This window comes from Plantibacter sp. CFBP 8775 (genome assembly GCF_014839505.1).
Taxonomy (GTDB): domain Bacteria; phylum Actinomycetota; class Actinomycetes; order Actinomycetales; family Microbacteriaceae; genus Plantibacter; species Plantibacter auratus.
On the sequence record NZ_JACYNV010000002.1, the window covers coordinates 625,820 to 741,162 of the forward strand.

111 protein-coding genes and 2 pseudogenes (1 of these 113 cut by a window edge) are annotated in these 115,343 nt (G+C 64.5%); 85 read left to right on the forward strand and 28 right to left on the reverse strand.

Annotated elements, in window-relative coordinates; all coding sequences use genetic code 11:
• Positions 1-385: 385 nt before the first annotated feature.
• Positions 386-955 carry a hypothetical protein gene (locus IFR14_RS15425; RefSeq protein ID WP_137243564.1) on the reverse strand — a complete coding sequence of 190 codons (570 nt, stop codon included), beginning with the start codon at positions 953-955 and terminating at the stop codon, positions 386-388.
• Between the two features lie 35 nt (positions 956-990).
• Complete coding sequence (locus tag IFR14_RS21450) at positions 991-1,362, reverse strand: histone-like nucleoid-structuring protein Lsr2 (RefSeq protein ID WP_342365716.1); 372 nt, start codon at positions 1,360-1,362, stop codon at positions 991-993.
• Between the two features lie 108 nt (positions 1,363-1,470).
• Between IFR14_RS21450 and IFR14_RS15435 the strand changes: the two genes are divergently transcribed.
• The 5 genes and pseudogenes from IFR14_RS15435 to IFR14_RS15450 all read left to right on the forward strand — a co-directional run bounded on the left by IFR14_RS15435 (position 1,471) and on the right by IFR14_RS15450 (position 4,333).
• Positions 1,471-1,665 (forward strand): hypothetical protein, encoded by a 195-nt coding sequence (locus IFR14_RS15435; RefSeq protein ID WP_137243566.1) that lies wholly within the window; start codon positions 1,471-1,473, stop codon positions 1,663-1,665.
• 140 nt (positions 1,666-1,805) lie between these two features.
• Positions 1,806-2,006 (forward strand): hypothetical protein, encoded by a 201-nt coding sequence (locus IFR14_RS15440; protein ID WP_137243567.1) that lies wholly within the window; start codon positions 1,806-1,808, stop codon positions 2,004-2,006.
• An 802-nt stretch (positions 2,007-2,808) separates the two neighbouring features.
• Complete coding sequence (locus IFR14_RS15445) at positions 2,809-3,504, forward strand: hypothetical protein (protein ID WP_191941590.1); 696 nt, start codon at positions 2,809-2,811, stop codon at positions 3,502-3,504.
• Positions 3,505-3,523: 19 nt separating this feature from the next.
• Positions 3,524-3,648: pseudogene (locus tag IFR14_RS21570) on the forward strand (recombinase family protein); the annotation flags it as partial.
• Between the two features lie 436 nt (positions 3,649-4,084).
• Positions 4,085-4,333: a hypothetical protein gene (locus IFR14_RS15450; RefSeq protein WP_137243569.1), complete on the forward strand. Its 249-nt coding sequence runs from the start codon at positions 4,085-4,087 to the stop codon at positions 4,331-4,333.
• Positions 4,334-4,415: 82 nt separating this feature from the next.
• On the opposite strand, the gene IFR14_RS15455 is transcribed toward IFR14_RS15450, so the two are convergent.
• The 5 genes from IFR14_RS15455 to IFR14_RS15475 all read right to left on the reverse strand — a co-directional run bounded on the left by IFR14_RS15455 (position 4,416) and on the right by IFR14_RS15475 (position 7,033).
• Entirely contained in the window at positions 4,416-5,072 is a 657-nt protein-coding gene (locus IFR14_RS15455; RefSeq protein ID WP_137243570.1) for an HXXEE domain-containing protein, read from the reverse strand.
• Positions 4,967-5,266 carry a hypothetical protein gene (locus IFR14_RS15460; RefSeq protein ID WP_161578627.1) on the reverse strand — a complete coding sequence of 100 codons (300 nt, stop codon included), beginning with the start codon at positions 5,264-5,266 and terminating at the stop codon, positions 4,967-4,969. The genes IFR14_RS15455 and IFR14_RS15460 overlap by 106 nt, the downstream gene beginning before the upstream one ends.
• Positions 5,263-5,733, reverse strand: coding sequence for a hypothetical protein (locus tag IFR14_RS15465; RefSeq protein WP_137243571.1), 471 nt, complete (start codon positions 5,731-5,733; stop codon positions 5,263-5,265). The genes IFR14_RS15460 and IFR14_RS15465 overlap by 4 nt, the downstream gene beginning before the upstream one ends.
• Complete coding sequence (locus tag IFR14_RS15470; protein WP_137243572.1) at positions 5,730-6,140, reverse strand: hypothetical protein; 411 nt, start codon at positions 6,138-6,140, stop codon at positions 5,730-5,732. Before IFR14_RS15470 ends, IFR14_RS15465 begins: the two co-directional genes overlap by 4 nt.
• Before the next feature lie 281 nt (positions 6,141-6,421).
• Positions 6,422-7,033, reverse strand: a complete 612-nt coding sequence (locus tag IFR14_RS15475) for a hypothetical protein (protein ID WP_137243573.1) — start codon at positions 7,031-7,033, stop codon at positions 6,422-6,424.
• A 490-nt stretch (positions 7,034-7,523) separates the two neighbouring features.
• On the opposite strand from IFR14_RS15475, the gene IFR14_RS15480 reads away from it, so the two are divergent.
• Entirely contained in the window at positions 7,524-7,727 is a 204-nt protein-coding gene (locus IFR14_RS15480) for a hypothetical protein (protein ID WP_137243574.1), read from the forward strand.
• Positions 7,728-7,836: 109 nt separating this feature from the next.
• Here IFR14_RS15480 and IFR14_RS15485 read toward each other — a convergent pair whose 3' ends face one another.
• Positions 7,837-8,526, reverse strand: coding sequence for a TetR/AcrR family transcriptional regulator (locus IFR14_RS15485; RefSeq protein ID WP_137243814.1), 690 nt, complete (start codon positions 8,524-8,526; stop codon positions 7,837-7,839).
• Positions 8,527-8,670: 144 nt separating this feature from the next.
• On the opposite strand from IFR14_RS15485, the gene IFR14_RS15490 reads away from it, so the two are divergent.
• The 14 genes from IFR14_RS15490 (at position 8,671) to IFR14_RS20625 (ending at position 25,974) form a co-directional block, all read left to right on the forward strand.
• The gene (locus IFR14_RS15490) at positions 8,671-10,431 is read left to right on the forward strand and encodes an ABC transporter ATP-binding protein (RefSeq protein ID WP_137243575.1); all 1,761 of its coding nucleotides are present in this window, start codon (positions 8,671-8,673) and stop codon (positions 10,429-10,431) included.
• Positions 10,432-10,439: 8 nt separating this feature from the next.
• Positions 10,440-12,203 (forward strand): ABC transporter ATP-binding protein, encoded by a 1,764-nt coding sequence (locus IFR14_RS15495; RefSeq protein WP_249407079.1) that lies wholly within the window; start codon positions 10,440-10,442, stop codon positions 12,201-12,203.
• Positions 12,200-12,847, forward strand: coding sequence for an MptD family putative ECF transporter S component (locus IFR14_RS15500; protein ID WP_137243577.1), 648 nt, complete (start codon positions 12,200-12,202; stop codon positions 12,845-12,847). Before IFR14_RS15495 ends, IFR14_RS15500 begins: the two co-directional genes overlap by 4 nt.
• Complete coding sequence (locus IFR14_RS15505; RefSeq protein WP_137243578.1) at positions 12,844-13,614, forward strand: energy-coupling factor transporter transmembrane component T; 771 nt, start codon at positions 12,844-12,846, stop codon at positions 13,612-13,614. The genes IFR14_RS15500 and IFR14_RS15505 overlap by 4 nt, the downstream gene beginning before the upstream one ends.
• Positions 13,611-15,086 carry an ATP-binding cassette domain-containing protein gene (locus tag IFR14_RS15510; protein ID WP_137243579.1) on the forward strand — a complete coding sequence of 492 codons (1,476 nt, stop codon included), beginning with the start codon at positions 13,611-13,613 and terminating at the stop codon, positions 15,084-15,086. Before IFR14_RS15505 ends, IFR14_RS15510 begins: the two co-directional genes overlap by 4 nt.
• A 1-nt stretch (position 15,087) precedes the next feature.
• Positions 15,088-16,425 carry an MFS transporter gene (locus IFR14_RS15515; protein ID WP_197977579.1) on the forward strand — a complete coding sequence of 446 codons (1,338 nt, stop codon included), beginning with the start codon at positions 15,088-15,090 and terminating at the stop codon, positions 16,423-16,425.
• A 14-nt stretch (positions 16,426-16,439) separates the two neighbouring features.
• The gene (locus IFR14_RS21575) at positions 16,440-16,742 is read left to right on the forward strand and encodes a hypothetical protein (protein ID WP_428844508.1); all 303 of its coding nucleotides are present in this window, start codon (positions 16,440-16,442) and stop codon (positions 16,740-16,742) included.
• 1,024 nt (positions 16,743-17,766) lie between these two features.
• Positions 17,767-18,489: a response regulator transcription factor gene (locus IFR14_RS15525; protein WP_191941592.1), complete on the forward strand. Its 723-nt coding sequence runs from the start codon at positions 17,767-17,769 to the stop codon at positions 18,487-18,489.
• The gene (locus IFR14_RS15530) at positions 18,479-19,951 is read left to right on the forward strand and encodes a sensor histidine kinase (protein ID WP_137243580.1); all 1,473 of its coding nucleotides are present in this window, start codon (positions 18,479-18,481) and stop codon (positions 19,949-19,951) included. The genes IFR14_RS15525 and IFR14_RS15530 overlap by 11 nt, the downstream gene beginning before the upstream one ends.
• A gap of 50 nt (positions 19,952-20,001) precedes the next feature.
• On the forward strand, positions 20,002-21,198 hold the full coding sequence (locus tag IFR14_RS15535) for an efflux RND transporter periplasmic adaptor subunit (protein ID WP_191941593.1): 1,197 nt from the start codon (positions 20,002-20,004) through the stop codon (positions 21,196-21,198).
• Positions 21,195-21,893 carry an ABC transporter ATP-binding protein gene (locus IFR14_RS15540; RefSeq protein ID WP_137243582.1) on the forward strand — a complete coding sequence of 233 codons (699 nt, stop codon included), beginning with the start codon at positions 21,195-21,197 and terminating at the stop codon, positions 21,891-21,893. Before IFR14_RS15535 ends, IFR14_RS15540 begins: the two co-directional genes overlap by 4 nt.
• The gene (locus IFR14_RS15545) at positions 21,890-23,080 is read left to right on the forward strand and encodes an ABC transporter permease (protein ID WP_137243583.1); all 1,191 of its coding nucleotides are present in this window, start codon (positions 21,890-21,892) and stop codon (positions 23,078-23,080) included. Before IFR14_RS15540 ends, IFR14_RS15545 begins: the two co-directional genes overlap by 4 nt.
• Positions 23,081-23,118: 38 nt before the next feature.
• On the forward strand, positions 23,119-23,268 hold the full coding sequence (locus tag IFR14_RS15550; protein ID WP_191941594.1) for a hypothetical protein: 150 nt from the start codon (positions 23,119-23,121) through the stop codon (positions 23,266-23,268).
• A gap of 1,983 nt (positions 23,269-25,251) precedes the next feature.
• Entirely contained in the window at positions 25,252-25,974 is a 723-nt protein-coding gene (locus tag IFR14_RS20625; protein ID WP_198425062.1) for an arginase family protein, read from the forward strand.
• Positions 25,975-25,992: 18 nt separating this feature from the next.
• Here the strand turns inward: IFR14_RS20625 and IFR14_RS15560 are convergent, their stop codons facing one another.
• Positions 25,993-26,736 carry a hypothetical protein gene (locus IFR14_RS15560; RefSeq protein ID WP_137243584.1) on the reverse strand — a complete coding sequence of 248 codons (744 nt, stop codon included), beginning with the start codon at positions 26,734-26,736 and terminating at the stop codon, positions 25,993-25,995.
• Positions 26,737-27,006: 270 nt separating this feature from the next.
• On the opposite strand from IFR14_RS15560, the gene IFR14_RS15565 reads away from it, so the two are divergent.
• The 4 genes from IFR14_RS15565 (at position 27,007) to IFR14_RS15580 (ending at position 35,179) form a co-directional block, all read left to right on the forward strand.
• Complete coding sequence (locus IFR14_RS15565) at positions 27,007-27,540, forward strand: hypothetical protein (RefSeq protein WP_137243585.1); 534 nt, start codon at positions 27,007-27,009, stop codon at positions 27,538-27,540.
• Between the two features lie 366 nt (positions 27,541-27,906).
• The gene (gene lepB, locus IFR14_RS15570) at positions 27,907-28,647 is read left to right on the forward strand and encodes a signal peptidase I (protein WP_137243586.1); all 741 of its coding nucleotides are present in this window, start codon (positions 27,907-27,909) and stop codon (positions 28,645-28,647) included.
• A gap of 127 nt (positions 28,648-28,774) precedes the next feature.
• On the forward strand, positions 28,775-34,342 hold the full coding sequence (locus IFR14_RS15575) for a DUF7507 domain-containing protein (protein WP_137243587.1): 5,568 nt from the start codon (positions 28,775-28,777) through the stop codon (positions 34,340-34,342).
• Positions 34,343-34,561: 219 nt separating this feature from the next.
• Positions 34,562-35,179, forward strand: coding sequence for a flavin reductase family protein (locus tag IFR14_RS15580; protein ID WP_191941595.1), 618 nt, complete (start codon positions 34,562-34,564; stop codon positions 35,177-35,179).
• A 950-nt stretch (positions 35,180-36,129) separates the two neighbouring features.
• Here IFR14_RS15580 and IFR14_RS15585 read toward each other — a convergent pair.
• From IFR14_RS15585 to IFR14_RS15605, 5 genes are all read right to left on the reverse strand, one after another.
• A complete protein-coding gene (locus tag IFR14_RS15585) occupies positions 36,130-36,585 on the reverse strand; it encodes a hypothetical protein (RefSeq protein WP_137243589.1) in 456 nt (151 codons plus the stop codon).
• A complete protein-coding gene (locus IFR14_RS15590; RefSeq protein ID WP_137243590.1) occupies positions 36,582-36,962 on the reverse strand; it encodes a hypothetical protein in 381 nt (126 codons plus the stop codon). Before IFR14_RS15590 ends, IFR14_RS15585 begins: the two co-directional genes overlap by 4 nt.
• A gap of 77 nt (positions 36,963-37,039) precedes the next feature.
• Entirely contained in the window at positions 37,040-37,195 is a 156-nt protein-coding gene (locus IFR14_RS15595; RefSeq protein WP_161578629.1) for a hypothetical protein, read from the reverse strand.
• A 251-nt stretch (positions 37,196-37,446) separates the two neighbouring features.
• Complete coding sequence (locus IFR14_RS15600; RefSeq protein WP_137243591.1) at positions 37,447-41,205, reverse strand: DUF7507 domain-containing protein; 3,759 nt, start codon at positions 41,203-41,205, stop codon at positions 37,447-37,449.
• Between the two features lie 377 nt (positions 41,206-41,582).
• Positions 41,583-43,088 (reverse strand): LuxR C-terminal-related transcriptional regulator, encoded by a 1,506-nt coding sequence (locus IFR14_RS15605; RefSeq protein WP_137243592.1) that lies wholly within the window; start codon positions 43,086-43,088, stop codon positions 41,583-41,585.
• A 1,700-nt stretch (positions 43,089-44,788) separates the two neighbouring features.
• Between IFR14_RS15605 and IFR14_RS15610 the strand changes: the two genes are divergently transcribed.
• From IFR14_RS15610 to IFR14_RS15630, 5 genes are all read left to right on the forward strand, one after another.
• Positions 44,789-45,202, forward strand: coding sequence for a hypothetical protein (locus IFR14_RS15610; protein WP_137243594.1), 414 nt, complete (start codon positions 44,789-44,791; stop codon positions 45,200-45,202).
• A gap of 212 nt (positions 45,203-45,414) precedes the next feature.
• A complete protein-coding gene (locus tag IFR14_RS15615; RefSeq protein ID WP_137243595.1) occupies positions 45,415-45,663 on the forward strand; it encodes a hypothetical protein in 249 nt (82 codons plus the stop codon).
• 251 nt (positions 45,664-45,914) lie between these two features.
• A complete protein-coding gene (locus IFR14_RS15620) occupies positions 45,915-46,631 on the forward strand; it encodes a hypothetical protein (protein ID WP_137243596.1) in 717 nt (238 codons plus the stop codon).
• A 9-nt stretch (positions 46,632-46,640) separates the two neighbouring features.
• Entirely contained in the window at positions 46,641-47,129 is a 489-nt protein-coding gene (locus IFR14_RS15625; RefSeq protein WP_191941596.1) for a hypothetical protein, read from the forward strand.
• Between the two features lie 158 nt (positions 47,130-47,287).
• Positions 47,288-48,625: an O-antigen ligase family protein gene (locus tag IFR14_RS15630; protein ID WP_191941597.1), complete on the forward strand. Its 1,338-nt coding sequence runs from the start codon at positions 47,288-47,290 to the stop codon at positions 48,623-48,625.
• Here IFR14_RS15630 and IFR14_RS15635 read toward each other — a convergent pair.
• Together IFR14_RS15635 and IFR14_RS21580 are read right to left on the reverse strand one after the other, a co-directional pair.
• On the reverse strand, positions 48,585-48,914 hold the full coding sequence (locus IFR14_RS15635; protein WP_137243599.1) for a hypothetical protein: 330 nt from the start codon (positions 48,912-48,914) through the stop codon (positions 48,585-48,587). The genes IFR14_RS15630 and IFR14_RS15635 overlap by 41 nt on opposite strands.
• 1,157 nt (positions 48,915-50,071) lie before the next feature.
• Complete coding sequence (locus tag IFR14_RS21580; protein ID WP_137243601.1) at positions 50,072-50,608, reverse strand: helix-turn-helix domain-containing protein; 537 nt, start codon at positions 50,606-50,608, stop codon at positions 50,072-50,074.
• Positions 50,609-50,689: 81 nt separating this feature from the next.
• Here IFR14_RS21580 and IFR14_RS15650 point away from each other — a divergent pair, with 81 nt between their 5' ends.
• The 4 genes from IFR14_RS15650 to IFR14_RS15665 are packed head-to-tail and all read left to right on the forward strand — an operon-like array spanning position 50,690 to position 53,909.
• Positions 50,690-50,938 carry a hypothetical protein gene (locus IFR14_RS15650; protein ID WP_137243602.1) on the forward strand — a complete coding sequence of 83 codons (249 nt, stop codon included), beginning with the start codon at positions 50,690-50,692 and terminating at the stop codon, positions 50,936-50,938.
• Between the two features lie 19 nt (positions 50,939-50,957).
• On the forward strand, positions 50,958-51,947 hold the full coding sequence (locus IFR14_RS15655; protein ID WP_137243603.1) for a hypothetical protein: 990 nt from the start codon (positions 50,958-50,960) through the stop codon (positions 51,945-51,947).
• Positions 51,934-52,755: an RNA polymerase sigma factor gene (locus tag IFR14_RS15660; protein WP_137243604.1), complete on the forward strand. Its 822-nt coding sequence runs from the start codon at positions 51,934-51,936 to the stop codon at positions 52,753-52,755. Before IFR14_RS15655 ends, IFR14_RS15660 begins: the two co-directional genes overlap by 14 nt.
• Positions 52,755-53,909: a hypothetical protein gene (locus IFR14_RS15665; protein ID WP_137243605.1), complete on the forward strand. Its 1,155-nt coding sequence runs from the start codon at positions 52,755-52,757 to the stop codon at positions 53,907-53,909. Before IFR14_RS15660 ends, IFR14_RS15665 begins: the two co-directional genes overlap by 1 nt.
• Before the next feature lie 30 nt (positions 53,910-53,939).
• Here the strand turns inward: IFR14_RS15665 and IFR14_RS15670 are convergent, their stop codons facing one another.
• Entirely contained in the window at positions 53,940-54,281 is a 342-nt protein-coding gene (locus tag IFR14_RS15670) for a histone-like nucleoid-structuring protein Lsr2 (protein ID WP_137243606.1), read from the reverse strand.
• Between the two features lie 418 nt (positions 54,282-54,699).
• On the opposite strand from IFR14_RS15670, the gene IFR14_RS15675 reads away from it, so the two are divergent.
• The 16 genes from IFR14_RS15675 (at position 54,700) to IFR14_RS15750 (ending at position 67,695) form a co-directional block, all read left to right on the forward strand.
• Positions 54,700-55,056 carry a hypothetical protein gene (locus IFR14_RS15675; RefSeq protein WP_137243607.1) on the forward strand — a complete coding sequence of 119 codons (357 nt, stop codon included), beginning with the start codon at positions 54,700-54,702 and terminating at the stop codon, positions 55,054-55,056.
• A gap of 662 nt (positions 55,057-55,718) precedes the next feature.
• Positions 55,719-56,057, forward strand: a complete 339-nt coding sequence (locus tag IFR14_RS15680) for a helix-turn-helix domain-containing protein (protein WP_161578632.1) — start codon at positions 55,719-55,721, stop codon at positions 56,055-56,057.
• An 86-nt stretch (positions 56,058-56,143) separates the two neighbouring features.
• Positions 56,144-56,452 carry a hypothetical protein gene (locus tag IFR14_RS15685; RefSeq protein ID WP_137243609.1) on the forward strand — a complete coding sequence of 103 codons (309 nt, stop codon included), beginning with the start codon at positions 56,144-56,146 and terminating at the stop codon, positions 56,450-56,452.
• Between the two features lie 74 nt (positions 56,453-56,526).
• Entirely contained in the window at positions 56,527-57,132 is a 606-nt protein-coding gene (locus tag IFR14_RS15690; protein ID WP_137243610.1) for a hypothetical protein, read from the forward strand.
• Positions 57,129-57,461 (forward strand): hypothetical protein, encoded by a 333-nt coding sequence (locus tag IFR14_RS15695; protein ID WP_161578633.1) that lies wholly within the window; start codon positions 57,129-57,131, stop codon positions 57,459-57,461. The genes IFR14_RS15690 and IFR14_RS15695 overlap by 4 nt, the downstream gene beginning before the upstream one ends.
• Positions 57,462-57,526: 65 nt before the next feature.
• On the forward strand, positions 57,527-58,450 hold the full coding sequence (locus IFR14_RS15700) for a hypothetical protein (RefSeq protein ID WP_137243612.1): 924 nt from the start codon (positions 57,527-57,529) through the stop codon (positions 58,448-58,450).
• Positions 58,447-59,952 carry an SCO6880 family protein gene (locus IFR14_RS21455; RefSeq protein WP_137243613.1) on the forward strand — a complete coding sequence of 502 codons (1,506 nt, stop codon included), beginning with the start codon at positions 58,447-58,449 and terminating at the stop codon, positions 59,950-59,952. Before IFR14_RS15700 ends, IFR14_RS21455 begins: the two co-directional genes overlap by 4 nt.
• Before the next feature lie 80 nt (positions 59,953-60,032).
• Positions 60,033-61,349 carry a helicase HerA domain-containing protein gene (locus IFR14_RS15710; RefSeq protein WP_161578634.1) on the forward strand — a complete coding sequence of 439 codons (1,317 nt, stop codon included), beginning with the start codon at positions 60,033-60,035 and terminating at the stop codon, positions 61,347-61,349.
• Positions 61,346-63,124 carry a type IV secretory system conjugative DNA transfer family protein gene (locus IFR14_RS15715; protein ID WP_249407030.1) on the forward strand — a complete coding sequence of 593 codons (1,779 nt, stop codon included), beginning with the start codon at positions 61,346-61,348 and terminating at the stop codon, positions 63,122-63,124. Before IFR14_RS15710 ends, IFR14_RS15715 begins: the two co-directional genes overlap by 4 nt.
• Positions 63,117-63,629, forward strand: a complete 513-nt coding sequence (locus IFR14_RS15720; protein ID WP_137243615.1) for a hypothetical protein — start codon at positions 63,117-63,119, stop codon at positions 63,627-63,629. Before IFR14_RS15715 ends, IFR14_RS15720 begins: the two co-directional genes overlap by 8 nt.
• On the forward strand, positions 63,629-64,333 hold the full coding sequence (locus tag IFR14_RS15725) for a hypothetical protein (protein WP_137243616.1): 705 nt from the start codon (positions 63,629-63,631) through the stop codon (positions 64,331-64,333). The genes IFR14_RS15720 and IFR14_RS15725 overlap by 1 nt, the downstream gene beginning before the upstream one ends.
• 108 nt (positions 64,334-64,441) lie before the next feature.
• Positions 64,442-64,744: a hypothetical protein gene (locus tag IFR14_RS15730; protein WP_137243617.1), complete on the forward strand. Its 303-nt coding sequence runs from the start codon at positions 64,442-64,444 to the stop codon at positions 64,742-64,744.
• 118 nt (positions 64,745-64,862) lie between these two features.
• Positions 64,863-65,639 carry a ParA family protein gene (locus IFR14_RS15735; RefSeq protein WP_137243618.1) on the forward strand — a complete coding sequence of 259 codons (777 nt, stop codon included), beginning with the start codon at positions 64,863-64,865 and terminating at the stop codon, positions 65,637-65,639.
• Between the two features lie 149 nt (positions 65,640-65,788).
• The gene (locus tag IFR14_RS21240) at positions 65,789-65,923 is read left to right on the forward strand and encodes a hypothetical protein (protein WP_274598633.1); all 135 of its coding nucleotides are present in this window, start codon (positions 65,789-65,791) and stop codon (positions 65,921-65,923) included.
• A gap of 70 nt (positions 65,924-65,993) precedes the next feature.
• On the forward strand, positions 65,994-66,692 hold the full coding sequence (locus tag IFR14_RS15745; protein ID WP_137243620.1) for a DUF3800 domain-containing protein: 699 nt from the start codon (positions 65,994-65,996) through the stop codon (positions 66,690-66,692).
• Positions 66,693-66,903: 211 nt separating this feature from the next.
• On the forward strand, positions 66,904-67,695 hold the full coding sequence (locus tag IFR14_RS15750) for a hypothetical protein (protein ID WP_137243621.1): 792 nt from the start codon (positions 66,904-66,906) through the stop codon (positions 67,693-67,695).
• Positions 67,696-67,748: 53 nt separating this feature from the next.
• On the opposite strand, the gene dnaE is transcribed toward IFR14_RS15750, so the two are convergent.
• Together dnaE and IFR14_RS15760 are read right to left on the reverse strand one after the other, a co-directional pair.
• A complete protein-coding gene (gene dnaE, locus IFR14_RS15755; protein ID WP_191941598.1) occupies positions 67,749-71,045 on the reverse strand; it encodes a DNA polymerase III subunit alpha in 3,297 nt (1,098 codons plus the stop codon).
• Positions 71,042-71,389, reverse strand: coding sequence for a hypothetical protein (locus IFR14_RS15760; RefSeq protein WP_191941599.1), 348 nt, complete (start codon positions 71,387-71,389; stop codon positions 71,042-71,044). Before IFR14_RS15760 ends, dnaE begins: the two co-directional genes overlap by 4 nt.
• A gap of 196 nt (positions 71,390-71,585) precedes the next feature.
• On the opposite strand from IFR14_RS15760, the gene IFR14_RS15765 reads away from it, so the two are divergent.
• Positions 71,586-72,062, forward strand: a complete 477-nt coding sequence (locus IFR14_RS15765) for an ABC transporter permease (protein ID WP_137243624.1) — start codon at positions 71,586-71,588, stop codon at positions 72,060-72,062.
• 258 nt (positions 72,063-72,320) lie between these two features.
• Here the strand turns inward: IFR14_RS15765 and IFR14_RS21245 are convergent.
• Positions 72,321-72,509, reverse strand: a pseudogene (locus tag IFR14_RS21245) (DUF1349 domain-containing protein); the annotation flags it as partial.
• Entirely contained in the window at positions 72,508-72,678 is a 171-nt protein-coding gene (locus IFR14_RS21250; protein ID WP_274598635.1) for a DUF1349 domain-containing protein, read from the reverse strand. The gene IFR14_RS21250 and the pseudogene IFR14_RS21245, both read right to left, overlap by 2 nt.
• Positions 72,679-73,092: 414 nt before the next feature.
• On the opposite strand from IFR14_RS21250, the gene IFR14_RS15775 reads away from it, so the two are divergent.
• From IFR14_RS15775 to IFR14_RS15785, 3 genes are all read left to right on the forward strand, one after another.
• The gene (locus IFR14_RS15775) at positions 73,093-73,578 is read left to right on the forward strand and encodes a TIR domain-containing protein (RefSeq protein WP_137243625.1); all 486 of its coding nucleotides are present in this window, start codon (positions 73,093-73,095) and stop codon (positions 73,576-73,578) included.
• A 97-nt stretch (positions 73,579-73,675) separates the two neighbouring features.
• On the forward strand, positions 73,676-74,251 hold the full coding sequence (locus IFR14_RS15780) for a toll/interleukin-1 receptor domain-containing protein (RefSeq protein ID WP_137243626.1): 576 nt from the start codon (positions 73,676-73,678) through the stop codon (positions 74,249-74,251).
• Positions 74,248-74,745 carry a hypothetical protein gene (locus IFR14_RS15785; RefSeq protein WP_137243627.1) on the forward strand — a complete coding sequence of 166 codons (498 nt, stop codon included), beginning with the start codon at positions 74,248-74,250 and terminating at the stop codon, positions 74,743-74,745. The genes IFR14_RS15780 and IFR14_RS15785 overlap by 4 nt, the downstream gene beginning before the upstream one ends.
• Before the next feature lie 23 nt (positions 74,746-74,768).
• Here the strand turns inward: IFR14_RS15785 and IFR14_RS15790 are convergent, their stop codons facing one another.
• Both IFR14_RS15790 and IFR14_RS15795 read right to left on the reverse strand, forming a co-directional pair.
• Positions 74,769-75,197: an HIT family protein gene (locus tag IFR14_RS15790; protein ID WP_161578636.1), complete on the reverse strand. Its 429-nt coding sequence runs from the start codon at positions 75,195-75,197 to the stop codon at positions 74,769-74,771.
• 619 nt (positions 75,198-75,816) lie between these two features.
• Positions 75,817-78,507, reverse strand: coding sequence for an AAA family ATPase (locus IFR14_RS15795; protein ID WP_161578637.1), 2,691 nt, complete (start codon positions 78,505-78,507; stop codon positions 75,817-75,819).
• Between the two features lie 459 nt (positions 78,508-78,966).
• Between IFR14_RS15795 and IFR14_RS15800 the strand changes: the two genes are divergently transcribed.
• The 3 genes from IFR14_RS15800 to IFR14_RS15810 all read left to right on the forward strand — a co-directional run bounded on the left by IFR14_RS15800 (position 78,967) and on the right by IFR14_RS15810 (position 82,234).
• Positions 78,967-79,677 (forward strand): hypothetical protein, encoded by a 711-nt coding sequence (locus IFR14_RS15800; protein ID WP_137243631.1) that lies wholly within the window; start codon positions 78,967-78,969, stop codon positions 79,675-79,677.
• 170 nt (positions 79,678-79,847) lie between these two features.
• A complete protein-coding gene (locus IFR14_RS15805) occupies positions 79,848-81,497 on the forward strand; it encodes a hypothetical protein (RefSeq protein ID WP_137243632.1) in 1,650 nt (549 codons plus the stop codon).
• Positions 81,494-82,234, forward strand: a complete 741-nt coding sequence (locus IFR14_RS15810) for a hypothetical protein (RefSeq protein ID WP_124769838.1) — start codon at positions 81,494-81,496, stop codon at positions 82,232-82,234. Before IFR14_RS15805 ends, IFR14_RS15810 begins: the two co-directional genes overlap by 4 nt.
• A 77-nt stretch (positions 82,235-82,311) precedes the next feature.
• Here the strand turns inward: IFR14_RS15810 and IFR14_RS15815 are convergent, their stop codons facing one another.
• The gene (locus IFR14_RS15815) at positions 82,312-82,758 is read right to left on the reverse strand and encodes a MerR family transcriptional regulator (RefSeq protein WP_124769839.1); all 447 of its coding nucleotides are present in this window, start codon (positions 82,756-82,758) and stop codon (positions 82,312-82,314) included.
• Between the two features lie 67 nt (positions 82,759-82,825).
• Between IFR14_RS15815 and IFR14_RS15820 the strand changes: the two genes are divergently transcribed.
• Positions 82,826-83,824 carry an arsenic resistance protein gene (locus IFR14_RS15820; RefSeq protein ID WP_240044056.1) on the forward strand — a complete coding sequence of 333 codons (999 nt, stop codon included), beginning with the start codon at positions 82,826-82,828 and terminating at the stop codon, positions 83,822-83,824.
• Between the two features lie 459 nt (positions 83,825-84,283).
• Here IFR14_RS15820 and IFR14_RS15825 read toward each other — a convergent pair whose 3' ends face one another.
• Together IFR14_RS15825 and IFR14_RS20985 are read right to left on the reverse strand one after the other, a co-directional pair.
• A complete protein-coding gene (locus tag IFR14_RS15825; protein ID WP_161578638.1) occupies positions 84,284-84,847 on the reverse strand; it encodes a class I SAM-dependent methyltransferase in 564 nt (187 codons plus the stop codon).
• A 1,008-nt stretch (positions 84,848-85,855) separates the two neighbouring features.
• The gene (locus IFR14_RS20985) at positions 85,856-86,962 is read right to left on the reverse strand and encodes a TetR/AcrR family transcriptional regulator (RefSeq protein ID WP_240044057.1); all 1,107 of its coding nucleotides are present in this window, start codon (positions 86,960-86,962) and stop codon (positions 85,856-85,858) included.
• A gap of 184 nt (positions 86,963-87,146) precedes the next feature.
• Between IFR14_RS20985 and IFR14_RS15835 the strand changes: the two genes are divergently transcribed.
• The 7 genes from IFR14_RS15835 to IFR14_RS15865 all read left to right on the forward strand — a co-directional run bounded on the left by IFR14_RS15835 (position 87,147) and on the right by IFR14_RS15865 (position 95,635).
• Entirely contained in the window at positions 87,147-88,421 is a 1,275-nt protein-coding gene (locus IFR14_RS15835; RefSeq protein WP_124769843.1) for an MFS transporter, read from the forward strand.
• Positions 88,421-90,238 carry a glycoside hydrolase family 3 protein gene (locus IFR14_RS15840; RefSeq protein ID WP_137243633.1) on the forward strand — a complete coding sequence of 606 codons (1,818 nt, stop codon included), beginning with the start codon at positions 88,421-88,423 and terminating at the stop codon, positions 90,236-90,238. The genes IFR14_RS15835 and IFR14_RS15840 overlap by 1 nt, the downstream gene beginning before the upstream one ends.
• 48 nt (positions 90,239-90,286) lie before the next feature.
• A complete protein-coding gene (locus tag IFR14_RS15845; RefSeq protein ID WP_137243634.1) occupies positions 90,287-91,627 on the forward strand; it encodes an aspartate aminotransferase family protein in 1,341 nt (446 codons plus the stop codon).
• Positions 91,628-92,059: 432 nt separating this feature from the next.
• The gene (locus IFR14_RS15850; RefSeq protein WP_161578639.1) at positions 92,060-92,893 is read left to right on the forward strand and encodes an ABC transporter substrate-binding protein; all 834 of its coding nucleotides are present in this window, start codon (positions 92,060-92,062) and stop codon (positions 92,891-92,893) included.
• Between the two features lie 56 nt (positions 92,894-92,949).
• The gene (locus tag IFR14_RS15855) at positions 92,950-93,957 is read left to right on the forward strand and encodes a FecCD family ABC transporter permease (protein WP_342365717.1); all 1,008 of its coding nucleotides are present in this window, start codon (positions 92,950-92,952) and stop codon (positions 93,955-93,957) included.
• Positions 93,954-94,733, forward strand: coding sequence for an ABC transporter ATP-binding protein (locus IFR14_RS15860; protein WP_137243636.1), 780 nt, complete (start codon positions 93,954-93,956; stop codon positions 94,731-94,733). Before IFR14_RS15855 ends, IFR14_RS15860 begins: the two co-directional genes overlap by 4 nt.
• Positions 94,734-94,792: 59 nt before the next feature.
• Entirely contained in the window at positions 94,793-95,635 is an 843-nt protein-coding gene (locus tag IFR14_RS15865) for a DJ-1/PfpI family protein (RefSeq protein WP_137243637.1), read from the forward strand.
• A 277-nt stretch (positions 95,636-95,912) separates the two neighbouring features.
• Here the strand turns inward: IFR14_RS15865 and IFR14_RS15870 are convergent, their stop codons facing one another.
• Entirely contained in the window at positions 95,913-96,320 is a 408-nt protein-coding gene (locus IFR14_RS15870) for a nuclear transport factor 2 family protein (protein ID WP_191941600.1), read from the reverse strand.
• 86 nt (positions 96,321-96,406) lie between these two features.
• Here IFR14_RS15870 and IFR14_RS15875 point away from each other — a divergent pair, with 86 nt between their 5' ends.
• The 18 genes from IFR14_RS15875 to IFR14_RS21465 all read left to right on the forward strand — a co-directional run bounded on the left by IFR14_RS15875 (position 96,407) and on the right by IFR14_RS21465 (position 110,024).
• A complete protein-coding gene (locus tag IFR14_RS15875; RefSeq protein ID WP_137243638.1) occupies positions 96,407-96,820 on the forward strand; it encodes a winged helix-turn-helix transcriptional regulator in 414 nt (137 codons plus the stop codon).
• A 235-nt stretch (positions 96,821-97,055) separates the two neighbouring features.
• On the forward strand, positions 97,056-98,423 hold the full coding sequence (locus tag IFR14_RS15880; protein WP_137243639.1) for an ABC transporter substrate-binding protein: 1,368 nt from the start codon (positions 97,056-97,058) through the stop codon (positions 98,421-98,423).
• Between the two features lie 104 nt (positions 98,424-98,527).
• Entirely contained in the window at positions 98,528-99,409 is an 882-nt protein-coding gene (locus IFR14_RS15885; protein WP_137243640.1) for a carbohydrate ABC transporter permease, read from the forward strand.
• On the forward strand, positions 99,396-100,346 hold the full coding sequence (locus tag IFR14_RS15890; protein WP_162852300.1) for a carbohydrate ABC transporter permease: 951 nt from the start codon (positions 99,396-99,398) through the stop codon (positions 100,344-100,346). Before IFR14_RS15885 ends, IFR14_RS15890 begins: the two co-directional genes overlap by 14 nt.
• A complete protein-coding gene (locus IFR14_RS15895) occupies positions 100,343-100,690 on the forward strand; it encodes an L-rhamnose mutarotase (RefSeq protein ID WP_137243641.1) in 348 nt (115 codons plus the stop codon). Before IFR14_RS15890 ends, IFR14_RS15895 begins: the two co-directional genes overlap by 4 nt.
• 84 nt (positions 100,691-100,774) lie before the next feature.
• Positions 100,775-101,737, forward strand: a complete 963-nt coding sequence (locus IFR14_RS15900; RefSeq protein WP_137243642.1) for an aldo/keto reductase — start codon at positions 100,775-100,777, stop codon at positions 101,735-101,737.
• Positions 101,734-102,579: an amidohydrolase family protein gene (locus IFR14_RS15905; protein ID WP_161578640.1), complete on the forward strand. Its 846-nt coding sequence runs from the start codon at positions 101,734-101,736 to the stop codon at positions 102,577-102,579. The genes IFR14_RS15900 and IFR14_RS15905 overlap by 4 nt, the downstream gene beginning before the upstream one ends.
• On the forward strand, positions 102,576-103,427 hold the full coding sequence (locus IFR14_RS15910; RefSeq protein ID WP_137243644.1) for a fumarylacetoacetate hydrolase family protein: 852 nt from the start codon (positions 102,576-102,578) through the stop codon (positions 103,425-103,427). Before IFR14_RS15905 ends, IFR14_RS15910 begins: the two co-directional genes overlap by 4 nt.
• Positions 103,424-104,197: an SDR family NAD(P)-dependent oxidoreductase gene (locus IFR14_RS15915; RefSeq protein ID WP_137243645.1), complete on the forward strand. Its 774-nt coding sequence runs from the start codon at positions 103,424-103,426 to the stop codon at positions 104,195-104,197. The genes IFR14_RS15910 and IFR14_RS15915 overlap by 4 nt, the downstream gene beginning before the upstream one ends.
• Before the next feature lie 88 nt (positions 104,198-104,285).
• Positions 104,286-105,476 (forward strand): mandelate racemase/muconate lactonizing enzyme family protein, encoded by a 1,191-nt coding sequence (locus tag IFR14_RS15920; protein WP_137243646.1) that lies wholly within the window; start codon positions 104,286-104,288, stop codon positions 105,474-105,476.
• Between the two features lie 82 nt (positions 105,477-105,558).
• Entirely contained in the window at positions 105,559-106,233 is a 675-nt protein-coding gene (locus IFR14_RS15925; protein ID WP_240044059.1) for a FadR/GntR family transcriptional regulator, read from the forward strand.
• 74 nt (positions 106,234-106,307) lie between these two features.
• Positions 106,308-106,736, forward strand: a complete 429-nt coding sequence (locus IFR14_RS15930; RefSeq protein WP_137243647.1) for a MarR family winged helix-turn-helix transcriptional regulator — start codon at positions 106,308-106,310, stop codon at positions 106,734-106,736.
• Positions 106,737-106,779: 43 nt separating this feature from the next.
• Complete coding sequence (locus tag IFR14_RS15935) at positions 106,780-107,283, forward strand: hypothetical protein (RefSeq protein WP_137243648.1); 504 nt, start codon at positions 106,780-106,782, stop codon at positions 107,281-107,283.
• Positions 107,280-107,636 (forward strand): hypothetical protein, encoded by a 357-nt coding sequence (locus IFR14_RS15940; protein WP_197977581.1) that lies wholly within the window; start codon positions 107,280-107,282, stop codon positions 107,634-107,636. The genes IFR14_RS15935 and IFR14_RS15940 overlap by 4 nt, the downstream gene beginning before the upstream one ends.
• On the forward strand, positions 107,633-108,286 hold the full coding sequence (locus tag IFR14_RS15945; RefSeq protein WP_191941601.1) for a DJ-1/PfpI family protein: 654 nt from the start codon (positions 107,633-107,635) through the stop codon (positions 108,284-108,286). The genes IFR14_RS15940 and IFR14_RS15945 overlap by 4 nt, the downstream gene beginning before the upstream one ends.
• A gap of 123 nt (positions 108,287-108,409) precedes the next feature.
• Positions 108,410-108,664 carry a hypothetical protein gene (locus IFR14_RS15950; protein WP_213014381.1) on the forward strand — a complete coding sequence of 85 codons (255 nt, stop codon included), beginning with the start codon at positions 108,410-108,412 and terminating at the stop codon, positions 108,662-108,664.
• A 253-nt stretch (positions 108,665-108,917) separates the two neighbouring features.
• Positions 108,918-109,526, forward strand: coding sequence for an aminotransferase class I/II-fold pyridoxal phosphate-dependent enzyme (locus IFR14_RS21460; protein WP_342365718.1), 609 nt, complete (start codon positions 108,918-108,920; stop codon positions 109,524-109,526).
• 78 nt (positions 109,527-109,604) lie between these two features.
• Positions 109,605-110,024: a hypothetical protein gene (locus IFR14_RS21465; protein ID WP_342365719.1), complete on the forward strand. Its 420-nt coding sequence runs from the start codon at positions 109,605-109,607 to the stop codon at positions 110,022-110,024.
• A 43-nt stretch (positions 110,025-110,067) separates the two neighbouring features.
• On the opposite strand, the gene IFR14_RS15960 is transcribed toward IFR14_RS21465, so the two are convergent.
• Entirely contained in the window at positions 110,068-111,834 is a 1,767-nt protein-coding gene (locus IFR14_RS15960) for a hypothetical protein (protein ID WP_191941602.1), read from the reverse strand.
• Positions 111,835-112,180: 346 nt separating this feature from the next.
• Between IFR14_RS15960 and IFR14_RS15965 the strand changes: the two genes are divergently transcribed.
• From IFR14_RS15965 to IFR14_RS15975, 3 genes are all read left to right on the forward strand, one after another.
• The gene (locus tag IFR14_RS15965) at positions 112,181-113,170 is read left to right on the forward strand and encodes a LacI family DNA-binding transcriptional regulator (protein WP_161578641.1); all 990 of its coding nucleotides are present in this window, start codon (positions 112,181-112,183) and stop codon (positions 113,168-113,170) included.
• 251 nt (positions 113,171-113,421) lie between these two features.
• On the forward strand, positions 113,422-114,786 hold the full coding sequence (locus IFR14_RS15970) for an ABC transporter substrate-binding protein (protein WP_161578642.1): 1,365 nt from the start codon (positions 113,422-113,424) through the stop codon (positions 114,784-114,786).
• A gap of 83 nt (positions 114,787-114,869) precedes the next feature.
• Positions 114,870-115,343, forward strand: partial view of a carbohydrate ABC transporter permease gene (locus tag IFR14_RS15975; RefSeq protein WP_161578643.1) — the 5' portion only. It continues 324 nt past the right edge of the window; only the first 474 of its 798 coding nucleotides appear in the window; the start codon lies at positions 114,870-114,872; its stop codon lies beyond the right edge, outside the window.

The window sequence follows — 115,343 nt, forward strand, 5'->3', positions numbered from 1 at the left end:
TCGAACTCGATTGCGTCCAGCCTCAACACTGACAGCAATCGCTTCAACTCAAGCGGCCCAACCGACGATCGCCCTAGGAACACGCGCCGCAACCGCCACGGACGGATCCGAGTCAACATCGCCACATGCGCGACGGACCACCCTAACCGCGACGCTGATGTCGACAACGCAGCACCAAGAGCTCGGTCGTAGGTCCGCGTATCCACCAAGAAGAGATCCACCCGCCCACGATACCGCCGGCCACCGGCAAAGCTCTCAGCACGCCGCAGCGATGCTACCCAGCAGGTGGCCGGTCAGCGGGCCGCGGCCCTAAGGCCCGGACCGCCCCTCGGCGATCCGCCATTCGACTCAGAGTGCCCTCAGCATCACGCACAACAGCAGAGTGTCACGGCCGCACGCCCCACCGACGCCAACGTCGCTCGCGCACGAGCTGTGCGTTCACCCGATCCGCAAGCAGCCCCCGCGCGATCGCCTCAGCGTCTCGGAAAGGCTCCGCCTCCAGTGCGTTCACGCCCTGATCTCCCTCCTCGTGCGCGATAAACGCAAAGAGATCCAACTGTTGCTCGAACGCTTCCAGGGTCGCCAGCCATCCCGCGAAGGCCTTCGCAACATCAACCGACGCGTAGGCGCTCACGATCGCCCGCGCACGAACCCGCAACGTCCTCTCCGGCTTCGCCGTCTTGCGGTGCGGCATCTCGGTGACATAGTCGTTGTCCGACGTCTCCACCAGGTCATACGTGCGGTCCACCACCCAAAGACCATGAAGCTCAATGAGCTCCATGAGCTCCAGATACATCTCCGCCCGCTTCGCCCGATCATCCCGCAACCGCTGCTGCCGCCCCGACATAGCCGGAACAACCACAGCCAGAAGCGACACCAGCAGCGCCGCAGCAGCCAGCACCAGGGCGAACGGGTCCGCCGGGGCAGCAGTACCCTCCGCCACGACCGAAAGCACTCAGCACCAACCCTTCGCGCGCACCAAGAGCCGCACTACCTGCGCCCTCGCCGAGATCTCAACGCGACATTGCGACGGCCGGCGCCCACGTATGGGGCCAACACCTCACGCAGCTCAGCCGCATTGTGATCACTGAGGTCGATCTCGTAGTCGCGACCATCGAGACCGAAGCGGACCGTCTCACCACTCCCCCGCGCCAACTCAACACCATCGAGGTCATCAATGAGCGTCGTGATCATCCGTTGTGCCATGCCGCCATCATGCCAGCCCACAGCTGACCCCCGACGACCGGCCGATCCTTCCACATCCGGGCTGCTTGGGGTCGTCAGTAGCGCTGTCGATGGTCCGAGGGAACTCGAACCCGCGGACCTATAGAACGTGCTCGTGGATCCCCCCCCCCCCCCCATCAACCGTGTGCGGGTTCGGGCTCACGGGGCATTGCCCCTGCCAGCCGTTCATCTTCCCGGGCTACCGTCGCACGACCAGTGGTGAGTGACACTGCGGGAAAGGTACACATGACGCTGCACATCGACGGCCCATGGTCAGGGCGGTCCGGACACACCATCGCCCAACTCTCCGACGGCTCACTGTGGCGCCAAGAAGGGCTCTACTACGAGCACCACGACGCCGATCAGCCAGAAGTCAGGATCACTGACGGCCGCATGACCGTCGCGGGGATGCGCCGGTCAGTGCCCGTCCGACGCCTCTAGCACCACCCCCGACTCACCAGCACCACTCCCCCACCACCCCCGCCGGCGGGTGAGATTCCGGCTGACATCCCCCGCCACAGCATCACACCCGGTGAGGACCGCCGTCCCTCAGCTGACCACCACTGAGCGGAAGCCGACCCATGACCACAGCCACGCCTCTCACAGGCACTCAGCATCTCGAGATCTTCACCTCCAAACGAACCGGCGACGGCATCCACGTGCCCTGCTGGTGCTCCATCGCCCATGACCACACCTATGCTGACTGGCAGGCGGCCGGCAGCCCCGACACCAGCGGACGCCACCTGGTTTCCGAACCCGCCACAGCCCATGCAGCAGCCTGAACCGTCAGCCGGCGTCACTTACGTTGACAGCCCAATGACACCGGCCGGGCACTGGGCACTGGGCGCAGCTCGGAGCGTTCATCGGGATCCTCGCCGGCGGAATCCTGACGACCCTCATCGCCACCAGCGGCGCCCTCGCCGCCGCGGTCGCGACGACCGCGATCGCCGGCACCATCCTCATGAGCCTCATCCGCTGAACCACCGCCCCGCGCACCCAGCTCGAGTTCGAGGCGACAGAGGGTGAGATACGAGGGGAATTGTCCTTCCCGTCCACCAGAAGCTGTCAGACTTCCACCATCCGCGGCGCCCCCGCCTCCCCGACGAAGGCGCCGCGGTACCACCATCCAACGCCGATCAGACACCACTCCCCCGGCCACAGATCACAGCCGATCGGCCGCGGACGCCCACGCACGACGACGTGTCCATCACGAAACTCGAACTCGACCCAGACCGCCCGATCCGTCCACCCGAGACCAATCCCCACTCGTGATGGCGGCACTTATCGCCGCCAACAACGCGTCATTTATCAAAGCGATTCACAACGGCGGTCTTGCGGAGCTGGACCCGGGTGGTCAAAAACGATCGTTTTCCGCCGACGATATGGTCCACTCAACGCTGCACACGCAACGGCAGGAGAGGCGACATGGCTAGCGCGGAGCCATGGACGCATGGCCAGTTGCACAAAGCAGCTTCTGCGAGCAGGCGCTCGTATGAAGTCTCCCTTTTGCGAAGTTCGAGCGGCCAGCGCTGATCCTTCGGCAAGACGACTCCCCAGACCGTCGATCCTCATATACTTCAATCTATGGTGCGTAAGAATCGGAACTCTCCCACGCAGCGCGCATGGACGGACGCAGACTCAGCGCTCTGGCACACGTGCAAGTTCGTATCCCAAGTCGAAGCTCGACAATTGCCCGATCTTCAGGTCGACACGCTCTTCGCACTGAGATCAGCCGAGGTCGCCTTCGCGCGGGGGCCGTACTCACTTGATGCCTTGCGCACAGCGGGCAACGGAAGCTACTCACACAACTCGACATTCATCATGGGCAGTGGCGGTTTGGGTCTCGCTCTTGGAGCCGGCACCTTGATCGGCAGCGCAATCGGCAATTCAAACCGTCGCGCGCAGGCAACTGCGGACGCTCAGCTCGCATGGCGTCACGACAGCACCGGCCAGCTCGTCGTCACCAACCAGGGCTTCTACCTGGACACTGGCTCGAATCTTTTCGCCTGGGACTGGGGCAGCGTCGATTCAATGGAAATCATCGCTTTCAACTATGTTCAACTAAGCGGCAACTCGACCAATGGTCCGGTGACTTGGAGGATCGCATCCCCATGGGCAGAACTCGTCTTCGTACTCTGGGCAATGGGCCGACATGCCCGTCATCCACAACTCGTGCAACGAATGTGGATCCCTGCCAATTGGTCTGATTGGGCTCGCGCCCAGGGATATCCGAATCCGCTCTTGCCATCGCGGGTCCCTGTTGGAAAGCACAGCTCATAGAGAAAATGACAACACGATGAAGCTGGCCATCGTGGCCGAAGCCCGCGACGCGGCCGCACGGCAGCAGAAGCCGCCGCACTGGTCGGCTGGAGCAGAGCAACGCTCTACAGACACCAGGCCAGCATCACGGCACGAACACCCTGACGGTTCCGGGGCGGGTTGCACGCGGCAGCCGAAAACGCTCGCTGCAACCGCCAAACGGCAGATCCTTTCGGCAAGACGATGTTGACCGTTCCATTCGAGTCGGCGCCCTACGACTGAGCCTTGGGTTGGCCCGCGCTGATATCCGCGACAATGCGTTCAGTGATCTGAGCGAGGGTTTCGTGAGGGCCGATTCGGCCTTCCTGGACAAACTCGAGTGGCTGCCAGCCGTCGTACCACTCGCGCATCTTTTCGGCGGTGAAGGCGTGGCGCAGGTCCCGCACTGCATGGCGCCTGACCGTCTCATCAAAGCCGACATCGAACTGGTAGATGCGTGTCTGAGATCGTGTTCGCTCCGTCGGAGGGTGGACAGAAGATGTTCTCGAGTTCAGCCGACCGGCGGATGACTCGCCCGCCACCCGGTTTCTACGCTGGATGCATGAGCACACACATCAAGCACACGCCCAGCACCACGCGCCGCTTCCGCATCGACCCCGTCACCATGAGCGCTATGACCGGCGCCGGACTCGGTCTCGGCCTCGCAGCAGCATTCGCCGCCGCAATGCTGCTCCAAGCGCCCTTCGGCCTAGCACTCGCAATCGCACTGCCGGCCGCCATGCTCCTCGCGACCAGCACCGCAATCGCCATCAGCCGCCGACACCAGCACCCCACTACCCCACCCGCGTGAGCATCTTCAGACGCTGGAGCCGCACCTCCTCGCATTCACATCACCCAGAGGGCAGGACGGCCGCCGCCAAGACCGGCAAGGGTCACCGAGCCCTCAGCCGACGTTTGACCACCACACGAGCAATCAGGTGGCAGACGAACGCTGACGGCAACAACACGAGTGCACCCATCGCCCGATCCCGCGCCGTGATCGGCAGGCCTCTTCGGGCGAGTTCTCGTTCCGCCACGATCGCGCCCGGCAACATCACCGGCAGCGCAGACACCACACCCGCGGTGTACCCCTGAGTGAGCAAGCTCGCCAACACATGGCTCCCGGTGTGCGCACCCAACCCCGCAACGACCGCACGATACAACGGCGAGCTGCCGGCAGTGCGCACGCCACGGATACATGCGAATCCGACCAAGCAGCCCATCAAACCAACAGCCAGCCAGGACTGGCGAGCATCCATCCGGAACGCACGAATCCCCGTCCGATCAGCGAGCAGATCGCAGGTGGCCGGGAACGCCGCACCTTCCTCAATGTCGTGCAACACCCATGCAACAAACAACCAGACCGGGCCGCGGAACCGCCCGCCCTTCCTCAACCCTCGAGACGACACCACACGCTCAGTGCCTGCGCCGGTGCCTGTCCTGGTCACGACACCTCTGAACCGCGTCGACGTGCGATGCCGGACCCCAAGCGCAACGCACAGGCGAGCACGGTCGTGAGCCCGGCAGCGACCAGTACTCCGAGCTGCCATGGCCCTGCAAGGGAGAAGCCGGTTCTCAGCAATATGAGCGCGGCGATGACACCGACCGTGCTGTTCAGGAGCACCGTGCCGGCGACAAGCGCGACGATGACCGGGACGTCATGCCGCGACAACTCGAAATCTCGACGAACCGCGCGGTGAGCGTGGGGGTTGAGCTCCGCCGCGGGTTCGGGCCGCGTGGTCATGTGGCGGGTGCGTAGTCGTCGGCTCGCGGAACCGTGTCGTCGCTCCCCGCTAACGACCGGAGTGCGTATTCGACGACGTCGTTGAGCGTCAGTCCTGAGGCTTGTAGGTCCTGCAGCTGCCGCAGCGCACCCGGTTCACTGATCGATACGGTTATTGGGCGGGGACCCTGAGCTGCTTCTTGTAGTGCAAGTCTGCGGCTTGCTCGCCTGGACAGAGAGCTAGCGATCCAATCGCGGCTCGCTTGCACGTCGATGTGCCATCTGCCGTCCTGGAAGGTGCCGACGAGGTCCCCTGTCGTCACGTGATATCGCACGACCGCTTGGCTGAGGTAGAGCCGCTTCGCGACGTCCGCGGGATGTGTTGGATCCGGGAAATCGTCGAGGAAATCCTGAACGACTGCCTCCTGGAGCGCACGGCGGCGTTCCAGGAGGTCGGTGGGCGTTGGGCCGGCCGGTTCGATGCTCACACGCGTCCCTCATCTTTGGCACACAGGTAGGTGACAATGTCGACGGTTCGATAGAACGGGCCTGAGTACTCGTCTGCAGGCCGGACGATCAAGGATGTTGCTCGAAGCTCCTGCTCACTCATTTCCATCAGCGCCCTCGCTGACGCGACGGTCAACCGTCCATCAACCTGCCTCCGCGCGTGGACTGAATCGACTTTCACGCCGATGATCTTGGCGACCTCGTGTGGCACGAAGCCAGCTGCGAGGACCGCACCGATGATGTAGCGGGTGTCGCGGAACGCGCCGCGCCGGTGGGTGCCCGACGCCGTGCGTTCCGCGCGACACGCGTTCTCGATCAAACGCACGAGCGCGGGCGTCAACGATCGGCGCTCCAACATGGTGCTGATCGGCGTGCCGGTCCTATTCATGGTCGCTCCTGTATCCGGTATTACTCGTCGTCGTGACCCGGGCGGCCATAGCTGGCCGGGCGGCCTGCGGCTACCCATTCGGTGAACGTGTGCGAGCGGGCGAGCGTGTACGGTCACGGCAGCCTCGTCTGCATTTCGGGTCCCGCTCTCAACTCGTGGCTACCGGCACGTATGGCCTCATCTGTGAGATGGACCGGCACCGGCATCGTGATGCGGGTGTCGGAGTACTTCACCCAACGGCGCCGTCAGAGCACTGAACTCACTAGCAGAACCGGCGACGGTCACACCGAGGCTCGCTGCGCCCTCATCCGATGCGCGGCCGACACGGGAAGGAGCCGAGACACGGACAGCGCACCACCGATGGCGAGCAGCGTGAGTGCGCAAAGACCGGTGGAGCTTCCACCGAATCCGGTCTCGGCGAGTTCTGGAGGAGCGGCAGGGACAGCCGAGGTCGCGGCAGGCGGCATCGAGGCTTCGATTGCCGGCGTGTCGATGGGTTCGACGGGCGTTTCGGGTTCCGTGACCGCCACAGAGCACAGCGTTGGATCGAGGTCGTATGACTCGATGCCGTCGCCGCTGATGAACTGGATGCTCTCAACGACGATCTCGCGAGTCGATCCATCCCCGAACAGCCAGCTCCCTTCGACGCATCGCAGCGCGACCGTGATGGAGCCAGTCGGTGCGACAGGTCCGCCAATCTCCTGGTTGAACTGGACCAGCACCTCCGCAAGATCCAATGCTTCACCCGTGACCGTGAGCGTCGCATGCCCCGCAGCGTCCGTGCCATAGAAAAAAGTCACCGGTACCGCGTTCGCCGAAGACGCTCCACCCAGAACCAGGATCCCGCCGAGCACAGCGCCGAGCACTCCAGTGAGTCTGCGGTTGGTTCCCATGTGATGTTCCCTCTGCGGTGATCGATAATGACACGAATGACGAGGAGCAGAATCCGCCAGAAACCGGAGCGCTCGACTCAGGATGCGACGCACGGGACTCTCCCAACGACCCGCGACCGTGACCTTCACCCGACATTTCACCCGTGAGGCGGCTCCACACCTCTGATACCCGTGTATCCGCGTCGACGCACGGTGATGCGCTGTACGTCAAGCGGGTGAGATTCCGGCTGACATCCGTCGCCACAGCATCACACCCGGCGAGGACCGCCGTCCCCTCAGCTGACCACCACTGAGCGGAAGCCGACCCGTGACCACAGACACGCCTCTCGGAGGCACTCAACATCTCGAGATCTTCACCTCAAAACGAACCGGCGACGGCATCCACGTCCCCGCTGATGCACCATCGCCCATGACCACACCTACGCTGACTGGCAAGCCGCCGGCTGCCCCGACACCAGCGGACACCTCTTGAGCTCCCCCGCCACAACCCATGCAGCAGCCTGAACCGACCACCGGCGTCGCTTACGTCGACAGCCCGCTAACACCGGCCGGGCTCTGGGCGCAGCTCGGAACGTTCATCGGGATCCTCGCCGGCGGCATCCTCGCGACCTTCATCGCCATCAGCGGCACCATCGCCGCGATGGTCGCGACGGCCACGATCGCCGGCACCATCCTCATGAGCCTCATCCGCTGAACCACCACCCCGCGCTCTCATCTCGAGCTCGAGGCAACAAAGGGTGAGATACGACGGAAAGCGTCCTCCCCGACCACCAGAAGCCGTCCGACTTCCACTCGGAGTGTCGTCAACACGCACCGAGCAGCGTCGCGAGCCCGGCGATCGTGGTGTCGACGACGAACCGGAAGTAGCGTTCGCGCAGCTGTTTGGCACCGGGCCCGCCCTCGGCAAAGGGCGTGAGCAGGGATGCCGCGAGTACCTCGACGCCGGGCCGGCCCAGCGCCATGCGGGCGAACTCGTCCATCATCGTCGCGTGATCGCGAGGACCGTCGTCCTCGTGGACCAGCCGGTCGTCGCCGATCGAGATGGTGAGCATCGCGTTGTTCAGGAGAGCGGCATACGCAAAGCCGGCGTCGTCTCCGAATCCTGCGCGCCGCAGAAGGGCTGTACCGGTGTCGATCACATCGAGGGTCGTGCGGAAGGTCGGTCCGTGCAGCAGCAGCCATTTCGCCACACCGGGGTAGGCCGCCACCGGACCATAGGCGGAGAGGAGGAAGGTGCGGAACCACTCATCCCACGGACTCTCGGGCGGCGGAACGCTCAACCCCTCGACGACGCGCTCGACGACGTGACGCGCGAGCAGGTCGCGGCCCCCGACGTGGTGGTATATCACCGAAGGTGAGACGCCGAGGCGTCGGGCGAGATCGCGGATCGACCAGCCCCACAGGTGCGAATCGCGCGTCAGCTCGGCGGCGGCGTCGACGACCGCGTCCGCCGTCATACCGACGTGGAATGCGGTTGCCTGGTCGTCCGTCATCGCGCCCTTCGAGCTCGACGTCCAGTCTTGTCGATAGACGCCGATATTGACAGCAAGTAAGGATGCCCTTACTAATTGGATGAATGCATTTGAACACCGTTCTATTACAGTGAGAACCGTTCTCAAAAACTTGGAGTGCGAAACATGACCGACCAGTCGACCACAGACTTTTTCGCGCCCGTGCGTGGCAGCATCTTTGGCATCGTCGCGCTCGGCGTCGTCGGCGCGGCGAGCGGCGTCGTTCCGTTCATCGCAATTGTTGAACTCGCGCGGATCCTCCTGCCTGCGCCAGGCGGCGAGCCGATCGACGAGGCTCGCGCCTGGACAGTCGTCGTCGTCGCCGTCGTCGCGCTCGTCGTGGCGGTTGGCTGCGCGTTCCTTTCCGGCCTCGAGAGCCACCTCGCAGATGCCGAGCTGCAGGTCGCGCTACGTAGGAGGATCATCCGCCACCTGCAGCAGCTGCCGCTGGGCTGGTTCGGGCAGCGCAGCTCGGGCAGCATCCGCAAGCTGGTCGAGAGCGACGTGACAGCGCTGCATCAGCTGGTGGCGCACTCCATCCAGGACGTGCTGACCGCGGTGACTGTTCCGGTCATCAGCCTGGTGTATCTGTTCGCGACGCAGTGGCAGATGGCCCTTGCCGCTCTCGTACCGCTACTCGGTGTCGCCCTTTGCTACCCGCTCATGATGCGCGGCGCAGGCGAGAAGTATCAGCAGTACGACGAGGCAACACAGTCACTGTCCGGCGCTACCGTCGAGTTCATCCACGGTATCGCGGTAGTCAAACGGTTCGGGCAGCTCGGGCGAAGCCATCGCCGGTACCGGGATGCGACAAAACGCTACGTACACTTCGTCGGCGAGTGGACGCGCGAGACGGCGATGGTATTCACCGTCGTCGAGCTCATCTGCTCCCCCGTGACGGCACTGCTGATCTTACTCGGCGCCGGCGCGTGGCTCGTGAGCGCCGGAGTGGCTACGCCAATCGACGTCCTCCCGGGTGTGGTGCTGGGGCTCGGGCTCACAGCCCCGGTTATGAAGCTGGGGGCATCGGGACAGTTCCTGCGCAACGCATCCAAGGCTCGGCAGGCGCTGGCAGCCTTTTTCGCTCTGCCGCCCCTCTCGCAGCCCACCTCGCCACGGACCACCGTGGGGACAGATGTCGTCTTCGACGACGTGTCGTTCGGTTACGACGCATCGCACCGAGTGCTCCACGACGTCGCCGCCGCGTGCGCGCCGAGCACGATGACCGCCCTGGTTGGCGCCTCCGGCTCGGGCAAATCGACGTTCGCGAAGCTGATCCCGCGGTACTACGACGTCGACACCGGCCATGTCGCCATCGGCGGCGTCGACGTGCGGGACCTCCGATCGCGCGAACTCTATCGCGACGTCGGATTTGTCTTCCAGGACGTGCAGGTGCTCCGCGCGAGTTTGCGGGAGAACATCCGGCTCAGCCGCCCCGGCGCGACGGATGCCGAGATCGAGCAGGCGGCGCGCGCGGCGCAGATCCACGACCGCATCCTCCGCTTCGAGCGCGGCTACGACGCGGTCGTCGGTGACGACGCGAACCTCTCGGGCGGCGAGGCGCAGCGCGTCACGATCGCGCGCGCCCTGCTTGCTGACGCCCCTGTGCTCGTGCTCGACGAGGCCACCGCGTTCGCGGATCCCGATTCCGAGGCCGCAATTCAGAAGGCGCTCAGCACGCTGACCGCCGATCGCACTGTGCTCGTGATTGCGCACCGGCTCCACACGATCACCGGCGCCGATCAGATCCTCGTGCTCGACGGCGGGCGCATCGTCGAGCGCGGCACCCACGCCGAACTGGTGGCAGCGAACGGCCGGTTCGCCCGTATGTGGGCGGAGTACCAGTCCAATCACGCCCGCACTCTGCCGGAAGGAGCAGCGCGATGATCCGTCGCATGCTGCACTATTCATCGGAGAGAGCGCGCAGACTCGTCTTGATCGAGCTTGCTTTTGTCGTGGCATCCGCGGTCCTCCAGGGAGTTGCATTCCTGCTACTCGTTCCCCTGCTGAGGTCACTGTTCACGGGGGAAACGTATGCCGTCGGCGGATGGCTCCTCGCCGAGGTCATCGTGGCGGTGCTGTATTTCGCTACGGCGTGGGTCGCAAGTCAGGTCGGCATGGAGGCCAGCACTGCCGTCCTAGAGTCTCTGCTCAAGCGACTAGGAGATCGTCTCGTCGACCTGCCGATCGCCTGGTTTGCTGCAGACCGGACCGGTCTCACGACGAGCATCGCAACGCAAGGCGCGATGTTCGTCTCCACCGCCCCGCACGCCGTGCTGCGGCCGATCCTGACCGGGTTCGTCACACCCGCGACGGTCCTCGTCGGGATGTACTTCTTGGATTGGCGGCTCGCCCTGGCGATGACCGTGATGGTCCCCGTCCTCGCCGTCGGGTACCGCATGATCCACACCGCGATCGGCCGTGGCGACAAAGTGCACGCCGAGGCTGCGTCGGAAGCGTCGAGCCGTATCATCGAGTTCGCCCGCGTCCAGCCGACGCTTCGCACCGCGGGAGACGGAGCGGTCGCCGACCGGCTCGTTTCGGAGGCGCTCGAGAACCAACACCACGCCTATCGTCGACTACTCTTCGGCGGCGGGGCCGGCATCGCCACCTTCGCAGGGCTTGTACAGCTCTCGATGACGTTCATCCTGGTCCTTGGGACACTCCTCGCCATCGGAGGATCGGTCGAGCCGGCGACCCTCATCGCACTGCTCGTCCTTGGCATCCGCTTCAACGAGCCGATCATGAACGCCGGCGATCTTGGCGGGGGCGTGGCCGTGGCCCGCACCACGCTCGACCACCTCGACGCGCTGTACGCCGTCGAGGCACTGCCCGAGCCGACCGCACCGGCCGTTCCCACCGACTGGAGCATCGAGTTCCGCAACGTCACCTTCGGTTACGGCGGACCGGCGGTGCTCCGCGGACTGAGTTTCACCGCCCCGGCCGGGCGCCTGACGGCCATCGTCGGTCCCTCCGGATCAGGCAAGACGACGATTACGAAGCTCATCGCCCGCTTCTACGACCCCGAGGTCGGATCGGTGTCGATCGGAGGCGTCCCCATTCCAGAGCTCGGCACTGCGGTGATCGAAAACGCCGTAGCCCCGGTGTTCCAGGACGTGTATCTGTTCGACGACACGATCCTGAACAACGTCTGGGTCGGCAACCCCGGCCTGTCCCGCGACGAGGTCATAGACGCGGCGAGGCGTGCACGCGTGGACGAGATCGCCGGACGCCTTCCTGGCGGCTGGGACGCGCGCGTCGGCGAGGGGGGCTCGAACCTCTCCGGCGGCGAACGACAGCGCGTGTCCATCGCACGAGCGCTCCTCAAGGACGCACCGATCGTGCTGTTGGACGAAGCGACGTCCGCCCTCGACATCGGTAACGAGATCGCGATCGGCGATGCGATCGACCACGCACGCACGGGGCGCACGATGATCGTCGTCGCGCACCGCCTACAGACGATCATGACCGCAGACCGCATCATCATGCTCGACAGTGACGGGGGTGTTCGCGAGACCGGCACGCACGCCGATCTGCTCGCCGCGGGCGGCGCCTACGCCGACTACTGGCGGGAGCGAGTGGATGCCGCCGGCTGGCGGCTCGCCGACGCAGATTTCCCCGCGCATCCCGTGCACCCGACCCGAGAGGAACCTCAATGACTCAATCCACCGAAGCGAACGCCGCGGGCGCCGCACCTGTATCTGCACCCGCGAAGAGGTCACGGCACTTCAGTGCCCGCGACATCGTCAACGTTGCGATCTTCGCCGTCATCTACTTCGTCGTCGTGTTCGCCATGGCAATGCTCGGCGTCATCAGTCCCATGGTGATGATCGCCACGCTTTCCCTCACGCCGATCGTTGCCGGTATCCCGTACATGCTCTTCCTCACGCGTGTGCGTCACGCGGGGATGGTTTCTCTGATGGGTGCGGCACTGGCCGCCCTCGATCTGGTCATCGGTCACCCATGGCAGTCTGCGCTCCTCATTGTGGCGGTCTCACTCGCGGGCGAATTGATCATGGCTGCGGCGAACTACGGCAGCACGTGGGCCGCCATCTGGACCTACACGGTGTTCTCTGCATGGTTCATTGGACCGTGGGTGCCGTTCCTGATCGATCCTGCGGGATACCTCGCGAACTACGGCCTCGAAGCCTACGGCGAGGACTACGCCCGGGTCTTCCGCGAGCTCGTGACGGTGCCGACGATCCTGCTCATGTTCCTCGCGACCGTCATGTGTGGGTTCCTCGGCGGTCTGCTGGGCACCCGTCTGCTCGCAAAGCACTTCCGCAGGGCCGGCCTGGCATGACCCGCGTCGACACCGACAGCGCTCGTCGCACGGAAAAGCACGCCGTCGACGTCGACATCACGGACCCGCAGCCGCCCCGGGGGCTCGACCCGCGCACGGCCATCCTCCTCCTCGTTGCGACGAGTATCGCGGTCATGCAGGTCGATGGTGCGAGGTGGATGCCGGCGGCGTTCGCCGTGGGCCTCACTCTCACGGTCTGGGAGCGCGCGTGGCGCCGCGCCCTTACCCTGCTCGTCACCGTCGGCGTGCTCGCCGCTCTCGAGTCTTGGCTGCCGATCGTGTGGCCGAACGCGGTCACGACGACCGCTGGCGTCGGGGCCTCCTACCTGCTCCGCTTCGTTCTCGTCGCAGCCATCGGCGCTCACTTGATCGCCACTACCACTCCGACACGTCTGAGCGCCTCCCTGCGCGCGTGGCGGGTGCCCCGCCCGATCGCCGTGACACTCGGCGTCATGGTGCGCTTCTTCCCGGTGGTCGCCAACGAGGCGCACGCCGTCCTCGAGGCCATGCGACTGCGTGGCCTCGTCAACGCGCGCGGTGTCGCGCGGCACCCACTGCGAGCCGCCGAACAGTTCGTCGTGCCGATGATCGCCGCGAGCCTGCGCGCGAGCGATGACCTTTCAGCGGCCGCGATCCTGCGCGGCCTCGGCTCGCATCGCACGCCGGTACCGCTCGTGCCACCTCGCTTCGGGCTCGGCGACCTTCTCGTCGTGCTGTTCGCCGCAGCCCTCGCGACAACCACCCTGCTGTTGAGGGCCGTCACATGATCCCCGTCATTCGTGTTGAGGACGTCACGTGGACCTACCCGCACGCCCATGCACCGTCCCTGCGCGGGCTCGAGCTGTCGGTCCAGACGGGTGAAGTCGTCATTCTCTGCGGCGCATCTGGCTCCGGCAAGTCGACGGCGCTGCGGTTACTCAACGGGCTGGTGCCGCAGATCCACGACGACGGCGTCCTCACCGGCACCGTCACGGTCGCAGGGCTCGTTACGACCGCAGCTGAGCTCGACGCGCTGGGAGTCGTGACCGGCACCGTGCTGCAGCATCCGCGCCGGCAGTTCTTCACCGAGTCCGCCCGGGACGAGGTGTCCTTCGCGATGGAGAACCTTGGTTTCGAACGGGCACACGCGAGCGAGCGTGTGGACGCAGCGCTCGCCGTGCTGGCGCCGTTCGTGCCGCTCGGGCAGTCTCTGCAGCGGATGTCTGGCGGCGAGCAGCAGCAGGTGGCGATCGCCTCCGCCGCCACACACCAGCCTCGCGTGCTGCTGCTCGACGAGCCCTCATCCAACCTGTCGGCCGACGCCGTCGACCGGCTCGCCGCGACGCTCGGCGCGCTCAAAGCGGCCGGTATGACCATCGTCGTCGCCGAGCACCGCCTGCGCTATCTACAGGACGTGCTCGACCGTGTCGTCGTGATGCGCGACGGCGCGATCGACGTCGTCTGGACAGCGTCCGAGTTCCGCGGCATTGCCGACGAGACCTTAGCGGCGGAGGGGCTCCGCGGGGTCGTGCGAGCAGCGGCGCTTCCCGCTATCGCCGCGACCGGTGCGAGCGTCGCCGCACCCGCCGCGCCGGTGCCCGACGCAACGCTCGTGCTGGAAGACATCCGGTGCGCGTTCGACGGACGCACCGTCCTCAGCATCGACCGTGTCGCGTTCTCGGCCGGGCAGGTGACGGCTCTGCGCGGCTCAAACGGCGCAGGCAAATCCACCTTGGCCAGAATCGTGATCGGGCTGCAGCGCAGCACCGGCACCGTCCGATGGGAAGGCATGGCGCTCTCACGACGGGCGCGACAGGGGGCGAGCGCAATTGTGATGCAGGACGTGCAGCGTCAGCTGTTCACCGACAGCGTGGCGGCGGAGATCGCCCTTGCAGACACGGACGCGGCCCTGTCCGACCGTGCCGATATTCTCACCGACATGGATCTCGACCATCTCGCAGAGCGCCATCCGCTGTCGCTATCGGGTGGGCAGCAGCAACGCCTCGTCGTCGCGGCCGTACGTGTCGCCGGACGCCGCGTCGTCGTCTTCGACGAGCCGTCATCGGGAGTCGACCGCAGGCACCTGCAGTCAATCGCCACGCAGATCCGCCGCGTCGCGGCCGACGGCGCGGTCGTCCTGCTCATCAGCCACGATGAGGATCTGCTCACCTTCGCCGCGGACGCCGAACTTGTGCTCGTGCCGCCGCGTCCCGCCGCCGACCCGCGACCCGCGGCCACGTCGAACCCGTCAAGGAGGTGACATGACCTCCTCCGTTTCGGCGGGAACCACTCGGAAGCCTCAGATCCGCCTCGTCCTTGGGGCGGTGTTCGTGATCTACCTGGGACAGATGACGCTGAACCCGATCATCGCGCCACTGGCCCGCGAGGTCGGTCTCGCGGAATGGCAAGTCGGCGTCACGATCAGCACCGCCGCGCTCACCCTCGTCCTCACGAGCCAGTACTGGGGGCGTCGCTCGCAGTCGGCGGGCCGCAAACCGGTGCTCGTAATGGCCTTCGCGATAGCGACTGTCGCTACGGTGCTGTTCGCGGTCGTCGCCTGGCTCGGGATAACGGGCGCGCTGGCTGGAACCGTCCTCTTCCTGCTCTTCCTTGCACTTCGCGGCGTCGGCTTCGGTGCCGCGATCGCCGCCGTCCCGCCCACCGCGCAGGCGTACATCGCCGACGTCACGAGCGACGAGGCGGCCCGCGTCAAAGGCATGGTGGGTGTCGGCGCCGTGCAGGGGATGGCGATGATCGGCGGCGCGGCCGTCGGCGGCACGCCAGTGGGGCTCGACCTCTTGGCGCCGCTCATCGCTGTGCCGATCCTGCTTGGGGCCGGCCTTGTGCTCCTCGCACTCCGGCTGCGCCCGGAGCAGCGGCACGTACTCATCTCCGCTCCTGCCCGTGTCAGCCCGCGCGACACTCGGATCTGGCCGTTCCTCGTCGCCGGATTCGGGATGTTCACCGCCCTCGGCTTCATTCACGTGGTGATCGGATTCCTTGTGGAGGACCGGCTGGGGCTCGGCTCTGCGATGACGGGCGTGGTCACCGGCTGCGCCCTGCTCGCGGTGGGGTTCGGTCTCATCGTCGCGCAGGCGGCCATCGTGCCGCGCATCGGCTGGTCACCGGCGGCGCTCCTGCGCGTCGGGAGCATCGTCGCCCTCCTCGGCTTCGTCGTGCTGGTTCCTGACCTGGGCACCGTTCCGCTCGTCGTCGCGATCTTGCTGGTCGGCCTCGGCCTCGGGATTGCCAGCCCGGGCTACACCGCCGGGCCGTCGCTGCTCCTGCGACGGGAGGAACAGGGCGGACTGGCTGGGCTCATCGGGGGCGACCAACGGCCTCACGTTCGTCGTCGCACCCACGGCCGCTACCGTGCTCTACGGCGTGTGGCCCCCGCTCCCGGTGATCGTCGGTGCCGCGATATTGGCGATCGTCGCTGCGTTCGTAATGATCCATCCACGATTTCGCCGCGCGAGAAGTTCACCCATTTAACGCCAGCGCAAGCGAAGAGGTGCCAGCGGAAATGCGCCCCCCTCTCCTGTCGCCCTTCGTCTAGTAGCCCGAAACGGACTGGGACGACGCCCTGGCAGTCGACCTGACCGCCGCGGTACGCATGACGAAGGCCGCAACTCCGTCGCTCCAACAGACTCGAGGAACCGTCGTCAACGCCTCCTCGATCGGGGCACATCGCGTGGATGGACCGCAGCTCGCCTATAGCGTCGCGAAGACCGCCGTCACTTCTTTCGGCAGACCACGCCGACTAAGCGGCCCGGCGCTTCGCAGATTCGAACCCTATGGAAGATCAGTGGGCATTGAAACGCGCGTATTTCACTCGTCGATACTGAAAGATCAGGTCAGCAACGCGGTTACACCAAGTTCCGACAATGACGCCAAAATTACGTACCGCTGGAGGTAGCCACCCGCCGCCGTGATACAGAAAGAAGCGCTTGGATCGAATCGACACCGTACGTTTGCAAGGACTCAATCGACTCGCCTTCCTTGCTCCGGAGTTCGCCACCGTGCGCCGACGCGGGCTCAACAAACGAACACGTCGTTCGCGGTCTGCTCGATGACCCTGATGATGCGGACGCCTCCGGCCTGGAAGGCGTTCTCGTCCTGGCCGAAACCCCGCCCGTCGCGGGCAGCACTAAAGCTGGCGAACAGGGCCTTCGCGGATACAATCGCCGCATTCTTCTGGCTTTCGCCTGCGTAGGTGACGAAGATGTTGTCAGCGTCGGCCCATGCAGCGGGCTGAACCGTCCGTCGGCGTCACCTACCTCGACAGCCCCACGACTCCGGCCGGGCCCTGGGCGCATCACGGGATCCTCGCCACCCTCATCGCCATCAGCGGCATGCTCGCCGCCGCGGTCGCGCCTATGGCAATCGCCGGCACCCTCCTGTGGAGTCTCCGCTTACCCATCCCACCGCGCCGTCAGCACGAACTCGAGACGACAAGGGGTGAGATTCGACGTGAAAGGTACTCCGCCGGCAACCAGGAGCTGTCAGACTCTGGTCATCCGCGGCGCCCACGCCTCCCCGACGGAGGCGCCGCGGTACCACCATCGAATTGTGTGCCCGGTTTCCGTCACCACTGAGGCCGGTTTTGTCGAACCGGTCATCGACCCCGACGTGGATCATCGCACCCGGTCCGGATGCCGATGCCTCAAGGTCTTCATCGGAAGGAACAACCGATACCGGCCCATGCGTGGCGAGTGAGGACGTTATGCTCGGCAAGGCAAAACGTGAAACCTCACCGTCTCGCTCCCGTTCGGTGAGTGAGCAAGCGCTGGAACCACCGCTCATTCCACGACGACCAGCCCGTGCCGTTCGAAGTCCTGCATACTCGTCGGGCGAGACATCAAAACCGGGCACCCCTTCGGCTACCCGGTCCGGAAGCACTCAGCTCATCGACGAAAGATGCAACGAACGGAGAGGTCCCCTTGACCGGTGCACAAGCCACCCAGATTCGCGTTCTCATCGTCGACGATGAGGAGGGCATTCGCGAACTACTCGCCGAGGTACTGACGGGGCAGGGGTGGACAGTCGAAACTGCCAGCACGGGCATGTCAGCCGTCCGTACAGCACTGACGTTCCAGCCAGATATCGCCGTGCTTGACATCGTGCTGCCCGACTTCAGCGGCCTGGACGTACTCGACCGCATACGCACGCAGTTACCCGATATCCGTGTGCTGTTCCTCACCGCGAACGACGCAGTCGAAGACCGCATTCTGGGCATTGATGCCGGTGGCGACGATTACGTCACCAAACCCTTCAGCATCGACGAAGTGGTGTCTCGACTCCGCGGTCTGCTCAGGCGCTCAAGCACCAGCGTTGGAGACAGCCAGAGCTCCGCTCTTCGTCTCGGTGATCTCGAGTTGGTCCCAGAGAGACACTGCGTGCGCCGCGCGGGGGAGGACATTCGCCTGACCGCGCGAGAATTCGCGCTGCTGCACTATCTGCTCGAGAACGCTGGTCGCGTCTTGTCAAAGGAGCAGATCTTGAACCAGGTCTGGGACTACGACTATGGCAGGGGATCAAATCTCGTCGAGCTCTACATCTCCTATCTGCGTCGCAAGATTGACGAGGGCAGACCGCCGATGATCCACACCATTCGACGCGTCGGCTACGTGATCCGAGCCGCCGAGCCGTCCGATGGCCGATAGATCGCTCGAACGCGCCCCGTTACGAGTCGCGATTGTGCGGATAATCGCAGTACTGGTTCTCGGCGCGACCACCGTCGTGACGCTGGGTTCGTTGATCGCGGTCTCTTCGACGCTCAATCGCCAGCTCGATGAGAGCATCGTTCTCGCTCTCAACACCAGTTTGGATTCGATCCACTCGCAGGTCGACGATCCCGAGGCGCTCCCGATGTACCGGTACGACGACTCTTTTCCGATCACCTCCGGTAGCTTCCGAGCCATTCTGGTCGACGACGTGGTGACGACCTCGAATATCTTCACCGGCAAGTACGTGCTGCGAACTCTCAATGCGCGGGAGAATCGGACGCTCGCCGCGAGCACTGAACCCGATGGGGGCCTTTTCACGATCAGCATTGACGGAAACCAGTACAGGTCTCTCGCGACGTACTACGACTACGACTCAAACGGTCGTGGGGCGGGTGGTGTGGTCGTCGTCGGAGTGGAGGAGACCCCGATCGTCTCCACGCTCATCACTCTCCTTGTCACCACGTGTGTGATGTCGTTGGTTGCTGCGACGGTCGCGGCAGTGTTGGGCTATCGCTCCGTTCGACGGGCGATGGTCCCGCTCGAACAGATCGTGGAGATCTCAGACGAGGTCGCGACGATGCCGCTTTCGTCCGGCGCGATCATCATCGGGCGTCGGTTGAATCCGGTAGAGCTGGGTGAGCGGACTGAGGCAGGGATGGTTGGTCTCGCGTTGAACCGCCTTCTGGACAATGTTGAGATGTCGCTCGACGCACGTTTCCAAACGGAAGAAGCGATGCGCCGCTTCGTAGCAGAAGCGAGTCATGAACTTCGTAATCCGCTGGCCTCGATTCGGGGCTACGCCGAGCACAACGCGCGGGCCTCGGACGTGCCAGACGAAGTCCGGCGCGGGCTGTCACGCATCACCTCGGAATCGATCCGCCTGTCGAGCCTGGTCGCAGACCTATTGACCCTCGCCAAACTTGACGCTGGGCGAGACCTTGCCCGATCCCCCACTGACCTTTCGCTCCTGCTCGTAGAAACTGTGGAGGACGCGCGAATTGCGTCTCCTGAACGTGTCTGGACGTTCAAGCTCCCGCCCACCCCGGTGATCGTTGAGAGCGATGAGGCTGCCATCCGCCAGGTCCTCATCAATCTCTGCGCAAACGCTCGCGAACACACCCCCGCGAAGACAGCAGTCACCGTTTCGCTGATTCCGGGCACCGAGTTCGTCGCCATCGAGGTCGCAGATCAGGGGCCGGGTATCGCCCCTGAGATCGTGCCGAGAATCTTCGACCGGTTCAGTCAGGGGCGGGTCGACTCATCGCGGCGTACCGGATCCGTCGGTCTCGGCTTAGCCATTGTCGACGCGACCGTCCAAGCACTCGGAGGCACCGTGAGTGTGCTGAGCTCCGTCGATGGCACAACCTTCCGGGTGCAGATCCCGCGCCAGCGCGCTTAAGTTAGTCCTAACTTCGACCCCTACGGTCAATGTCCATGAGGAAGAAACGCATGGTCATCGTCGTACTGGGGGCTTCGGCCATAGCTATTGCTGCAGCCAGCGTGTTTGCGTTGGGCGGATCGTTTTCGAGTCCCCCGGCCCCAACGTCGACCGTCAAGGTGACGAGGGGCGATGTCACCTCCACCGTCAGCGGCAAAGGTGCGATCTCCGCAGCGCAGACATCGAATGCTTCGTTCGCCCGCCCAGGAACCATCTCCTCCATCTCGGTGACCCTCGGACAAGCAGTCGCCGTCGGCCAGGACCTCGCCGCAGTCGATCCGGCCGACGCCGATCGTGCGTTAGAGAAGGCTCAAGAAGCTCTCTCAGCGGCGGACACCGCAGTCGTGAACGCGCGAAGCAGCTATGCCTCGGCGAAACAGAATCTGACAGACGCACGAGACACCCTCAATGCGATTGCACCAGACGCACCTGAGTATGCGTCAGCGGTGTCGTCGGTGCGCAGCCAGGAAGAATCGCTTCCCGGCCGAGACACGGATGTCGTAAACGCTGTGAAGGCTCGAGATGACGCCGCTCGAGAGATCGCTGCTGCGCAGGCGGCGCGAGACCAGACAGTACTCAAAGCACCGATCGCCGGGGTCGTGACGGCCATCAACGGGACCGTCGGTTCCGTGACCTCTGGCGGAGGCACCTCCAGCGAAGCACCCGCCGCCGACGCCGCAAAGCCGGCCGCTTCAACCGCGCTGATCACCATTTCGGACACATCCACGTTACGGGTCACTGCCCTCATCCCCGAGGCGGATATCGGCCGCGTTGCCCTCGAGCAAATCGCCAGTGTGACGCTGGCAGGTGGGCCATCCGAGGCCCCAACGTCAGGCACCATCGTCGCCGTAGCTCCAACCCCGCAGACATCCACTGACGGAGTCGTCAGCTACCCGGTGACAATCCAGCTGTCCAATCCGCCTGCGACCGTGAAACTCGGCCAGACGGGGTTCGTCGCCATCGTCACAGCCTCTCGGACAGCTGTGCTCACCCTGCCAGCTGCCGCTATCAATCAGTCGGTGCCTGGCAAGACAACGGTCATGAGAGTGCCAGCGGGCAAAAATGCGGCACCACGTTCCGTGCCGGTGACAATCGGCCTATCGGGCAACGGCATCATCGAGATTCTCGACGGTCTCGAACCAGGCGACATCATCGAGCTCCCGGCAGCAGGCAGCGCGGGGAAAGCACCAATGGGGAGCGCGCAATGACAGCCGCGATCGAGCTTCGGAGCGTCTACCGCACCTACAGCAGCGGCAATGGCGACGTGAACGCCCTGGACGGTGTCGACCTGGCTGTTCCGCAAGGCCAGTACCTAGCCATCGTCGGACCGTCCGGATCCGGGAAGTCCAGCCTGCTCAATATCCTCGGATGCCTCGACCGTCCCAGCTCGGGTTCGCTGCACATCGCCGGCACCCAGGTTGATGGACTCTCGGAACGAGAGGTTGCTCGTATCCGCAACACCGAAATCGGATACGTCTTCCAATCCTTCAATCTAATTCCCGCGCTTACCGCCATGGAGAACGTTGAACTCCCGATGGTCTATGCCGGCGTTGCACGCCGCGACCGCCGAGAACGAGCCAGGAACGCACTGCACCTGGTAGGTCTGCACGACCGCGAGCAGCATCGACCGAACCAGCTGTCGGGCGGACAACAACAACGCGTCGCAGTCGCCCGGTCCCTCGTGAACGAGCCAAGTTTCATTCTCGCCGACGAGCCAACAGGAAACCTGGACTCCCATGCAACAAACGGTGTCCTCCAGATTTTCGACGAACTCCATGAAGCAGGAGCAACCATCATCATCATCACTCACGAGGACGACGTAGCCGCTCGCGCACAACGCGTCATCACCATGCGGGACGGCTCAGTTATTCAGAACACCGAGAACGAGACGATGCGCTCATGACACTCGCTGAACTTGCCGCATCTTCTATCCGCGGCATCCGAGGAAACATCACCCGATCGGGACTCACTGTCCTCATGGTCCTCATCGGAGTCAGCTCTGTGATCACCCTGGTAGCCGTTGGCAACGGAACGACGAAACAGGTCAACGACCAAATCGCCTCCCTCGGCGCCAGTGCCATCGATCTGTTCCCCGGATACTCCCAAGACGTCGGACAATCACAGCTCACCCTCGATGACGCGACCGCGCTCTCGGAGAGCCCACTCGGCACAGACATCGACCTGGTGGCCCCCACCGCCGGCGGCTATACGAAGATCATCGCAGGCGCCGAAGCCGCCTCCGCCTCCATCATCGGAACAACCCCCGAGTACTTCACCATCAAGAACTCCCAGCTCGTCACGGGAAGAACCTTCACCCTGTCCGACGCCCTCGGCGGAGAAGCGGTCGGCGTCGTGGACCAGACACTCGCGAGCAAGCTGTTCCCCGAAGGACGCTCCGCGATCGGACAAACAATACTTGCTGGCGGCAGCCCCATCCGAGTCGTCGGAATCCTTGCACCCACCGCCGCCGACAAGAAATTCGGCACCCAAGGTGGAGATGGAACCCTCATAGCCCCAATCGACCGAATGCGCGCGACCATCAGCGGATACGGTCCCCTCGCAAGCATCACCCTTAGCGCACGTTCCCCCACCGCCGTCAACGCGGCAAAGACCCAAGCGGTCAGCATCCTTGCGGCTCGCGGAACACCATCCCCAAACATCTTCTCCTCCGACCAACTCCGCGAAACACTCGGCGGCGCCCAAGAAAGCCTGAACGGGATGCTCTCGAGCGTCGCCGCAATCAGCCTCCTCGTCGGCGGAATCGGCGTCACCAACGTCATGCTGCTGACCGTGCGCGAACGCACACGAGAAATCGGAATTCGAAAAGCTCTTGGCGCTCCAGCCCCCTCAATCGCGGGTCAGTTCGTCATCGAAGCGACCGCTCTCAGCGTGATCGGCGGAAGCCTCGGCGTCCTCACCGCGCTCATCGTCACTAGATTCCCCATCAATGGCGTCATGCCAGTCATCGATGGAACCACCGTGTTGCTGGCCGCTGGCCTTTCCGTAACAATCGGCATCTTCTTCGGAACGTACCCCGCGGTCCAAGCGGCCCGACTCAACCCGGTCGACGCCCTCCGCGTCGGCACCTAAATCAAGCGCTCCATCACACGCTCACCGAGAGGATCACCGTGAAGCATCCCAAGACAACACCCATGTCCGCCTCGTCCACCGAGCAAGAAAGTGCACAGACAACCGTGCTCATCGGAATCCTCGCCACCACGGTGATCCTTCTCGGCCTACTCCTCACACTCGCGTACACGCTCGTCTTCCTACTCTGACATCCCGTACCCTATTCTTTCCTTTCGGTCGGAAAGCACCGCAAACGGAGTACACATCAAACCAAGACCAAGATGCCTCCAATACTCTCCCCCTCCCCGAAGACTCATTCGAGGCACAGACGCGTAAACACCACAAGCGCTGGCATAGGCCGTGTCCAGCTGTCTGAAGGCGATGGATGAAGGGTGATCGCTGGTAGCCGGTGCCGACAAGAGCTCTAATTTCCCTCTAACGGTCGACGTTCGATCTGGAAGCCGTTCTCTAGAGCTGCGCGAATGAATCCACCGGCTCTGAAGCGACATGCGACGAACACTGCCCTTGGGTGCGCCCGTACGTCCTGAACGAACGGTCCCTCGAGCAGCTTAGACGCGGTCCTCGACAAGGTTGATTCGCGCACGGCACAGGAAACGAGCGTCGCCCTTGATGTTCCGCACCTGGGACGGCACCCCTGCCAAATGCAAGCGAGACCACTGAACGCCGCGAATAGCAACAGTCGCTCAACGCGATGCCCGGTATGAACCTGCCGGACTGGGACTGGGACTGGGATCAGCGCTAGCTCAGGAGAAGACCGATCCAAAGGATGGCGAGAAAGGAAGCGGACTGCAAGGGCCGGACTCATGCTCCATATCCTCGCCGTCTACCGTCAGCAGACGACCGTGAGCGTCACGCGAGCGCGACGGCCACAGGAAGACGGCCGGCGAAATCAGTAGTCTGCCGCGTCCGGACGTCGAGGTCGCGGACGACTCGGCTGAGACGTCGAGCGAGCCTCCGGTCAGATCACGGCCCTGTCGGCCATTTCAACGAGGGTCCGCCCCTGAGCGCGAGGTCGACGGCGACGGCCGTCCACCTGGAGCCCTCATTGGTCATGTTGAGTTCGTGGGGTTCGCGGCTCGCGCCCATCACTCCCCTTTCGTCGGAACGAACCCAACAACCTCACAATGAATCCGAAGTGGTCGTCTGTAAGACTGCGCGCCGCGCCGATCCCGGGAGCCGCGGCGAAGCATATTCCGGGGGCATCCCCGTGTGTTCGCTGAAGTATCACGGCGGCTGAGTGTTCGACCGCACGAGCTACGCCATCGAGCCGTTCAGAATCGTAAGAGGCGCTCAGATACAGTTGCCCGACGCCAGACTCGCCCCGTGAAACCTCCCGCATGCTCCGTTCGCTGTCCCGATCGGCAGATCCAGGGGGCAAGCGTCATGCCGTAGCTGCGAGTCTGGCGTGCGGACTGCTGGCGTACCGCGACTCTGCGGCGGCCGGAGTCGAGAGCCGGCACGTAGTGCGTTTCAGTTCCGTCGCGCTCTCGAGTTTCGTCATCCGGGTTGGGCTGCTCGATCTCCGAGACGACCCTTTCCGGCGCCCATTGCGCTCAGGGCTGACCGCCGCGGCCATTGGCTCGGCGCTCGCCACTGCTGAGGTGTCTGACGCCATCGACGCGCGACTGCACCAGATCCTTCTTCGTCGAGGATCGACCCATCCGCGCGTCGTCTTTGCTTGCGCCGCCGAGACAGTGATGGCTCTAGCTCGCTTTCCCGCTCGAAGTACTTCATCACGATCCGAACCAGACAGCCTCGCTCCGGCAGAGGCACGCACGGTCGACCTGCCAGCAGACGTCCGAACCCTAGTAGATGCCCTTCCTCCGGGTGCAGCACCTGCTATCCCGACCATCGCAACCGACATGGTGGCAAGGATCACCGCGAAACCGGCGCGCTTTTTCGTAAACAGATTGGCCCCCGATGAGTATCATCCGACAGCCTCAAGACGAACCGCAAACGGAGAATTCTCGAGGGGGTCGTGCGGGACGGCCCGATGACCAACCGACACGCTCGCTACGTCCAGGAGAGATTCAGACAACGTGCTCCCGTTAGCGCAGCTGCGCGTCAAGTTCGGCGAGTTCGTCCACGATTCGGTGCCGTTCGCACGGCGTGAACCGTCGAATCTGCATTGAAAGAACAGCGGCTGCTGCGACCGGACCCAGATCGAACGCTTGCTCAACAGCCAGCCGGAGGTCATCCACATCGCCCGAGACGGCGGCACAGGCATCGATGAGTTACCCCGGCTGATCGAGCACCGCGATATACACAAGCAGAGTGTCGCAACGCATCAGCTGATCCTGCCGATCGTCAGTCACACCACGAGTTTACCGGCGATCTCGACGCCGACGCCATGGCGCATCCAGTGGTCAACCTTCCCTGGGGCCGCGCTTGCGGCTGCCAGCAGAGTCCTGGCCTCATCGAATTCACGGCCGGACATGCTGCGCGCCGAGCCAGTTTTTCGGGCACGAAGACAGTGCGCAAGGGACATCGAACCGATGGAACACGAGCTCATCGCCGAACGCGACATCGACGTGGTCGGCGTCGAGCACGGTATGGCTGCGCATCTGCAGCACGCGCTGGCAGGGCGACCTCCATACGTGCACATCGATTGCGATGTTCTCGAGCCGGGCACGGTTCCCACGGACTATCGAGTCGCCGCTGGTCTGACCCTCGCACAGCTGACCGCGTGCGCCCACGCCATTGCACGATCCGAGGTCGTCGGTCTCGAGATCGGTGAACTCGAGACCGACGACGCGCCTTCATCCGACTCCCGACGGGACGCGCAATCGATCATGCACGCACTCGAAGCCCTCATGCTCGCGATGGAGCGCAGCACTGCCCTGGTGCCGCTGGGCGGCGGCCCGGGCACGGCTGGTGAAGCGCAGCGCCGGTGACAGCGGCCACGTCCAGAATCAACGCACGGCAGGACCTCTGCGAGGGCGACGGAGCGCTACGACTCCCAGCACCAGCATCACTGCCCCGAGCGCACCTGCCATACCCGGGTCGACCCCGGTCTCCGCCAGTCGCTCCCCCGCGACTGCAGGAGGCTCCTGAGACGGCGATTCCTGCGGGACCGGCGCTGGTGGAACAGCAGGCTCCAATCCCGGCGACGCCCCGCACTTGTCCGTGACGATGAAACCGATCCGCTCGATCGTCCAGTCGGCCGCGACCTCACTGCCGAAGGCGACCGTGAAGAACGCACGCTCGGAGGGCACGGGTTCGCCGAACATCGTCGTTCCGGAGACGGTCTGGGACAGCTCGCTCGGCGGGAGGACACGGGTCAGATCGGACGTCGCACCGGCATCCTCCCGAGTCGGATCCGGCGCGGTGAACGGCGTGACCTGCACAGCTGTCGACGCCCTGCTACCCGCAACCGTCACGGTCATGGTGAGACCGTTGACCAAACGGATGCATCCCGCCTCGGGAGCCGGCACCATCAATCCTGTGCCCGTCACCGTCGGTATCTCTGCGGTCGAGAACGCATACGGGAGAGCGATCGACCCCGGAGCGGTGAGCGGGGCCCGGTCACCCCACACAGCTGCATCCAGCGGCACAGCGATCGCACCGACGACCTCCGACGTCTCGGCTCGAGCCGCCGAAGGAACGAGCATCAGGAGGCACACGGCGATGCCGCAGCCGCTGAGGATGTTGCGCATGGAGTCGGACCTTTCAGACGGATCGGAACATGGCGGAAGCATGTGACCTCACGGGTCAACGGCCTCCTACCGGGGTAGTTTCACAGCTCGACAACCCGAATGGACGGGACGCTCGGGTGATCTTTCGGGTGACCTCTCGAGAGCCGGCCGAGCAACTCGACCAGCATGGCGAGCTGTCCACCGCGTTGGACGACTCCGGATCGGGCGCGCACATCGATATCCCCCAGATGGTCGATGGCGGTCCGGGAATCAGTTCTCTACCGTGACATCGTGACCCACGATGAGACGACGAACCAGCCGTTCCAGACAACGCCGCAGATGCCTGCCGTACGACCGATCGCCGTCCGGCGCGCACGACTCCGCCTCGCCGCTTTCCTCCTCCTCATTCAAGGCCTTGCCATGGAGGGGCTCATCACGCTCGCCCTACCAGTCATGCTCGCCCTGGGCCTGATCCCCGGGGATCTGCCACCCGGCGTCCATGTTTTCGCTCTGCCCGACCTGAACGACAACCTCGCACTGATGATGGTCATGAGCGGCATCTTCGGCGCACTCCGCACCGTCGGCGCGATCGGCGTGCTGAAGAACCGCGCCTGGGGTCTCCACCTCTCCCTGATCAACTGCACCGTCACCCTCGTGCTCATGATCTTCATGCTGCCCGCCGGCATCGTCGACGGCATCCTCTCCGGCGGCGCCCTGGTCCTCCTACTCATGGCTCGATCCGGACGCGACAGCATTCTCCCCTCGACGGACGACTCCGAGGACCGGGCCGCGCAACGGCGCACTCGTTCCGCCGGTGGTCGCTGAGGTTCTGCAGCAGGGCCGCCGAGGAGCACCCCAGGGGACAACACTGGGATGGTCTTCCTGACGAAGCTCGGCACGCCGATCGAGCAGCCAGGCTTTCTCCACGGCAGCGAGCACGTCCGTCAGGTTTTACAAACGCTTCTGCAGCTGCGGTGTCGTCGTCGGCGATGACTTGCCCGGGTCTTACTGTGGTGTTCTGGGCACCGTCTCGTCTCGATGTGACACGCTACTTCCAACCCCACCATCGATGCTCCGTATCCTGGACCACCGGTGTATCTTCGGGCCCCACCGGTGATCGCAAGCCATACGGGTCGCTCACTCCACGTCCGACCCGGAGACGTGTGGCACCGGCCCTGAAAGGGGAGGCACTTGACCGAGACAGCAGCGCCGGACGCCGCCGCCATCCCGCCCCGCAGGAAGTCTGGGTGGTTGTTCACCCGTGATCTCCTGATCATCGTCGCGATCGCCCTCCTGGCATCGGTCCTGATCAAGTCCTTCCTCGTGCGCTCGTTCTACATACCTTCGGGCTCAATGGAGAACACACTGCAGAAAGAAGACCGCGTGTTGGTGAATCAGCTCGAGCCACGGCTTCTACCCATCGAGCGAGGAGACATCGTCGTCTTCACAGATCCTGGCGGGTGGCTAGCCCCGAAACCGGAGCCCAACAAGGAGCCGGCGCAGGCGGCCCTCGACTGGGTACTGCAGGGCATCGGCCTCGCCGCCGATGACGCGAACGACCACCTCATCAAACGGGTCATCGGTCTTCCCGGCGACCACGTCGTGTGTTGCAACCCTCTCGGCCAGATCACCATCAACGACGTACCAGTCGACGAACACAGCTACATCAAACCCCACGGCGAAGGAACCGCGGCCTCCTCGATGACGTTCGACGTGATCGTTCCTCCAAACGCGCTCTGGGTGCTGGGTGACAACCGCAGCAACTCCCAAGACTCCCGCTACCACCCGACGCTGCCAGGGAAAGGCTTCGTCCCGATCGACAACGTCGTCGGGCGCGCCATCCTGACCACCTGGCCAACCAACCGATGGAGCTGGCTCGACAACCACAGCACCGTCTTCCTCGGCGTACCCTCGAGCGTCAACGACCGGTGAAACTGCCCAAGCCGTCCGTCGCGCTCTGACGACACGTCCGAAAGGGTGAACTCCGGGGTGAGTTCGCTAACTCGTTGACCTTCCAGGGCCGTGTGAACCCTAGGTTCATGCGGGGAAGGGTCCACACATGCCTAGAAGTTCACGTCGTCACGCGCGCCCGTTCACCCGTCGCGCCCGGCTCCTGCTGCCGGCGCTACTCGGTGCCGTCCTGGCGGTCGGGACGGTACCGGTCACCGCTGGCAGCGCTTCAGCGGTCGGCCCTGCCATTCTCTCGATCGAGATCACACCTGTCGATACGACGACAGGTGACGTCGTGACGACGGCGGGATTCAATCAGCAGAACAATCGTCTCGGCTACCGCATCGCATATTCCTGCTCGGTGGCGGAATGCACTGATGCGGTCGTGACTCTTCCAGCCGCAGCGCTGGATCCCACCTACGGAACCTTCCGCATCCACCGGTACGAGACGTGGACACCGCCGGCAGGTGGCGGCGCGACCATCGCGAACAGTATCACTGCGGGGGTCACCGTGCGCTTGGGTAACGTCGCAGCCGGCACATCCTCCACCTTCCTGGTGCAGTACGTGCGCGACATCGACACGAGCGCACCCGGCGTGACGGCACCTGCATACTTCCCCGACGGCTACGAGATTCAGAATTCCGCAACGATTGCGTCGCCCAATGCGGTCGCTTCAGCGACCGCCGACGCTCCATCGGTCACCTGGCAGATTAGTTTGCCGACGGCGCCAAGCATCATCAAGACGGGCCCAGCTTCGGTGCGCCCGGACGTCGACCTGACCTACCGGATCGCCATGTCGGACGGATGTTTCTCGAATCGAGGTTCGGGACGGTGGACCGCTGCCGGAAACCTGCAGTGCGCGAAGAACTACACAGTGGTGGACCGTCTTCCCGCGCGGGCACAATTCGTCAGTGCATCTGATGGCGGGACATACGACGCTGCTACGCAGACGGTGACTTGGAGCGGATCGGGTGCAACCGCTGCCGGCGGCTGGGGCGTATCGGCGTTCTCAGGTTGGAGCCAAGGGTTCGGCTACAACCCGCGCTCGGTCACGGTCCGATACCCAGCGAGCGCGTTCCCCGAGAGCGCTGGCGGGGCCGACTTCAGTGTTCCGGTCACGAACAACGCCGATGTCTCAGTGACCTACCTCGACGACGGTGCGACGACCAAGACGGCCACTACCTCGTTCACGCACGATGTAGTGCGCGTCGAGCCGTTCGGACGAGCCGACCAAAGCAAGATCTCAACCTCCGATGCGATCGTCGCTGGCGAGCGATACGTCAACGTACCCCCGAAGGTCGCCGGCCTCACCTGTCCGGTCTCCGGGCGTGACGAGTGGGGGCGGGTATGCTCGCCCGGGCAAACCCTGGCCCCTTTCAGCCAAAACAAGCAGTGGTTTGTGGAGTCCGTCAACCGGGGGAACGCCACCGGCGTCTCGACCATCGTGGACAAGGACCTCGGAGACTCTCCGGCGAGGGTTCGGCGTATCGACACCACCGCAACCAGCCCCGCCGCGAAGATCGCCTATACGGTCACCAACGGGACGACATCCACCTCGGACTCCGCCACGGGCTCATATACAGCCCCTGCCGGAAGCTGGATCACCTCAGCAACCGTGACCTCCGGCAGTCTCGCCGGCCCGAACATCGTGCAAACAGGCACAGCAGGCACGGTCTTTAGAGTCACCTACTCGTACGAAGTCCCGGTGGGAACACCGTTCGTCCAGTGGTCGAACACCGCCACCGCGACGATGACCTACCCAGACCACCCGCAGATCGAGCCGCTCGAGACGATGGCCTCGGGAACCGTGACATTCCGCGAGTGGCCGAAAGTCGTCGTTCCGGTGGCGACACCCGGTTTTTCGGCTGGTTTCGACGGGGCACCGATTGTCGAAGGGGGCGGACAGGTCGTCCCAGCCGGCAAGGTCACATTCAACGTGAGGGGTTCGACGACGAACATCCCAGCGAATCGCAGCGTCTCGCCGCAGTATGTGTTCATCGCCCCCGCTGGCTGGAAGGTACTACCGAACTCGGCGGCCTTCGCCGCGGGGGCGGTACCGCCTGGCGTCAGCTTCACCTACAAGAATGTGACTATTGGCGGTGTCACTCGTCAGGCCGTCATCGCTTCCTGGCCCACTGCAGCGACCTTCGGCATGAATGCGACGTGGCCGACGATGACCGTAGCCGCCAGCCCTACCTCGTCGGTTGTCGCCGGAACCAACAGCCAGGCGAGCGTCTGGGCAGGCGACGCTCGCAACACCTTCGAACCGAACACGACCACCTGGAGCGGCAAGATCGTCGACGCGACGGATGTCGACGGAGACGGCAATCAGACTGAGGCGTTTGCCTCTGCGAACACGAACCTCGTCGTCAGTGGCGTGGCGCGCCTGGATGTTGTCAAGGAGATCTGCTTTGTCACGCCGAAGGGCAGTTGCGATTGGATCTCGAACCCGGACGTCGTCGTCGGTGTCGATCCCGACGCGAGCGACATCCGCTATCGCGTCTCCTTCGTGAACTCCGGCAACACGGTGCTCACCAACCTCGTCGGCTACGACGTGCTCCCACACCTCGCAGACGGCCGTGGCAGCACCTTCGCAGAAACCTTGAACACGATCACCTCGAAGTCCGCGAACCTGACACTCACCTACTCCAGTTCAACCAACCCGTGCCGCGCGGAAGTCCTTCCGAGTAATCCCGGCTGCAAGACCGGGTGGGCCAGCACCGCCAGCGGAGCAAGTGCGATCCGTGCGCAGGTGACCGGCACGCTCGCCCCCGGAGGCTCCACCCGTTTCGAGTTCACGGCGAACGTCGTCCCGGGTGCTCCAGCGGGCGCCGTCGCATGCAACTCGGTCGCGATCGACAGCAGCAGCACACTGCCCGCCGAGCCGCGCCCGGTCTGCGCCACAACGCAGGAGGCAGACCTCAAGGTCTCTGTCCCCGACCGCCTACCGCTTCAAGCCGGCCGGCCGGGCACGGTTCCGTTCACGATCACGAACCTCGGCGGCTCCGCGGCAGCTCCGGCGACCGTAGACATCGCGATCCCCGCTGGCATCCGAATCACCAGCGTGACGCCCATGGGTTGGACCTGCGACGCGAGCGACGTGGCCAGCGACGGAGCAATCCTCGGCCCCGTCACCCTGACCTGCTCGCCGGTGACCGACAGCGGCGCACCCCGAACCCTGATGATCAACACACCCGACGCGTTGAACCTCCCCGCGGTCATCCCCGGCGGCGAGCTGGTCGGCGAAAAAACCTGCTTCGCCGCCACCGTCACCGGCATCATGTCGGACCCGGTCAATACGAACAACAATGACACCGCCTGTTTCGTCGTCGCCCAGGGCAAGAACCTCCTGAAGCTGACGAAAGATGATGGACGAACCAGCGTCGCGATGGGCGAAGAGTTCAGCTACACAATCGATGTCGCCAACCTGCTAACAGGTGAAACCCTCAGCGATGTCGCCGTCACAGACGAACTCCCCAGTACCCTGGCATTCGTTTCAGCGAACGCCGGTGGCACCGTCTCCAACCAGAGCGCCTCGGACAGCGATGGCCTCCGTCCCGGCGGCACCGTCACCTGGCCGGTGTCCACTCTTGCCGCAGCAGGTGTCATTCGCAACGGTGACATCGGGACCGGGGGCGCCGGTTCAACACAGGCACTGACCGTCACTGTTCGCGTCGTACAAGCGGCTGAGACGGACAACAAGATCTCCAACAGTGCACGAGCGACCGCAATCGATCCGACACTGCCGGGGGTGACCCTGTCCGCTTCAGACGACGACACGAACGAGCTCGTGCGCAGCTCCGCAATCTCACTGACAAAAACCACCGACGTCGAAACCGTTCAGGCAATCGACGACACGATCACCTACTCGTTCCTCGTCACCAACACCGGCGACGTCACGCTCAGCGATATCACCGTGGAGGAGACCCAGTTCACCGGGGCAGGCAACGCACCACAAGTCACCTGCATCGACGGCGCGGCCGCACTCGCACCCGGCGACAGTACGACCTGCACCGCCGCCTACCTCATCACGCAGGCCGATCTCGACGCAGGCTCAGTGCAGAACACCGCGACCGCATCCGGCACAGCACCGACGGGCGTGGAGACACCCACATCCAAGCCCTCCACGGCGACGGTGACCGTCGCGCAAACACCATCGATCGCCCTTGAGAAGACGGCGTTGCCAGCCACCGTCCGCGCAGCCGGCGACACCATCGAGTACACCTTCACCGTCACGAACACCGGCAATGTGTCGGTGAGTGACGTCGCGATCACCGAGACTGCATTCACCGGTACAGGTGACGACATCAAGGTGGTTTGCGACGCCACCAATGCGGCCCCGCAACAGTCAGTCGTCTGCACCGGCTCCTACAAAGTCACGCAAGCAGACGTCAACGCCGGACATATCGACAACACCGCCATCGCGACCGCAGTCGCCATCTCCGATGTGAACGTCGCCAGCGATCCGTCTTCAGTAGCGATGACCATCGTCGCTGAGCCCGGCATCTCACTGGTCAAGTCCGCAACACCGACGGACCTCGTGCTACACGACAAAGTGACCTACTCCTTCGTCATCACGAACACGGGCAACGTTTCGATACAGGACATCGCTGTGGCCGAGGGAGCGTTCACCGGAACCGGCGAGCTCTCGGCCATCGATTGCGGCGACGACAGGACACTCGACCCCGACAAGCAATTGATCTGTGAAGCCGACTACGTCATCACCCAGGACGACGTCGACGCTGGCGTCCTGTCAAACACAGCCACCGCCACCGCCACCGCGCCGACCGGCTCGATCAGCTCTGACGCATCGACCGTGGAACTATCCGTCGATCAGCTCCCACAGCTCTCGCTCTTGAAAACAGCCGACGTTGACGGGCTCACGGCTGTCGGAGAGGAGGTTGAGTACCGTTTCCGCGTCACCAACACCGGCAACGTCACACTGACGGAAATCGCAGTCCTCGAGCAGAACTTCTCGGGAACGAACCCACTCCCCTCCATCACCTGCGACGACAATCGTCTTCTGCCCGGCGAATATGTCGAATGCGTCGCACCGTACTCCGTCACCCAGGAGGACATCGACGCGGGCTCGCTAACGAACACGGCGACCGCGAACGCTAACTCGCCTGGCTCTGACCAACCGATCACAGCAGAGCCGTCCACCCTCGTGCTGCCCTTCACCGGAGCAACAGCAATCGGTCTGACGAAAACTGGAACTCCAATCGACGTCAACAGCGATAGCCGCATCACCGCGAACGACCGAATCCGTTGGTCGTTCTCCGTCACCAACGACGGGGCGGCGACGCTGACGGATCTCGCGATCTCCGACCCTATGGCCGGCACCATCACCTGCACAGCAACCGAACTGTCCCCAGGGAAACGCACAGACTGTGCCGCTACAGCGGAGTACGAGATCACAGCGGCCGACGCCACAACCGGCGAAGTGCGCAACGTTGCCACGGCGTCCGCTTCGGGCATTGGCACCGCGACTATCTCGTCGGGCGAAGCACATGCCGTAGTCCAGGTCGGCATGGTTCCACCTGCCAGCACCGGCAGCCTCTCCATTACCGGCAACGACCCACGCATCAATCTCCTCCTCGCTCTCTTCGCCCTCCTTGCCGGCACCTCAGCGATCATCGCCACACGACGCCAATCATCTGCTGGCGTCTCCCGATGAACTTGAGGAAGCCTCACCCGAATGGGGAGGCGCGACGATTCATCGCAGGCTCCCGTCACAACCAGTGCCTCTTGGTCGCCCTCGGGCCGAGTTCGCCCGAGCCGTGAGGGCTGCCCGCCTGCCGCAGAAGTGCACAACGCTGATCGAGGGGGCAGTCAGACGAGCGACATGCTTGGCGATGCCCGAATGTACCCTCCAGCGCCACCCACAAGGAGAACCATGCCTCGCACCGACTTCGACACCAAGAACACCAGTGACGACGAGTTCCACAAACTTCTCACCGCTATCGTCATCCCCCGACCCATTGCCTGGGTGTCCACGACCTCGAACGAGGGTATCGATAACCTCGCACCACACTCGTTTTTCACCGTCGCCAGCGTCAGCCCGCCGATCATCCAATTCACTTCCGTCGGCCGGAAAGACACCCTCACCCACATCGAAGCCACCCGCGAATTCGTAGTCTGCCTGACACCAGAGGTGCTACTCGAAAAGGTAAACGCGACCGGTACGAACTTCCCAGCAACAGAAAGCGAGTTCGACCGCGTCGACATTGAACGCGAACCCGCCGCGAAAGTCCTCCCGCCCCGTGCCAAGCGCTCCCCCGCAGCCCTGGAATGCACTCTGCACACGATTGTCCGAATCGGCGATTGCTTCCTCGTCATGGGACGGGTGGTCCACATCGCTCTAGACGACGACGCTCTCAGCGACGGTCGTCCCGACACCAATAAGCTCCAACCGCTCTCCCGCCTCGGGGACGACGACTGGGGCCTCACCCCTCCCGCGCGGAAGATCACCCGCATCCCCATCGAATCCTGGCCCCGGCGCCTTCAGGACTAATTGGTTCGACACGGAGCACAGGCGCTCAGCTCTCCGCCCAGTCCCGCGGGTGGCATCCGGAGCGGTGTAGGCCGCGCACTCAGCACGATCCCGAAGCCTTGTGAACACCATCAGGTTTTCGTCCCGGCTGCACCGTCGAAGGGAGCACGCATGCAGTTCTCGCAACGCACTTCGATGCTGCTCACGCCTTCAGTTCAGCCCCAACCTCCCGACGAGGTCGTCGAGATCGAGAAAACGTCGGCCCGGAGCCTCCACAGAAGCACAGTCGCCTGAGCAGCTGCCTGCCCATTGAAGTCCTGGCCCTAGATCAACGTCCTCAGCTCAGCCCTCGAACCAGAATCGCAGTACCCGTTGCGGGCGTCACCACTGTAATCACAGTCATGCCAGCCGCCGAGCACGGCGCACTCAGTGACACGATCGAAAGACTCCGCGCATCTCCGCCAATCGCGGCGGACCGGACCATCCGTCGTATTGAACCGGGTGCACTAGCCCCCTTTGATCCAGCTGCGCGATGTTGGGCAGACCTTGAACCAGCTGCTCCCGTTACTCTGGCGCGCCGTCTGAATCACTGACACAGCAGCCGAATCCTTGAGCAGGCGGTGAGCCTCATTCATGGCGGAGCGGTCCTAGCGAGGCTGCCGGCTGCGCACGGTCGTCACACACGTGATTGCTGCGCCGCCGAGCGAAGCCAGACCCCATGATCAAGATGCAGGCATGCGTAATCATGAGACAAGTGGCAACCGAGGCGCCGAACTGCCACGGTTTCAGCAGATCGAACCGTGTTATTAGCGATACCAGCCCTGCGGTGACACCGATCCCACAATCAACGAGCATCGTGCCCAGAACGAGTCCGACGAATACCCAGGCGTCATGCCTCAACATCTCGTGTCTCCTAGGAATCGTCGGGTGCGCATGGGCACTGAGCTCTCGCGCGGCCTGGGACCACACGATCATGTGACAGGGGCGTAGTCGTCGGCCCGGAGCGAAGAAAGCGATTGGAGTGCGTACTCGACGACATCGCTGAGCGTCAGTCCTGAGGCTTGTAGGTCCTGCAGCTGCCGCAGCGCACCCGGTTCACTGATCGATACGGTTATTGGGCGGGGACCCTGAGCTGCTTCTTGTAGTGCAAGTCTGCGGCTTGCTCGCCTGGACAGAGAGCTAGCGATCCAATCGCGGCTCGCTTGCACGTCGATGTGCCATCTGCCGTCCTGGAAGGTGCCGACGAGGTCCCCTGTCGTCACGTGATATCGCACGACCGCTTGGCTGAGGTAGAGCCGCTTCGCGACGTCCGCGGGATGTGTTGGATCTGGGAAGTCGTCGAGGAAGTCTTGGACCACTGCCTCCTGGAGGGCACGCTGGCACTTCTGGATATCAATGGGTGTTGCTGTTCCTGGTTCGATACTCATGCGCGTTCCTCATCTGCGGTAGAAAGGTAGGCGACGACGTCAGCGGTCCGATAGAACGGTCCTGAATGCTCGTCCCCTGGATAGATGACCAACGACGTGGCAGCTAGCTGCTGTTCGCTCATCTCCATCAGCGCCTGCGCTGACGCGACGGTCAACCGTCCACCGACCTGCCTGCGGGTGATGACCGACTCGACCTGCACTCCGATGATCTTGGCGAGCTCGTGTGGCACGAAGCCAGCCTCGAGGACCGCGCCAATGATGCACCGGGTGTCGCGGAACGCGCCGCGCCGGTGAGTGCCCGACGCCGTGCGCTCGGCGCGACACGCGTTCTCGATCAAACGCACGAGCGCGGGCGTCAACGATCGGCGCTCCAACATGGTGCTGATCGGCGTGCCGGTCCTATTCATGGTCGCTCCTGTATCCGGTGTTACTCGTCGTCACGGCCCGGGCGGCCCTAGCTGGCCGGGCGGCCTGCGGCGACCCATTCGGTGAACGTGTGCGAGCGGGCGAGCTTGCACCAGCACGGCAGCCTCACGATGTCACCGAGTCGTTTCGCCGAGTAGAACTCGAAGTGACTCGATGGAGGACCGTCCTCGGTGGGTGTCTGCATGATGGGTCCCGCTCTCAACTCGTGGCTACCGGCACATACCGGCTCACCTGGGAGGTGAACCGACACCGGCCTCGTGATGCGGATGGCTGAGCACTTCACCCGTGTGTCACCCGGAGGATAAGGACGGGGCACCCGTTGTGGTGCGGGTGCCCCATCCGAGACGCCACCCGAATGGCGTCTCCTTCCGATCATCGAGGGGATGATCGGGTGCGGGGTGGACTGGGGGCGCAGCCCACCCCGGGCTTGTTCCGCTAGCTCGCGTTCCGTCGGACGCGGCGGAGGATCAGGACGATGCCTCCTGCGGCCAGCAGCAGCAACGCCAGACCGGCGCCGATCGCAGCGGTGGTTCCCGTGTGGGCGAGTCCTGCCGGGTCGACGACCGTGACCGAGGCGTCATCCTTGGCGGTGAGGGTCTCACCGAGCAGGTCCGTTCCGGTCGCGACAGCGACGTTCGTCAGGCCCGTCTGGGTCTTCTCCAACGGCAGGACCACCGTGTGGCTCTCACCCGGCAGCAGGGCACCGACCTTGATCGTCTGCTGCAACTGAGCATCCGTGACGGTCACGTCCGTGAGGGGCGCGTTGCCCGCGTTCGTGACCACGATGCGCCAGTAGGACGCCGCACCGAGCTTCACCTCGGTGGTCTCGGACCACGGACCGGTCTGGTTCGCGGACACCTGCTTCTGCACCTCCAGGCCGGATACGACGCCGAAGTACCAGGAGTCGTCCGCTGCACGCAGCTCCGTCTCCCCACCGGCAGGGTCGGCCGCGGTCGCAGTGACCGTGTTGTGGTACTGCCCCTCGATCGCCGTGCCGGTTGCGGTCAGCACCACGGACGCACCGGGCGCCAGGACGTCGATCACGTCGTTGAACACCTCTTCACCGTCGGCATCGAGGTCCACGACCGTGACGTCCTTCAGCGGAAGGGTGCCGGTGTTGGTGACCGTGTAAGCCCACTCCACGGCGCTACCCGGCTTCAGCGGAAGCCCTGGAGCACTTGTGACGTCCTCACCGTTGGTGGTCTTCGTGATCGTGAGACCCGAATCCCCCGCCAGGTACCAGGACTCGTCCGTGACCGGCGCCGGCTGCTGCGGCAACTGCACACCGGCGCTGTCGACAGCACGCCCCGTCGCGGTCGCGACGTTGTGATACTGGCCGGCGACCGCTGTCCCCGTCGCCGTGAACGTCCGCGTCTGGCCAGGCTGCAGCGGTCCGCTCTCGGTCGAGGTCGGGACGATCGTGCCGGAGCCCGCCTCGTCCGTGAACGCATCACTGATCGACACGTCCGCAAGCGGTGCATCACCGGTGTTCGTGACCTGGTACGTCCACGTCACCGCGGAACCGGTCGCAACCAGCGCACCGGGTGCCTCGGTGTAGCGGACACCGTTGGTCTGCTTCACCAGCTCGAGCGACGGCTTCGCAGCCGCACGCACCACAGCATCGTTCGACGAGAAGTTCCGAGACGAACCCTGGTACGAACCCGTCGCAGTGATGTTGTTCACCGCCTCCTGGTTGTACGACAGGCCCTCCGGAATCGTCGTCGGAGCGACCAGCGACACGTTCTGCGCGTTCGCCAGCGACGGGATCATCACCCGGAACGCCCGAGCACCAGCAGCAACCGTCGTCCACGTACCCGACGTCGCCGAGGTCGCGTTCGTCGAGTACTCGACGGACGCACCGGCCGGCAGACCAGTGACCGGGCCACTGAGCGTGACCGCGAACTCGGAACCACGCGAGTCACCGACGAACGGCAGACGATCGAACACCACGATGTCCGTCACCGTCTGCGGCAACACGTTCGACACGTACACCTGCCAGTCAGCCGCACCCGGCGACGCGGCGACCGCATCGAGGTTCCACAGCTGTGACGCATCAGCCCTCACCTGCTTCCCCAGCAACAACCCACCAGCGGTCGTCACGACCGGCGTCACCGACGACCGGGCGATCCGGTCCAGCGTCGCACTGAAGTTGTACGTGTCGGCCGAGTAGTACGGGCCGTAGAAGTCCATCCGCGTCGACGCGTGGGCGGGGTCGTTCGTGTACGCCCAGGTCGTCGCGATCGTCGTCGTGTTCGTCGCGCTGAACGCCTGCGGCAACACATTCGTCGGAATGTTGTACCGGAACCCCTGATCCTCCCAGCGCTCCTTCACGTCGCCGTTCTTTCGGAGCGACGGCAGGTCGTCGAAGGTGAACACGACCACCTGGTGCTCACCAGCCGTATCCGTGACCGTCTTCGTCGTCACCGTCACACCGTTCCCGACCGTCGGAACCGTCAGCCCCGAGGTCCGGGTCGTGGGCGTCGTCGGACTGGCTCCGATGCTGGCGTCATAGACCACGCCGACCGGCAGGACGACCTCCATCACCGAGTTCTTGTAGTCACGCCCCGCAGGATCCAGGTTCGAGATGTTCGCGGTGAACACCGCCGACGAACCGACGTTCAGCGTCGATGGTGAAGTGATCATTGTGACGATGTTCACGCGATCCTGCACCCCGATCAGCGCATCATCATCTGCGGAGTAGACGGTACCTGCGACCGTGGCGCCGGTTGCAGTTGCGGTGTTCGTCAGTGCGCCATCAGCGGCTGATCCGTCGCTGAAGGCTGCATAGGAGGCGATGTAGCTCGGCGCAACACGGACTTCAGAGCCGGACGGGATACTCGTCGCCGCTTCAGGAGACACGTGGATTCGCCACCCGGTCAGGTGCTCACCGACCGGCACATCGATGCCGGCGACGTATCCGCCCTCTGGGAAGTTCGTTGATCCTTCGGTCTGCACGACGAGCCGCACGTCTTCGGCGGTCGTCTTCCCGGCCGTGTCGTAACTCTTCCAAGCGGCCGACGCGCTGGTGGTGTACTCCAGCGTGTACGGCAACGCCGCGCTCTTGAGGGTGGGATTGAACTGAGCGAGGAACCGGTACACGTCGGCGTGGTCGAAGAACTCAGCGTTCTCCGGCGACTGCGCAGCGGAGTCCTCAATGATCAGATCACCGAGTTGGTCCGAATCGAGCTGGTTCAAGTACGAAGCCTTGACGAGATACTGCGACTGCCACGCACCGCTGGCTGTCTGCGCAGCGTTGTTCCCGCGATCATCGGCATCCTTCGTCAGGAAGATACCCTTCGTGCGACCGTCCACCAGCTCAGGCCCTTGCGTCTGCGCAGAGCTGGGACCGAAAGAACCTCCGGAGTGATCCGTGACGGTGAGATCGACGTTGTTCACCGGCGGACGCGTCCCACCAGGGAAGTTCTCCTGCGGATATTCGACCTGGATCCAGATTCGATTCCCGATGGAATCGAGCGACAGCGTCGAAGGCCCGTAGGTTCCGTCACGCTTCCACACGGCGGTCGTCGAACCGTCGCCGTTTGCAGCGGTTGTCCACTCTCCGAACCCCGTCGATTTCCCGACGATCTGTGCGCCGGCGGGAATGGTGTCGGTCAACGTCTGAGACCACGACGTGAACGTCGTCGTCGTGGAACCGGTGCCGTTGACCGTCTGCACGTCGAAGGAGTACGTCACCAACCGGTTCCCAGAACCCTCCAGGGTGGTGTTCCTCTTGAGGGGCCGGTAGTTGTTGTCACCAGTCACCGCCGTGCTTTGCTTGTCCCCGGGAGTAGCGCCCGACGGCGTCGCGGAACCCGTGATCGAGGTGTTGTAGACCGTCGACGCATCCTTGACGCTGTTGTTGACCTGCTTCACCGAATAGGTGAACGAGGTCAGCTGCTCGGCAAGATCCTTCATCACGAAGGTGACCGTCCGCGTCGCCTCGTCATACGTCACCGACGCCACCGGCGAATCAGCCCCGGTCGGAACCGAATCGAACGTCAGCCCCTCAGCCAGCACCGACGTCAACACCAGACCGGTCGTCGGCTCCCCCGCTGTCGCCTCGGTGGACACCGTCGCGGTATAGGTGAACTGGTCGTAGATCGGCACACTGTCAGGCGCGGTCAGTTCGACCGTGTATTCCCCGGAAGCAGCGAACGCAGCGCCCGCGCCGGTGAGCACGAGGAACGCTGCCATCAGGGATGCCGTCAGCGCTGTCGCGACCGATCTCAGCGCCCTGCGAACCGTGCGTGAACCCGGCGGCAACACCGGTTGTGGACGTGTGAAGAGCATGCTGTTGTGAACCTTCCAATGGATGTACAAGAGAACCGAGGCACCACTCGAGGAGGGTGCCTGTCCTCTGAAGAGACGACAGGGCACGGGTAGGATGACGCACTCAGAGGCAGACGTAGACCGTCTTCACCCGAAAGATCACCTCAGTCATCCTCGGGGGGGGCGAACCGCTCGTCGGCAGCAGAGCTCGACGATCCCGCTGCGACGACACTCCCGGGCAGGACAATGTTCGATCAGCCGGTTCCGGCTATCGGAATGCGCAATGCGATCCACCTCGGCCATCACGATCTTCGGGCTTGATCGCGTCCGAGCCAGAGAGCCTCGTCCCGGTTGTGAGCGCCAAGCTTTCGATAGAGGGTTTGAACGTGAGTCTTGGCGGTGTTGATTGACACGTGCATGGACGCGGCTACCTCTTTCAGGGTCCCGAACTCACGCAATGCTTGGAGGATTTCCCGCTCTCGTTGTGTCAGTTTGATCCGCGTTCGATACTCCCAAGGTGACGGCACCTGCTCCAGCGGTACATCGAGTGTCGGAAAGATCTGGGTTCGTAGCGCCTCCGACGCCCCCATCAGCGCCACCCGTGCACCGCTGTGAGCGACTGCGCTGACAGCGGCCTTGAATGCCCCCTCGTCCCCCTCCCCAGCTATCGCGAGTTCCGCTGAGGCGTAGAGGACGGCACCGCCCGCCCGAAAGCGGGCGGGCGTGATCGTTGCATGCGAGGCTTCGTCGCGCTGGAAGATCGATATTGCCTGATCCGGTCGCCCTAATAGCAGTGACTGCCGAGCCGTGGCCAGCAGGAGATGAGGGCAACTGCTTGGCAGCTCGGGGGAACGCAGCGTCCGCTCGGCAGCCCTCAGGTCGCTAGCAGCCTGGTAGAGGCCGGTAAGGTCCGCGCGAAGCATCGACCCAGGCAACGTCGACGGCGCATACCGCTGCTGATCTGTGACAAGACGACGGTTGATGCGGTGGATGAGCTCCCATGGTTCACTTCGCGCCAGCGCAAGACCTGCCTCGGCGTGCAATACAGCCCACCCAAGGCCGCTCTCCCGGATTGAAGCGTCGGTCTCTCGGAGAAGCACGTCCGCCGCCTGTAGATCCAAACCCCCGACGGCAACCAATAACCGCGCAACCGAACCAGCAGCCATGAAATGTTTGCTGACACCATGCGCGTGCTGCTCGTTCGACCTGGAGAGGAGCTCGGCAGCTTGCAGGAAGTCCTCGTTGAGGGCGTGGACCAGCGCAAGATGCTCCCGTCCAAAACGACCGAGCGGATGTTCAACCAAACTCATCGACCATCGAACAGACTCAGCGAAACACCCCTGCGCCCCATCAAGGTCTGAGGCAAGAAGTTTGACCTTTCCGCACACAAGCAATGCTGCTGGCATCAGATCCTCAAGACCGTCGCTCGCCTGGGGCGCCGAACGAAGCGTCGTCAGAATCACGTCTACTTCCTGCAGCGCATCCTGATACCACCCGCGCCCCAGCAACTCAAGGACACGTACCAGCCTCAGGACGAGGAGATCGGATGCCGGTGTCTCAGCTTGGCCGTCGACCCATTTCGCGAACGCCGCCACCAGCTCGGGCCGGAGGATCAGCTTCGATGCACCGGCCGCATCAAACATCGCACGCGAAATGAAATGGCGAGGATACCGCTCATACCAAGACCCAGGCAACACTGAAAACACTGAGCCAAGAAGCCCAAAGTCCTCAACCAGCAGCCTGAAAAAAGAGCCAGAGAGGATCCGGTCAATCTCATCAAAATCGTGGTCGTGCAGAGCGTCCTGCAACCGTCGTCCTGCTCTCACAAAACACCCATTTCTGCTCGGTGCCACGGGACTCACAGAAAACTACACTCACCCAAGAGCAGAACTCTGCGTCCGCAAAAACCATCCCCTTTCCCACCCTCAAACCTCTTGCAGGGAGACAAACTCACCCTCATTGAAGGGGCAAAAGCGCCGCTCATGAACCATCCGCGGCGCCCAAGCTTCCCCGGCAACGCCGCCGCGAGACCATCATCGATAGTTTCGTCCGACTAGGGACGCCACACCCGCGCCCGACGATGTGTTCCATCGCGTAGTCCGAACTCGAGCCACACTGCGCGATCCGCTCACCGACCCCGCACCGGCTCCAGGTTTTCGGCACGCGTTCTGACACAGGTCGCGGTCAACAGTGCGGTCCCGAACCGGACGCTCCATCACTAAATGGAGAACACTCCGTGCTCGCGGGTTGAACACACGGGTATTTACACGAGTAAAGCAGCCTGGTCTGTCTGGCGATTCGGAGATCAGGACGAGGGAGCGGCTCCCGGCCCCGCTAGGCAGGAGCTCGAGGGGTTCGTTGTTTGCATACCTCGGGAGTTATCCGTAAACAAACAGCGCGCGCATGTTTCAGGGGCTGGCATCCTTCTGCTTCTTCTTTCGACAGGCCTTTGGGGGAACTATGAACACGGCAGGAAAGACGCAGCTAATTTCATCGACGGCGACTCGTTCAGGAGCTGATGATCGGGCACGGACTCGGGGTCCATGGGCGCGGCGTCATCAGCGCACTGCCTTGCCTTGGGTTCTCTGCAGCAGTGGCAGTCACTGCCATCTCGTTGTTCTCAGCGCAACCTGCTTTGGCGGGCAGAAGCATCTGAGGCGGCCGCGACCGCAGGGATTCCGGCAACGTCACCGTCGGGGCTGCCTGTCGACAAGAGCGCGGTGGCGGGGTGGCGAATCGAGGGAGTCGCCACCTTCGTGAGCTACGAACTGCAAGACACTGACGCCAGTTACCGCTCATTTACCGGCGCTGACATCGATGCATCAGGAACAACTGTCTCAACCATCGATGTGGTCGGGTCCGGTGACGCACCACAAGCATGGTCGGACGGTTCGCGAGTTGACATGTCTGCGCAGACCAACGCAGCAAACTCGAGCCAGAGCAACACCGACAGTGCGGGAAGAGCATCTCCCACAACCACGCAGGACTTCTGCTGGTACCTCATTAAGTATGCTGAAGGCTTGATCGCGCTCGGCACTCGGGTCGTTGAGGTGGCGGCATCGCTGCGCTGTTCTCCGGCCCCGTGGGTGCCGCCATTGCCGCCGGGGAAGGCGTAAAAGCGCGCTCGAAGGGATGTACAAGTGGTTGATCTCGCTCTGGTGCGTGTACTAGTCAAGGACCAATCTACAAGGAGCCCAAAACATGCATAGTCTCATCCCGCGATGGCTGCGGCTACTGCTCTGGATCGTCGGAGCAGTCAACGCACACCTCGCCATTGTCAACCTGATCAGTGGAAACGGCACGACTGCGGTCTTGTTCGGGATTGCCGGGGATGTCTGCCTGGTACTAGCCGTGGCCCTTCCCCGGAACAAGGCTGGCTCGACTTCAAGCGCTGCGGCCGGGACCGGGAGCGAAGCCTGACAACCGAGGGTAAGACGGTCCAGCGCTATGGCACCCTGGTAGTCAACAACACAGTGTTCGAACAGATCTACAACTCCGCAGGAGCTGCATGACCTTCTCCCGAATGGTGACGACGACCTCAGGAATTGACGTTGTCGTCACGATCGCGCGCGAGGACGGCGCAGTGACCGCATACGCCGACGCGATCCCATCGCCCCTCACCCGGCAGCACGACGAGATCTACAGCCGAGCAACCCAGGACTACCTCGCGGCCGCAGCAACCCACGGCCCCAGCCGAGCCTTGGAGCCTCCGTTGAGCGGCGCCGAGAAGTACCTTGCTGAGATCCGAATCGCCCTCTCCGAACCGCCCGCCGATGGCGCGGAGCCAGGCATCAGGTACTTAGGTGGCGACGGAACGGAATGGCGATCGGTATGGAAGTGGTCAATGCAGCCGACGCCGACACGGTTCGAGATCCGCACACCGCTCGGCGTTAGCCCTATCGATCTGTCGACTCCAAACTAGCGGCCGGCGCGTCCTCCGAGCTCACTGCGGACGGCCACGATCACTCGTTCGCACGCGTGGCGCCCGAGGCGCCGGTGCCGGTGGATGACACCGCGCTCCTCGTTTGCGCCTGGTCGGCCAGTCGGCTCCGTCCTACGGTGGATATGCGACGAACCCGCAATTCAGCCGACCGGCGGATGCCCCCGACAAGACCTGCTTCATACGCTGGACCCATGAGCACACACGTCAATCACACGCCCCGCACCACTCGCCGCTTCCGCATCGACCCCGTCACGATGAGCGCCATGACAGGCGCCGGAATCGGCCTCGGCCTCGCCGCAGCATTCGCCGCCGCAGCGCTGCTCCACGTGCCCTTCGGTCTGGCACTCGCGATCACACTACCCGCCGCGATGCTGTTCGCAATCGGATCCGCGATGACCATCACCCACCGACGCCACCACACCACTCCCCCAAGCGCCTGAACACGGCTCCACCCAGTAGCCCAACGTCGATGTCCACCTCCGGACTCAAGCGCTCTGGGCGAAGTTCGCCTCGTGCTCTGGTCCCGCCGACAGCGGAAGTGAGACAGAACCGTCGGCGAGCGGATCGGCGGCCGTGATCGCTGGCTTTCCCCGCTGCGCCGTCAGGCGCGCGCGCCCGGTTACCCGCCACTCGGCGGGTGGTTGAAGCCTGGAAGTCCTCAATACGCTCGGAGTTTGACCGAGAGGGATTCATGAAGCTGAGGCACCGCACTTCCGTTCTGTCTATTCGCGTGCTCGTCGTCGCCGCTTTGGCCGTTCCGACAGCAGGAGCTGTGGCGGCCGAGGAGCCGCCGACCTCGGATGCCACGATCACATTCACGGTGTTGGGCGAGGTGGACGCGGAGATAGGCGACGAGGTCTCGTTGGCAGATCTGCAGGATGCTGGCGTGACGGTGGATGAGCTGGATGCGGCAGGTGTCGTGGTTGAACCTGACGGGACGCTCTCGGCCGATCCTGCGGCACCGGAACCTCAGCTGGAAGGTTCCGCGGCGCCGGCTGTCTTCGCGGCGAGACTCGCTTCCGTGCCGACGAACCGTGTCGCGCCGCGCACAGGAACGTACGGTGTGATCGCGACGTGGCGAGCAAAGGACGGCAAATCCGTCACCCTCCGTCGGGCCGCCCACGACAAGATCGTCAACAAGCACAACCTGACCACCGCGGTCGTGAAGCGCGTCACAACCTCCTACTCCTCGCGTCTCGGTGCCGGCTCCGCGACCGCATTCAACTACTTCCTGGAAGCCAAGCAGTTCACCTGCAACATGCTGACTTGCTGGGTGTCCGCTTCCGTGTGGGTGCAGTCGACGGTGGACTACCGTGCGATCACCGGTGGCACCTTCGGCGTCGTCACGACGTACTGTCAGGGCGTGACCTTATGCCCCAACTGGGTCAAGAACGCCCTCAACGTCTAGGACGGCGCCATGCATCCCATACACGCGCAAAACGCGTTCCTCGTCGAACTCGCCCGCGTCGAGAAGTCGCAGCTCGACGAAAGAATCCTCTGCACTCAAATCGACTTCACGAACGCTCCCGTCGTCCTGACCACCAGCGGCGGGCGCGTCGCCGTTCCACTGGAAGCAGACTCCGAAGCACTAGCACGGTTGCTCGAGCCGGATCTCGGGCCGCTTGACGACCCGTCAGAAGCGGCGATGAGCGTGTACCCGAGCAGCGGAACACTGAGCAGCCGGTGGGCGGAACTGCACTACGACCTCGGCCGCACCGAATTTCTCGTCCTCCTCAATGCCGCCGCCGGCACAAGCTACCAGAGCCTGCAACTCGGCGATCGAACCGCGATTCTGACCTTGGGACAGCCCTCCGGGAACCTCACGGTCGAGATCGACATCGACGACTACCCGGTTCACGCTGCCTCCGAAATCGGTGAAGCCATCGACCGCGAAGGCCAAATCTAAGTATCTACCCTTCGGCCGGCGCGGATGAGCTTCTCTCGCAGGGTCGGTAGGGTGTCGAATTCCGTCTGGGATGAACCCAGCGGCTGAAGTTGAAGTGTCGGGGGAGGCACTACATGGATTTACCGAGCACTGAGCAAGACACTGGGCGATCACGGATCATGAGTCTGGCCGCGACTTGGGGGCTGTTCGTCGCGTTCGCCGGATCCGCGTGGTCGAATCTCCTCACCATCTGGGGATACGGCGTTGTCGCACTCGGCTCCGTCGTTCTGCTCGCCCTGCTGTCGCACCGTTCAGGCCTCACCTTCTCTCCGCGACGTCTGCCGTGGGGGCTGGCGTGTTATCTCGGCCTCGCTGTGGTGTCGATCATCTGGTCGGCCTACCGGCTCGGTACCGTGGTGACACTGCTGGGCCTGTTGATGTGCACGGCGGTCGGAGTCTTCGTCGCACGGCACCTGAGCTGGGCCGACGTGCTGACGGCAATCCAACGGGCGGCAGGCGGTGTCCTGGGGCTGTCGTTGCTGTTTGAGGTGTTCGTTTCCCTCGTGATCCGCCATCCCGTGCTGCCGTTCTTCACTGACTACGGTGACAAGGAACCGCCGCTGCTCGCGTACTGGTCAAGAGACGTTCTCCTCGAGGGAGGCCGGATCCAGGGGCTACCTGGGAATGCGAACTTGCTGGCATTCGTGGCGGCAGTCGCCCTGATCGTCAGTGCCGCACGCCTTGCGACGGCCGCTCATCGGGCGGAGGCACTCGGAAGCGTCCTGCTAGCGCTCCTCTCGCTTTGGCTCACTCGCTCGTCCACCGTCCTCGTCGCGTTGCTCGGGGTGGGAGTAATCCTCGCCGCGATCACCGTCTTCCTCGCGTTACGCCCTGGGCGGCCAAAACAGTTCGGGGCTGCCGCGATCCTGCTCATCACAGCGAGCGGGGTCGGCGCGGCGATCATCCACTGGCGAGTGATCCTCAGCGGGTTCGGGAAGAGTGCCGACCTCACTGGACGCACTGAAATCTGGGCAAAAGTCATCGAACGAATTGCAGAACGCCCGGTCCTTGGATGGGGGTTCTCCAGCCCCTGGGCCAGCTGGGAGCCTCAGTTCTCGGAGTTCGTCATCCGCAACGGCGTCCGCCAGCTCCAAGCGCACAACGCCTGGCTCGACGTGACCATGCAGCTCGGGCTGGTCGGTGCAGTCGTCTTCCTGGCCCTCATCACCCAGACCACTCACGGGACCCTGTCGCTTCTCCCCCACCAAGTGACAAGGTCAACGTTCCGCACCTTCTTCGCGGCCGCCGCACCATTCTCACTGCTCCTGCTCCTGGTGCTGCAGAGCCTGACCGAGAGCCGCCCGCTCATCGAGTCGGGATGGGTGCTCCTGGTGATCCTCGCAATCAAGCCACGTGTGCCCGAAAGTCCGCCGGCGCGTGGACGTGCCGACGCGGAGGCGGCACGCCCACACACACTCAGCAGGCTGCGTAGCCGTTGGGCACGTACCAGTTGGTGACGTTGTTGATGATGGCGGCGCCAGGCTGAATCGTTCGACATGCCGTCGTGGAGCCACTCTGCAAGCCGGCGATCTTGAACTTGCCGTTGATGGGGTAGCTGCACTTGTTGCGCAGCGTCTGCGTGTAGGTGGGGTTCAATCCCCCACTCACGCGCGCATCGCTGTACGCGCAGCAGGACGCCGGGGCGGCGGACAACGGTGCGGCGTTTGCCGGCCCCGCGATACCGGCCATACCGACCACGACAGCCCCCAGAACGGCGAGACGAGCGAAACCAATCTTGATCTTCATGTGTCTTTCCCTTGTTCGATGGCGATTAGTGCCGCGAACAAGGTAAATAGGGCGACATTTTCAATCCAGACACCGCAGCAAGGGAGAAAGTGAGTGACGATGAGAATGGGCGACCAAGAACTGTCGCAGCGAGCACTGTACCTCGAGGCAGCCAGACGCCTTGAGGATGAAATACTCCGTTCGAACTACTGCGATAACGAACGCCTGCCCTCTGTTCTCGATATTGCGTCGAGATTGCAGATCAATCAGGCCACGGCGGCACGCGCGCTTCAGAATCGCTGCGATACCCACATCGCGTTCCGCCGGCGCGGGCTCTGTCACTTCGTCGTTCCAGGAACCTCAGACCGCCTACATGAGACCAGATCGCGCCTGTTCGCTCGAGACCTTCTCCATCCGCTGCTCGCCGAAGCTCGTCTGCTCGGCCTCATCTGCGCACTCAGCCAAGGAGGGCTGGGTAAATCCGTTCCAGACGCATGTGTCGCTGGGCGCCACCGCCCGGCATGCGTTGCCCTCAGAAACCTCGAGCAAGCCGCCACGTCCGTTTTCGACCCTTGCACCAGAAGACAGCCACACGACGACCCGCGTTCTTAGAAACCGAAAACACCGGCATCTCAACGCTCTGCTTTGAAGCAGCTCGCGCCAGCAGTCGTTCGTCCCACTAAGCAACAGGCTTATTTCTGATGGGGTCGACCCTGCGACGTCGACGGGCCGGCTGACCGAGTAGCGTCGCGAGCCCCGCGATTGTGGTGTCTACGACGAACCGGAAGTAGCGTTCGCGTAGCTGTTCGGCGCCGGACCCGCCCTCGGCAAAGAGCGTCAGAAGGGATGCGGTGAGCACATTGACACCGGGCCGGGCCATTGTCATAAACTCGGTACGTGCGTACGTCGCTCGCCACACCGGCTCGCTGCCGGTGTCAGAGCCCGGGCGCGGGCGCGGGCGAACCATGATCGAGAAATTCGAAGATGTAGGCGACGATGCGTCACACGTGATCGTTCTCCTTACTCCTGATGACGTCGGGCAGACCGCAGGAGCGCAAGCGGCGGGAAAAGATCCCAGAACACGGTCGACCAATGTTGAGGAGCTGCTGCGCCCACTCATAGAATCAGGTTGTTCGTATCCTAATATGACAGCCAGGCCGCCGCCGACGGATAGCTACTCAGGCGATGAGATTCCGAGCCGCACCAGGCATGCCGCGGTGGGGTCCGACGCGTCGCCGGGTATCACCAGAGACAGCCATGTGGGCGGGCGCTAACTCTGCGCCCAGATGGTCGGGCAGATCTCCACTCCCAGCCCCGACACTCGCGGCACTTCGTGCGGCCAGGGTGGGCGCGATTCGCGCATAGTCATGAGTACTCACCCTTCCCCGCGACCGGGCTCGAACTACGTGCCCAGGTCGCAGCTCGGGCTCCACCGAGTCGGAAGCACCGACTGCAGGGATGCCACCGGACGCAGGCATCACAGCACATAGTGTCTCTGCTGCCGCCACCACCCGATGGGCCTCCACGGACAGAGCTCCCGACAAGCCATAGAGTGCGCCGATAGGAATAGCACGTTTGCCGTTGAGGTAGCGGAGCACCGTGGTGCGCACCATCCCGGCACGCCGCGCGACTTCATCGATCGTGAGTCCTCGTGCCGCACGTTGGCGACGGAGTTCAGCGGCTACCGCGTCATTGAAGTCGAGAGCGGCGTCCATCCGGCCACCATAGCAAACAAAGATTCATGCACACAAATCTGATATTTGACAAGTCGACCGGATGATTCCTATGGTGACCAAATGGACACCATCCCCCTCTCCCAGCAGATCGCTCAACGCGTCCAACACGCGTTGCTCAACCATGGCCAGACGGATACTCAACTTGCGAACGCAGTCGGGATGCCGCCAGAACAGCTCCAACTGAAGCTCGCCGGTCAGCTCGACTTCACCGTGGCCGAACTCGACCGGATCGGCGCCGCCCTTGGGCTAAGAGGCTCTGAACTCCTGCCATCCTCTGCAGCAGCGGCCAACGGCCCCACCAGTGTCTGAGCCCGCAGAGAAGGGGCCGATGGGTCCTCGAGAGTACTCGATCACCGAGGCAGAGTTCATCCGGCCAGAGTTCGACTTCGAAAGCGAGTTTGCCCAGTTCCGGAACTGGTGGGCGCGTGATCCACGCATCGTCGGGAACGCGTTCTCCCTGATGCTCTACCTCGTCACCCATCGACGCACCTACCGGATCACGCAGTCCCGGGCCCAGCGAGACCTCGGTCTCGGAAAAGACGCCTTCAGAGCAGCTCGCCGCAAGCTCGAGGCCGCCGGATTCCTCCGCGTCGAGGAGCACCGGCATCCAGCGGGGACTGTCGACGCCGCCGGACAATCAATCGCCGGCCACCGCCGCGTACTACTGATCCTCCTGGATCCCCCGCAGCCGGAATCAACAGCCGAGGTTGGCGCTGCCGACACCTTGGCGGGTTTCCCTCCCCCGCTCTTCGACGCCTGGGACGAATCCGGCAGGTCGCCTCTGAGCGGCACAGAATCGGAGGCAGTCTGCGCTGCCGACCATGTCGGGTCTTCCTCCCAGGCCGAACCATCGACGGTTCTCCCGCCACTTAAAGAACATCAATCCCCAGAACATCAATCTTCTTCGACGTCTCCCGGCTTGGAGCTTGCTGCGCAGGCGCTGCACCCTCGACTCAGCCTCGCCGCCGTCGAGCGGTGGCTGACGAAGCACGCGCCATCGGTGGACGTGACCGCGGTCGACGTCCTGGCAGCGAGCGTCGATGCGATCCATGGTTCGTCTCGCCCGGTCGGCGACCCGATCGCATACGTCGGCCGATCCATCGCCAGAGATCCGCATCGCTGGCCCATGAACACCGGTGACTCAGACGACGGAGATCTCGCCCAGCCAGGCCCCAGGCGCATCGTCACTCGACCGCCGACGGTAGCTGAATGCAGCGCGGACGGACATCGCTTCATCGGAACCTTCCGAGAGGTGTGCGGCACCTGCGGCGAAGAGCGTCCGGGCTGGAGAAAGGACCGCGATCGTGAATCAGCATGACCTCGCACAGGCGGTGCCCGCTTCGGCAGCTGCGATCGATGCATCGCTGCTCACAGCATCGTCCGACGCGATCGATCGCATCGGGTTGGATGTCTTCCTCACCGCAGTCGAGTCCACACGTGGCTATGTGACGCGAGTGCTCAATCAGCACGCTCTCCACGGCGAGATCGATGCTGCGATGCAGGAGATCCGCGTCGTCGCATGGCGACGAGCGGAGAGCTTCGACCTGACCCGTGGATCCTTCGGTCACTACGCCCAAGGCATCGCTGCAAAGGTCGTGCTTGCGACGCGGCGCGAAGCTGCAATCCAGTGCGAACGGTTCACCGCGGAGTTCGATGCGGACCGGCCGGCAGCGGGCGGCGACCCGTTGGACCTTCTGGTGCACCGATTCGAGCAGCGCCGGCGGATTGCGTGGGTGCGGGAGACGGTGTCAGAACGGGACTGGACGATCGCCATCGAACTGATGCTCACCGACGAGGCCCGCGCCGACGTCGCGGAACGCATCGGCGTCTCACCCCGCACGATCCGCACCGCGCGGGAGAACATCGCTGCCGCTGCCTGGACCGCCAACACTGCGCTCCGCCTCGCCGACCGTGGGTACCCGAACACTCGGCAGTCCGCGATCGAGTGCATCCCCGAGACCGACGGCCTGCGAGCGATCGCTCTCTTCCAGCCGGCCATGATGCGCGACGCTGCCGCTGTCGCTCGGATCACTGGCCTGAGCAAGCACCGGGTTCACAGCCGGATTGCTCACGTCCGGAAGCTGCTGACACTCGCCGCGCGCATCCTGGATGGAGAGTCCATCTGATGGCGGCGCCGATGCTCGCGGTCAAGGTCGCTCTGGCGATCGGGCCGAAGAAGCTCTTGGGCGGGGCGCTTGCGCTGCTGCTGGGCGGGCTCGTCGCGGCTGCAGCGCTACCCGCGATCGCCATCACGCTATTCGTCCCGACAGGCAGTGCGCTGCGGCAAGCGCACTGCGCGGCGCCTGGGTCGGTGCCGGCGGAACAGCCGACCGGCCCGCTCGTGGTCGCCGAACAGGTCCTCGTATCGGCGATCGTTGACGCGGCGACGGCGATCACTCCGGAGCCGAAGGCCAAGCTGGCAGCGCTCACCGCGGCGTACGCAGCGTCGAACATGACTGCCTCGACGACCGACACGATCACCGATGACACACCACTCGGGGTGTACCGGCGCACTGTCCGCGGTGGGTGGGGAACAGCCGAGCAGCTGCAAGATACCGCCCTCGCCACCGGACTCATCCTGACCGGGGCCGGCGAGAACCGACCAGGGATCATGAGCGACCCAGCCTGGATCGACGAACCCGCTGGGTGGTGGCTGTCGATCATCGGCATTCACGCGGAAGCACCGACCATTGCTGCTGCAGAAGCGTCAGCCCGGAATGCGCTCGCCGTCGTCGAACCAGACCTCCCGGACGAACACTTGACCGTTGGTGCAGCCTGCGGCTACCTGCCGATCGACGGCGACAACCGCGAACTTGCTCTCCGACTGGTCAGTGCGATGCACGAAGGACGCTTGGTCGGGAGCGACTACCTCCAGCAGCTCCGCAACGTCGCGAACGGAACCGCGCTCGCCGACTGCGGGATCGACTCCCGCATCATGCAGATCCTGCTCGTCGCACTGAACACGTTCGAGCAGGTAGCGGTGTCCGACCTCAACCGACGCTGCACCGGCTCGCTCGAGGGAGCCGGCGAGAACTCCTCGCACTACCGCGACGGAGGCGGCATGGCCGTCGATATCTACGCACTCAACGGCAGCTCCGTGACCGGCGGTGATGGCCTGTCACTGAAGTTGTTGGCCCTCCTGGACTCCGTCGTACCGCCCGGATCACGAACCGGGCAGTCCAACTGTCGAAACAGCCCCGGATTCACTCACTTCGACGAGTTCGAGGACACGTGCAATCACGTGCACATCGACGTCGCCTATGCGAATCCGGGGCTGTAGTCCACAGAACGCGGACGGGTAGGCGACTTACTACTTGGCAGCCTCACGGAACTTCTCGAGAAGTGCAGCGGGGATGCGTCCCCGATCGGAGACGTCGTGCCCATTGGCGCGCAGCCAGCTGCGCGCAGCCGCAAGCTCTTCCTTGTTGCTCCGGCTCGAGCCAGCGGAGCTGGCCGTCTTCGATCGCGATACGGTGCGAGAGGCCTTCACATAAGGCTCGAGCGCAGCGCGCAGGCTCTTCTCGTTCTTCTCGGACAGGTCGATCTCATAGGTCGATCCTTCCAGGCCGAACGTGATGGTCTTTCCCTCGCCCTGCTTCAGCTCGGATCCGTCGAGGTCGTCGACGAGGGTGGTGATGACTTTCTGTGCCATGGGGAATCTCCTTCTTCATGTGAACGCATTCGGACCGCAACCGACGATTGTCGTATGCATATGGCCCGGCGGGGGAAGCTACGTTCAGAGCATTGACGAGGATATCGAAGAACCGAGCACTCCGTTTGGAACGGCATATCGATAGCCGCGCCAACAGAAGAGAAGCGGCGCACCCGCTGTTACGGGAGCTCCTTGCAGGCCCAGCGGTCGCACACGTTCACACCGTCTTCCGGAGCGATGGGGATACCGAACATTGGGTGGTTGTCACGGGTAGCGCGAACCGGAGCCGTCGCCTTGGCGGACCAGACAATGAACCGCTGCCGATCGATGCGCGGACCCAAACGCAGACCGAAGCGGCGTCGAGGAGCGACCGCGTTACGACCGGACATCCCCACCCTGCATGAGGCATGCTGTAGACGTGACTAGCGCGAAGCCAACGACACCTTCAAATACACTGTTGGGTGTCAGCGTGGGGCTAACTACCGGCGCCTATGTCTTGTTTCTGCTCATGTACTCGGCTGTCTGGCTTCCAGGGCTCATCCGTGGCTACCCAGGTGAAGCGGCGTACTGGTACCCCATTGTGTACCTACTTCTGCCTGTGCTCTTTGCGATGCTGATCGCGGCCATCGTCGTTGCGGTGGTCAGCATTGCCACCGCCAGGAGCAGCCGGCTGACGACGGTGTGCCTAGCACTCTCTGTGGGGCTGGTGTTGGTCTCTCTACCCCTGCTGTGGTTCGGGCTGCCGATTAGCCTCTTAGATTCAGTGACTGGGTGATGCCGCCCACTGACCAGCGCGCCCAGTCACGACCGAACGAGTACTGCGTTTTGGTGGATACGGTGCAGCCACGCACCGCGGGTTTCGAATTCTCGAACGCTAGGTAGGCTGCCGCATCGAAGTTGCCGCACATTAACCGCCGAGCTGACATCCGGTCGAACCCTGCGCGGAGCCTAGAGCCGCCGCGCTTGTGTTCCAGCGCGGATATATCCGTCACGGCAGCTCGCAACGGCGCTGGTGGGGGGCGCAAGCCTCAATGCACGGGCTCAGTGATCTGAATACTGTCAGCGATGAGTGAGACAAGGACCGCATCAGATCCTTGCGATGCCGGCGTGGCACGGAGGACGCTCAACTCTCCTCGAACAGCGACCTCAATTCCGGACCTCAACGAGCTAGCCGCCTTCGCGGTGTCAGCGGATTGGCAGATGACCTGACACCACGCAACCCGAGCTCGAACGATGAGCCCATCGTCGCTCAAAGCTCGCTGATCGTCCGCCAGCACGAACGAAACCATCGGAGACTCCACCGGGCCAGTGAGGAGGACCTCCCCATCAACGACGCCGATCACTTCAGCTCTTGCAGTCACACACCCTCGATTCATTTGAAGCTGGTTTAACCATCTGCAAATCATGGACCAGTTCGAGACCGTGCACAATGACCCCATGCCCCGCGTCGCTCGCCCCAAGCTCTCCGACGATGCGAGGAGTGCGCTCGCGACTCTCGGTGAACCGGTGAACTTCGCGATCCTGTCGAGACTGCTGGAGGAGGGTCCGCTCACGCGCGGACGGATCGCCGAGCTCGTCGAGGTGAACCGTGTCACGGTGCAGGATCACCTGGAAACGCTGCGCGAACTGGGAGTTATCGAGGCCCACCCGATCCAGGAGCCTGATGGCAAACGGCATCGGTACGAGTACGTCGTCCTCGAGCAGGTCGTTTCCGAGCGCTACCGGGATCTCGGCGTCGAACTTGGCCTGGGTCGGAATCGACCAGCGTCCAAGTAGTCGAGAAGTTATCCACAGACACCCGGCCTCGCTCGAAGCGGGGCCGCTCCCCCGCCTAACATCGACTGCATGACCTGGGCGAACCGATGAAGCTGCGCGGCTGGATGTTCCTGCTCCCGCTGCCGTTCCTGGCGATCGCGCTCGTGGTGGTGATCCTCAGCCGCTGGGGCGGCTGGATCATCAGCCAGGTCGTCGTCTCGTTGTTCGGAACCGCGGTTCTGCTGCACGACGCACATCAGGATCCCGCGACGCGTGCGTTCGTTCTCGCAATCGTGTGGGCTGCTGCTGCCGCGAACGCAACGCTCTACATCAGATACGTCGCTCGGCGGCAACGCACCGTCCAGGCGACATCGAGTACATCCTTCGACCTCACTCCCTACCGCCGCCGGAACTAAGTCCGCAGGTCTGCTCGCGTCACTTCAAGAGCGATCGAGGACGCACACGTCCTCGCGAACTCTCGGGAGGATCGATGCGGCGACCGCTGCTTGTAGGACTGCTTGCCGTCGGGGCCATCGCTCTGACCGGGTGTTTCGATGCCGACGCCGCACCCCAGTCCACAGCCTCCTCCACAGACCGAACAGACCGCTCTACCGCCGCTCCGGATCAGGAGCCAGTCGCTCGCGCTGCCACCTCAGATCTGGGCGTCGCCGTCTACGAACTCGGCAGCTACGTGACGACCCAGGACTCGGGCCTCCTCCGCCAGCCCGGTGGCACAGATCGCTTTCCGGCCGGCAGCTTCGTAATAGTCATCCAGGTTTCGCTCGACGGCTTCGTCCCGTTCGGCGAACTCGACCTCACCGGCCTCACCGTTCGGGAAACGAGCTGGGCCGGCCTCGGCGACGCGGCCGAACTAGACACTAACGAAGGACCGGACTTCGCGGCCGATGCCGGCGTCCCGTGGGGACCAGCCGGAGCTCAGGGGCGCGGGCGTGACTGGTCCCTGCCGAACCACCTGAGCACGAGCTTCGCGCTCGCATACTACGTGCCCTTCGGTGTGTCCACGCTGGACCTCGTCGTCGATGTTCCCTCCCAGCGGGACCCATTGACCCTCTCTGTCCCCCTCCACGCGGAATGAACACTGTGGGCGAACGCATCATCACGGCCATCTGGACCACGGGCCTCGGCGGGTTGGCTTCGAAGACGATCCCCGACATCACGCCGAAGGCCGGCATCGGGTCAAAGGCGATTCAGGACCTCGCGGGCAACATCCTCTTCGTCGTCCTCATCCTCTGCGGCATCGGGGTGCTCCTCGCTGCCGCCTGCATCGCGCTCGGCTGGCTCATCAAGAACGGCGCACTGAAGTCCGCCGGGATCGCGGGGGTTCTCTGCTCCGTCGCCGCTGCAGCAATCGCCGCCGGCACCACCGCACTCATCAACTTCGGCATCGGGCTGCAGATCGTATGAGCGGCTTCCGCACTGACGACTTCGGCGTGCCCCAATTCGGATGCGGGCCAGCCGACATCCCGTGCATGGCTCAGGAGGCGGCGGCCCGATTCGTCGGCGGCGGCATCATCGGCCTCGGCGACTTCATGACCGACATGCTCGCAAACGCCTTCATCGGCAGCCGTCCCGGCGAGTCCAGCTGGACCATCGCCGACGGCCAGTTCTGGTTCTGGGTCGCGACGATGGGACTCGTCATCTCCATCGTCGCCTGCTTCCAGCTCGCGCCGGCGGCGATCATGCGAGACGGCCGGCGGATCGCGCAGGTCGCAGTCGGCCTCGTTGTCGCAGTGCCGTCCAGCGTCGCCGCTGTGTACGTGATGAGGCAGTTCGTGACCTACGGCGGTGAGACGACTGATGCACTCGTCGCAACCGTCCAGGATCAGAGCCTCGGTAATGCGCTGCTGCGCATGTTCGGATACCGCGTGGTCGCTGATGTCTCCGTCCCGGCCGACGATGGCGCGATCGCCCAGGCCATGACCACCGCCAAGCTCGCCCCGAACGCAGTCATCGGCCAGTACACCGTAGTCCTGCTCATCCTCGCCATCATGGCGCTGGCCGCGCTCTTCCTCTACGTCTCGATGTCCATCCGCTCCTTCTCGCTCGTCGCCCTCGCCGCGACGGCGCCGATCGGCCTCATGATGATCGGTCAGCCGAAATTCGCCGTCTGGGCGACGAGGTGGGCGAATCTGACGATCGGCCTCGTCATCGCCGAACCGTTGGCGGCGACGATCCTGGTCCTCTCGATACAGCTGGTCACGAATTCCACCGACCTCGGCGTCGTGATCGTCGCCGCTGGGGTGGTCTTCGCCGCAGCCTTCGCTCCCCTGTGGGCGGTCCGTCTGGTGTCGTTCGCCGGCGACGAGGTCCGCAACTCCCTGCAGCCCCGGCCGCATGTCTCAGGCAAGGCCCAGAACGCCATGCGCATCCTCGGACGGATTCTCGCGAAGTGACCACTTCGCCGATTCTCCCCCACGTCCGCTTTGCACAGCGCGAGCGACGCGGCGCCTTCCTCGGTCTGAGCTGGCCCCAGCTCACCGTCATCTGTGCCACGGCTGCGGCCTCCGTCATGTGGCTCCTGATCGATTGGGACGGCTACTGGCGCATCGGGATCTGGCCTGCCGCGACTTCGATCGCCGTCGGCAGCTGGACCTGGCATCGCGAGTCCGGTCTCGCGCTCATCTGGCGCGTGCTCACGTACGCCGCTCGACGGCATCGCCTCCAGACGAGCTTCAGGCGGGACGTGTGGGACTCACGAAAGGACGAACCCATGAAGATCGGAACGAAGCGGCGCGGGGCTGAAGACCCGCGCGAGGTCCATCGCCATCGCCTCCCCGGCGCGCACGGATCGCTGCGCTTCGTCCAAGTCCCAGGTCGGGGCGGATTCATCCTCGACCCGAAACGATCGCTCGTCTCGTTCTCGGTCGACGTTCTGAGCTCCGCCTGGCCGCTCCTTGATGAAGGTGTCCAGCAAGCGGCCTACGACGGATTCGTCGGATGGATGAGCGGGCTCGAGGCGGTCCCGGGGCTAGTCGACGCGACGGCACGCATCCGCGTCGACGCCAAACCCGCCGACGAACTCGCCCGCTACGCAGCGGAACGCGATCGAACCGATCCGTCGACCGTCAGCCCAGCGGTCCGAGCGGAGTACGACACCCTGATCACCGCGGGTGCCGATCGATCGATGCAGTTCACCAACACGGTGACCGTCTCCTGCGACCTGCGCTCGCTCCGGTCGGCGATCAAGCACTCTGGCGGTGGCCTCGTGGGCATCGCTGCCATCGTGACCGACCTCGTCGAGCAGATGCGTGACTCGCTCGAAGCCATCGGCGTCGAGCTCCGGAACTGGCTCGACACCGAAGCGATCGACGAGATGCTCGCACTCGCCATGAACCCGACGAGCTTTGCAGCAGAGTCGCGGAGTGACGACCCGAACCGACTCGCTCCGGTGATGGGCATCGAGGAGCGCTGGGATCACGTGCAGATCGATGGTTCGGTCCACCGCACGTACTGGATCGCCGAGTGGCCTCGCTCCGAAATCAGCGTGGGGTTCCTGGACAAGTTGCTCTATTCAGGCGACGCGACGCGGGTGCTCATCCTCAGCGTGCGGCCGGTACCGACCCACAAGGCTCTGAGTCAGGTGGGGCGAGCGAAGGTCGACCTCGAGGTCGCACGAGGCTTGCGCCAAAGACGCGGGATGATCACCACCCGTGAGCAGGATCGCGAATACGAGGATCTCGGCGAACGCGAGGATGACATCGTCGACGGGTTCACCGACATGGAGTTCCGCGGGTTCGTGACCGTCTCAGCCGCCGACGTCGACGGCCTCACCCGCGCATCGGCCTCCATCCTGCAGGCAGCGCAGCCGGCCCGCGTCACGCTCGCTGCGATGTACTTCCAACAGGCCGCGGCGTTCATGTCGACCGCACTCCCGACTCCGGTGGGCAAGCGATGAGCCGGCGTCGATCCGGTTCTGTGTCGCGTCTGAGCGCTTGGCGCGATGCAATCGCCGAAGACGCGCTTCCGACGAGTTCGATGCCGGCCGGCGGCTGGAAAGCAACGCACAACCTTCGCGCGCGGCCGGGCGTCGTCGCGCCGGTCCACCGCGCCTCCTCACGCACCCTCGGTGCCGCGCTGCCCTTCCTTGCCGAGAGCGGCGAACCGATGGCCGGCGCGTACATCGGCCCGAACCTGCTGTCTCGGTCCACGTTCTGCTTCGACCCTTGGGAGGCCTACGCCGCGGGTGTCGTTCGCTCGCATTCAATGGCGATCTTCGGGGTGAAGGGCAGCGGCAAGTCCGTGCTCGCGAAAAGCCTCAGCACGCGCCTGTGTCGGCTAGGCAGGAAGGTCGCGGTGCCGCACGATCCGAACGGCGAGTGGACGCGCGTCGCCGCCTACGTGGGAGGTGTGACGATGCGCCTGGGCCCTGGTCAGGCCGCGCGGATCAACCCACTCGATCCGGGACCCCGCCGCGCTGACGTGAGCGATGCCGATTGGACGCAGGAAGTCCTGCAGTTCCAGCGGGCCAAGGTCCGTGCCATGGTCGCCATCCTCCGGAACACGACGGAGCTCAGCGAGATCGAGCACACGGCTATCGATCTTGCTCTTGAGCAGGTGCACCGGTCGAACTCGACCGCGCTGGTGCCGATGGTGTGGGAAGCGCTGCGTCACCCTGAGTCCCACATCGCCGAAGAGATCGGTGCGGGCGGCCAGATGCTCGCCCACACCCTTCGTCGCGTCACGGTCGGCGATCTCGCCGACCTCATGGACCGCCCGTCGACGGTTGCCTTCGACGCGAACACACCGATGCTGACCGTCGACACCTCGGGGCTCCTGCGCGCGAGTGCGGAGACGAAAGCACTTCTCCGCCTGGCGACGACCGATTGGATCGAGCGTGGCACCCCGGCCGGTCCTGGCCAGGCGCGGCTGATCGTGCACGAGGAGGCAGCCGTCGCCCTGCTCAACGAGGTCGCGGGCGGCGGCAATCTCGTCGGACGAGTGAGCGACGAGAAGACCGCTCGTCACAAGAGGCGGTCGAACTGCTACCTCATCCACCGCATCAACGACTTTGATGCGCTTGGCGATCGCGGGTCCGCCTTGCATGCTCAAGCCCTCGGGCTCCTGGCGGACTGCGACACCCGCGTCAACTACGCGCAGCACACCGGCGAACTCGAGCGCAGTTCGCAGGTCCTCGGATGGAACCGGACGCAGACCGAGCTTGTCCGCAAACTCCGCCGTGGCGAAGGCTTCTGGCAGATCGGACCGGAGCGGGTAGCCAAGGTCCGCAACGACTGCACACCTGGCGAACTTGCTGTCTTCCGCACCGACGGGCCCGGAGCGGCACCCCGATGACCGACCGACTCGTGCTCGTTCTCCTGGGCATCATCGCCATCGCGGCGACCGCAATCGGCATCGCCGGCGCCGTGGTGATGGTCTTCGTGCTGCTGACCTGCGGAGAGCTGCCGGCTGGACTCGGTCCGTTCGCCGCAGCTGGGCTGCTGGTCGCCAGCGGTTCGGTTCCCGCAACACCTGGTGGGGGCTGCATCGTCTCCACGGATGGCGCCCGTTGGACGGTCATCGGCATAGTGGTCCTGCTCACGATCGTCGCCGCGCTGTGCCTTGCCGGGTGGCTGTCGTTCCGTGAATCTGACCGCTGGTTCCGGTCGCAGCTCCTGCGGCGCAGTGGGTTGGCGGGACGCAGCGAGGTGCGGCGGCAAGTCTCCGAGCGAGCACTCCGACGCCGGGCGGGAACTCTTCGTCCGACGCTCGCGGATCCCACGGCCGATGATGTCGGCTGGCGGATCGGCACTTCTCGCGGCCTCGACGTCTACGTCTCGATAGAAGACTCTCTCCTCCTCGATGGCCCGCCCCGCTCCGGCAAAGGCTGGCGAGTCATCATCTCCGCCATCCTCGACTGGAACGGCCCGCTGGTCACGACCTCCACCCGCAACGACAACCTCGCCGCGACGATGGCACACCGCGCGCAACGCGGAACCGTCACGGTCTTCGACCCGCAGCAGCTCTCAGGCATCCGATCCGCCCTCCGGATCTCACCGGTGGCCGGCTGCGCTGACCCACTCGTCGCCGAGCAACGAGCCCGGACGATCATCGCCGGCAGTGCACTCGGACGCTCCTCCACCAACCAAGAATGGGCCGGGGCATCGGGGACGCTCCTCGCCGCTCTCCTGCATGCGGCAGCGCTCAGCGGTGGTGGCACGACAGCGCTCCGCGACTGGGGCATGAGCCCGGTGTTGGCGGGGCGTGCAGTCGATGTGCTCGCGGACTCGGGTGCACCTGGATGGGCCATGGGTCTCGCGGATGTGATCGAGGGTGATGCGAAGCTGCTGGGATCGAAGTGGTTCGGCGTCGCCGAGGCGCTGCGTCCGCTCGCGATCCCATCAGTGTTCGACGCGATGAACCCTGGACACGACGAGGCGCTTGATGCCGATGAGTTTCTCGCGGGCTCGAACACGATCTATCTGATCGGCACCGGGACTGGTGCGGGAGCGGTCGGTGGATTCCTCGGCGCGGTACTGGACGACATCGTCGAGACCGCTCGCCGCAAAGCGCTAGCCTCCCCCGGGAACCGGCTCGATCCACCACTTGGGCTCATCCTCGACGAGATCGCGAACATGTTCGCCTGGCCGCAGCTGCCGACAATCCTCTCGGATGGTGGCGGTATCGGGATCTCGACAATGGTCGTGCTCCAGTCGCTATCGCAGGCAAAGTCCGCCTGGTCGGAGAGCGAGGCTGACACGATCTGGAACTCTGCCATCGCCAAGCTGATGCTCGGCGGGTCGTCCAACATCAAGCACCTGCAAGACGTGTCGAGCATGCTCGGCCAACGACAGGTGAACCGTGGGTCCGTCAGTCGCAGCGAGACGGGCACGACCCGCTCTGAGCAGCGACAGCTCGAGCCGGTACTGACGGTCGATGAACTCCGCCGACTCCCTGAAGGCATGGGCCTGCTGAGTTACCGAAACCGACGAGGCGTCCTCCTCGACGTCGAGGGATGGACCACGCGACGCGACGCTCGCGAGATCGTTGCGGGCAAGCGAGCGACGGAGGCTGCCCAGCGGCAGGTCTTCACCGAGCAGTCCGAAGCCCGGCGGAAGATGCATGGCTGAGACTGGCGGATGGCGGCAGGCAGCGGAGCGTGAGTTCCGGGCTCCGTTCGCGCTGGACGAAGCGGACGAGGTCGGCGATGGATTCGACACCTGGCCGGCACTGCCCGAGCCCGAGTACTTCGGTGTCGTCAACTGGCGGTCCTTGCCGGACGAACGCGAGCCAGAGGTCTGGCGGCTGCTCGCGGAATGGGTCTCCTGGCTCTGCACCCGGTACACGATCCCGGCCCGGCTCATCCCGGACTGCTGGTACCTCCACGACGGCATTGTGGAGGAACTCTCCGCGCTCTTCAGCAGCTGGGAGGTCTCCTTCGAAGAAGCAGACAGCGGCGGGCACGGTCCCCTCGGCTGGCACGAGCGATTTGAGTACTTCCGCTCCCGCCTTCGCCACTACAAGCCCGAGGGCTGCGCGAACGGACACCTGAAAACGGCGAGCCGAACCATGCCCGAGGACCCTGAGCTCCGCGCGCGCATCGCCCGCGCCGACCGAGACGACACGGTGCCCTGATGCTCGTCGCGGCTCCCAAGACCCTCGACTACCTGGCAGAGGCGAGGGCGTTCTTCAACGGGCTGAAGCAGGCAAGCCCCGAGCGTCTGCAAGCACTGCTAAATGAAGGCGCTTATGACGTCAAGCTCAGCTTCGTGCTGTGGGAGTCTCGCGATTGGATCGCTCGCGAGCACATCCGCGAGGCTCGGGGGCTCGGGTACGGGAGGGAGAAGGCCCTCGCGAAACAGCGCACCCAGTCGTTGCTCGGCCTCTACCGCGAGCACGCCAAGCGGAACTACGTGCCGCTACCGACGCGGGTGCTCCTTCCTCCGCCCCGACTCCACGAGACATCGCCTGCGGAACAGCGACTCGCGGAGCAGCGTGCCAGGAGCTTCTTCTCCGCGTTGAGTCGGGCAAGCCCGGCCCGGCTCGAGGCGCTCTATCAGGAGCGACGTGGTGGCGAACAACTGTGGAGGCTGCTCCATCCGGAACCAGACCGGCCGACGGCCGAGGAGCGCCGGCAGATCTTCGAGTCCCGCTCACGGATCGACCCCGCGATGCGACCCGCGCCGACGACCGGACCGTACAAGCGCGGGAAGGTCACCCCAGTCGGGATGACCCGTGCACGCGCACTCCAGCTGGCCGTCGAAGCGGAGAAGCGCCGGGAGGCCGAGCAACTCGCTCGCCGAGCCAGCCGGGGTCGGAATGGTCCGGCGATGAGCTGACGCGATCACATGGGTCGCAACGCAGAAGTTATCCACAGTCCGACACCTGTCGCCCCGCAGTAGGTGTCGCCGTCCCTACGTTCGAAGCAACGACGGACAGGACACCGAATGACTCGCTTCACCCGCATGATGCTCACCAGCTTCGACGACACCGGACTGCCATCCGAGGCAGCGGCCGAGTGGCAGTGGATCAATCTCGATCACGTCGAGCGTATTCACGAACACGTCCACGAGGAGCCCGTGCGCGAGGCTCCCGGTCGCCCTCCTGGTCAGCCCCGATACCTCGCGTTCTTCGTGCTCACGTTCTGCAGTGGCGCACTCCTCGCGCTCCCGGCAGGCAGATACGACTCAGACGACGCCGCCCTCGACGGCTTGATCCACGTCCGGCAAACACAGCTCGGCGCAGGCTGACGCGTTCGCCGCCTCGAGCACGGAGGCTCATCCCTTCAATACGTCATGACGTATTGAAGGACGGCCGCCCGTCACTCCATCCACCCGTCCGACAAACCATACGAATGGATGTCAACACATGCCCCAGATTCAAGCCATCGGCTCCCGCAAGGGCGGTGTCGGTAAGACAACGGTCCTCCTAGGCCAAGCAGACGCCCTCGCCCAAGAGGGCCGAAAGGTCCTCGTCATCGACCTCGACCCGCAGTCCGACGCGACAACCGTTCTCGGGAGACGCGGTGAGTACACCGTCTTCGATGTCCTCTACGCGGGCGACGCAGGAACGCTCGGCGCAGCGGCGGCTCCGACCGACTGGAGGAACGTCGACCTCATCGCCGGGTCCCCGGATCTCGCGCGGATCGAGTCTGAGTCACTCCTGACGCCTGAGTTGCGGCTCAAAACGTCCGCCTGGGGAAGCGCGCAACTCGACGTCTACGACGACATCCTGATCGACACGCCACCAGCGCTCGGACGGCTCACGCTCAACGCGCTGCTCTGGGCGGACAGCACCATCGTCGTCACCGACCCCACCGCCTTCGGCCTCACCGGCGTCGGACAGTACCTCGAGACGGTGGCGAAGGTGCGGGCGCTCCCGCACCTGAACCCCTCCCTGCGGTTCGCCGGTATCGTCGTCAACCGAGTCACACCCCGACTGACCTCAGAGCACCGATACCGCCTGGAAGAACTCGAGGCCATCTACGGCGAAGTCCTGCTCCGCCCCTTCCTGCCAGAACGCACGGCGATGCAAGATGCGGAGAGCCGCCGTCGGCCACTCAGCGCGTTGACGACTCCCGGTGCACTGGTGCTGACCGAGCGATTCGCTGCACTCACAGAGGCGTTGCACGGAGTGGCAGCTTGAGCGCGGCCGACCGTCACCCCGCGCTCAGGAAAGCGCCGGCGGTCGACGACCTCACAGCGTTGACCTCGCCCGCCGGTCGTCCCGGCGGCCCGTCCTATGACCTCGCATCCCGTCGGCCAGGACCGGGCCGCCCACGCGGTCGCCGCCGGATGGAACCGTTCTCATCGAAGATCGAGATCTCCCTCCGGGACGACCTCGACCGCTACCTCGCGATCCACGACATCAGCATCGTCGACTTCCTCGACGAGGCCATTCGCGACCGCCTCAACCGCAATCTGTCATGACACACGGAAAGACGCACAGACGGCCCGACGGCTATCCCACTGTCTGTCCTGATCGACAGACAGACGGCACATGCTGATCGCGTATCTCGATGAGTCCTACACACGCGACTACTACTACATCGCTGCCGTGGTCATCGATGCGGAGCACGAGGACCGGCTCCGAGAGGCGATCGTGCGCGCGGCGGGCATAGCCGAGGCGTTCGGTCTCCCCCGTGACGTCGAACTGCACGCACACGAGATGACCGCGGGCAAAGGCGCGTGGTCACCTCTCCGCGGTCGCCACCGAGCGGTCGCGACCATCTACCGTCGAGCACTCGAACTGCTCGTCGAGGTTCCTGTCGAGGTTTTCGTGCGGGGACTCGACGTTGCGCGGTTGCACGCGCGGTACCGGTATCCGCGCCGGCCGCACGAGGTCGTTCTGCAGCATATTCTCGAGGAGCTCAGCGATCACGCTGTTGCCCGAGGCACGTGGCTGACCGTCGTCGCCGATGAACTCCCCGACCAGACCGCACTACACACACTCGTCCGCCGATTCCGCGACATCGGAACCCCAGGTTATGCCTCGTCGACGCTCACCGGAATCGAGCTGCCGCTGAGCTTCCGAGCGTCGCGAGGCACTCCTGGCATCCAGGCAGCAGACCTGGTCGCCTACCTGTACCACCGGCTGGACGGGCACCCCGAAGGAGACGCACGCGCACGCCGCTCCGCCGAGCGCTTGTGGGCCGCGATCGAACCGGCGGTCGTTCACGTCTGGGTCTGGCGCCCTTAAGCACGAAAGCCCCGCGAGGCGGGGCGTCCGGCGAACAACGTTCTGGTGACCAGCCCGTCGTAGCTTCAATTCTACGGCACACCGTGCTGCCGGGGAAGACTCATGACGCGCGCAGAGCTCTCCTCAGCCGCAGAAGTTCGAGCTCCGCCCGACCACTTCATGCACACGTCTGATACTCGTTCAACCGCCCAACTAGCGCTAACGTTCGAGCATGGAACCTCACCGCAGCTCCTTTGTATCGACAAGCGTTGCAGCGAAGTTGCTTGGCCTCGACGCCGCCGTCGTCAGGGCAATGATTGAGGCCGGATCTCTACCCGAACCTCAATGGCTGAATCTTGGCCGACGACTGGAGCGGATCTACTCACTTGAATGGTTGAGGCTGGCGAGCGAGTCGGTCGACCTTCAACGGTTGCAGGGGCTGGAACTCGGCTTCGATCCGGCCCACTCAGTCGAATTCGTCCTCAGGTTCGCCAAGCCGGACTGGACACTGCCAGAGATAGCTGACCGGCTGGCCGCAATTGACGATCTATGGATTGTCTGCGCCGCAGCCCTGGATCGGGAAGAAGGCCATGTTCCGAGCCTGAATGTCCGCCGGCTCTCGGCGGGTTCGCCGCTGGACGTGTTCGTCTGGGTTGGCGAACAGTGGGGCGCACTCGGCACCGGCGCCGTTGCGGCCCTGCTGCTCTACGTACTGAAAAATCCGGAGAAGGTGAGTGAAGCTATCCCACGTATGGTCGCCGGGTGGCGCGAGCAGTGGGCACGCGCAGATGATGCGAGAATCGCGCAGATCACCGCGAGGGAGAACCGCAGAGCTTTTGAACGCGACGCCGGCCAGATTCTCAGACGGATGAATTCGCGCCCGACGGGCTCCGCGTTGTCTGGTCTAGGCACCAGCAATCTTGAACTTACCTCCCCCGATCCAGCTATACCCGCGATCACACCGAACGTTGGGGAGCAGGGCATGACGACCGGTGAAACTGAGACGAGCGAAACACCGGAGTGACCTCGCCGGGCTTAGGTGAAACAGGTGTTTTGCTCACACCGTGCACAAAGACCTCACCCGGTCGATGAGGCTAGCCGCCGGAGTGGAGCGACCTGCGAAAGTTGCGCTCCGTTCACCTGGTGCTCACGCTGAACAGCTAGCAGGTCCCAAGCCGCTGCGCCAGTGACAGATACTCCGCGCGCGCCCGACCGCCGGGTCACACCACGAACAAGCATGTGGTGGGTCTGGAAGACGCCTGAACCGGTCTGCTCCTGGACGTCATGGAAGAAGACGACGTTGGAGACCGGGCCAGTGCCGTCGTCGAGTGAGACGAAGACGACGCGCTTGCCGCCTCGCATTGGTGGGGTGTTGGTCGCTCGACGGACGCCGGCGATGAGGACCTCGGTTCCACCGGGCAGGTCTACGAGATCGCGTGCCGGCGTGACGCCCAACTCCCGGAAGAGCGGGTAGAACCGTTCCATCTGATGGCGGTTCACTGCCAGACGCATCTCTTGCAATTCGAGGTCGGTCTGGGTCCGGCCTCGAAGCTCAAGCGAGGTGATCGTGCTCCGCTCTGGAACGGGCAGATCGAGCTCGAAGGCGAGCTGCTCGTCGGCGATGAGCTGGGCACTCGTGGTGACTCCAGCGAGGTGGGCGAGGAGTTCGTGGCGACGTCTCGGGATGTAGTCGATGAACGCATCGAGAGCACCCACTCGAGCGAATGCCTCGAAGGTGCGGCGGCGTGGACGGACTCGGTCTCGGAAGTCCTGGAGTGAGGAGAATGGCTGGTGCCGCGCGATGCGGGCTCGTTCCTTCTCGGTACTTCCCTTCATCTCGACCAGCGACATTCGCACGCCGAGCCGGCCGTCGGGCGCGATCTCGACGACGTACTCAAGCCCCGAGCGCTGCACATCGATCGGCAGGACGGGCACGTCGAGGTGGCGCGCTTCAGCGAGGATGAGATCCTTCGGCCACATCCCCGGGTCATGAGTGAGGAGCCCGGCCATGAACTCGGCCGGGTGATGCCGCTTCAACCAGGCCGACTGGAACGTCGGTAACGCGAAGGCCGCTCCGTGCGCCTTCGCGAATCCGAAGGATCCGAAGCCAGCAAGGATCGTCCAAGCTTTGTCGATCACGGCCGGCCGGAATCCACGTGCCGTCGCACGGTCGCGCACGAACGTTTTGATTCCGGCGAGGCGTCCGCGGTCCGCGAGCTGTCGGCGGATGACGTCGGCGGGCCCGAGACCGCAGCCGGTGAGTTCGTCGATGATCCGCATGACCTGCTCGTGGAACACGACTACGCCGCGCGTCTCTCGGAGAATGGGCCGGAGTCTCGGGTCGATGTAGTCGGGCATCGTCTCGCCGTGCCGAACCTGGAGGTACTGCAGCGGCATGTTGTTCTGCATCGGCCCCGGACGGAACAGTGAGATCTCCACGGTGAGGTCGTTGAAGACCTCTGGCTGCAGCTTGCCGACCAGTTCCATCTGCCCGGGTGACTCGAGCTGGAAGACGCCGAGCGTGCGCGTTGAACGGAGCAGTTCATACGTAGGTTCGTCGTCGAGCGGCAGGGCATCGAGTTCGATGGTCTCGCCGGTCAGCCGTTCGTGCTCGCTGACGGCGTGGGCCATGGCCGACTGCATCCGCACGCCGAGGATGTCGAGCTTGATGAGGCCCATGTTGTCCATGTCGTGCTTGTCGTACTGCGACATCGGAAGGCCCATGCCCGACAGCTGCGTCGGCGTGCGGTTGAGCAAGGAGGTGTCGGACAGGATGACACCGCAGGGGTGGACGCTGATGTGGCGCGGCAGACGATCGAGACGCTCGGTGACGTCCACGAGTAGGTCTAGCTCGCGTGACTCGCGGACCGCGTCGGCGAGGTCGGCCAACTCTGGCTTGTCTCGGAGGGCGTCGCGGAACTCGCGGGCGTTGAACCGCCACATCTGTTTGGCGATCATGTCGATCATCGACTCGTCCATACCGAGAGCGAGGCCGGCGTCGCGGACTGCTCCGCGCGAGCGGTAAGCGTTGGTCATCGACATGAGCGTGACGCGGTCTGACCCGAAACGGGCGAACACCTCGCGATAGACGTCGTGACGGCGGGCGGACTCGACGTCGAGGTCGATGTCGGGCAGGTTGGTGCGTTCGGGCGAGAGGAAGCGTTCGAAGATGAGCCCGTTGCTGATGGGCTCGACCGAGGACGTGTGGAGGGCGTAGTTGAGGACGGACCCGACGCCTGACCCACGTGCCTGAATCCGGATACCCATCTCGCGGATGATGTCGGCGACCTTGGCGACCGTGAGGAAGTAGGACGGCATGCCGAGCTGCTCCACGATCCGCATCTCGTGTTCGAGGGCCCGGTGCGCGTCTTCCAGCGGAGGCATCCCTGGCCGCGCGTACCGTTCATCGACGCCGGCGCGTGCCCGTTCCCACAGGGCCTGGTGCGGGTCGCCGCTGATGCCGATCACCGACGCTTCCGGCATGCGCGGCTGCTTCCAGCCGACATCGGACGCCGGGTCGAGGGTGCACCGTTCGCCGAGGCGCTCGGTCTCCGTCAACAGCCGCTGCGCCGCGTCGTCGTCGTGGGTGCCGGCGCCGACGATCATCCTTGCGATCTGCCGCATCTGCTTCGCGGGCTTCAACCAGGCCTGTCCGTTGACCTGCAGCTCGTTCAGGTCGTCGAGCTCTGCCAGCGGACGCAGGAATCTCGCGGCGTCCGCCAAGTCTGCGGTGGCGGCCTCGTCCGGAAGTCCGTATCGAACGGCGTTGGTGAGCACCGCAGGGACGCCGGCGGACTCCGCGAGGCTGAGCATCCGAGTCGCGGCCGCGACGTTGCCCCGCATCCCTTGCTCGGTGAGGTGACAGACGACCTCGATCACCAGATGGCGCGCTGGTAGCCGTTCCCGCCACCGATCGAGAGCCGCACTGGCGCCGGCGTGATCCCGTTGCTCGATCGCCTGCCCGACATCGGACTCAGGCCCAAGCATCACCGTGAGTGCGGGATCGTCGGCGAGGATCGCGGCGAGTTCATCGCGAAGGATCGCCGGTTTCTCGCGGCGACCATGCGCCGCGCTGACCGTCCGACACAGTTGAGCGAACCCAGCTCCGCGGTTCTGACCATGCGCGAGCAGGACGATTCGGCCGATCGGCTCCTGATGTTCGTCCAGGACGGCGAGGTCGGCCCCAAGCCCCGGCGAGATGCCCGCAGCCAGGCACGCTCCGACGTGCTTCGGCCCACCGTAGAGGCCGTCGCGGTCGGTCAGGGCGAGGAACGATGCCCCGTCTTCCGCTGCGAGGCCGGCCAGGGCGGCGCTCGATGTGACGCCGTAGTGCGCGGAGAGGTGGGAGGCGACGTGGAGGTGGGAGAAGCTCACGTCCAGGCGACCGCGAGGGTCCATCTGCCCGTGGTGTCACGGCGGAGGTCGTACCGGGTCGGCTCCTCGTCGCCTCGGGCCGCGTCGACCCGCCACGTCTCGATGTCGATGCGAGCTGGTGAGGAATCGCCTGTCCACCAGGCTTGGCGGGAGAACAAGGCTTGTGGCTGGCCGACGACCCGGTGTTCGAACCTTTTCCACACGAACGCTAGCGGATCTCCGTCCGCCGCGAGATCCACATCCACTGCTTCGTCAACGATCGTCGCCATGCCGCACCTCCGATATTCGAACACGTGTTCGATGGAGTGAGTGTACGTCGTGTCGGTGACAACGGACGAACCCATTTGCTGTGAACGCTCAACACAAAGAGTCGCTATGCAATCGAAAGTGTCGCTTTCTATGCGGAGCGAGATTGCAGGACGAGATCGCGGCTAGGCGCGTCCCGCGTCCAGCCACTCCTGAACTGTTGCTAGAGGAACGCCGACGGCGACGGCGATGTCTTCCAAGCGGACGCCATTGCGGTGAGCTAGACGGGCGAGCTTGCTCCCACCGTCGGTGCAGCCCGCTGCACCCTCTGACGTCGTCATCTCCCGCCCCTCGAACACCCTGTCGGCCCGCCCCGCCGCCGACGAGGTCTTCACCGGCCTCCTGCTCGCGCTCGGCTCCATCTCGCTCCTCGTTGGCGGGATCGGCGTCGCCAACACAATGATCAGCTCCGTGCTCGAACGCCGACGAGAGACCATACTCCGGCGGGCCATCGGAGCCACCCGACATCACATCCGCCTGCAGTTCCTCGTCGAAGCAGAGCTCCTGTCCGCGATGGGCGGATTCGCAGGCGCGGGCCTCGGAGCTGCCGTCAATGCGGCGATCGCCTCCGGGAAGGGGTGGGCGTCGGTGATCCCGCTCTGGATTCTCGTGGGCGGCGTGCTCGCCACAATGGCTATCGGCGCCTTCGCCGGCCTGTATCCCCCGGTCCGGGCAGCTCGGACGGCGCCATCGGTCGCATCGAGCTCTTAGGGGCCGAGTGCGGGCGGAAGGGTCAAAGCGGAGAGCAATGCCAGCTGCACCGTGAAGGTAGACGGACTGATGGAATCCCATGATCGGGCCGACCGAGAGTCCGCTCATCCCGTGGAGTTCAGCGTGCATCGAGCGAGCCCCGTGCGTCTCGGAGAGATCGCCCGTCTCATCCTCGAGGGGAACATCGCCCGCCGTTGAGACCACTCCCGCGAGAAGGCCCTCATGTGCGCAGCCCAACCGCTTCTTGACCCCAACGGGCTAGTCGTCTGGGTGGAGGCTGGCATCTGCAGGGGTCGTCCGCCAGTAGGTGAAGTGGGCGGTGAGCCCTGCACGAGACGGCGCGCAGCAGAACGGGCCCGCTGTGACTGCGTCGTCCGGGTCGAGGGGTGCGACGCGGACGAGTCGCCATGGTTCGTCGTCGACGCGTGCGCGCACGGTTAGTGCGTTACCCGACCGGCTGCCCGCGGATGGTCACGAGTCGTCCAGCCCAGCTGGGGACTGATGACAGGGACCAGTCCGAGGTGCCCTGAGTCACGACGGCGCCGCGGCTCTCTTCGCCGTCACTGAGCTCGAGACCGGCTTGGATCCATGATTTGTCGTCGAGCTTGACCAACATATCTGCTGGTCGAATTGATCGGTGAAGTCGAGGCGGCACTGCACTTCGAGGGCTAATTCGGGTGCCATCTCGGTGAGGAGGGCATGCTCCGAGGCGTGCACGAAAGCGTAGGACGGGTGCCGGGCATCGCTTCCTTCACTGGCAATCTCGGCCACAGATCCCCAGCCCGGCGCGGGCGGGCAATACTGTGTGATAGAAGCCGGAGCGACGCTCTGTGTTGGAAACCCACTGGATCAATGGACGCGCAGCGAGTCTCCGAGGATCCGGTGCCGCGCGTCGCCGGGCTTTGCGACCGGGTCAAAGGTGAGTATTCGGACGTTATTCCAGCGACGTGGTCAAGGGTGGTGTCTGTCCCCCTCGGTACAGTTCTACTTGGGCGAATGGGTCGCCCAAGAACACGCTTGGGGGTACAACATGGCTAAGACTGTTTTCTATTCGTTCCACTACGAACGAGACGTCAATCGCGTGCAACTGGTCAGGAATCTGAACGCCCTCGAGGGGCAGCCGCTACTGAATGCACAAACCTGGGAGACGGTTCGTCGTGGCGGAGCGACGTCCATCGCAAAATGGATCGATGACGAGATGAACTACAAGCGTGCTGTTGTCGTCCTCATCGGGCAGGAGACGGCGTCGCGACCGTGGGTGAAGTACGAGATCGAGAAAGCTTGGGCCGCGAAGAAGCCCTTACTGGGGGTGCGGATCCACGGGCTGTCTTCATTTGGGGTAGCCGACCGGGCTGGTGCCAACCCCTTCGACGTGGCTGATGGGCCCACCGGTGTGCCAATCTTCGACCCCACTGTGAGCGACTGGCGTGGGGTAATCGACACGAAGGCCACGTACGGCGCGCTCGCTCAGAAACTCGAGTGGTGGTCAGGACAGGGTGTTACCCGTGGGTGGTGAAGGCCTGGGCCAAGGTACGGGACAAGCCGAGAGCTACCTGAGAGCAGACAGCCGTAGCTGCGCCGTCCCGCCTCGAGCGGTGAAGGCGGCGTAACGGATGGCCTACTTCACAACGTTCGATCTCCGGCGGAACGCGGGCACGGTCACCTCCAACATTGCAGAAGCCCGTTTGAAGATCGACTCATTGCGGGCGCTCACGGGGTTTGATGTGTTCCTCAGCCACAGCAGTAGAGATGCCCAACTGATCTACGGGCTGCGGGCCCTCCTCATGGCTCAAGGGCTCACCGTCTACGTCGACTGGATAACCGATCCTCAACTCGATCGGTCCCGCGTCTCGTCGTCCACAGCGGCTCTTCTTCGTGAACGCATGCGCGCCTCGAAGTCGCTAATCTATGCGACGTCCAGAGCCGCCAGCAAGTCACGATGGATGCCTTGGGAACTCGGGTACTTCGACGCAGCAAAGGGCGGCGATAGGGTATCCGTCCTTCCGATCGAAGACTTCGGTGTCGGAAGCTTCGACGGTGAAGAGTACCTCGGCTTGTATCGAACGATCGAGAAGTCGTCCTCGCCCTACGGCCCGCGCCCGTACGCGGTGACGCCGGGAAGGCGAGCAGAATCCCTCAAATCCTTCGCCCGTGGCGAGGCGCGATTTGAAAGTGGCGTGAGACTGTGAGTGAAGTGCAGCCGCAGGGAGCCGAGATCGATCGAGCTGACTGGCACAAGCACATGGACTACGTCCAGGCCATCATCGCTCGCCTGGCGAACAACTCGTTCGTCTTGAAGGGGTGGGCACTCACGCTCACCTCGGCGCTGCTTGGGTTCGCGGCGACACGTGGCGATGCCTTGCTAGCGTTCCTTGCGTTGGTGGCAGTGCTAGCGTTCTGGTTCCTCGACGCATATTTCCTTCGGCAGGAGCGCGCCTTCCGCCTGATGTTCGCCGATGTCGCATCAAAGCATGTCACCGGGTTCGCCCTAAGTCCCGTGTCATACGCCAGACAGATCAGATGGTGGCCGACTCTACGCTCCGTGAGTCTCAGTGTCTTCTATGGAGCACTGCTCATACTGAGCTTAGCCCTGGCGATCATCCTGCTCAGCGCAGCCATATCGAGCTTGCCAAGCAGCAAGTTGGCGCCCAGCCCTGGTCCCTCGGCGAGCGCATCTACTTGATTAGCGGAACTCCAGTTCGCGCGCTACCCTAACGTTTCGGACCGTAGCTCCCGCGCAACCGAGTCCAGTTGCGCAGTATCCCAATGCGCATCTTTCGGCCACAAATCGGGCATCCGATCGTCGGCTGTGCGCGGTACGACATGGACATGCAGGTGGAAAACCGACTGTCCGGCTGCAGCCCCGTTCGACTGAATGATATTCAGGCCTGCAGGCTGTAATGCGTCGCGCACAACTCTCGACGTGGCGAGCACATCTGCGCCGAGTGCCCGTGCCTGCTCCTCGTCGAGGTCCCAGAGGTCGCTCACGTGACAACGCGGCACGACGAGGACGTGCCCCAGCACCGCAGGCACGTCAGGAAGGAACGAGACCGAAGTTGGAGTCTCCGCGACTACTCGCGCCGGTGCATTTCCCGCGACAATGGCGCAGAACGGGCAGGTATCGCGGACGATCACGGGGCACCTCGCATCCGTAGGCAGGCAGGGCAGAAACCTAGTGTCTCAGCTTCCTGACGACAAGTTCAGCGTTACTAGGCAAGTGACGCCGTGCTGAAACCGTAGCCCCTCTATGACGACGCGACCGAAGTACGGAACAGGGATCAGCCGCGGAGATACTGTTTCCCGACCACGACGTAAGCATGGATCTGCTACTCGACGGCTACGCCCCCTGGCCCCCGGAGGTGTCGGCCACGGCCGCCGGGGCGCTGTCCGCGTTCCTCGTAGGTGGCCTCCTCTCAATCGCCGCGATTGTGGCTTCGTTCTTCGCTCGCCGACCGACGAGCCCTCTGCCGCCGGAGTCGCCGTCCATTGAGATTCTCAGTCCCGCGGATCCCTGTCCCCCAAGGCAGGCGTCTGCCTCCTCGATGCCGTCTTAAGCAGCCGATAAGGTGTCGCCACCAGATGACCCCATCCCGGCCTCGGATCTGCAAAATTACTCGGACGTGTTCGGAGCGACACTTTGTGCTGGAAACGGCGACACTCTGCGTTGGGAACCCGTCGTTTTGTTGGTTCTCCAACGACAGTTTGCGCGCGCGTTCACATCTGCACGCGTTGGCGGGAGTGCCACACGGGAGCGCTATATGGTCGCCTCGGCTGTGGCCCCTGTGCGCGCCGCACGCTCAAGATCGACCCGCGCCGCGTGCCGTGTGGCATTCACGGTCGCTTCCGTAGCGCCGAGCGCTAGCAGTTCGGCAATCTGCTCACGGAGGTCGAAGACCCTCGGCGGGAGCACCAGGGCGTTCTGAAGCTTCCCGCGAGTGAGACCGACGTAGACGGCCGCACCGTTCACTGCACCCGATGTGTAGCTGACGTCAGCGGTCTCGCCCTGGGCACCATGCGCCGTGGATGCGTAAGCCAGGTGAACGTGCTCAGCGATGTAGCTCGCGGGCACGTTTCGAACACGGCTTGGGTCCGAAACGGATTCGAGCGAGGCGTGCTCACCGGCGATGCTGCGGACTCGCCAGAGCTGACGGTTACTCACGCCCAGGTTCTTCTCGTTGGCTCGACTCTGGACGAGGTCCCCCTCGTAGATGGGTTGCGAGTCCTGCGCGAAGAGCACGGAATGTGGCCGCAGCTCGCCCCGCGAGAGCCGGAGTCGCTGGATCGTGTCATTGATGCGCTGCGCCTCCTCGTTCGTCGCTGTCACCACCGCAACACGTAGCCCTGCCGCGGTGTCTGCGAGATACCGTTCGGCGAGGTAGACCGTCAGATCTTGGCCAGGCTCCAGCTCGATGACGTGCCCGCCGGCGATGAGACGATCTGCAACGGCAAGGCGATCATCTTCGCTCCGTGCATCGCGCAGCGCGACCGTAAGCTGCGCGTACTCGTGGTCGATCGCTCCATCTGGCTTGCGGAAGCGGTGCACGTCCTCGAGATCGACGCATGCTGTCGCGGCTTCGGTCGCCAATAGCATCGCTCCGGAGTGTCCGACTGGGCGCAACTGCATCGGGTCGCCGACGAAGGCCAGGTCGATGCCGGTTTGCTCTGCGGTGATGCAGAGCGCGCGTGCGGCCTCGAGGTCGAGCATGCCGGCTTCGTCGACGATGACGCGGTCGTTGCGTCGGAGTCGGTAGCGGCGAGGGATCGGGTTTGCTGGACGTTCCCACGTCCAGACATCGCGGCCGGCGTCATCTGTCTTCCAGGTCCAGCCGTGGGCTCGGAGCAGCTCATGCACGCTCGCTGCATCTGCGCCCGTCTCGGCACCAGCCACCTGTGCGGCCTTCCGCGTCGGCGCAAGCAGGAGCGGGCGGCGGCCGTTGTGACGGAGTAAGTCGCAGGCGACGCGCAGCATGGTCGTCTTGCCGGTACCTGCTGGGCCGGTCACGGTGACGAGCCGATCGCTGCCCGCGAGCACTGCGGCGGCGGCTCGTTGCCCTTCATCGAGCAAGCTGCCGCTTAGACAGGACGCGCGCTCGGCGCGGGAGACCGCCTCTTCGGTCAGAGACCGTCCGGGGGACGCGAGTTCGACCATGCGGCGCTCTACTTTCCGCTTCAGCGTCGCGGTGTGATTGGAGAGGTAGCCCTTCACTTGCGGAGGTACGTCGCCTGCGCCAAGCAGATCCGTGCAGCCTTCGACGACAGCCCGCTGAAGCACCTGCTCGATCAGTGACTCGAGCTCGGATCGCCCAGCGACAACGCCCGTTGTGGCGAGTGCCCGAAGTACGCCGGCGTGGACGTCGAATCGGCTGAATCGTCCTCCACTCGGGGTCGAGCGTTGGTCAGCATCGGCGACCGCCCGCCTCGCGAGCAGATCGATGTCGAGATCATGAAAGTTGCTCACCACCGGTGCCGCTGGCGCTCGCTTCTCGGCCAGTTTCGGGTCGAGTTCGATGATCTCGTTGCGGATCAGGTTCACCCAGTCAGCCTCATCGATCGCGACAGGTTTCGCCGGGCGCTCGTGCGCGTAGGCCCACTGGTCGAAGGCGGTCAGGTCCTGCGGCGTAGGTTCAACGCCAGGGTGTTCGAGCCGCCACTCGTCGAGTCGGTTGGCTCGGTTCCGCTCGATCTGACGAGACCGCTTCGACAACGGCCGCACGATGTGAGCGAGATGCTCGATCTCGCCGTCGTCGCCGATATTGAAGCCCCTCCTGGCGAGCGCTGCAATCCACTCCGGGTCCGTCCTTGCGGCGAGGTCGCCCTCAGCGTTGATGACGGTCTGGAAGCGGAGTGCTACGCGGGAATCGATGTTGCTCCAACGCCCGTCCTCTCCGAGCACCTTGATGTTGAGCCACAGGTGCCGGTGCTGGTGGGGATCAAGTGCGCGCGACCGCGCGTGACGAAGCTCTACGATCTCGATGCGCGTCAGCGGCATGCGACGGTGGCCGGCTTTCCCACGGCGGGCGTTGAGCTCACGCCGCCAGGCGAGGATGATTCGCTCGCGGAGGCGGTCTTGGAGTGCGTCGTAGGCGGCTGCGATCTCTGGGTCGAGTATCGCCGCGATGGAGAACGACTTCGACGCGTTGATGGTGGCGTCCAGTAGCAGATCTGCTCGTGGTGAAGGGTTCCGGATGCCGCGCATGACCTCGGTGTCGGGATCACGACCGGCGACCCAGGCGGCGAGCTTCTGTCGGTCGAGCTGGTCTGAGGTGATCTGCTCGTTCTCGACGATGAAGCGGGTCACTGTCTCGGGTGCGTAGCCGAGCGCGCGGGCGACGCCAGTGGGGGTGCCGACAGTTGCGTCGCAGGAACCGCCAAGCGCGTAGTCGACGGCCTGCTTCAGCCCTTGCGAAGCGATGCCTCGCTTCCACCTGACCATGCCGCCACGCACGAGCATCTCCTTGCCGCAGGCGGTCGTTCCGCCTCGCTAGCTCTTGCCGCTGGCGGATAGCTGACGCGGACGTGGCCACCCCGGTGCCTGCGTGCATCCCTGACTCGACACCCCTATCCCTGTCGCCTCCGGCCCCGGGTCTGGGGCATGCCCCCCTCGCCCCTCCTTCATTGGCGGCCCCGTCATGGATGCCCGTTGCTGGTCAATATGTGCCAACACTCTGGGCCATGTCGGCCGTTCGAGGGCAAGGCGAGCGGAGCGAGGCGCGGCAGCCCGAATGCGGAACCGAACGTGTGCCCGCGCGCCGCCAGCCTCGACGGCGTTGGGGTGGGGACGGGCCGACGCCGAACAGAGCGCCGAAGTAGCAGGAGGCGTCCGCCTGATCATCCGGCCCTCCACAAGATCAGGAGGTGACGCACCAGCGATCACCTCAACTCGCGCAAGCGACGGAAGGACACCATGGCACTGCCCCTCTCACTGCAACTCGCAGCGACCGCATTGAGTGCGACCGCGCTCGGTACAACCGGTCCAGCGATCCCACTCGACGCGCCAGCACCCGCCGCCGTTGTTACCGCCTCAGGTTCCGCGAGCCCCTCGCAAGCGGAAGTGGGCGACTGCGTCGGCTTCGCACTCGACGTCTCTGGCACCCAGGACGGCATCGCGATCGAACCGATCACCGCGGCGCTCACAGGGCCGTATGACGGCTGGCCATTGGTCGGTTCGATCGCCGACGCAGCGACGGTCGGCTCGTTCTCCGCGACCTGGACAGGCTCCGAGTGGAGCTACGACGGCGACTGCGTCAACGTCTCGGCCGCCGGCGGATACGCCTGGACGCTCGACAACCCGAACGATCCGGAAGGTCTCGACCTGATCGTTCACGATTCGTCCGTCGTCGATGTCGCCGAACCGGCCGTCGTTGACCCGGAGGACGTCGACGAGACCGAGCCACCCGTCGACGACGAGGACGAGAGCGGCGGGACCGCCATCGATGTCGTTGCAGACCGCTCTGGGGGGAGCGTCGGGACCAAGCGTCCACAGCTCGCCGTCACCGGTGCGAACGAAGAACTCCTCATCGCCGGCGCTGTGGGAGGTCTGCTCGCGATCGCGGCGGGCGTGGCCCTCGCCGTGCGGAGCCGACGAAGCCGAGCCCGGGTGGAGGAGGCCGCATGAGCCGGCGCATCCTGAGCGCGGCCGGCGCGTCGATTCTGCTTGCCACCACTCTGAGCTTGCCTGCCCTTTCGGCGAGTGCTTCGGTTCGCGCCGCTGACGACACCTCGGCCACTGCGGACAGCGCCACTCCATCCCCTCGAGCCGCAACCGCATACGGTTGGGGCCAGCTCGTGAACTACGTCACCCCGGACGGCTCGCTCGCGTATTGCATCGACGTCCAAGCCGACTGGCCATCCGGCGCCACCGGCGGCGGGACGCTCGTGGGCGGCATCGGAGCAACAGCCGGAACGCGCGACGTCGGCGGCACGGAACTCGCAATGTTCAACGCCGGCCTCTCTCAGTTCGGGCAGACCACCGACAACGACACCGCCGCAGCAGTCGCCGCGTTCGTCTACGCCTTCACCTCGCAGAACCACCCCGGCTACGACGGCGCCATCCACTACATCGGCCAGAAGGCCGACGGCCACGACGCCGCCGTGATCGCAGCGTTCAACAGCATCTGGGCATGGGTCGGTGAGAACTGGGCTGCCGCAGCTGGCTCGAACACGGCGACCACAACCATCACCATGACCGACAGCACCACCGGATACATTGACGTGACCGTCGACCCCGCAGCCGCGACCGGCACGCTCACTCTCACCGGCGCGCACGAGACCAGCACCGGTGCGACCTCGGTGGTCGTCGGCAATGGATCCCGCATCGACATCACCGGGGATCCCGTCGACGGCGTCGCGGACTACGACATCCGGGCCGACGGTTCCTGGACTACGCCCGGCGGCTACGCGTCCGAGGCGTGGATGTACGAGACGCCCGGCCAGCAGCGCCTCGCCCGCGGCAGCGAGAACCGCTCCCCCATCCCGTTCACCTCCGAAGCCAGCACCACCGCCTCGACCATCTTCCAGCCGATCGTGACGAGCGAGATGCAGCAGACCCTCGTCCCCGTCGGCGGCACCATCATCGACCACGCAACCTGCGACCTCTCCCCCGACAGCACCAGCACCGCCTGGCGGCGCAACCGGGACGGCGAAGGCGTCGAAGTCATCTGGGACGTCGCAATCTACGCCAAGCTCCCCGGCGAGGACGGCCTCCCCGACGTCCCAGAAGGTCGGCCGGCGCTCGGCACGGCCATCGCCACCTGTGACGAGGTCGGCGACGTCATGAAGGCAAGCTTCCCCCGACCTGACGAAGCCGACGGCCCGATCACCGCAGTCTGGTCACTCGACCTCGACAAGCAGTCCGACAGGACGAAGTCCGTCCTGCAGGGATCCTGGCACGACGCGTTCGGGTTGCCCGACGAGACGACGGTCATCCCCCGCGTCACGACGAAGGCTGTGCCGTCGGTGATGGAGGGAGAGCAGTACGGCGACACCGCCCACCATGAAGACGTCGCCCTCTACCCCGATACCGCCGTGCAGACCTTCACCGCCTATCGCATCACCGACGGTCAGCCCGTCTGCGACGCCACGACCGAATACCTGACGGAATCGGCACCGATCATGATCGACGGCCGCACGGATATCCCCGGGCCGACCTTCACCGCCACCCGCGACATGGGCACCGGGGTCAACTGGATCGAGCGCACGTATGCCGATGACACGAAGCAGGTGCTCCTCAGCGAGGGTGTCTGTGGGCAGGAGGGTGAGCAGACGCTCTTCATCGACCGCCCCGGACAGAAGCTCGCGAGCACCGGCTTCGACGGCGCCACGCTCGCCGCCGGCGCTGCCGCCACAACGCTCCTCGGTGCCTCGCCCTTCGTCGTTCGTCGTGTCGTGCGGCGCCGAGCCAGCCGGACCGCCTTGAGCGAGGGGATCGCAGGATGAGCGAGGAACAGACTGGCCCCTCGTCGGACCTGAGCCAGGACCAGAACGAATGGGTGGCGATGTATCGCCACGGGTTACGATTCCGCAAGCCACAGCCGGACTATGACGACGTGCGCGACGACTACGAGGACATTCACGGCGACGGCCCTCGGATGGAGGAGGATATCCAACTGAGGATCGTTGAGACTCAGATGGACCTGCTCCTCCGTTTCACCGGGGCATCGGACTACGACATCCACCGAGACCCTGACTCCTGGCTAGAGACGTACTATGCCTTGGCAGGCAAGTGGCTCGGTCGAGATGCAGGGATCGACGAACAGCTCGAGAGCGTCGACCGAGTCCTTTCGCAGACCGGCGGGCCGCTTTGGCGCCCGGACCTGTACCTCCCGTTAGACGAGGTTCACCAAGCTGCGGTAGAGACCGTGCCTGCGAGCCCACAAACCGCGCCGTCGACCTCCGCTTCTAGCTGGCGAGAGCCTCCCCGTCTTATCGACTGGACTCCGGACGAGGACCCGGCCGCGGGGTACCTTCGGGACCTCCGCGCCAATCGCCAACAGGCACTGGAGTTGGGTCTGCCCGAGCGCTCCGAAGACGTGCAGCCGCAGGATTCGAGGGGACGCCTAACCGAGTTAGCTCGGAAGTTCTCAAGCAGAGTCCTCCGACCGCGCTCAGACGATACCCACCGCGACGCTCACCCGCTGCGCCAGCCCGGGTCTGGCGGGGGTCTGGAGTTCTAGAGCGGCCCGCTCTGCGCGACGGGCAAGATCGACACTCCCCAGGATGTCGACACTAGGTCAACTACTAGCGACTCACGTCAATCGGGCGTCGAGAACCTGCCGGAATTCTCGCCCCGGGCCATGCGTTCAGACGGTTGAAAAACGCATTCCGTCGAGCAGTGTTCGGCTCGATCTGGACAGTTCGCCAGCCCCACATCGGCCTGCTCGAGGCGGGCGCGCAGCTCATCGAGGCGGGCGCGTTTCTCGTCGATCTGGCGCACCCGTTCCGCCAGGAGCGGGCGGAGCTGGTCGCGAACGTCGGTGCAGGAGTCGTCCTCCAGCGACCGGAGATGCCGACCGATGTCAGCGAGTGGCAGGCCGAGTTCTTTGCTCGCTTCGATGAGGTCGAGCCGCCCGAGCACGGCGGCGTCATAGTCGCGGTAGCCGTTGCGGGTGCGGCCGGGGATGATGAGGCCGATGCTCTCGTAGTAGCGCAAGGCGGTCGGTGCGACGCCGGTGCGCTTGCTGACCTCTGAGATGCGCATGCGCCGATCCTACGGCCGGGACCACGGATTGACCTTCCAGCGGCTGGAACGTTTACGGTTGAGCCTCGTGCCCCTCAATGCTCGATCTCAGCTCGTGACGGCGCTCGTGCCGTGGCTGGAACGTCACCAGATCGTCCTCTATCTCGCGGCGATCGCTGCTGGCGGCGTCCTCGGCCTGCTGTTGCCCGGCGCGCACCATCTGGAAGTGGCGATCGAGCCGGTGCTCGCGCTGCTGCTGTTCGCGACGTTCCTCGGGGTCCCGTTCGCCGCGATCGGCCGCGCGCTCCGCGACGTCCGATTCCTCAGCGCGGTCGGGGTCGTGAACTTCGTCATCGTGCCGCTCGTCGCCTACGGGCTGTCGCGGTTCGTCGCGGATCAACCGGCGCTGCTGTTCGGGGTGCTCCTGGTGCTGCTGACGCCATGCATCGACTACGTGATCGTGTTCGCCGGCCTCGCCGGAGGAGCCGCGGAGCGCCTGCTCGCGGCGGCTCCGCTGCTGATGCTCACGCAGATCCTCTTGCTGCCCGTCTACCTGCTGCTGTTCATCGGTCCCAGCGGTGTCGCGGCCGTCGAGCTCGGCCCGTTCGTGCGCGCATTCCTGCTGCTCATCGTGCTGCCACTGACCGCGGCCGCGGCGACCCAGCGGCTCGCCAAGCGGCACCGGATCGGGCGCGGGATCGAACGCACCATGCTGGCGCTCATGGTGCCGCTGATGGTCGCCACGCTGTTCACCGTCGTAGCCTCGCAGGCGGGAGCGGTGAGCACCGCGGCCCTGCAGTTGCTCGTGCTCGTGCCGCTGTATGCGGCGTTCCTCGTCGTCATGGCGTTCGTCGGCACGGGTGCCGGGCGCCTGTTCCGCCTCGACGTGCCGGCAACCCGTGCCCTGGTGTTCAGTGGTGCCACCCGCAACAGCCTCGTCGTCCTCCCACTCGCGCTCGCGCTACCCGCGTCACTCGCGCTCGCGCCCGTGGTAGTCGTCACGCAGACGCTCGTCGAGCTGGTCGGCATGGTCGTGTTCGTGCGGCTCCTTCCACGGCTGGTTCAGGACCGAAAATCGGTCCGCTGATCCGACCGTCACCTGTGAGTAACTCAGGCGCCGAGAGCGCTGATACTTGCGCAATCCGCTGGGGTCACCCGTATGCAGCACAAGCCGCTGGGAGCAGTCACACGACAGCCGAATCAGTGCCCACGGAAAAGGAACCGGCGGCCAGTTACTTCCCGTCCGTTCAGGTATGGGAATCGCCGGTTTGGTTCTGGTTGTCACTGTCGGTCTCCTTCGGAGCCGTCGGCGTCGAACCCGTCGTCGGGTCACACCACGCATGATGGTCGATGCGCGGTGAGCGGACCGACGAGTTACGGCCCGCGCAGAATCTACGTCGCGATACAACCCGTTCCGTCGAGCAACGGCTCCGCGACTTGGAGGTCTAGCGCCCAGTGCAAGCGGTGGCGCCGACCTCCGGGTCGGCGCCATGTTGTGTTTCTCCTGACACGCCTCGTCTGGGAGGGTGGCGCCCAGTGCCAAGGACTACGTCGCTGTGGCACGGATGAGGAAACCGTTGAGGGACTCGTTCTGGTAGTCGACCTCGAACGAGGCTCGGGCGAGGTCGCGAGTCACTGCTCGAGCCGAACCGCCCGATTGCGGGCTGAGGGCCAGCACTAGCGAGGCAGGAGCGCCGTCGATGACGCGTCGGATCTGTTGGAGCGCAGCAGGTCGATCCGCCCAAAAGTGGACGTTGTCTATGGCCAGGACAGCATTGAAACGTCCCGTGGCGAAGGGCATCTGGTTCGCCTCACCGACAACGAGTTCGAGACGCCCGCTGCGAACAGCGTCATCATTCCTGGATCGCGCGCGACGGTGCATCAGCAGCGAAGGATCGAGACCGGTGACCTGTCCTCTGGGCACGAGAGCGAGCAGCGCCTCCAAACCCATTCCTGGCCCGAATCCGATCTCCAGCACGTGCGCCGCATCGTGAACATCCAGTGCCGCCGTCGCGAGCTCGCGCAGCGCGGATCCGGTCTTCTCCATAAGATCAGCGCCCCGCTCTCCATCCGCGCCCCTCGGGACGACGAATGTATCGAAGATGTTCATTCCCATCCCTGAGGTCGCTCTAACTCGCCTACTTGGCTCAGCCCATTAGCGCACACGACAGGCCCGTTACGTCAAGTGCACTGTCGGCCCCAAATGTGTCCGCCACAACCGAGTTCCGACCTACCGCCTTCGGAAGCGTTCCCGAGCACCCCTTGCGTGACGAGGCAGAAACGTTCGTTTGCGGCGCGCACTCGCCGCAGGGCTGAGAGGTCTCACGTTTACAGCGACCGGCCCCACCTCTGCATCATCACCCTGGATATGCAACGGTTTGCAGGATTCAGTCCTCTCCGGATCAGGCTGTCATGGTTGCCTTTCGCTATCGGCATCGTCGTGGGCGCAGGCATAGCGCCGAAGCTACTGCTGAGGAGCGGCCCCGCTACGTCGCCGCCCTCGATGCAGTCTTGCGCGATCGGCGTTTTCTGGTTCTCGACGATTGCCGTCGCAGGCGGCTCCTGGACGCTGAAGGCTTCCGCGATACTTCTCGTAGCGCTCGGCGTCGGGCTGGGAACGACCTCGCTCATGCAGGCTGCCGTCTGCGGAGTCGCACCTGATCGAGCTGGCATGGCGTCAGCGCTACTGAACACCGCCCAATAGATCGGTATGGCCTTCGGCCTCGCAATCCTCGCCGGCGTCGCCGACAGCATCACGTCGGTTAGCGGTGGCACAGGCGCACATGTGCTCGTAGACGGGAACAGGACCGCCCTAATCGTCGGCGCAGGCATTCTACTCGGAGCCGCGGTCCTAGCTTTGTTCACCCCCCAACAACGTGGGTGTCGGGGGTGCGCTGAACTTGCAGTTCATTGCACCGGTGCGGTCCCTCGAGCATCTCGCATACATCGAGAGTGGCCTATGGCTGTCGAGCAAGTGCAGCAATGGGCTTACAGCGGGAGTCGTGCGCGGCGGCAAGCGCAGGTGGGGGCAGTTGAACGATCGGCGTCATCTCTCTTGAGCGTCATGGCCCGCCACCACGCGTTCAATCGGCTGGGTTCTGGTGGAGGCGCACGGGGTTCACTGGTGCTGGAGTACCTCCGCGACGTGGGCGTTGAGAATCCGGGGCAAGTCGGAGGCGCTATCGAACCCGATTTCAAGTATCGACTGGTACTGCAGACCGTCCCACAGTGCGATCAGCCGTGTCGCTTCGAACCGTGCATCCAGGTTCAGACTCTGGTCCGAGGCCGCGCGAGCAAAGAGGTTCTCGAAGTAAGCGATCGTCCGGACGAATCGTTCCCGGAAGTACCCATGGACGGGATGTTCGAGCGACACGGCCTCGGTGGACAAGACGGCATAGAGACCGATCAGCCCGCTTTCCGCTCCTGCGTCTCGTGCGGCCTCCACCCCGACGGCGAGTAGTTCCTCCGTCGGATCGAGTACCGCACCTGCTCGCCTCGTGACCATGTCGTTGTCGCGTTGTCGCATGACTTCGGCGAACAGGTCGGTCTTGCTGGGGAAGTGGTGTCGCAAGGTGGAGGGCGCGACGTTCACCCGCTCGGAGATCTCTCTCATGGTGGTGGCCCCGAATCCGTTTTCGGCGAACACTGTCGTGGCATCGGCCACGATCCGCGCCCGGCGCCTATGCCCCGGCTCGTATCCGCTGCGTTCAGTCAAGACGGTGTCGATCGCCAGGGGCCGCGGGCGAAGGGCGGGTACAGAACCGCCCCCATCCCCGCTCGCTGTGTCACGTGCAAACAGCCCGGGAGGATTCAGCTCCGGGAGATACCGGCTGATGACGAGCAGCCCCTCCCACACCGCCACCCGAGTGCGCACCCCGTCAGATATGGGCTTGGACTCATCCGTCAGCAGTCGTCGGTGATGGGAATGCGAGGCGGCCTGATCGCTACCCCCGGTCATGGCACGCGAGAGGAGGATCGCTGACAGAGCGGCGTATCCGTCCACGCTGCGTGATAGCCGGGCCGCCACCTCAACCGTGAGAGGGCTGGAGCCCATGACTTGACCGGTCTCGTCATCGAATTCCTGCGCGACGGCGTCGAGCAGCGCCTCTTTCGACGCGAAGTGCTTCAGGAGACCGGGACGCGAGATTCCGACCCGGTCTGCGATGTCCTGAACCGTCACTGCCAGCAGATCGTCCTCCGCGAAGGCGCGGCGTGATTCGCGCACGATGCTCTGTCGTGTTCGCCAAGCAGCATCGGCTCGGGACACCTGCGTACTACTCACATGCACCAGTTTGTCATGAGGTCGAAACCCAAAAGTTACACTCGGGGCTACTTTGAGTTACATAAGCAACGAGATTCAGTTACATTGAGAGCCATAACTTCCATCTGGCCATCCTGAGGAGCCCGTCGTGACAGAGAAGTCCACTCCATCCCCTACCCGATCCACACCCGTCGGCCCGACATCCGCCGCCTACTTACCCACGCTGGGTCTGGCGAACTTCGGCATCTACCTGGCTGTCCTTACGCCGGTGTTCGTCTCGCTGGCGTTCAAGCTGGAGCACATCACGTCGAGTCGCGAGGAGTCTCTCGGCGCGCTCAGTCTGGTGATGGGCGTCGGGAGCCTGTTCGCGATCATCTTCAACCCGCTGGTTGGGCGGCTCTCAGATCGCACCATGTCCCGGTTCGGGATGCGCCGCCCATGGTTGATCGGTGGAACCGCAATCGGGTTCGGTGCTCTCGTTGTAATCGGCCTCGCGCCCAACGTGTGGGTGGTGCTTGCCGGCTGGTGCCTTGTTCAGGCGTCCCTCAACGGTGCGCTTTCCGCGCTCAATGCCACCATCGCTGACAAGGTCCCTGTCTGGCGGCGCGGGCTTGCATCCGGGATCATCGGCATCACGACATCGCTCGGGATTCTCGGTGGAACGTTCGCGGTCAACTTCCTCGATTCCGATCTCACTCGCTTCGCCGTGCCCGGCGCGGTCGGACTGCTCTTCACGATCCTCTTCGCCCTACTGCTGCAGGACAGCGTCCGTCTGGTTCGTCCCGCCGAGCGGTACGGCTTCAAGGAATTCATCGGCTCCTTCGCGTTCAACCCACGCAAGAACCCAGACTTCGGCTGGACATGGCTTACCACCTTCCTCGTGATGTTCGGATACGCCGGCGTCGCGACATTCCTACCGCTCTACCTGACCGACAAGTTCGGCCAGACCGAGAACGAAGCGATCACGGTCATCCTCATCGCCAACCTCGCCGCAGTCGGAGCGCAGGCGATCTCTGGTCCGCTCGCGGGCTACCTGTCGGACCGGTTGAACCGCCGGAAACCGTTCGTCCTCGCCGCCGGCCTCATCATGGTCGGGGGGCTCGTGGTTCTCGCCTTCGCACCCGATGTGAGCATCGTCATCCTCGGGCAGGGCCTGATCGGATTCGGCATCGGCTCGTTCCTGTCAGTCTCCCTCGCGTTGGCCACCCAGGTGCTGCCCGATGTCGAGGACACGGCAAAGGATCTCGGCGTGATCAACATCGCCAACGCACTGCCGCAGTCCATTGCGCCGGCCATTGCCCCGGCGGTCATCGCACTGGGCGCCTCCACCGCGATCGGCGGGTACTCGCTGTTCTACCTGGTGGGTGCCGCAGCGGCACTCGCTGGCGCACTCGTCGTCTACCGCGTGAAAGGAACCAAGTGATGCAGGAACCCACCAGCCAAGAGGGGACCGAAGTCGACAAGAGCTACTTCGACACCGGCCGGAGCGTCTCGGAGCGCGTCGAGATCCTCCTGAGACAGATGACGCTCGAGGAGAAGGCTGGACTGTTCTTCCACACGATGATCACGATGGGTCCTGACGGGGAGCTCTCGACGGGCGACAGGGAGTTCGATCTCCCTTCCAACAGCGAGTACGTGGTCGGCCGCCACATGAACCACTTCAACCTCCTCACCGGCGGCACCCCGGAGGCGATGGCGACCTGGAACAACAACATCCAACGATTGGCAGCGGAAACCCGGCTTGGAATCCCGGTGACCATCTCCACCGATCCGCGGAACTCCTACAGCGACAACCCCCTGGCCGGCCTTCTCGCCGGATCGTTCTCGGTCTGGCCGGAGGCGCTCGGTCTGGCCGCGACGCAGGACGAGGACCTCGTCGAGCAATTCGCAGACACCGCCCGCCAGGAGTACACGGCCGTCGGTATCCGCGTGGCCTTGCATCCGCAGGTCGACCTTGCGACGGAACCGAGGTGGGCACGGCAACTGGACACGTTCGGTGAAGATGCCGAGCTGACCAGCAGGCTCGTGACCGCATACATCCGCGGCTTCCAGGGAGCGGAGCTTGGGCCCGCCTCCGTTGCCACGATGACCAAGCACTTCCCCGGCGGCGGGCCACAGAAGGACGGTGAGGATCCCCACTTCGCTTACGGCCGTGAGCAGGTCTACCCCGGGGGCATGTTCGACCACCATCTCAAGCCGTTCATCGCTGCAATCGCAGCGGGAACCACCCAGATGATGCCTTACTACGGCATGCCTGTGGGAACCGAGTACGAGGAAGTCGGCTTCGGCTTCAACAAATCGGTCATCACAACACTCCTACGCGAGAAGCTCGGGTTCGATGGCATCGTCTGCACCGACTGGGGGCTGCTCACCGATGCCGTCGTCGACGGCGAGCCGTTCCCTGCTCGGGCGTGGGGTGTCGAACACCTGACACCACGAGAACGGATGCGGAGGGCCATCGATGCCGGCGTCGACCAGCTTGGCGGCGAAGCCACTCCCGACATGCTCGTCGAGCTGGTCGAAGTCGGAGAGATCAGCGAGGCCCGACTCGACGAATCTGCCCGCCGGTTGCTCCGCGAGAAGTTCACCCTCGGACTATTCGACAACCCCTACGTGGACGAGACTCGCGCAGCCCACATCGTCGGAGCACCCGAGTTCCGGGAAGCAGGCCTCCGGGCACAACGCGCATCGTTGACACTGCTCACCAACCGCGAGTCGGCCGGCGACGGGATCCTTCCCCTGGCACCCGGACTCCGGCTGTACGTGGAAGGCATCAATGCGGCTGTAGCGTCCCAATACGGGACCGTTGTCGATGAACCCTCCGCAGCAGACGTCGCCATCCTGCGCATCCACGCCCCGTTCGAAAAGCGCTCGACATCGTTCGAAAACTACTTCCATGCCGGATCCCTCGAATTCCCCGCGGACCTGATCGATCACATCGATCGGGTTGCCGGCGAAGTGCCCACCATCGTCGACGTCTTCCTCGACCGGCCCGCGATGCTCGGTCCGATCGTCGAGTCGGCAGCTGCCGTCATCGCGAACTTCGGCGCCGATTCCTCCGCGCTCCTCGACGTCCTCACCGGCCTCGACGCCCCCAGGGGACGACTTCCCTTCGACATCCCTTCCAGCATGGAGGCGGTCGTGGCATCCCGTTCCGACGTGCCCTTCGACACCGCTGACCCGCTCTTCGCGTTCGGTCACGGACTCACCTTCCCTGCCCGCCGTCGCACCACCCCCTGACCCTTCGTACCCACGAACCTGTCACCGAGACCGACCAAGGAGACCACAATGCTCACGCTCGAATCCGCCACTCGTCGCTTCAGCGAGAAGTTCGCCACATCTGCCCAGCTCACCACGGAGGGACGGGCGGTGATCCCCGGCGGCTACAGCCGCACGTCCTTCAACTTCGGCCCCCACGCCGTCTTCGTCGAGGGCGGCGACGGTGCGTACATCGACACGGTCGACGGACACCGGCTCTTGGACCTGAACAACAACTTCACGGTCAACATCCTCGGTCACGGCAACCAGACGATCAGCGAGGCGCTCATCGCGGCCATTCCTTCGGGCACGTCGTTCGGCAACCCGGTCGCGGAGGAGGCGGCACTGGCCCGGATTCTCATCGACCGCGTCGCCTCGATCGACATGGTGCAGTTCTCGTGTTCGGCATCAGAGTCCGTGATGAGTGCGATTCGCGTTGCACGCGCGTTCACGGGAAGAACCCTGATCGCGAAGTTCGAGGGCGGCTACCACGGCTTCACCGACCCGGTCAGCGTATCCGCCCACCCGCACGGTGGCGAGGAATACGGGTCAGACAGCAACCCCCGTCCGGTCGCCGACAGTGAGGGCATCCCTGACGCGGTCGTCGAGCACGTGGTCATGCTCACGCAGAACGACGAAGCAGGTACCGAACGCATCCTCCGCGAGCACGCCGACGACCTCGCCTGTGTGATCGTCGAACTCGAAAGCGGCGCGGGCGGCCACGTCGTGCTGCGAAAGGGGTTCGTCCAGATGCTGCGTCGGGTCACCGCTGAACTCGGCATCCTGCTCGTCATCGACGAGACGATGACCCTGCGGGCCTCGTTCCACGGCATGCAAAACACATACGGCATCGATGCGGACATCACCGTGATGGGAAAGATCATCGGGGGCGGGCTACCGCTCGGCGCGATCGGCGGCCGCGCAGACGTCATGGGCGTGCTCGCCGACGGCCGTGTGCCGATCTCCGGGACCCACCACGGGCACCGGCTCGCCCTGATCGCCGGCATCGCGTGTATGACCGCACTCGACGAAGCGGCGTACGACCGGCTCAACACGATGGCCGGGCGCATCCTGTCCGAGGTCGGTGAGTGGACCGCGGCGCGGCGGAGTCCGTTCACGATCTTTGGGAGCGGCTACTCATCACTCGCCTACGCGTACTGCCTCGAGGCGGGAATGACCGTGGAGACCCAACGGGATCACTGGCGCAACGTCGACGCCGAGAAGACACAGACCTTCTCGCTCGAACTCGCGAATCGGGGCTTCTTCCCCGTCGCTCGCGGTGAGTTCTCGCTGTCGCTGGCGATGACCGACGACGACATCACGTCGTACATCGAGACGGTGAAGGACATCATCGCCGACCTCGAGGCCTAAACGCGGTCCATGGTTTCAGGCTCGGCGCGGCTAACCACTCCGACCCCCGTTCCGATCGAAAGAGAACCAGCATGAGCCGCCACGCGGTGATCAATCCTGCCATCGGCGAGCGCCTGGTCCAGGGCAATAGCTCGCTCACAGGAGCCCGTCGGACCAACGTGCGGCTTGTCTTCTCGCGAAACGAGCTAGTCTTCTACAAGACGTAGAACCGTGTATCCGCGCTAGTAAAGGAGCCCCATGCGACCCCCTGCCCGACGAATCATCTCCTCGACAGGGGCGGCCTCGGTCTTTCTCCTGGTTGCCACCGCTTGCGCCGGGAGCGGCGCACCGGGTTCGACTGCGCCCACAAGCGCCACTGCCGCGACCGGGTATCCGGTGTCGTTGGAGAACTGCGGCCGGACCATCACCGTCGACTCTGCGCCGGACCGTGTGGTGAGCCTGTGGCAGTCCAATACCGAAGCACTCCTTGCACTCGGACTCCGGGACAAGATCGTCGCGGTCCAGGCGGACTACGCCCCCTACCCGGACTCGGTCGCGAAGGCGGCGGATGGGTTGCAGACCATCGGGAGCATGATGGGGTTCCCGTCGAAAGAGGTTCTGTTGAGCGAGAAGCCGGACTTCGTCACCGGGCAGGTGCTGGAAGGGTTCGCGTTCGACGCCTCACAGGGCTACGCGTCGGTCGAGCAGCTCGAGCAGGCCGGGGCGACCGTCTACGGCGCCAACCTCTGTGGGGCGACCGATTCACAGAGCACGAAGATCTGGAACATCGACTCCGTGTCCAAGACGCTCCGCGACTACGGCACGATCTTCAACGTCTCGGCGAAGGCCGATGAAGTTATCGCTCGGCTCGATGCCGAAAAGGAGGAGGTCGTCAAGGCCGTCCAGGGCAAGCCGACGGTGAAGACCGCGTACTTCAACGGCGGATCCGGCCCCGTGATCGTCCTGGCGGGCGGTATCTACGATGACCTGATCAGCACCGCCGGCGGCAAGAACGTCTTCTCCTCTGACTCCGTCTACGTCAGTAAAGAGGAGTTCGCCGCCTCGGACGCCGACGTCATCCTCGTCGGCACGTTCCCGGGCCAGGACTTCGCGACGCAGAAGGCGTTCCTCGAGGAGAACTTCCCCGACCTCCCCGCGGTGAAGAACGGTCGAATCAGTGAGGTGCCGACGCAGGAGACCGACTCGTCGATCTCGGTCATGGTGGGTCTGACGAAGATCGCCAACGCCCTCCACCCCGATCTGGATCTTCCGGTTCCCTCCTCGTGACAGCAGCTCCCGCACCAGCACGGACGCACACCCGAGCCCGGCGGCACCCGCAACCGGTGATCGCCATCCTCCTTGTCGCCTGCATGGTCGCGGTGGTGCTCTCTGTCGCCGTGGGGAGCGTGGGCATCGCACCGGGGCGCGTCGTCGAAGTGATCGGAGCGCGCCTGCTCCCCTGGGGCGGTGGCCCGGTCGCCGGGCTCGACGACCAGATCGTGTGGGAGTTCCGCCTTCCCCGAGCATTGCTCGGGTTCGTCGTCGGTGCGGCGCTTGCGGTCGCCGGCGCCGTGCTCCAGGCCGTCGTGCGCAATCCGTTGGCGGACCCGTTCGTCTTCGGTGTCTCCTCAGGCGCCTCCGTGGCCGCGGTCGCCGCGTTGACGCTCACGAACGGACTGTTCGCCGCCGTGTCGACTCCCGTCGCGGCCTTCGTCGGGGCCTTGATCACCACGGTTCTCGTCTTCGCTCTCGCGCAGCAGGGTGGGCGGGTGACGCCGAACCGCCTGGTGCTCGCCGGAGTGGCGATGTCGTATCTCCTCACTTCGATCACGAGCTATCTCGTCCTCCGATCCAGCGGGGCCAACCAAGGGGTCGGACAAGTCCTGTCATGGCTCGCTGGCAGTCTCGCCGCGGCCACCTGGAGCGACCTCGGCGTCCCGGCCCTCGTCCTGATCATCGCGACGATCCTGCTCGTCCTCCTCGCTCCGATCTTGAACGCCTTCCTCACCGGCGACGAGACAGCAGTCAGCCTCGGCGTTGACGTCGGCCGGATGCGGCTCATGCTGTTCATCATCACCTCCCTGCTCGTCGGCGTCGTCGTGGCGGTCAGCGGATCGATCGGCTTCGTGGGCCTCGTGGTGCCGCACGCCGTCCGCATGGTGATCGGGTCCGACCATCGCTGGGTGCTCCCCGCCTCCGCACTGGCCGGCGGACTGCTGCTGGTGGTCGTGGACATCGGGGCTCGGCTGCTCCTCGCGCCGACCGAGGTCCCCGTCGGGCTGCTCACCGCCGTCGTCGGCGCACCGTTCTTCCTGTGGCTGCTGCGGCGATCCGGTCGGACCCAGCGATGAACGCAGCCGAAGGCACGTCACTTGAAGTCCAGGGCGTCAGCGTGGACATCGCCGGCCGACGAATCATCGAGGATGTCGCCTTGCGGGCGCGTTCGAACGTCGTCGGGCTCGTCGGGCCGAACGGCAGCGGGAAGTCGACACTCCTCCGGACGGTCTATCGGATGCTGCGTCCCACAGAGGGACAGGTTCTCGCCGACGACCACGACGTCTGGACGATGCCGGCCCGGAAGGCAGCGCGGGTGATCGCCGCAGTCGTCCAAGACAGCGCGGCAGACCTCGAACTCACCGTGGCCGACTGCGTCGCGACCGGACGCCTGCCACACGGACGGCTCCTCGTCACCGACAGTGCCGAGGACCGGCAGGTCGTGGAGCGAGCCATGGTGACCGCGGGCGTCGCGGAGTTCGCGGACCGTGATGTCAGCACGTTGTCCGGCGGCGAACGGCAGCGCGTGCAGCTCGCCCGTGCACTGGCGCAGGAACCGCAGATCCTCGTGCTCGACGAGCCCACGAACCACCTCGACATCCGTCATCAGTTGCAGTTGCTCGCACTGGTGCGCGACCTCCAGGTCACCACCCTCATCACGCTGCACGAACTGAATCTCGCCGCGTCCTACTGCGATGAGATCGTCATGCTCGAGCACGGCCGTGTCGTCGCCTCCGGAACCCCGGCTGCAGTCTTCACTCCGCATCTGCTCGACCGGGTGTTCGGCGTCCGAGCCGACACCCTCGTCAACCCACTCACCGGGCGCATGCAGCTCGTCTTCTCCGACAGCTGATCGAACCGGGCCGACAAAAACGACACCGACAACCGACAACCAGGCACAGGAGTATCCGCATGCATGACGACGACCAGACCCCCGAGACCACCGCCCTCCCCGGTCACACGGTGGGGCACGACCCTTCCGCCAGCACCCTTTTCACGGTGATCGGCGATGATCCCGCCAAGCAGCAGGCGGTCGACCGCTGCATCGCCGCCCATCACACGCTCGCCGCACGGCCCGGAGTCAGCTTCGCGACGGACAAGACGATCCTCATCGTCCTGCACCCGGGGTTCGAACTCCTCGACGTCGTGGGCCCGTTCCACTTCCTCGCAGGAACCGGCGCCACGGTGCAGTTCGTGACCACCGGAACCACCCTCGAACCGGTGCCGAGCGGCAGCGGGCCGACCCTTGCACCTGCGCTCACGCTCGACCAGGTGACCGATGCACCCGCCGTCATCCTCGTCCCGGGCGGCGACACCGGCATCCTCCTCCGCGACATCCGCGCCATGGCGAACCTCGAGCGCATCGGTCGGGACGCGGAGTACGTGACCAGCGTGTGCTCCGGCTCCATCGCCCTCGCTGCCGCCGGGCTGCTTGACGGTCGCCGAGCCACCTCGCACTGGTCCGTCCGCCACCTCCTCGGAGGCTACGGCGCGATCGAGGTCGACGAACGCGTCGTCGAGGACGGCAACCGGCTGACCGCGGCCGGCGTCACCGCGGGTATGGACCTCGGCATCCGCCTCGTCTCCTACCTGTCAGGCGAAGAGCTGGCGAAGTTCGCCGTCCTGGGAGCCGAATACACCCCGGAACCGCCATTCGACACCGGTACCCCGGAGCGGGCCGGCGCTGAGCTCACCGATCTCTCACGTGAGTTCCTCGCACCGCTCGTAGCCGAACTCACAGCACCGACGGTCTGACCGACGAGCCCCGCCGCGACCCGGCCGGCGTTCGTCGATACACCGGCGCTGCCCCCGCTCGAAGAGCGGCGCCTTGGGACATCTGGCTCGACTGACCTGTCCGAAGGCGCCGCAAGGCGGAGCCGAAGTACGTCACGCAGGCATACGACCACTGTTCATGCGCACCATAAGTACACGTTTACAGGCATCCTCGATGAATGCGACCGTCTCGACGCCGTTCCGGCTCGTGGTGACGAGCGAGATGTGGGCAGGCAATCGCCCGTCCCGCATCCGAACCTCAGCTCTCAGCAGGCCCCCAGAACATGTCCTCCGCCGGGCCGTCTGCGGAGAACAGGCTCACCTCGACGATGCGCTCGCCACGGACGGTCAGGAGGTCGACACCGGGCATGTCCATGACGACGTCGCCCCGGGTCCCGGTGAACCGGACGGGGACCGCAACGAGCTCGCCGTTCACCATCGCAGGCCCGGTCACAGCAAGTTGGAAGGTGCCTTCGCTCGTGGCCATCATGCCGCCGAGGAGTGCACCAACACCGTCGACGCCGCGGTGGTCACCCGAGAACTGGTTCGTTCCGGGCTGATGCCACACGACCTCGGGGTCGAACTGCGCCATCACCGTCGGAATGTCACCGCGGCCGAGGGCATCGAAGTAGGTGACGGCGACGGCTGCGGGGGTCTGGTCGATCATGGTGTGTCTCCTTCGTGAGGGTGAGTGGTAGGACGATAGTTTCAGACGGTAACCTGTTACCTCAATGTAACTATGGAGGATTCCCGATGAACTCTGATGCGCCTGCCGACACATCCGTCTGGAACGTGATGCTGCCGACATGCCCCTCGCGCACCTCACTCGCCCGGATCGCCAATAAGTGGACCGCGATGATCGTCATCGCATTGAGCGACGGTCCCCTCCGATTCGGGACGCTCCGCGAGACGGTCGGCGGGATCAGCGGCAAGGTCCTCTCGGGCACTCTTCGGGATCTGGAACGCGACGGCATCCTCACTCGCACCGCATACGACGAGATGCCACCCCGCGTCGAGTACACCCTGACGCCACTCGGCCAGACACTGCGCGAACCGCTGACCGCTCTCGGCCAATGGGCGGAGCAGCACATCGCTGAGGTCCTCGACTCCCGCGACACCTTCGACAACGTCGTGCATGGAACCGCGGCCCAGCGCACCGACAGCTAACGACGTCATCAGCACGTCTGCGCGCTCGATAGGGCACCACCCACGCCGGCGGTGATGAGCCGCAATCTCGTCGTATAGGCACCTCAGTCCAGCCCTCGACCCCGGAGCGCGGCAGGCTGTAGGCGGAACCTCGAACTGGGGGTTGGCAATACATACTATGTATGATGAACTGTCTATCAGGCCGAGATGAACTCGGACCCCATCGCCAATGAAGCCGACCCGAAATGGATCCACGATGTCCACACTGCACCGTCGTCACCCCCGTCGCGTTCCACGCGCCCTATCCCTGTCAGCCACCGCTGCCGTCGGTCTCGCCCTGCTCACCGCCTGCACCGCCGGCCCGAGTGCGACGTCGGACAAGTACGGTTTCCCCGCCGCAGAGCAGGACCCCAACGCGGGTCTGACCGTTCTGGTCGACGCTGCCCGCGAGCCGATCGCCAAGGCGTTCCAGTCGGAGAACCCCGACGTGAAGATGACCATCGAGACCTACGACGGCAGCGCCGGCGGCAGCGATTCGTTCAAGACGAAGATCGCCCTGTTCGACCAGTCAGGTGAAGGGTGGCCCGATGTCGTCTTCTCCACGCAGACCAATGACACCGCCTGGGCGGGCGTCGAGCAGAACGGCGTGCAGGCCTTCGCAGCAGTGCTGAACAAGGGGCTGCTCTCCGATGACTTCCTCGACGGGTTCACCCCCGGCGCCTTGGACCCGATGACGATCGACGAGAACGTCTATGGCGTCCGCAACGACCTCGCTCCGGTCGTGTACTGGTACAACGAACCACTGATGACCCAGTTCGGGTATGAGGTCCCGACCACCTGGGAGGACTACCGGGAGCTCAGCGACAAGGTGGCAGCCGAACACCCCGGCTACATCCTCGGGTCCGTCGGAGACGCCTTCACCGGGCCCTTCACCTACTACTGGAGTGGCGAAGCTCCGGTCTTCCAGGTCGACGGCCAGACGTTCTCCAGCGACTTCGCGGATCCGAAGTCGGAGCAGGTGACGGACCTCATCGACCACATGCTCGCGAACGGCACGCTCGTCCAGGACAGCGTGTTCGGGGCCGACTTCGTGTCGAAGTACAGCGACAAGCTGCTCGGGACGCCGGGACCGGCATGGTTCGCTGGAGCTCTCTTCCAGAATCCCGACAGCCTGAACGCTGCGCCGGGCACCGTCGGCGCCGCTGCTCCCCTGCACTGGGAGGGTGAGGCCGAGGTCACCGGCAACGTCGGTGGTGGGATCTGGTACGGCTCGAGCCACTCGAAGAACCTCGACGGAGTCGTGTCCTTCCTGGAGTTCGTGAGCAGTTCCGACAAGGCCGCAGAGCTCGCTACCGGTCTTCCCGCCTACGGCTCCACCGCTGACGCCTGGCTGGGCGCTCAGGCGGCCTCCGGGTACTTCGCGGGCGACTTCCAGGGCGCCATCACCAGTGCCGCGGACAGCGTCTGGGACGGCTGGGGCTTCCCGTCGTTCAGCCCGGAAACCGGGTTCTCCTCGGTCGTGATCCCGGGTCTCGCCGAAGGGAAGACCCTCAAGGAGCTGGTCCCGGCGCTGCAAGCCGAGTACGAGAACCAGGCTCAGGTCCAGGGCTACACCGTCAAGTAACCACCGTTCATCGCAGGTCCCCCTGCGCGAGCAAAGGACACCCCATCACATTCCCAGCACCGACACCCGCCGCCGTCCGCTCCCCCCTCGAGGGGCGGCGGCGGGTGTCCCGCACTCGCCGGCCAGACCGTTCGCAAGCCCGGATCGGAACTGTCTTCACGTCTGGCTACGCCCTCCTGCTGATCGCCTTCGGCGTCGTGCCGACGCTGTACACGATCTTCCTCGCCTTCACGACCGACGGTGCCTTCGCCGGCATCTCGAACTTCACCCGGATCTTCGGCGACTATCGCTTCCTCCCTGCGGTGGCACACGTGGCCGTCTACCTCGTGGTGTACCTGGTGACGCTTCTCGTGTTCGTCGTCTTGCTGGCCTTGCTCGTCCATTCGATCGGGCGACGCTGGCTGGCGAACAGCCTCCGGTTCGTCTACTACATCCCGGGCGCCCTCGCAGGAGCGTCGAGTGTGATGCTCTGGCTGTTCCTGCTCGACCCTTCCGTGAGCCCGGTGGCTGCCATCCTGAACGCGTTCGGCTTCGAGAATTTCGTGCAGACCGTCTCCGTCGACAACCTGCCGGTCATCTTCACCATCGTCGCGTTCTGGACGGGTGCCGGCGGGTGGATCGTGATCATGTACGGCGCACTCAACAACATCTCCGCTGACGTCATGGAAGCTGCACGAATCGATGGCGCTGGGCCGGTCAAGGCCGCCTGGTACATCCAGATCCCACTTCTTCGGAAATGGATCTCGTACACCGCGGTGATGTCGCTGGCCGCTGGCACCCAACTGTTCGTCGAACCCCGCGTCCTCTCCCAAGCATCCAAGGGTGTCGTCCCTCCGGACTACTCACTCAATCAACTCGCCTACCTGTACGCCTTCAGACAGGGCGACTTCAACGGTTCCGCGGCGATCTCGCTCCTGCTCCTTGCAGTTGCGGCGGCGCTGTCGGCGATCTTCGTCTTCCGAGGAGGACTCTTTGAACGCGACTGAAATCCGATCCGCCCGCTCCACCGGGCGCGAAAGCCAGAAGGCGAACCGCTCGGGCGGTCGCGAGTACGTATCTCCTGGCCGATGGCTCGGGCGGGTCACGGTCGTCGCCGTCCTCACCGTCTTCGCCCTCTTCTTCGCGATACCGATCATCTGGCTCCTCCTCGCCCCGACCAAGTCCGCCAGCGATCTCGTTCAGAACGCGCCGTTCAGCATCGGATCGATCGACGTCCTGTTGGCGAACTGGGCGAGCCTCGCCGAGTTCCAGAACGGCATCATCTGGACCTGGCTCGGCAATTCCGTGCTGTACAGCGGCGTTGCGCTCGTGATCACGCTCGTCGTGACGATCCCGGCAGGTTATGCGCTGGCGCTCACCGAGTTCCGCCTGCGGCGGACGTTGCTGGTCGTGACGCTCATCGTGATGCTCATTCCCAACACGGCGTTGGTCCTCCCGGTCTTCCTGGAACTCTCGGCGCTGAAGCTCATCGGCAATCCCCTGGCGGTCATCCTGCCGTTCTCGTTCTTCCCGTTCGGCGTGTACTTGACGTACATCTACTTCACGACGAGCGTCTCGAAGGATTTGCTCAATGCGGCTCGGATCGACGGTGCGACCGAGTTCCGAGTGTTCGCCCAGATCGCCATGCCTCTCGCGACTCCGGTGATCGCCCTCGTCGGCTTCTTCAACCTCGTCGGGAACTGGAACAACTACTTCCTCCCGTTCGTCACCGCTCCGGGACGGAAGTCGCCGATCCAGGTCGGGCTCGTCGAGCTGCTGTCGAACGTTCCGCTCTTCAACCCGACCAGCGCTGCATCGGTGACCATCAGCCTGCCGGTGCTCGCGTTGGCGACCATCCTCTCGGTCGCGCCCGTCCTCGTGATCTTCCTGTTCTCCCAGCGATTCCTCGTCTCGGGGATGACGGCCGGAGGGACCAAGGAATGACCGACGAGCAACAACAGCCGGTCCGTCGTTTCGGGATGGCTGCCCGCCTGGTCGGCTCGAAACGCGACGAGTACATCGAGCTGCATCGCAGCGTCTGGCCGCGAATCGAAACCGCTCTGTCCGCAAGCGGCATCCGGAACTTCACGATCTTCGCGCTGGACGACTACATCCTCGGCTACTACGAGTACGTCGGGTCCGACTACGAGGCCGATCAACGTCGCATGGCGATGGACCCGATCACCCAACATTGGTGGTCCTACACCGCTCCCTGCCAACGCCCCCTTCGCGATGACTCCACAGCTGACAACTGGGAGCTCTTCACCGAAATCTGGCATCTCAACTGATCTTCATTGCCCGCCGACTGACGAGCCGGGCCCTCAACGCTCCCCGCCCCATATGCCTTTCCCTACCTACTGCGAGAAGAACCCATGCGTACGAGACAACTCCGCGGACTGAAGGTCACTGAGATTGGTTTCGGTGCCGCCCAGCTCGGCAACCTGTTCCGTCCGACGACCGACGAAGAGGCGAAGGAAGCTGTCGACACCGCCTGGAAGAGCGGGATCCGCTACTTCGACACCGCCCCGCACTACGGACTCGGCCTCTCCGAACAACGACTCGGCGAGTACCTCCGCAGTCGTCCACGAGACCAGTTCGTCATCTCCACCAAGGTCGGACGCCGCCTCGTTCCAACACCGGAACGCGCCGCAGCAGGTGACTTCGACCTCGAGGACGGCTTCGCTGTGCCCGCAACCCATCGTCGGGAGTGGGACTTCAGCCGCGACGGGGTGCTCCGATCGATCGAGAGCAGCCTTTCGCGACTGCATATGGACCGACTGGACATCGTCTATCTGCACGACCCGGACGACCACTGGGACAGCGCATCGACCACTGGGCTGGACGCCTTGATCGAGCTGCGCGACCAGGGCGTGGTCGGGGCGGTCGGGGCAGGGATGAATCAGGCCCCGATGCTCGCGAGATTGGTCCGCGAACGCGACGTCGATGTCGTCATGGTCGCTGGTCGCTACACCCTGCTCGATCGCTCCGCGGAGGATGAATTGCTAGCCGCGGCGGCCGAGCGCGGCGTCGCCATCGTCGCCGCCGGCGTCTACAACTCAGGACTCCTCAGCCAGCCACAAGTACCGGCAGACGCCACCTACGACTACCAACAGGCTCCATCAGAGATCCTCCGCCGTGCGCGGGCTCTGTCCGCCGCGTGCTCCGAGGTGGGCGTGACGTTGCCACAAGCCGCTGTCCAGTTCCCGCTCCTCCAGCCCAACGTCGCCTCGGTCGTGGTTGGAATGCGCACAGCCGAGCAGGTTGAGGGCACCGTCACCTACTACGACTCGACGATTTCCCCGGAAGCATGGCGACACCTCGGGGTGACCTCATGATCATCGACGCTCACGTTCATGTCTGGGATCTCTCCAGCGCGAGCTATTCCTGGCTCACCGACGCCGTCCACCCCCTCGATCGCACGGTTCTGCTCGATGAGTTCCCCAGCATCCGGCCCGCGACTCGCATCATTCTCGTGCAGGCAGCAGACAACGCGTCCGACACCGCTGTCATGCGGGCGCAGGCCGAGCTCGATCCCCGCGTGGTCGGAATCGTCGCTTGGGTCCCATTGGACCAACCCCACCTCGTGGCCGAGCTCGCCCAGGAGTACGCGAACGATCCGCTCATCGTGGGCGTCCGAAACCTCATCCACGAACGCGCTGCTGGATGGCTGGCTGGTGCTGCGCAGACCGAGTCTCTGAACCTGCTGGCGAACGCCGGGCTGACACTGGACTTCGTCACGGCGGACCACGCCGCACTCTGCGAGGTTCCAGCGCTCGCAGATCGCCATCCGGGTCTGCGCATCGTGATCGACCATCTGGGCAAACCGCCGCTGGCCGGTGACGCCAGGGCTCGCGCGGCCTGGAGGTCGGCGCTCGCTGACGCGGCGACACGACCGACGGTGTTCGCCAAGGCTTCCGGTCTGCTGGGACCCGCGGACCCTCTTTCCCCTGGTGCAGGTCATCCGGCGCGTCCGTTCGTCGACACAGCGCTCGATCTGTTCGGCGCGGACCGGGTGATGTACGGAAGCGACTGGCCTCTCGTCGAACTCGTCGAAGACCACCGCAAGGCCTTCGATCTCGTCGCTTCAGCCGCCGGCGATCGAGGCGGAACCTCACTCACTTCCGTCCTCTCGGACACCGCCGCCTACTTCTACGACATTCACGGACTGGACTCATGAAACTCGGACGACTGAACACCCCCACTGGCCCTCTGCCCGTGCTCTTCGAGCAGGACGTGACCTACGACCTGTCCCCCATCACCACAGACATCGACCGGGGGTTCCACGAACGCGGAGGAATCGACCTCGCGCGTGCAGCGATGATCGCCGGGGACCTTCGCACCGTCGCTTCCGGACTCGGAACTTCGATGGCGGCGCCCATCGCCCGACCGGGCAAGGTGGTCTGCGTCGGTCTCAACTATCGAGACCATGCCGAAGAGACCGGGGCGGCGATCCCGACGGAGCCGGTGGTCTTCATGAAGGATCCGTCCACGGTGGTCGGCCCCTACGACACCATCCTGATCCCCCGACGCTCACGCAAGACGGACTGGGAGGTCGAGCTCGGCGTCGTCATTGGCCGGACCGCTCGATATCTCGACAGCCCCGCGGATGCTCTCGCGACCGTCGCCGGCTACGCGGTGTCTCACGACGTCTCGGAGCGGGAGTTCCAGCTGGAACGAGGTGGGCAGTGGGACAAGGGCAAGAGCTGCGAGACGTTCAACCCGCTCGGCCCATACCTGGTCACGCGCGACGAGATCCCCGATCCACAGCAACTGGGACTTCGCCTCTCCGTCAACGGACGGCAACGGCAGAACGGGAGCACAGCAGACATGATCTTCTCGGTCGAGTACGTGATCTGGTACCTGTCGCAGTTCATGGTGTTGCATCCCGGGGATCTCATCAACACCGGAACGCCCGCGGGCGTCGCCCTCGGACAGGCAGACGACGTGTACTTGCGCACTGGAGACGTCGTCGAGCTTGAGATCGACGGTCTCGGCACATCGCGGCAGACGGTGAGTGCGGCGTGAGCGGCCGGTTCGTCGGGCTCAGCGCGATCGTCACCGGAGGCTCTTCCGGGATCGGAGCCTCGGTCGTCTCGGCGCTCCAAGCCGAGGGCGCAAGAGTCGGTGTCCTCGACATCCAGGTCCTCGGGCTCCCAGAAACGGTTGTCGGTCATGCCGCAAACGTGCGGGATCGGTCGAGCGTCACGACAGCGGTCGAGTCTCTCGCTGATGAGTTGGGCGGCATCGACATCGTCGTCAACTCGGCGGGCATCTCCGCCGTGGGCACGGTCGAGGAGAACGACGACGACGATTGGGCTCGAGTACTGGACGTGAACGTCACCGGCACGGCCAGGGTCGTCGCGGCATCGCTTCCCCACCTCAGGCGGTCCGGCCACGCTTCGATCGTCAATGTCTGCTCCATTGCCGCTCTCAACGGACTTCCGCGTCGTGCTCTCTACGCCGCTTCGAAGGGGGCCATCCTCGCCTTGACCTACGCCATGGCGACCGATCACGTCGCGGAAGGTATCCGCGTGAACTGCGTGAGCCCCGGCACCGTCGCGACTCCGTTCGTCGAGCGCATGCTCGCGGGGTTCGACGATCCCATCACTGAGCGGGCGCAACTGGACGAACGGCAGGCGACGGGGCGAATGGTGACCCCGGACGAAGTCGCCGACGCCATTCTCTACCTCGCCTCGCCCGCTGCCGGCTCGACCACCGGTACCGCTCTCGAGGTGGACGGTGGCGTCACACACCTTCGTCCCCGGCGCCCTGTCTCCAACCAAGCGCACGGCTGATCGAACGACATCGCATGAAACCTCCAGCACGCAAGGCAGCGACGACGCAGCCGAACCGCAACGCCATCGACCTCTCGGGAAGAGCATCATGAAGATCACCGGCTACCGCACCATCCATACCCATCGCGACTGGGGACGGCCCGTGGGCGACGTCAACGGGTTCATCGCTTCGGGTATCACCGACGTCGCGATCGTCATCCTCGAGACCGACGCCGGTGTCGAAGGCATCGGAATGGGCTCTGACCACGCGGTCGAGCTCCTCTTCCCTGCACTCGAAGGCCGCGATCCGAGGGCTGTGACCAGTCTCTATGACGCGATGCTGAGCCATGCCTTCAAGGCCGGGCATGGGGGGACGACCTTCGGCGGTATCGCCATCCTCGATGCCGCGCTCTGGGATTTGAAGGCGAAGCTCGCGGGCGAACCACTCTGGAGACTGCTCGGAGCCGACGACCGTTTCGTGCCCGGATACGCATCCGGCCTCGACATCGCGCTGACGGACGAGGAGCTGGTCTCCTTCTACACGACGATGGCCGAGCGGGGGTACACCGCAGGCAAACTCAAGGGTGGCCGTGACGTCAACGCCGACCTTCGCCGGTTGCTGTTGATCGCCGACACCCTCAGTGTGAACACCGATCGGCCGGCGCTCATGCTGGATGCGAACGAATCGTGGAATCTGAAGCAGGGTGTGCGATACGTGTCAGAGATCGAGGAGCATCTGGACCTCACCTGGATCGAGGAGCCGCTGCGACGCTGGGACGCTTCCGGCCACCATCGCCTGTCGCAGCAGGTGCGTGCGGGTGTGGCCACCGGTGAGAACCTCACGGGGTTGGAACTGTATCGACCCCTGTTCGACCACGGCTCAGTCGACATCGTCCAAACCGGAGCCGTCTGGGGTGTGACGAACTTCCTCCGGCTGGCCGTCGCCGCTCATTCGAGAGACCTCCCCATCAGCCCCGTGGGCCTCACGAGCAATCCGGCCGTTGCACATGCCGCCGCCGCGGTTCCGAATCACCTGACGGCCGAAGTCCAAGATCTGCACGCCCCGTTCGCCGTGACGATCGACCAGACGTACAGCGACGGTGGGATCGTTCTCGGGGACACTCCGGGCGGCGGCATCACCGTGGACGAGGACCTGATCGCTCTGACGAGCGCACAGGGAGACTGGCGGCAGAGCGCCGGACCGCATGTCCGTCCGAAGCGCGCAGGTCTGTCGATGACTCCGGCGGGTGGGCCGGGTGATGAGCTACAGGGCATCACCTATACTGCAGTGGATGAGTGAGCCCGCCACCCGATTGGCCAAGCATGCGATCTTCGCGGACGCTGCGGCGAAGGTGCCCGCTACTCGTCTCGGAGTCGCCGTCGTGCACGACCTCGTCACCGCGATCGTCACCGGCGAGGTCGCCGAGGGGTCCATGTTGCCCATCGAGGCGGAGCTCACGGCGCACTTCGGAGTCAGCCGGACCGTCATCCGTGAGTCGATCAAGCGGGTCGAGGAGAAGGGGCTTGTCAGCGTCGTCCAGGGCAGCGGCACGACAGTCCGCTCCCAGGAGTCGTGGAACGTCTTGGACCCGGTCGTCCTCGAGGTCATGCTCGAACATGACGACTCGCTCGGCGTGCTCGATCAACTCGCGGTCGTTCGCAGCTCGCTTGAAGGTGCCATGGCTGCTGCCACGGCCGTCCGCCGGTCCGCCATCGAGCTGGAGGCGATGGAGCACGCGATTCAGTTGATGTCCGACTCCATGGACGATGAACAGGGGTTCGGCGATGCGGACATGATGTTCCACATGGCCGTCATGGCAGCGTCGAACATTCCGCTGGCCGAAAGCATCAACCGCACCCTGTACACCCGGGCACGAGACACCGCTCGGTTCACGTTGAACGGCACTCGTGAAGCGTTCGAGGCATCTCGAGACGAGCACAGCATCGTGCTGGAAGCGATCCGAGCTGGCGATGCCGATCAGGCAGAGCGCGCGATGCGCCACCACATTCTGGAGTCATGGGGTCGACGTCGACCCCCGACTTCACGGAGGCCCTGACGGCTTCAGCACGGACAAGATTCTCGGCTCCGGCCTCAGCACCCGGCCTCCACTCCACGGGTAGTCTGTGCTCCATGTCTGAGATGCCGCCGTTCAGCCCGACGGTCACCCTCCTCGCCCTGTCCAGAATCTGGGAGGACTCTCTGACCTCAGCACTGAAGCCGCTGGGCCTCACGACGCGCAAGTATGCCTTGCTCGGACACATCCGTAGCACCCCTGGCATCTCGTTCAGCGATCTCGCGCGACGATCGAGGATCACCGTCCAGAGCACACATGTCGCCGTCGGTGGCTTCGTAGCCGATGGCATCGTCGCCGATTCCACCGGCCGCGCCGGCTCAGCGGCACAGCTCGAGATCACACCGGCGGGGCACCGGCTCCTCGCCGAAGCGGCCGGGGTAGTCGCTCGCCTGGACGCGGATTTCGAGACGAGTCACCCTGCTCTGCGCGCGGCGCTCGCTGATCACATGCTGCAGATGATGCAGTCCCCTGGACTGCGTGAGTGAGGAAAGCTTCAGCCTGACTGATACCTTCAGCTAGGCTGAAGGTATGGAATCCATCCTTCTCGCCGCGCACGTGCTCGCGGGCATTCTGTTCATCGGACCGGTTGCGGTGACCGCCAGTCTGTTTCCCCGGTTCGCTCCGATCAGCGGTTCGGCACCGGCAGGCGACATCGATGAACACCTCCACGGCCGAGACCGCGCTAGCGGTCCCACCGTTGTCGCCTCGGACCGAAGCATCGCCGTCGCCAGACTCCTGACACGAATCACGCGGGCCTACGGCCGAATAGCACTCGTCGTCCCAGTACTCGGCCTGATCCTCGCCGCGGTGCAGGGCAGGCTCACGGAGATCTGGATCCTCCTCGCGATGGTCCTGACCGCCGTCGCGGGGGCCCTGCTCGCACTCCGGATCACCCCGATGCAGCAAGAAGCGCTGTCCCAACCGGACGACGGATCACGATTGCGATCGCTACGACCCTTGACCGGGATGTTCAACCTGCTGTGGGCAGTGGTTGTCATCCTCATGATCGTGCGTCCCGGCGCGTCGTCGTGAGCGCGTCGCCACGACTCCTGCGCACTCTTGAAGCGCTGTCCGTCCTCGAGCTCGGCAGCATCGCGGTCCTCTTCGGGAACCTCCTCACCGTACATGTGCCTGGCCTCGCTTCGGTACTCGGACCTGTCCACGGCGCGTTGTACCTGACCGTCGCCGTCACGGCGTTGCTCGGGCGCGGACTCCTACTCCGCACCCGGCTCTTGGCCCTCGTCCCGCTGCTCGGTGGAGTATTCACCTTGATCAACGTCCGGCAAGAGCGACGACGATGCACTTCGGCGTCCCCTCCGCACACGCCCAAGTCCTCCGCGACGCGAGGCGACATCGACAAGTTCAACGCGAAAGGCACCTCATGATCGCTCAGATCATCCTCTTCGAGGGATTCGACCCACTCGACGTGATCGCCCCCTTCGAAGTGCTCTGCGCCGGCTCGGACGCTCTCGGAGGAACCCTTGACGTCAGGCTGGTGGCACTCGACCGCATCGGGCCGGTCGTGAGCGGAACGCGGAATTTGGAGCTCACCGCAACCCATGTGTTGGAGCCGGAGGCTCCTGGCATCGTGATCGTGCCGGGCGCTGCCGGCCCCACCGTCGGCGACCCCGATTTCGTGAGGACGATTCCGGTCATCCTCGCTGAGCTTGGTTCGAGCCGCTTGCCGGCGCTCATGGGCCGCGCGTTCGCTTCACCGGACACCCTGGTCGCCACAATCTGCGGAGGCGGTTTGGCGCTCGGCATGGCGGGCCTCCTAGCGGGGCGGACCGCGGTGACCCATACGTTGGGGAACGACGTCCTCGAGGCCACCGGCACCACGGTGGTGCGAGCGCGGGTCGTCGACGACGGGGACCTGGTCAGTGCCGGTGGAGTCACATCCGGTCTGGATCTGGGGCTCTATCTGCTGGAACGCGAATTCGGCCCGCGGATCGCGAACGCCGTCGAGCAACTGTTCGAGTACGAGCGGCGCGGAACGGTGTGGTCCGCCAGAGGACTCGACGCCCTTCCGCTCTGAATCAGCCCCGCCGCTGGTCCAGCCCACCCAGTCGACAGGCTCATATCGAAGGACACCGTCATGCATCGGATCATCGGCACCTGGGACCTCGCCATTCGCACACCGATCGGCACCCTGAACGCCGTGATGACGTTCCAGGACGAACAGGGGGTCTTGTCAGGCTTCGCCGCCAGCAGGACCGAGGACGTCCCGCTTCGCGATCTGCGAGTCGCCACCGACGCGCAGGAGGACCACGTGATGTGGACGCAGACGATCACCACACCCGTGCGGTTGGAGCTCGCGTTCGACGTGACCATCGACGGCGACCGGATGACTGGCGATTCGCGCGCCGGACGGCTCCCGCGCAGCACGGTGACAGGCGTTCGCAGAGTTCCGTGACAGCGGCCTCCCCTCCGATGGGTGTGCATCGCAGGGGAGGCCAGCGTGCTGCGTCGGACAACATGAAGCCGAGGACCACTACCGTGAGTTCCATCGCATCGGCTGATCGCAGAACGGCCGAAACTGGATGGGAGATCGCGTGTCACTCGCTACGAATCCGTTGGGGCAGCTCGCGTTGGACGAGCTACGCACACGAACCAGTATGAAGTGGCGAACGCACCCCGCAGACGTTCTCCCACTATGGGTGGCGGAGATGGACGTCCCTCTCGCGGCGCCGGTGAAAGATGCGGTTCGGTCCGCCCTCGAGCGTGGCGACACCGGCTACGCGACCGGCATCGGATACGCCTCGGCGTTCCAGCAGTTCGCCGCGCATCGCTGGTCCTGGGCGGGACTCGAGCTGGAGCAAACGGCCATCGTCCCGGACGTGATGCTGGGAATCGTAGAGGCGCTGCGTCTCCTGACAGGACCTGGGGACGTCGTCGTCGTGACGCCTCCCGTGTACGCCCCGTTCTACGCGTTCGTGGAGCACGAGCATCGCTTGATCCTCGAAGCTCCCCTGTCGGGTGAGGGCCGGTTGGATCCTTCCGCCTTGGAGGTCGCGTTCGCAGAAGCCGCGCGACGGTGCCCGTCCCCCACTTTCCTGCTGTGCAATCCACATAACCCCACGGGCACCGTCCACTCGCGGGAGGAGCTGGGGATGGTGGCAACACTCGCCCGTCGCCATGGCATCCGTGTGATCTCCGACGAGATACATGCGCCGCTCGCGCTTGGTGGAGTCGACTTCGTTCCGTATCTGTCCGTTCCCGGTTCCGAAAACGGCATGTCGTTGGCCTCCGCCTCCAAAGCTTGGAACCTCGCGTGACTCAAAGCCGCTCTCCTCGTCGCAGGACCCGAGAGCCTCGCCGATCTTGCACGGCTCCCAGAGGAAGTCGGCCACGGCGTGAGCCACCTCGCGGTCATCGGCCATGCTGCAGCATTCCAGGACGGAGGAACGTGGCTGGACAGCCTGCTGTCCGGACTCTCCGAAAATCGACACCTGCTCGAGGAACTCGTTGCACGCCACCTGCCTCAAGCGAGGTTGCGACGACCGGAGGGATCGTATCTCGCGTGGATCGACTGCTCGAAGCTCGGCTTCAAGGAAGAGCCTCTCCTGGGCCAGCGCGCAACCGTTGCTGAGGTCGAGGGCCCGGCGCAGTTCTTCCTCGACCACGCAAGGGTCGCCGTGAGCTCAGGTCACGTCTTCGGCACGGGCGGCCACGGTCACGTCCGGCTGAACTTCGCGACCAATCCCCACATTCTCGAGCTCGCGCTGCGGCGGATGGGCGACGCTGTCTCCGGTGCCGCGTGGCCGACGTTCTGAGGTCGAATGCACGGCTACAGTCCACGTGGTCGATCGGCTCATTTCACCGTTCGTCGACGGTGATGTATCTCCATCCAGCCGCAGTGCCAAAGCTACGTACTCCGATCGCTCCGTGGCTGAAGGTGCAGTCGCTCACAGACAGATTGGTGGTGGGAGCGGATGATCCGGCCGGCCGACCTTGCACGGTGATGTCGCAGCCATCGATCGCAACAGACAGGTGATACCAGGTGTTGGTTGCCAGCCCGCCCGCTAACGGGGTTGAGCCGAGCTGCGTCCAGTTGTAGTTCTGCCTGCCGATCACGAGCGCCGAGCCGTTCACCCCGATGAAATAGCCCCGAGCTGTGTCTGTTCCTTCGGTCGGATCAGTCACTCGTATCAGGAATCCAGCGTTGCCCGAGGCAGTCGCGATCCTGACGTCACCCTGGAGCGTGTAGTCCTTCCAAGCCGTCGAACCGGTTACAGCCTTGTATCCGCCCTTTGACTCGGATAGGACGTTCGATGCCGTTGACCATGTTCCGCCAAAGCGGACCCAACCTGGATCGCCGTTCGCGAAACTCGCTGCGTACGGGAGGACGCTCGTGTTGAAGGAACCGGTGACAGTCGTGCAGCCATGCGCTCCAAAATTCGCCTCGGTCGTATAGCGCACGCTTGCGCCGTTCACGGAGGGGAGGATGAAGGGACTGTAGTTACCGAGACAGGTCTGGGTCCATGATGCCGGTGATGCATAGATCGGCGTAGGTGCCCATCTCCAGGAACCGGCACCATCGTCCGTATTGAGGAACATGACCTGCCCGGTCTCTCCGACCCCGCCCGTCGTGCGAACCTCGCGATACGCCGTCACGATGAATTGCCCGTCCACTCCACCAGCGGGGCTCCAGGCGGCCGTCGGGGTACTGAAGAGGACGCGGCTGTCATCCGTTTGAATGGCGGTCCCGAGATCTGACGCCCCGCTACCCCATGTGAGGCCGTCGCTCGAAGTCTTGAAATAGACCTGGCAGTTCTTGGGTCCGCAGATCTCGTAGGTGCCGATGTAAGTCCCGGTAGCCTCGTTGCGGGCGACCGTCATCATGCCAGGACGATCCTTCTGGCTCGCGCTTGCGACGTCCTGGACGATTCCCGGCGCGTAATTGGTGCTGCCATCAGGATTGGCGCTCCACGAGTCGCCGCCATCGTTGGACACGATGTGACCCAAGTACTGTGACCAGGTTGCGCGCTGCCGCTCGTCGGAGAAGTAGAGCACGAGCTTGCCGCCGATGAGCTCGACCTCGGGTTCCCAGAGTCCTTCACCGTCATCTCCGACGGCGAACTGAACGATCTCCTCTTGCGACCACGTGACGCCATGGTCAGCGCTTCGCCATTGCCGCATGGTCGTCGTTGATCGATCCCCGGGGAGCGTCACGCCCCAGAGCATGAGAGTCCCCGCCGGATACGCCCCGACCGCCTGAGGGAACTCGAAGAGCGCCGGCTGATACGTGTAGGCCTCGCCGGGGACAGTGGAAATGGTGGTCCAGCTCGCGCCGTCATCGGTGCTTCTCTTGATCTCGAAGCCCGACTCGACACCATTGGTGTTAGATCGCTCAGTCGTACTGATCAGCTGACCGTTGTAAGACGCCCCGCTGTTGCTGAGGCGGATCATTCGGTTGTACCCGAGAACCTGAGTGTCGGCCGTGGCCGAGTTGTAGTTATCGCCCCGAACGTTGGCTTGCGCTGAAAGCGCGATCGTGGGTCCGCTCAGCGCCAGAGCGAGAGTGGCGATCGTCGCTGTGAGCAGAACGCGCCGGCGGCCCCCTCGTCGTGCTGCTACTTGCATGCTCTTCTCTCCATTGTCTTCATTGAGAACGGTGCCGCCTCGCTGCGGCGAAATGAACCTGCTGAGTCCGCTCGGACCGGTTTACTCTCGGAGGTCGCGACCAACCACTTGAGACTTTGGCCCTTCACCGGAACGGTGTCAAGAACATATTCTGAACTAGTTCTACCTCTGCCCAGTGGGTCAGATGCTTCGATCAAGCCTCGGCTGAACCTGCAGGTTCGGCGCGCGAAACCCGTATGTTCTATGTTGTTCAGATGATGAACCCCCGCCGCACACGCCGCACACGCCGCACACGCCGAATGGCACCATGGGCGCGTTGAGCCAGCGGCCCGCACGACGCACAACGATGCGTGACATCGCGTCGGCCGCCGGTGTGCCGGTCTCGGCCGTAGCGCTAGCGCTGGCCGACAAGCCCGGGGTGTCTGCGGCGCGGCGAGCGGCCGTGTTCGAAGCAGCCGACGCGCTCGGATACCAGCGCGCGATCCAACCGACGCGGCCGACGTTCGGGCTCGTGATGGAAGAACCCTCCCCGGCAGCACGTTCAGAAGGCTTCATCGACACGCTCCTGCAGGGGGTGTATACAGCTGCGCGAGACATGGACATCCAGGTCGTTCTGGGGATGCATCAATCCCAATCCGACCCCATCGACGAGCTCGCAACCCTGGCGGGTCGTCAGCTCAGCGGCTTGATTCTCGCGAACGGCGGTGATCTCACGCCGGAAGTCATCGGACAAATCCTTGACAGCGGATTGCCGTCCGTCCTGCTCGAGAACAGACTGGGCAATCTCATCCCCTCTGTCAGCGCGGACAACTTCACAGCCGGGCGAGAATCGACCAAGCATCTCATCGACCTCGGCCACCGGCGCATCGGGCTCATTCAGGGCTCGGAACGATACGCGTCCCTGCACGATCGGTACCGCGGATATGTCGTCGCTCTGCTGGAAGCAGGCCTTGCAGTGGATCCATCATTGATAGCGCCCCAGCCAGCACAACTCGCTCTGAAGGGGTATGACCAGGCGCTGCAGTTGCTCGATCTGCCGGACGCACCCACGGCGATCTATGCTGTCAGCGATCGGAGCGCCGCAGGCGCCGCAGCAGCCATAGCTGAGCGCGGTCTCCGGATCGGGCGCGATGTCTCACTTGTAGGAACTGACAACCTCGACTCAAGCGCCTACAGCATCCCGCCGCTCACGACATTCGACACCTCTTCGAGGAGCCTCGGAACCATCGCACTCCGCAGTCTCCTCGCCCTCGTCGACGGCCAGACGACAGTGACCCACACGGTCGTATCCGGCTCTCTGGTAGTCCGCGGGTCCACAGCTCCACCCTCCGCCTGACGAAGCATTGATGCCCGTGACGATCGCGGGCCCCCGACGTGGCCAGCGCAGGACTCATGCGCCCAGGGCTGTTCTTGTTCTGTACAGGAACAAAACCTTGACGTAGTGCGAACGTAATGGGATGCTGTCCGCGTCGATGGTCCACCTCGCAGGAAACCGAACTTCGCGGGCGGAATCACCGGACAAGGAAGTCCACTGACACAGCCGGACCAGGTCTGAATGAGCGGTCGGCAACATCCAAAGGAGGAAACGTGTCTACAGTCCCGCACCGTCCCAAGAAGATCAGCAATACAGCCCGACCAAATCGCCGTGCGCTCCTCATCGCAGCTGTTGCCGCGAGCGCCGTCCTCGCCCTCACCTCCTGCGGCCCATCTGGAAGTAACGCCGAACATGGGACCATCCGGATCGCCACCCTGGACGGCGAGCCCGGAAACGGTGTGAAGGCGCAACTGAAAGCGCTCGAAGCTGCAACGGGAATCAAGGCAGAGCTGTCGGTGTTCCCCCAGGATCAGTTGCGCCAGAAGGTCTCGGCCGATCTCCTGGGCAGCAAGGAGTTCGACGTCGTAATCGAACCATTCACATGGCTCCACGAGCTCGCCACGAATGAGCAGATTCTTCCCCTCGACGACTACATCGCCGGCGACAACGACATCGATGTTGACGACTTCATCCCGGTGCTGCTCGACTCGTACGGAAACTTCGACGGCAAGCAGTACACCCTCCCGTACAAGCCGGACGCCCAATTGTTCTACTACCGCAAGGACGTATTCGCGGATCCCGCCGTGCAGATGGCATTCCAGGCGAAGACGGGTCGGGCGCTGACCGTCCCGACGACGAACGACGAACTCGTCGAGACCGCGCAGTTCTTCACGCAGTCTCTGAACCCGGACTCCCCCACGAAATACGGCTGGTCGTTCTGGGGCGAACAGGTCGGGTCCTTCTGGACATGGGCCATGCGCCTCGGTGGACTAGGCGGCAACTACGTCGATGATGACGGCCATCCCACGGTCGACACGAAGGAAGGACGCGAGGCGATGGCAATCGCCGAGCAGTTGCGTCAGGCAGCTCCTGAAGAGGTCGGCTCGTTTGAGTGGGAGCGCAGCAACCAAAGCTTCCTGTCGGGCGAGGTCGCAATGATCGAGCAATGGCCAGGCCTAGCCACGCTGGCCGAAGCAACTGACGGAACTTCTCAGGTTGCCGGCAAGGTCGGCTACACCGTGCCGGTCGGTGGATCGAGCATCCTCGGCGGATGGGCGGCGGCCGTCAGCGCCGGCTCGGACAACCCCGATGCAGCATTCAAAGCAGTCGCGTGGATGACCGGTAAGGAAGGCGAGCTGCTCAAGGTCGACGCGGGCAACGCACCGACACGCAACTCCGTCTATGCATCACTACCCGCGGAAGGCAAGACGGCATACTTCCCGGTACTCGCGAAAGCGCTGGCGGTCGCGAAGATCAATGCCGACGTCGACTTCCCGCCGATCGGTGGTCAGCTGCAGACCTCTCTTCAAACGGATATGAACGCCGTGTGGACGAATCAGCTCGACGGGGATGAAGCGCTCACCAAGATCAACGAGGCCTGGACCAAAGCACTGCAGGAGGCCGGGCTCTACAAATGAGGACCCAGTCCCGCTCACGCTTTCCATGGGGATACCTGCTTCCGTCGTTGGGGATCCTCGCCGCCATCTTTCTCATCCCTCTGGTGGTGACGATCTTCCTGAGCTTCTTCAGCTACCGGTGGAACGCTCCCGCTCTCGGGATGCGGTTCACTGGTTGGCAAAACTACGTCTCCCTGGCGCAGGACCAAGAAGTTGTGGAGGCGGCCGTGTGGACGGCCGCCTTCACGGCGGTCACGGTGACCGCCGAACTCGTCATCGGCATGGTCATGGCAGTCTTCATCAACTCCCGACGGTTCACCCGACGACTGCGGGCCTTGCGTGGCATCGTGCTCATGCCGCTGATGCTGTCGGGGGTCATCGCCGGATTCATGTGGCGTTTGCTCTTCGACCCGCAGTTCGGTCCTGTCAACGACATCATCACTCGATTGGGCGGTTCTCCGACAGAGTTCTTTATCGCGGACGGACCGACCCGACTTGTGGTGATGCTGGCTGAAATCTGGCTGACGACACCCTTCGTGATGCTCATCTTGTTGGCCGGGATGCAGTCCATCCCGGTC

Bases quoted from the DNA above. Each gene is read 5' to 3' on its own strand.
- IFR14_RS21450 (WP_342365716.1), bottom strand. From the start codon at position 1,362: ATGGGGGGGGGGGGGGGATCCACGAGCACGTTCTATAGGTCCGCGGGT.
- IFR14_RS15435 (WP_137243566.1), top strand. From the start codon at position 1,471: ATGACGCTGCACATCGACGGCCCATGGTCAGGGCGGTCCGGACACACC.
- IFR14_RS15440 (WP_137243567.1), top strand. From the start codon at position 1,806: ATGACCACAGCCACGCCTCTCACAGGCACTCAGCATCTCGAGATCTTC.
- IFR14_RS15445 (WP_191941590.1), top strand. From the start codon at position 2,809: ATGGTGCGTAAGAATCGGAACTCTCCCACGCAGCGCGCATGGACGGAC.
- IFR14_RS15450 (WP_137243569.1), top strand. From the start codon at position 4,085: ATGAGCACACACATCAAGCACACGCCCAGCACCACGCGCCGCTTCCGC.
- IFR14_RS15455 (WP_137243570.1), bottom strand. From the start codon at position 5,072: ATGGCAGCTCGGAGTACTGGTCGCTGCCGGGCTCACGACCGTGCTCGC.
- IFR14_RS15460 (WP_161578627.1), bottom strand. From the start codon at position 5,266: ATGACCACGCGGCCCGAACCCGCGGCGGAGCTCAACCCCCACGCTCAC.
- IFR14_RS15470 (WP_137243572.1), bottom strand. From the start codon at position 6,140: ATGAATAGGACCGGCACGCCGATCAGCACCATGTTGGAGCGCCGATCG.
- IFR14_RS15475 (WP_137243573.1), bottom strand. From the start codon at position 7,033: ATGGGAACCAACCGCAGACTCACTGGAGTGCTCGGCGCTGTGCTCGGC.
- IFR14_RS15480 (WP_137243574.1), top strand. From the start codon at position 7,524: ATGCAGCAGCCTGAACCGACCACCGGCGTCGCTTACGTCGACAGCCCG.
- IFR14_RS15485 (WP_137243814.1), bottom strand. From the start codon at position 8,526: ATGACGGACGACCAGGCAACCGCATTCCACGTCGGTATGACGGCGGAC.
- IFR14_RS15490 (WP_137243575.1), top strand. From the start codon at position 8,671: ATGACCGACCAGTCGACCACAGACTTTTTCGCGCCCGTGCGTGGCAGC.
- IFR14_RS15495 (WP_249407079.1), top strand. From the start codon at position 10,440: ATGCTGCACTATTCATCGGAGAGAGCGCGCAGACTCGTCTTGATCGAG.
- IFR14_RS15500 (WP_137243577.1), top strand. From the start codon at position 12,200: ATGACTCAATCCACCGAAGCGAACGCCGCGGGCGCCGCACCTGTATCT.
- IFR14_RS15505 (WP_137243578.1), top strand. From the start codon at position 12,844: ATGACCCGCGTCGACACCGACAGCGCTCGTCGCACGGAAAAGCACGCC.
- IFR14_RS15510 (WP_137243579.1), top strand. From the start codon at position 13,611: ATGATCCCCGTCATTCGTGTTGAGGACGTCACGTGGACCTACCCGCAC.
- IFR14_RS15515 (WP_197977579.1), top strand. From the start codon at position 15,088: ATGACCTCCTCCGTTTCGGCGGGAACCACTCGGAAGCCTCAGATCCGC.
- IFR14_RS21575 (WP_428844508.1), top strand. From the start codon at position 16,440: ATGACGAAGGCCGCAACTCCGTCGCTCCAACAGACTCGAGGAACCGTC.
- IFR14_RS15530 (WP_137243580.1), top strand. From the start codon at position 18,479: ATGGCCGATAGATCGCTCGAACGCGCCCCGTTACGAGTCGCGATTGTG.
- IFR14_RS15535 (WP_191941593.1), top strand. From the start codon at position 20,002: ATGGTCATCGTCGTACTGGGGGCTTCGGCCATAGCTATTGCTGCAGCC.
- IFR14_RS15540 (WP_137243582.1), top strand. From the start codon at position 21,195: ATGACAGCCGCGATCGAGCTTCGGAGCGTCTACCGCACCTACAGCAGC.
- IFR14_RS15545 (WP_137243583.1), top strand. From the start codon at position 21,890: ATGACACTCGCTGAACTTGCCGCATCTTCTATCCGCGGCATCCGAGGA.
- IFR14_RS15560 (WP_137243584.1), bottom strand. From the start codon at position 26,736: ATGCGCAACATCCTCAGCGGCTGCGGCATCGCCGTGTGCCTCCTGATG.
- IFR14_RS15575 (WP_137243587.1), top strand. From the start codon at position 28,775: ATGCCTAGAAGTTCACGTCGTCACGCGCGCCCGTTCACCCGTCGCGCC.
- IFR14_RS15580 (WP_191941595.1), top strand. From the start codon at position 34,562: ATGCCTCGCACCGACTTCGACACCAAGAACACCAGTGACGACGAGTTC.
- IFR14_RS15585 (WP_137243589.1), bottom strand. From the start codon at position 36,585: ATGAGTATCGAACCAGGAACAGCAACACCCATTGATATCCAGAAGTGC.
- IFR14_RS15590 (WP_137243590.1), bottom strand. From the start codon at position 36,962: ATGTTGGAGCGCCGATCGTTGACGCCCGCGCTCGTGCGTTTGATCGAG.
- IFR14_RS15595 (WP_161578629.1), bottom strand. From the start codon at position 37,195: ATGCAGACACCCACCGAGGACGGTCCTCCATCGAGTCACTTCGAGTTC.
- IFR14_RS15600 (WP_137243591.1), bottom strand. From the start codon at position 41,205: ATGGCAGCGTTCCTCGTGCTCACCGGCGCGGGCGCTGCGTTCGCTGCT.
- IFR14_RS15610 (WP_137243594.1), top strand. From the start codon at position 44,789: ATGACCTTCTCCCGAATGGTGACGACGACCTCAGGAATTGACGTTGTC.
- IFR14_RS15615 (WP_137243595.1), top strand. From the start codon at position 45,415: ATGAGCACACACGTCAATCACACGCCCCGCACCACTCGCCGCTTCCGC.
- IFR14_RS15620 (WP_137243596.1), top strand. From the start codon at position 45,915: ATGAAGCTGAGGCACCGCACTTCCGTTCTGTCTATTCGCGTGCTCGTC.
- IFR14_RS15625 (WP_191941596.1), top strand. From the start codon at position 46,641: ATGCATCCCATACACGCGCAAAACGCGTTCCTCGTCGAACTCGCCCGC.
- IFR14_RS15630 (WP_191941597.1), top strand. From the start codon at position 47,288: ATGAGTCTGGCCGCGACTTGGGGGCTGTTCGTCGCGTTCGCCGGATCC.
- IFR14_RS15635 (WP_137243599.1), bottom strand. From the start codon at position 48,914: ATGAAGATCAAGATTGGTTTCGCTCGTCTCGCCGTTCTGGGGGCTGTC.
- IFR14_RS21580 (WP_137243601.1), bottom strand. From the start codon at position 50,608: ATGGACGCCGCTCTCGACTTCAATGACGCGGTAGCCGCTGAACTCCGT.
- IFR14_RS15650 (WP_137243602.1), top strand. From the start codon at position 50,690: ATGGACACCATCCCCCTCTCCCAGCAGATCGCTCAACGCGTCCAACAC.
- IFR14_RS15655 (WP_137243603.1), top strand. From the start codon at position 50,958: ATGGGTCCTCGAGAGTACTCGATCACCGAGGCAGAGTTCATCCGGCCA.
- IFR14_RS15665 (WP_137243605.1), top strand. From the start codon at position 52,755: ATGGCGGCGCCGATGCTCGCGGTCAAGGTCGCTCTGGCGATCGGGCCG.
- IFR14_RS15670 (WP_137243606.1), bottom strand. From the start codon at position 54,281: ATGGCACAGAAAGTCATCACCACCCTCGTCGACGACCTCGACGGATCC.
- IFR14_RS15680 (WP_161578632.1), top strand. From the start codon at position 55,719: ATGCCCCGCGTCGCTCGCCCCAAGCTCTCCGACGATGCGAGGAGTGCG.
- IFR14_RS15685 (WP_137243609.1), top strand. From the start codon at position 56,144: ATGAAGCTGCGCGGCTGGATGTTCCTGCTCCCGCTGCCGTTCCTGGCG.
- IFR14_RS15690 (WP_137243610.1), top strand. From the start codon at position 56,527: ATGCGGCGACCGCTGCTTGTAGGACTGCTTGCCGTCGGGGCCATCGCT.
- IFR14_RS15695 (WP_161578633.1), top strand. From the start codon at position 57,129: ATGAACACTGTGGGCGAACGCATCATCACGGCCATCTGGACCACGGGC.
- IFR14_RS15700 (WP_137243612.1), top strand. From the start codon at position 57,527: ATGGCTCAGGAGGCGGCGGCCCGATTCGTCGGCGGCGGCATCATCGGC.
- IFR14_RS15710 (WP_161578634.1), top strand. From the start codon at position 60,033: ATGCCGGCCGGCGGCTGGAAAGCAACGCACAACCTTCGCGCGCGGCCG.
- IFR14_RS15715 (WP_249407030.1), top strand. From the start codon at position 61,346: ATGACCGACCGACTCGTGCTCGTTCTCCTGGGCATCATCGCCATCGCG.
- IFR14_RS15720 (WP_137243615.1), top strand. From the start codon at position 63,117: ATGGCTGAGACTGGCGGATGGCGGCAGGCAGCGGAGCGTGAGTTCCGG.
- IFR14_RS15725 (WP_137243616.1), top strand. From the start codon at position 63,629: ATGCTCGTCGCGGCTCCCAAGACCCTCGACTACCTGGCAGAGGCGAGG.
- IFR14_RS15730 (WP_137243617.1), top strand. From the start codon at position 64,442: ATGACTCGCTTCACCCGCATGATGCTCACCAGCTTCGACGACACCGGA.
- IFR14_RS15735 (WP_137243618.1), top strand. From the start codon at position 64,863: ATGCCCCAGATTCAAGCCATCGGCTCCCGCAAGGGCGGTGTCGGTAAG.
- IFR14_RS21240 (WP_274598633.1), top strand. From the start codon at position 65,789: ATGGAACCGTTCTCATCGAAGATCGAGATCTCCCTCCGGGACGACCTC.
- IFR14_RS15745 (WP_137243620.1), top strand. From the start codon at position 65,994: ATGCTGATCGCGTATCTCGATGAGTCCTACACACGCGACTACTACTAC.
- IFR14_RS15750 (WP_137243621.1), top strand. From the start codon at position 66,904: ATGGAACCTCACCGCAGCTCCTTTGTATCGACAAGCGTTGCAGCGAAG.
- IFR14_RS15760 (WP_191941599.1), bottom strand. From the start codon at position 71,389: ATGGGTTCGTCCGTTGTCACCGACACGACGTACACTCACTCCATCGAA.
- IFR14_RS21250 (WP_274598635.1), bottom strand. From the start codon at position 72,678: ATGTTGGTCAAGCTCGACGACAAATCATGGATCCAAGCCGGTCTCGAG.
- IFR14_RS15775 (WP_137243625.1), top strand. From the start codon at position 73,093: ATGGCTAAGACTGTTTTCTATTCGTTCCACTACGAACGAGACGTCAAT.
- IFR14_RS15780 (WP_137243626.1), top strand. From the start codon at position 73,676: ATGGCCTACTTCACAACGTTCGATCTCCGGCGGAACGCGGGCACGGTC.
- IFR14_RS15800 (WP_137243631.1), top strand. From the start codon at position 78,967: ATGGCACTGCCCCTCTCACTGCAACTCGCAGCGACCGCATTGAGTGCG.
- IFR14_RS15810 (WP_124769838.1), top strand. From the start codon at position 81,494: ATGAGCGAGGAACAGACTGGCCCCTCGTCGGACCTGAGCCAGGACCAG.
- IFR14_RS15815 (WP_124769839.1), bottom strand. From the start codon at position 82,758: ATGCGCATCTCAGAGGTCAGCAAGCGCACCGGCGTCGCACCGACCGCC.
- IFR14_RS15825 (WP_161578638.1), bottom strand. From the start codon at position 84,847: ATGAACATCTTCGATACATTCGTCGTCCCGAGGGGCGCGGATGGAGAG.
- IFR14_RS15840 (WP_137243633.1), top strand. From the start codon at position 88,421: ATGCAGGAACCCACCAGCCAAGAGGGGACCGAAGTCGACAAGAGCTAC.
- IFR14_RS15845 (WP_137243634.1), top strand. From the start codon at position 90,287: ATGCTCACGCTCGAATCCGCCACTCGTCGCTTCAGCGAGAAGTTCGCC.
- IFR14_RS15860 (WP_137243636.1), top strand. From the start codon at position 93,954: ATGAACGCAGCCGAAGGCACGTCACTTGAAGTCCAGGGCGTCAGCGTG.
- IFR14_RS15865 (WP_137243637.1), top strand. From the start codon at position 94,793: ATGCATGACGACGACCAGACCCCCGAGACCACCGCCCTCCCCGGTCAC.
- IFR14_RS15870 (WP_191941600.1), bottom strand. From the start codon at position 96,320: ATGATCGACCAGACCCCCGCAGCCGTCGCCGTCACCTACTTCGATGCC.
- IFR14_RS15875 (WP_137243638.1), top strand. From the start codon at position 96,407: ATGAACTCTGATGCGCCTGCCGACACATCCGTCTGGAACGTGATGCTG.
- IFR14_RS15880 (WP_137243639.1), top strand. From the start codon at position 97,056: ATGTCCACACTGCACCGTCGTCACCCCCGTCGCGTTCCACGCGCCCTA.
- IFR14_RS15895 (WP_137243641.1), top strand. From the start codon at position 100,343: ATGACCGACGAGCAACAACAGCCGGTCCGTCGTTTCGGGATGGCTGCC.
- IFR14_RS15900 (WP_137243642.1), top strand. From the start codon at position 100,775: ATGCGTACGAGACAACTCCGCGGACTGAAGGTCACTGAGATTGGTTTC.
- IFR14_RS15905 (WP_161578640.1), top strand. From the start codon at position 101,734: ATGATCATCGACGCTCACGTTCATGTCTGGGATCTCTCCAGCGCGAGC.
- IFR14_RS15910 (WP_137243644.1), top strand. From the start codon at position 102,576: ATGAAACTCGGACGACTGAACACCCCCACTGGCCCTCTGCCCGTGCTC.
- IFR14_RS15920 (WP_137243646.1), top strand. From the start codon at position 104,286: ATGAAGATCACCGGCTACCGCACCATCCATACCCATCGCGACTGGGGA.
- IFR14_RS15930 (WP_137243647.1), top strand. From the start codon at position 106,308: ATGTCTGAGATGCCGCCGTTCAGCCCGACGGTCACCCTCCTCGCCCTG.
- IFR14_RS15935 (WP_137243648.1), top strand. From the start codon at position 106,780: ATGGAATCCATCCTTCTCGCCGCGCACGTGCTCGCGGGCATTCTGTTC.
- IFR14_RS15945 (WP_191941601.1), top strand. From the start codon at position 107,633: ATGATCGCTCAGATCATCCTCTTCGAGGGATTCGACCCACTCGACGTG.
- IFR14_RS21460 (WP_342365718.1), top strand. From the start codon at position 108,918: ATGGACGTCCCTCTCGCGGCGCCGGTGAAAGATGCGGTTCGGTCCGCC.
- IFR14_RS15960 (WP_191941602.1), bottom strand. From the start codon at position 111,834: ATGCAAGTAGCAGCACGACGAGGGGGCCGCCGGCGCGTTCTGCTCACA.
- IFR14_RS15965 (WP_161578641.1), top strand. From the start codon at position 112,181: ATGCGTGACATCGCGTCGGCCGCCGGTGTGCCGGTCTCGGCCGTAGCG.